At 71.4% G+C, this 98781-nt stretch carries 114 protein-coding genes, 1 tRNA gene and 6 pseudogenes (1 of these 121 cut by a window edge); 37 read left to right on the top strand and 84 right to left on the bottom strand.

Annotation, left to right across the window (positions count from 1 at the left end; all coding sequences use genetic code 11):
• Positions 1–101 precede the first annotated feature (101 nt).
• Positions 102–284: pseudogene (locus ABZV94_RS03050) on the bottom strand (hypothetical protein); the annotation flags it as partial.
• Positions 285–443: 159 nt separating this feature from the next.
• On the opposite strand from ABZV94_RS03050, the gene ABZV94_RS03045 reads away from it, so the two are divergent.
• Entirely contained in the window at positions 444–1454 is a 1011-nt protein-coding gene (locus tag ABZV94_RS03045; protein ID WP_356336539.1) for a permease, read from the top strand.
• Positions 1451–2155 carry a TIGR03943 family protein gene (locus tag ABZV94_RS03040; RefSeq protein ID WP_356336537.1) on the top strand — a complete coding sequence of 235 codons (705 nt, stop codon included), beginning with the start codon at positions 1451–1453 and terminating at the stop codon, positions 2153–2155. Before ABZV94_RS03045 ends, ABZV94_RS03040 begins: the two co-directional genes overlap by 4 nt.
• A gap of 10 nt (positions 2156–2165) precedes the next feature.
• Here ABZV94_RS03040 and ABZV94_RS03035 read toward each other — a convergent pair whose 3' ends face one another.
• A complete protein-coding gene (locus tag ABZV94_RS03035; RefSeq protein WP_356336535.1) occupies positions 2166–4232 on the bottom strand; it encodes an NAD(+) synthase in 2067 nt (688 codons plus the stop codon).
• Between the two features lie 296 nt (positions 4233–4528).
• Between ABZV94_RS03035 and kdpF the strand changes: the two genes are divergently transcribed.
• The 6 genes from kdpF (at position 4529) to ABZV94_RS03005 (ending at position 11118) form a co-directional block, all read left to right on the top strand.
• A complete protein-coding gene (kdpF, locus tag ABZV94_RS03030; protein ID WP_037629700.1) occupies positions 4529–4618 on the top strand; it encodes a K(+)-transporting ATPase subunit F in 90 nt (29 codons plus the stop codon).
• Positions 4619–4625: 7 nt separating this feature from the next.
• Positions 4626–6287 carry a potassium-transporting ATPase subunit KdpA gene (gene kdpA / locus ABZV94_RS03025; RefSeq protein ID WP_356336532.1) on the top strand — a complete coding sequence of 554 codons (1662 nt, stop codon included), beginning with the start codon at positions 4626–4628 and terminating at the stop codon, positions 6285–6287.
• A 32-nt stretch (positions 6288–6319) separates the two neighbouring features.
• Positions 6320–8419 (top strand): potassium-transporting ATPase subunit KdpB, encoded by a 2100-nt coding sequence (gene kdpB / locus ABZV94_RS03020; RefSeq protein ID WP_356336530.1) that lies wholly within the window; start codon positions 6320–6322, stop codon positions 8417–8419.
• A 5-nt stretch (positions 8420–8424) separates the two neighbouring features.
• Complete coding sequence (locus ABZV94_RS03015) at positions 8425–9057, top strand: potassium-transporting ATPase subunit C (RefSeq protein WP_356336528.1); 633 nt, start codon at positions 8425–8427, stop codon at positions 9055–9057.
• A gap of 295 nt (positions 9058–9352) precedes the next feature.
• A complete protein-coding gene (locus ABZV94_RS03010) occupies positions 9353–10327 on the top strand; it encodes an ATP-binding cassette domain-containing protein (RefSeq protein WP_356336526.1) in 975 nt (324 codons plus the stop codon).
• Complete coding sequence (locus ABZV94_RS03005) at positions 10324–11118, top strand: ABC transporter permease (protein ID WP_356336524.1); 795 nt, start codon at positions 10324–10326, stop codon at positions 11116–11118. Before ABZV94_RS03010 ends, ABZV94_RS03005 begins: the two co-directional genes overlap by 4 nt.
• Positions 11119–11167: 49 nt before the next feature.
• On the opposite strand, the gene ABZV94_RS03000 is transcribed toward ABZV94_RS03005, so the two are convergent.
• On the bottom strand, positions 11168–14353 hold the full coding sequence (locus tag ABZV94_RS03000; RefSeq protein WP_356336521.1) for a BTAD domain-containing putative transcriptional regulator: 3186 nt from the start codon (positions 14351–14353) through the stop codon (positions 11168–11170).
• Between the two features lie 64 nt (positions 14354–14417).
• On the opposite strand from ABZV94_RS03000, the gene ABZV94_RS02995 reads away from it, so the two are divergent.
• On the top strand, positions 14418–14651 hold the full coding sequence (locus tag ABZV94_RS02995) for a hypothetical protein (protein WP_356336519.1): 234 nt from the start codon (positions 14418–14420) through the stop codon (positions 14649–14651).
• A 746-nt stretch (positions 14652–15397) separates the two neighbouring features.
• Here ABZV94_RS02995 and ABZV94_RS02990 read toward each other — a convergent pair.
• The gene (locus tag ABZV94_RS02990; protein ID WP_356336517.1) at positions 15398–15754 is read right to left on the bottom strand and encodes a MerR family transcriptional regulator; all 357 of its coding nucleotides are present in this window, start codon (positions 15752–15754) and stop codon (positions 15398–15400) included.
• Positions 15755–16259: 505 nt separating this feature from the next.
• Here ABZV94_RS02990 and ABZV94_RS02985 point away from each other — a divergent pair.
• Entirely contained in the window at positions 16260–16631 is a 372-nt protein-coding gene (locus ABZV94_RS02985; RefSeq protein WP_356336515.1) for a hypothetical protein, read from the top strand.
• A 151-nt stretch (positions 16632–16782) separates the two neighbouring features.
• Here the strand turns inward: ABZV94_RS02985 and ABZV94_RS02980 are convergent.
• From ABZV94_RS02980 to ABZV94_RS02965, 4 genes and pseudogenes are all read right to left on the bottom strand, one after another.
• Positions 16783–17079 (bottom strand): annotated as a pseudogene (locus ABZV94_RS02980) (SCO5918 family protein); the annotation flags it as partial.
• Between the two features lie 61 nt (positions 17080–17140).
• Entirely contained in the window at positions 17141–17446 is a 306-nt protein-coding gene (locus ABZV94_RS02975) for a CBS domain-containing protein (protein ID WP_356336555.1), read from the bottom strand.
• A 129-nt stretch (positions 17447–17575) separates the two neighbouring features.
• Positions 17576–19063 carry a DEAD/DEAH box helicase gene (locus ABZV94_RS02970; RefSeq protein ID WP_356336513.1) on the bottom strand — a complete coding sequence of 496 codons (1488 nt, stop codon included), beginning with the start codon at positions 19061–19063 and terminating at the stop codon, positions 17576–17578.
• 179 nt (positions 19064–19242) lie between these two features.
• A complete protein-coding gene (locus tag ABZV94_RS02965; RefSeq protein WP_030648194.1) occupies positions 19243–19446 on the bottom strand; it encodes a cold-shock protein in 204 nt (67 codons plus the stop codon).
• A 319-nt stretch (positions 19447–19765) separates the two neighbouring features.
• Between ABZV94_RS02965 and ABZV94_RS02960 the strand changes: the two are divergent.
• The 5 genes and pseudogenes from ABZV94_RS02960 to ABZV94_RS02940 form a co-directional block, all read left to right on the top strand.
• Positions 19766–20071 (top strand): annotated as a pseudogene (locus ABZV94_RS02960) (hypothetical protein); the annotation flags it as partial.
• Between the two features lie 22 nt (positions 20072–20093).
• Positions 20094–20372, top strand: coding sequence for a hypothetical protein (locus ABZV94_RS02955; RefSeq protein ID WP_356336559.1), 279 nt, complete (start codon positions 20094–20096; stop codon positions 20370–20372).
• A gap of 29 nt (positions 20373–20401) precedes the next feature.
• Positions 20402–20860 carry a hypothetical protein gene (locus ABZV94_RS02950; protein WP_356336511.1) on the top strand — a complete coding sequence of 153 codons (459 nt, stop codon included), beginning with the start codon at positions 20402–20404 and terminating at the stop codon, positions 20858–20860.
• Positions 20861–20986: 126 nt separating this feature from the next.
• Positions 20987–21427 (top strand): hypothetical protein, encoded by a 441-nt coding sequence (locus ABZV94_RS02945; protein WP_356336509.1) that lies wholly within the window; start codon positions 20987–20989, stop codon positions 21425–21427.
• A 146-nt stretch (positions 21428–21573) separates the two neighbouring features.
• Positions 21574–21774, top strand: a pseudogene (locus tag ABZV94_RS02940) (site-specific integrase); the annotation flags it as partial.
• 95 nt (positions 21775–21869) lie between these two features.
• On the opposite strand, the gene ABZV94_RS02935 reads toward ABZV94_RS02940, so the two are convergent.
• The 3 genes from ABZV94_RS02935 to ABZV94_RS02925 all read right to left on the bottom strand — a co-directional run bounded on the left by ABZV94_RS02935 (position 21870) and on the right by ABZV94_RS02925 (position 23934).
• Positions 21870–21943, bottom strand: a tRNA-Pro gene (locus ABZV94_RS02935).
• 66 nt (positions 21944–22009) lie between these two features.
• Positions 22010–22768 (bottom strand): Pr6Pr family membrane protein, encoded by a 759-nt coding sequence (locus ABZV94_RS02930; RefSeq protein WP_356336507.1) that lies wholly within the window; start codon positions 22766–22768, stop codon positions 22010–22012.
• A gap of 239 nt (positions 22769–23007) precedes the next feature.
• Complete coding sequence (locus tag ABZV94_RS02925) at positions 23008–23934, bottom strand: metallophosphoesterase (RefSeq protein WP_356336505.1); 927 nt, start codon at positions 23932–23934, stop codon at positions 23008–23010.
• Positions 23935–24028: 94 nt separating this feature from the next.
• Between ABZV94_RS02925 and ABZV94_RS02920 the strand changes: the two genes are divergently transcribed.
• Complete coding sequence (locus ABZV94_RS02920) at positions 24029–24496, top strand: GatB/YqeY domain-containing protein (protein ID WP_356336503.1); 468 nt, start codon at positions 24029–24031, stop codon at positions 24494–24496.
• Positions 24497–24583: 87 nt separating this feature from the next.
• Here ABZV94_RS02920 and ABZV94_RS02915 read toward each other — a convergent pair whose 3' ends face one another.
• Entirely contained in the window at positions 24584–26917 is a 2334-nt protein-coding gene (locus ABZV94_RS02915) for a transglycosylase domain-containing protein (RefSeq protein ID WP_356336501.1), read from the bottom strand.
• A 504-nt stretch (positions 26918–27421) separates the two neighbouring features.
• Between ABZV94_RS02915 and wblA the strand changes: the two genes are divergently transcribed.
• A complete protein-coding gene (gene wblA, locus ABZV94_RS02910) occupies positions 27422–27760 on the top strand; it encodes a transcriptional regulator WblA (RefSeq protein WP_018547931.1) in 339 nt (112 codons plus the stop codon).
• 415 nt (positions 27761–28175) lie between these two features.
• Here the strand turns inward: wblA and ABZV94_RS02905 are convergent, their stop codons facing one another.
• Together ABZV94_RS02905 and ABZV94_RS02900 are read right to left on the bottom strand one after the other, a co-directional pair.
• Positions 28176–29537 carry an ArsA family ATPase gene (locus tag ABZV94_RS02905; RefSeq protein ID WP_356336499.1) on the bottom strand — a complete coding sequence of 454 codons (1362 nt, stop codon included), beginning with the start codon at positions 29535–29537 and terminating at the stop codon, positions 28176–28178.
• A complete protein-coding gene (locus tag ABZV94_RS02900; protein WP_356336497.1) occupies positions 29534–30511 on the bottom strand; it encodes an ArsA-related P-loop ATPase in 978 nt (325 codons plus the stop codon). The genes ABZV94_RS02905 and ABZV94_RS02900 overlap by 4 nt, the downstream gene beginning before the upstream one ends.
• Before the next feature lie 107 nt (positions 30512–30618).
• On the opposite strand from ABZV94_RS02900, the gene ABZV94_RS02895 reads away from it, so the two are divergent.
• The 4 genes from ABZV94_RS02895 (at position 30619) to ABZV94_RS02880 (ending at position 33089) form a co-directional block, all read left to right on the top strand.
• Positions 30619–30789 carry a hypothetical protein gene (locus ABZV94_RS02895; protein WP_356336495.1) on the top strand — a complete coding sequence of 57 codons (171 nt, stop codon included), beginning with the start codon at positions 30619–30621 and terminating at the stop codon, positions 30787–30789.
• The gene (locus ABZV94_RS02890; RefSeq protein ID WP_356336493.1) at positions 30786–31250 is read left to right on the top strand and encodes a RidA family protein; all 465 of its coding nucleotides are present in this window, start codon (positions 30786–30788) and stop codon (positions 31248–31250) included. The genes ABZV94_RS02895 and ABZV94_RS02890 overlap by 4 nt, the downstream gene beginning before the upstream one ends.
• Before the next feature lie 70 nt (positions 31251–31320).
• Positions 31321–32262, top strand: coding sequence for an NUDIX hydrolase (locus ABZV94_RS02885; protein WP_356336490.1), 942 nt, complete (start codon positions 31321–31323; stop codon positions 32260–32262).
• The gene (locus ABZV94_RS02880; RefSeq protein WP_356336488.1) at positions 32259–33089 is read left to right on the top strand and encodes an MBL fold metallo-hydrolase; all 831 of its coding nucleotides are present in this window, start codon (positions 32259–32261) and stop codon (positions 33087–33089) included. Before ABZV94_RS02885 ends, ABZV94_RS02880 begins: the two co-directional genes overlap by 4 nt.
• On the opposite strand, the gene ABZV94_RS02875 is transcribed toward ABZV94_RS02880, so the two are convergent.
• Together ABZV94_RS02875 and ABZV94_RS02870 are read right to left on the bottom strand one after the other, a co-directional pair.
• Positions 33086–33907, bottom strand: a complete 822-nt coding sequence (locus ABZV94_RS02875; RefSeq protein ID WP_356336486.1) for a nucleotidyltransferase domain-containing protein — start codon at positions 33905–33907, stop codon at positions 33086–33088. The genes ABZV94_RS02880 and ABZV94_RS02875 overlap by 4 nt on opposite strands.
• A 60-nt stretch (positions 33908–33967) precedes the next feature.
• Positions 33968–34642: a Crp/Fnr family transcriptional regulator gene (locus ABZV94_RS02870; RefSeq protein WP_014674022.1), complete on the bottom strand. Its 675-nt coding sequence runs from the start codon at positions 34640–34642 to the stop codon at positions 33968–33970.
• A gap of 486 nt (positions 34643–35128) precedes the next feature.
• Between ABZV94_RS02870 and nth the strand changes: the two genes are divergently transcribed.
• The 3 genes from nth to ABZV94_RS02855 are packed head-to-tail and all read left to right on the top strand — an operon-like array spanning position 35129 to position 38177.
• A complete protein-coding gene (gene nth, locus ABZV94_RS02865) occupies positions 35129–36214 on the top strand; it encodes an endonuclease III (RefSeq protein WP_356336552.1) in 1086 nt (361 codons plus the stop codon).
• A 55-nt stretch (positions 36215–36269) separates the two neighbouring features.
• Entirely contained in the window at positions 36270–36965 is a 696-nt protein-coding gene (locus ABZV94_RS02860; protein WP_356336484.1) for a CoA pyrophosphatase, read from the top strand.
• Between the two features lie 12 nt (positions 36966–36977).
• Positions 36978–38177 carry a MarP family serine protease gene (locus tag ABZV94_RS02855; RefSeq protein WP_356336482.1) on the top strand — a complete coding sequence of 400 codons (1200 nt, stop codon included), beginning with the start codon at positions 36978–36980 and terminating at the stop codon, positions 38175–38177.
• A 13-nt stretch (positions 38178–38190) separates the two neighbouring features.
• On the opposite strand, the gene ABZV94_RS02850 is transcribed toward ABZV94_RS02855, so the two are convergent.
• The 6 genes from ABZV94_RS02850 to ABZV94_RS02825 all read right to left on the bottom strand — a co-directional run bounded on the left by ABZV94_RS02850 (position 38191) and on the right by ABZV94_RS02825 (position 46046).
• Positions 38191–38370 carry a hypothetical protein gene (locus ABZV94_RS02850; protein WP_078629584.1) on the bottom strand — a complete coding sequence of 60 codons (180 nt, stop codon included), beginning with the start codon at positions 38368–38370 and terminating at the stop codon, positions 38191–38193.
• Positions 38371–38532: 162 nt separating this feature from the next.
• A complete protein-coding gene (locus ABZV94_RS02845) occupies positions 38533–39456 on the bottom strand; it encodes an alpha/beta hydrolase (protein ID WP_356336479.1) in 924 nt (307 codons plus the stop codon).
• The gene (locus ABZV94_RS02840) at positions 39453–39941 is read right to left on the bottom strand and encodes a phage holin family protein (RefSeq protein WP_356336477.1); all 489 of its coding nucleotides are present in this window, start codon (positions 39939–39941) and stop codon (positions 39453–39455) included. Before ABZV94_RS02840 ends, ABZV94_RS02845 begins: the two co-directional genes overlap by 4 nt.
• 78 nt (positions 39942–40019) lie before the next feature.
• On the bottom strand, positions 40020–41444 hold the full coding sequence (gene nhaA, locus ABZV94_RS02835) for a Na+/H+ antiporter NhaA (protein WP_356336475.1): 1425 nt from the start codon (positions 41442–41444) through the stop codon (positions 40020–40022).
• Between the two features lie 205 nt (positions 41445–41649).
• Entirely contained in the window at positions 41650–43605 is a 1956-nt protein-coding gene (acs, locus tag ABZV94_RS02830; protein WP_356336473.1) for an acetate--CoA ligase, read from the bottom strand.
• A gap of 92 nt (positions 43606–43697) precedes the next feature.
• A complete protein-coding gene (locus ABZV94_RS02825; protein ID WP_356336471.1) occupies positions 43698–46046 on the bottom strand; it encodes a SulP family inorganic anion transporter in 2349 nt (782 codons plus the stop codon).
• 338 nt (positions 46047–46384) lie between these two features.
• On the opposite strand from ABZV94_RS02825, the gene ABZV94_RS02820 reads away from it, so the two are divergent.
• Positions 46385–47650 (top strand): hypothetical protein, encoded by a 1266-nt coding sequence (locus tag ABZV94_RS02820; RefSeq protein ID WP_356336468.1) that lies wholly within the window; start codon positions 46385–46387, stop codon positions 47648–47650.
• Between the two features lie 63 nt (positions 47651–47713).
• On the opposite strand, the gene ABZV94_RS02815 is transcribed toward ABZV94_RS02820, so the two are convergent.
• Positions 47714–48694, bottom strand: a complete 981-nt coding sequence (locus tag ABZV94_RS02815; RefSeq protein WP_356336466.1) for an ATP-binding protein — start codon at positions 48692–48694, stop codon at positions 47714–47716.
• Positions 48695–48795: 101 nt separating this feature from the next.
• Here ABZV94_RS02815 and ABZV94_RS02810 point away from each other — a divergent pair, with 101 nt between their 5' ends.
• Positions 48796–49620 carry an oxidoreductase gene (locus ABZV94_RS02810; RefSeq protein ID WP_356336464.1) on the top strand — a complete coding sequence of 275 codons (825 nt, stop codon included), beginning with the start codon at positions 48796–48798 and terminating at the stop codon, positions 49618–49620.
• A 535-nt stretch (positions 49621–50155) separates the two neighbouring features.
• Here the strand turns inward: ABZV94_RS02810 and ABZV94_RS02805 are convergent.
• Complete coding sequence (locus tag ABZV94_RS02805) at positions 50156–50986, bottom strand: HAD-IB family hydrolase (RefSeq protein ID WP_356336462.1); 831 nt, start codon at positions 50984–50986, stop codon at positions 50156–50158.
• 592 nt (positions 50987–51578) lie between these two features.
• On the opposite strand from ABZV94_RS02805, the gene ssd reads away from it, so the two are divergent.
• Together ssd and ABZV94_RS02795 are read left to right on the top strand one after the other, a co-directional pair.
• Positions 51579–52685, top strand: a complete 1107-nt coding sequence (ssd, locus tag ABZV94_RS02800; RefSeq protein ID WP_356336460.1) for a septum site-determining protein Ssd — start codon at positions 51579–51581, stop codon at positions 52683–52685.
• A pseudogene (locus ABZV94_RS02795) lies at positions 52682–53281 on the top strand (ATPase, T2SS/T4P/T4SS family); the annotation flags it as partial. The gene ssd and the pseudogene ABZV94_RS02795, both read left to right, overlap by 4 nt.
• A 203-nt stretch (positions 53282–53484) precedes the next feature.
• On the opposite strand, the gene ABZV94_RS02790 reads toward ABZV94_RS02795, so the two are convergent.
• From ABZV94_RS02790 to ABZV94_RS02780, 3 genes are all read right to left on the bottom strand, one after another.
• Positions 53485–53649 carry a hypothetical protein gene (locus ABZV94_RS02790; protein WP_356336458.1) on the bottom strand — a complete coding sequence of 55 codons (165 nt, stop codon included), beginning with the start codon at positions 53647–53649 and terminating at the stop codon, positions 53485–53487.
• Positions 53650–53737: 88 nt separating this feature from the next.
• Complete coding sequence (locus ABZV94_RS02785) at positions 53738–54097, bottom strand: hypothetical protein (protein WP_356336455.1); 360 nt, start codon at positions 54095–54097, stop codon at positions 53738–53740.
• Positions 54098–54165: 68 nt separating this feature from the next.
• A complete protein-coding gene (locus tag ABZV94_RS02780; protein WP_356336453.1) occupies positions 54166–54579 on the bottom strand; it encodes a DUF6415 family natural product biosynthesis protein in 414 nt (137 codons plus the stop codon).
• 187 nt (positions 54580–54766) lie between these two features.
• Between ABZV94_RS02780 and ABZV94_RS02775 the strand changes: the two genes are divergently transcribed.
• Positions 54767–55516, top strand: a complete 750-nt coding sequence (locus tag ABZV94_RS02775; RefSeq protein ID WP_356336451.1) for a GntR family transcriptional regulator — start codon at positions 54767–54769, stop codon at positions 55514–55516.
• Positions 55517–55573: 57 nt separating this feature from the next.
• On the opposite strand, the gene ABZV94_RS02770 is transcribed toward ABZV94_RS02775, so the two are convergent.
• From ABZV94_RS02770 to ABZV94_RS02640, 27 genes are all read right to left on the bottom strand, one after another.
• On the bottom strand, positions 55574–55939 hold the full coding sequence (locus tag ABZV94_RS02770; RefSeq protein WP_356336449.1) for a hypothetical protein: 366 nt from the start codon (positions 55937–55939) through the stop codon (positions 55574–55576).
• Between the two features lies 1 nt (position 55940).
• On the bottom strand, positions 55941–56372 hold the full coding sequence (locus ABZV94_RS02765) for a hypothetical protein (protein WP_356336446.1): 432 nt from the start codon (positions 56370–56372) through the stop codon (positions 55941–55943).
• Entirely contained in the window at positions 56372–56638 is a 267-nt protein-coding gene (locus ABZV94_RS02760) for a hypothetical protein (protein WP_356336443.1), read from the bottom strand. The genes ABZV94_RS02765 and ABZV94_RS02760 overlap by 1 nt, the downstream gene beginning before the upstream one ends.
• Before the next feature lie 19 nt (positions 56639–56657).
• Positions 56658–57464 carry a peptidoglycan-binding protein gene (locus ABZV94_RS02755; protein WP_356336441.1) on the bottom strand — a complete coding sequence of 269 codons (807 nt, stop codon included), beginning with the start codon at positions 57462–57464 and terminating at the stop codon, positions 56658–56660.
• Positions 57461–57676 carry a hypothetical protein gene (locus tag ABZV94_RS02750; protein ID WP_356336439.1) on the bottom strand — a complete coding sequence of 72 codons (216 nt, stop codon included), beginning with the start codon at positions 57674–57676 and terminating at the stop codon, positions 57461–57463. The genes ABZV94_RS02755 and ABZV94_RS02750 overlap by 4 nt, the downstream gene beginning before the upstream one ends.
• A gap of 63 nt (positions 57677–57739) precedes the next feature.
• Complete coding sequence (locus tag ABZV94_RS02745; protein ID WP_356336437.1) at positions 57740–57955, bottom strand: hypothetical protein; 216 nt, start codon at positions 57953–57955, stop codon at positions 57740–57742.
• A complete protein-coding gene (locus tag ABZV94_RS02740; RefSeq protein ID WP_356336436.1) occupies positions 57952–58701 on the bottom strand; it encodes a hypothetical protein in 750 nt (249 codons plus the stop codon). Before ABZV94_RS02740 ends, ABZV94_RS02745 begins: the two co-directional genes overlap by 4 nt.
• Positions 58701–59783 carry a hypothetical protein gene (locus tag ABZV94_RS02735; RefSeq protein ID WP_356336434.1) on the bottom strand — a complete coding sequence of 361 codons (1083 nt, stop codon included), beginning with the start codon at positions 59781–59783 and terminating at the stop codon, positions 58701–58703. Before ABZV94_RS02735 ends, ABZV94_RS02740 begins: the two co-directional genes overlap by 1 nt.
• Complete coding sequence (locus tag ABZV94_RS02730; RefSeq protein WP_356336431.1) at positions 59780–60802, bottom strand: hypothetical protein; 1023 nt, start codon at positions 60800–60802, stop codon at positions 59780–59782. The genes ABZV94_RS02735 and ABZV94_RS02730 overlap by 4 nt, the downstream gene beginning before the upstream one ends.
• 10 nt (positions 60803–60812) lie before the next feature.
• Positions 60813–61682, bottom strand: a complete 870-nt coding sequence (locus tag ABZV94_RS02725) for a hypothetical protein (protein WP_356336429.1) — start codon at positions 61680–61682, stop codon at positions 60813–60815.
• 14 nt (positions 61683–61696) lie between these two features.
• The gene (locus ABZV94_RS02720) at positions 61697–65749 is read right to left on the bottom strand and encodes a phage tail tape measure protein (RefSeq protein ID WP_356336428.1); all 4053 of its coding nucleotides are present in this window, start codon (positions 65747–65749) and stop codon (positions 61697–61699) included.
• 36 nt (positions 65750–65785) lie between these two features.
• Positions 65786–65974, bottom strand: a complete 189-nt coding sequence (locus tag ABZV94_RS02715) for a hypothetical protein (RefSeq protein WP_356336426.1) — start codon at positions 65972–65974, stop codon at positions 65786–65788.
• A gap of 113 nt (positions 65975–66087) precedes the next feature.
• Positions 66088–66606, bottom strand: a complete 519-nt coding sequence (locus ABZV94_RS02710) for a hypothetical protein (RefSeq protein ID WP_356336424.1) — start codon at positions 66604–66606, stop codon at positions 66088–66090.
• On the bottom strand, positions 66606–67085 hold the full coding sequence (locus tag ABZV94_RS02705; RefSeq protein WP_356336422.1) for a hypothetical protein: 480 nt from the start codon (positions 67083–67085) through the stop codon (positions 66606–66608). The genes ABZV94_RS02710 and ABZV94_RS02705 overlap by 1 nt, the downstream gene beginning before the upstream one ends.
• A 63-nt stretch (positions 67086–67148) precedes the next feature.
• Positions 67149–67478: a hypothetical protein gene (locus ABZV94_RS02700; RefSeq protein WP_356336420.1), complete on the bottom strand. Its 330-nt coding sequence runs from the start codon at positions 67476–67478 to the stop codon at positions 67149–67151.
• 13 nt (positions 67479–67491) lie between these two features.
• Positions 67492–67914 carry a hypothetical protein gene (locus ABZV94_RS02695; protein WP_356336418.1) on the bottom strand — a complete coding sequence of 141 codons (423 nt, stop codon included), beginning with the start codon at positions 67912–67914 and terminating at the stop codon, positions 67492–67494.
• A gap of 4 nt (positions 67915–67918) precedes the next feature.
• Positions 67919–68320: a hypothetical protein gene (locus ABZV94_RS02690; RefSeq protein ID WP_356336417.1), complete on the bottom strand. Its 402-nt coding sequence runs from the start codon at positions 68318–68320 to the stop codon at positions 67919–67921.
• Positions 68317–68727: a DUF6093 family protein gene (locus tag ABZV94_RS02685; protein ID WP_356336415.1), complete on the bottom strand. Its 411-nt coding sequence runs from the start codon at positions 68725–68727 to the stop codon at positions 68317–68319. Before ABZV94_RS02685 ends, ABZV94_RS02690 begins: the two co-directional genes overlap by 4 nt.
• Positions 68724–69272 (bottom strand): hypothetical protein, encoded by a 549-nt coding sequence (locus tag ABZV94_RS02680; RefSeq protein ID WP_356336413.1) that lies wholly within the window; start codon positions 69270–69272, stop codon positions 68724–68726. Before ABZV94_RS02680 ends, ABZV94_RS02685 begins: the two co-directional genes overlap by 4 nt.
• A gap of 1 nt (position 69273) precedes the next feature.
• Complete coding sequence (locus ABZV94_RS02675; RefSeq protein ID WP_356336411.1) at positions 69274–69789, bottom strand: hypothetical protein; 516 nt, start codon at positions 69787–69789, stop codon at positions 69274–69276.
• 13 nt (positions 69790–69802) lie between these two features.
• Positions 69803–70786, bottom strand: coding sequence for a major capsid protein (locus ABZV94_RS02670; RefSeq protein ID WP_356336409.1), 984 nt, complete (start codon positions 70784–70786; stop codon positions 69803–69805).
• Between the two features lie 16 nt (positions 70787–70802).
• Entirely contained in the window at positions 70803–71537 is a 735-nt protein-coding gene (locus ABZV94_RS02665) for a hypothetical protein (protein ID WP_356336406.1), read from the bottom strand.
• Between the two features lie 44 nt (positions 71538–71581).
• The gene (locus ABZV94_RS02660; protein WP_356336405.1) at positions 71582–72586 is read right to left on the bottom strand and encodes a hypothetical protein; all 1005 of its coding nucleotides are present in this window, start codon (positions 72584–72586) and stop codon (positions 71582–71584) included.
• A 10-nt stretch (positions 72587–72596) separates the two neighbouring features.
• On the bottom strand, positions 72597–74057 hold the full coding sequence (locus tag ABZV94_RS02655) for a phage portal protein (RefSeq protein WP_356336403.1): 1461 nt from the start codon (positions 74055–74057) through the stop codon (positions 72597–72599).
• A 19-nt stretch (positions 74058–74076) separates the two neighbouring features.
• Positions 74077–75690, bottom strand: a complete 1614-nt coding sequence (locus ABZV94_RS02650) for a terminase TerL endonuclease subunit (RefSeq protein ID WP_356336401.1) — start codon at positions 75688–75690, stop codon at positions 74077–74079.
• A complete protein-coding gene (locus tag ABZV94_RS02645; RefSeq protein ID WP_356336399.1) occupies positions 75690–76136 on the bottom strand; it encodes a hypothetical protein in 447 nt (148 codons plus the stop codon). Before ABZV94_RS02645 ends, ABZV94_RS02650 begins: the two co-directional genes overlap by 1 nt.
• Positions 76137–76317: 181 nt before the next feature.
• Complete coding sequence (locus tag ABZV94_RS02640; protein WP_356336396.1) at positions 76318–76620, bottom strand: hypothetical protein; 303 nt, start codon at positions 76618–76620, stop codon at positions 76318–76320.
• 425 nt (positions 76621–77045) lie between these two features.
• Here ABZV94_RS02640 and ABZV94_RS02635 point away from each other — a divergent pair, with 425 nt between their 5' ends.
• Entirely contained in the window at positions 77046–77270 is a 225-nt protein-coding gene (locus ABZV94_RS02635; protein ID WP_356336394.1) for a hypothetical protein, read from the top strand.
• On the opposite strand, the gene ABZV94_RS02630 is transcribed toward ABZV94_RS02635, so the two are convergent.
• The 28 genes from ABZV94_RS02630 to ABZV94_RS02495 all read right to left on the bottom strand — a co-directional run bounded on the left by ABZV94_RS02630 (position 77271) and on the right by ABZV94_RS02495 (position 91826).
• Positions 77271–77429, bottom strand: coding sequence for a hypothetical protein (locus ABZV94_RS02630; protein ID WP_356336392.1), 159 nt, complete (start codon positions 77427–77429; stop codon positions 77271–77273).
• A 113-nt stretch (positions 77430–77542) separates the two neighbouring features.
• Entirely contained in the window at positions 77543–77743 is a 201-nt protein-coding gene (locus tag ABZV94_RS02625; protein ID WP_356336390.1) for a hypothetical protein, read from the bottom strand.
• A gap of 25 nt (positions 77744–77768) precedes the next feature.
• Positions 77769–78140, bottom strand: a complete 372-nt coding sequence (locus ABZV94_RS02620) for a hypothetical protein (RefSeq protein ID WP_356336388.1) — start codon at positions 78138–78140, stop codon at positions 77769–77771.
• A gap of 120 nt (positions 78141–78260) precedes the next feature.
• A complete protein-coding gene (locus tag ABZV94_RS02615) occupies positions 78261–78539 on the bottom strand; it encodes a hypothetical protein (RefSeq protein ID WP_356336386.1) in 279 nt (92 codons plus the stop codon).
• Positions 78540–78768: 229 nt separating this feature from the next.
• Positions 78769–80934, bottom strand: coding sequence for an FtsK/SpoIIIE domain-containing protein (locus ABZV94_RS02610; protein ID WP_356336384.1), 2166 nt, complete (start codon positions 80932–80934; stop codon positions 78769–78771).
• Between the two features lie 89 nt (positions 80935–81023).
• Positions 81024–81209 carry a hypothetical protein gene (locus ABZV94_RS02605; RefSeq protein WP_356336382.1) on the bottom strand — a complete coding sequence of 62 codons (186 nt, stop codon included), beginning with the start codon at positions 81207–81209 and terminating at the stop codon, positions 81024–81026.
• A 3-nt stretch (positions 81210–81212) separates the two neighbouring features.
• Positions 81213–81422, bottom strand: a complete 210-nt coding sequence (locus tag ABZV94_RS02600) for a hypothetical protein (RefSeq protein ID WP_356336380.1) — start codon at positions 81420–81422, stop codon at positions 81213–81215.
• A gap of 98 nt (positions 81423–81520) precedes the next feature.
• Complete coding sequence (locus ABZV94_RS02595; protein ID WP_356336379.1) at positions 81521–81829, bottom strand: hypothetical protein; 309 nt, start codon at positions 81827–81829, stop codon at positions 81521–81523.
• Complete coding sequence (locus ABZV94_RS02590; RefSeq protein ID WP_356336557.1) at positions 81826–82002, bottom strand: hypothetical protein; 177 nt, start codon at positions 82000–82002, stop codon at positions 81826–81828. The genes ABZV94_RS02595 and ABZV94_RS02590 overlap by 4 nt, the downstream gene beginning before the upstream one ends.
• Positions 81999–83108, bottom strand: coding sequence for a hypothetical protein (locus ABZV94_RS02585; RefSeq protein WP_356336377.1), 1110 nt, complete (start codon positions 83106–83108; stop codon positions 81999–82001). The genes ABZV94_RS02590 and ABZV94_RS02585 overlap by 4 nt, the downstream gene beginning before the upstream one ends.
• On the bottom strand, positions 83105–83470 hold the full coding sequence (locus ABZV94_RS02580) for a hypothetical protein (RefSeq protein WP_356336375.1): 366 nt from the start codon (positions 83468–83470) through the stop codon (positions 83105–83107). Before ABZV94_RS02580 ends, ABZV94_RS02585 begins: the two co-directional genes overlap by 4 nt.
• Complete coding sequence (locus ABZV94_RS02575; RefSeq protein ID WP_053211156.1) at positions 83467–83793, bottom strand: hypothetical protein; 327 nt, start codon at positions 83791–83793, stop codon at positions 83467–83469. The genes ABZV94_RS02580 and ABZV94_RS02575 overlap by 4 nt, the downstream gene beginning before the upstream one ends.
• Positions 83790–83951 (bottom strand): hypothetical protein, encoded by a 162-nt coding sequence (locus ABZV94_RS02570; protein WP_356336372.1) that lies wholly within the window; start codon positions 83949–83951, stop codon positions 83790–83792. Before ABZV94_RS02570 ends, ABZV94_RS02575 begins: the two co-directional genes overlap by 4 nt.
• Before the next feature lie 99 nt (positions 83952–84050).
• A complete protein-coding gene (locus tag ABZV94_RS02565) occupies positions 84051–84293 on the bottom strand; it encodes a hypothetical protein (RefSeq protein WP_356336370.1) in 243 nt (80 codons plus the stop codon).
• Positions 84294–84334: 41 nt separating this feature from the next.
• Complete coding sequence (locus tag ABZV94_RS02560) at positions 84335–84961, bottom strand: hypothetical protein (protein ID WP_356336367.1); 627 nt, start codon at positions 84959–84961, stop codon at positions 84335–84337.
• On the bottom strand, positions 84958–85314 hold the full coding sequence (locus tag ABZV94_RS02555; protein WP_356336365.1) for a hypothetical protein: 357 nt from the start codon (positions 85312–85314) through the stop codon (positions 84958–84960). Before ABZV94_RS02555 ends, ABZV94_RS02560 begins: the two co-directional genes overlap by 4 nt.
• Positions 85311–85517, bottom strand: a complete 207-nt coding sequence (locus ABZV94_RS02550) for a hypothetical protein (RefSeq protein WP_356336363.1) — start codon at positions 85515–85517, stop codon at positions 85311–85313. The genes ABZV94_RS02555 and ABZV94_RS02550 overlap by 4 nt, the downstream gene beginning before the upstream one ends.
• A gap of 10 nt (positions 85518–85527) precedes the next feature.
• Positions 85528–85974 (bottom strand): HNH endonuclease, encoded by a 447-nt coding sequence (locus tag ABZV94_RS02545; RefSeq protein WP_356336361.1) that lies wholly within the window; start codon positions 85972–85974, stop codon positions 85528–85530.
• A complete protein-coding gene (locus ABZV94_RS02540; RefSeq protein ID WP_356336359.1) occupies positions 85974–86498 on the bottom strand; it encodes a single-stranded DNA-binding protein in 525 nt (174 codons plus the stop codon). Before ABZV94_RS02540 ends, ABZV94_RS02545 begins: the two co-directional genes overlap by 1 nt.
• Positions 86498–86881 (bottom strand): hypothetical protein, encoded by a 384-nt coding sequence (locus tag ABZV94_RS02535; RefSeq protein WP_356336358.1) that lies wholly within the window; start codon positions 86879–86881, stop codon positions 86498–86500. Before ABZV94_RS02535 ends, ABZV94_RS02540 begins: the two co-directional genes overlap by 1 nt.
• On the bottom strand, positions 86878–87150 hold the full coding sequence (locus ABZV94_RS02530; protein WP_356336356.1) for a hypothetical protein: 273 nt from the start codon (positions 87148–87150) through the stop codon (positions 86878–86880). The genes ABZV94_RS02535 and ABZV94_RS02530 overlap by 4 nt, the downstream gene beginning before the upstream one ends.
• A gap of 247 nt (positions 87151–87397) precedes the next feature.
• Positions 87398–89260 (bottom strand): hypothetical protein, encoded by a 1863-nt coding sequence (locus ABZV94_RS02525; RefSeq protein WP_356336354.1) that lies wholly within the window; start codon positions 89258–89260, stop codon positions 87398–87400.
• Complete coding sequence (locus tag ABZV94_RS02520; RefSeq protein ID WP_356336353.1) at positions 89257–89865, bottom strand: bifunctional DNA primase/polymerase; 609 nt, start codon at positions 89863–89865, stop codon at positions 89257–89259. Before ABZV94_RS02520 ends, ABZV94_RS02525 begins: the two co-directional genes overlap by 4 nt.
• Before the next feature lie 84 nt (positions 89866–89949).
• Positions 89950–90201 (bottom strand): hypothetical protein, encoded by a 252-nt coding sequence (locus ABZV94_RS02515; protein WP_356336351.1) that lies wholly within the window; start codon positions 90199–90201, stop codon positions 89950–89952.
• A complete protein-coding gene (locus ABZV94_RS02510; RefSeq protein ID WP_356336349.1) occupies positions 90198–90521 on the bottom strand; it encodes a hypothetical protein in 324 nt (107 codons plus the stop codon). Before ABZV94_RS02510 ends, ABZV94_RS02515 begins: the two co-directional genes overlap by 4 nt.
• A complete protein-coding gene (locus tag ABZV94_RS02505; RefSeq protein WP_356336348.1) occupies positions 90518–90691 on the bottom strand; it encodes a hypothetical protein in 174 nt (57 codons plus the stop codon). The genes ABZV94_RS02510 and ABZV94_RS02505 overlap by 4 nt, the downstream gene beginning before the upstream one ends.
• Positions 90692–90780: 89 nt before the next feature.
• On the bottom strand, positions 90781–91467 hold the full coding sequence (locus ABZV94_RS02500) for a hypothetical protein (RefSeq protein ID WP_356336346.1): 687 nt from the start codon (positions 91465–91467) through the stop codon (positions 90781–90783).
• Between the two features lie 68 nt (positions 91468–91535).
• On the bottom strand, positions 91536–91826 hold the full coding sequence (locus ABZV94_RS02495; RefSeq protein WP_356336344.1) for a hypothetical protein: 291 nt from the start codon (positions 91824–91826) through the stop codon (positions 91536–91538).
• Positions 91827–92045: 219 nt separating this feature from the next.
• Between ABZV94_RS02495 and ABZV94_RS02490 the strand changes: the two genes are divergently transcribed.
• Positions 92046–92912: a helix-turn-helix transcriptional regulator gene (locus ABZV94_RS02490; protein ID WP_356336343.1), complete on the top strand. Its 867-nt coding sequence runs from the start codon at positions 92046–92048 to the stop codon at positions 92910–92912.
• 45 nt (positions 92913–92957) lie between these two features.
• Here ABZV94_RS02490 and ABZV94_RS02485 read toward each other — a convergent pair whose 3' ends face one another.
• Complete coding sequence (locus tag ABZV94_RS02485; protein WP_356336341.1) at positions 92958–94451, bottom strand: recombinase family protein; 1494 nt, start codon at positions 94449–94451, stop codon at positions 92958–92960.
• Positions 94452–94493: 42 nt separating this feature from the next.
• Between ABZV94_RS02485 and ABZV94_RS02480 the strand changes: the two are divergent.
• The 6 genes and pseudogenes from ABZV94_RS02480 to ABZV94_RS02455 form a co-directional block, all read left to right on the top strand.
• Positions 94494–95081 (top strand): annotated as a pseudogene (locus ABZV94_RS02480) (ATPase, T2SS/T4P/T4SS family); the annotation flags it as partial.
• A gap of 236 nt (positions 95082–95317) precedes the next feature.
• Positions 95318–96163: a type II secretion system F family protein gene (locus ABZV94_RS02475; protein ID WP_356336550.1), complete on the top strand. Its 846-nt coding sequence runs from the start codon at positions 95318–95320 to the stop codon at positions 96161–96163.
• A gap of 109 nt (positions 96164–96272) precedes the next feature.
• On the top strand, positions 96273–97061 hold the full coding sequence (locus tag ABZV94_RS02470; RefSeq protein ID WP_356336339.1) for a type II secretion system F family protein: 789 nt from the start codon (positions 96273–96275) through the stop codon (positions 97059–97061).
• 137 nt (positions 97062–97198) lie between these two features.
• Entirely contained in the window at positions 97199–97399 is a 201-nt protein-coding gene (locus ABZV94_RS02465; RefSeq protein ID WP_356336337.1) for a DUF4244 domain-containing protein, read from the top strand.
• Positions 97400–97421: 22 nt separating this feature from the next.
• A complete protein-coding gene (locus ABZV94_RS02460) occupies positions 97422–97760 on the top strand; it encodes a TadE family type IV pilus minor pilin (RefSeq protein ID WP_356336335.1) in 339 nt (112 codons plus the stop codon).
• A 77-nt stretch (positions 97761–97837) separates the two neighbouring features.
• Entirely contained in the window at positions 97838–98317 is a 480-nt protein-coding gene (locus ABZV94_RS02455) for an Rv3654c family TadE-like protein (RefSeq protein WP_356336333.1), read from the top strand.
• A 241-nt stretch (positions 98318–98558) separates the two neighbouring features.
• Here the strand turns inward: ABZV94_RS02455 and ABZV94_RS02450 are convergent, their stop codons facing one another.
• Positions 98559–98781: the end of a DEAD/DEAH box helicase gene (locus ABZV94_RS02450; protein ID WP_356336331.1), read on the bottom strand. It continues 2258 nt past the right edge of the window; only the last 223 of its 2481 coding nucleotides appear in the window; its start codon lies off the right edge, out of view — the gene reads right to left on this strand; its stop codon occupies positions 98559–98561.

The raw sequence follows: 98781 nt of genomic DNA, 5'->3' as shown, positions 1-98781 counted from the left end.
CGGGGACTGGGCGAGCACGGCCGACAGGAGCACCAGGGTCAGCGCCAGCGGGGAGCTGAGCCGCCGGCGGGCTGCCCGGCCGCGCCCGACCGGCCGACGGTGCCCACGGCGGCGCTGACCACGCGGTCGAACAGGGCGGCCGACGCGGACCGGGAACGGCCGACCACCGGGGGCCGCACGGTGCGCTCGCTCGGCGGCACGACGAGGGTGACCTGCTCGCCGTAGACCCCGCGCAGCTCGGCGGCCAGCCGGTGCGCGAGCCCGTCGTCACCGCACACCACCATGTGCGCCGGCGGGGACCCCGGCCCCCCTTGATACGGAACGCTCGCCACGAGGGAAAAGAGTGCCCCAAGGAGTCGAGTGGTTCCAGCAACGGTCTGAACGCCCGCGCCGGAACCCGCGTAGGGAAGGGGAGGGACAGCAGCAGCCGGAGGGAACCGCCCGTGGCCATCACCGAAGACGCCCCGCCGGGCACGGACACGGGCGGTGCCGAGCCCGCGGGCGGCCGGCGGCTCAGCTCCCCGCTGGCGCTGACCCTGGTGCTCCTGTCGGCCGTGCTCGCCCAGTCCCCGATCCGTGGCGCCCTCGGCACCCCGCTGATGCAGAGCTGGACGACGGTGTTCGTGGCGGTGACCGTCCAGGCGCTGCCCTTCCTGGTGCTCGGTGTGCTGCTGTCGGCGGCGATCGCGGTGTTCGTCCCGGCGTCCTTCTTCGCCCGCGCCCTGCCGCGCCGGCCCGCCCTGGCCGTCCCGGTGGCGGGGGTCGCGGGCGCGGTGCTGCCCGGCTGCGAGTGCGCGTCGGTGCCGGTGGCGGGCGCCCTGGTCCGCCGGGGCGTGACCCCGGCCGCCGCCCTGGCCTTCCTGCTCTCCGCGCCCGCGATCAACCCGGTGGTGCTGACCGCCACCGCCGTCGCCTTCCCCGGGCATCCGGAGATGGTCCTGGCCCGGTTCCTGGCGAGCCTGCTGGTGGCCTGCGTGATGGGCTGGCTGTGGCAGCGGCTGGGCCGGACCGGCTGGCTGCGCCCGCCGGCCCACGACGCGCACGAGGGCGCGACCAAGGGAGAGGCGTTCTGGGGGGCGGTCCGGCACGACGTCATGCACGCGGGCGGATTCCTGGTGCTCGGCGCGACGGCCGCGGCCACGCTGAAGGCGGCGGTCCCGGCGGACTGGCTGCGCACGGCCGCCGGCACCCCACTGGTCTCGGTGCTCGCCCTCGCCGTGCTCGCCGTCCTGCTGTCGATCTGCTCGGAGGCGGACGCGTTCGTCGCCGCCTCCCTCACCCAGTTCTCCCCGACGGCCAAGCTGGTGTTCCTCGTGGTGGGCCCGATGATCGACCTCAAGCTGTTCGCGATGCAGGCCGGCACCTTCGGCCGTGCCTTCGCGCTCCGGTTCGCGCCCGCCACCTTCGCGCTGGCCGTCGCGGGCGCCGTGGTGACCGGGGCGGTGCTGCTGTGAACCGCCAGGCCCAGGCGGCCGTCCTCTTCCTGCTCGGCGGCGCCCTGCTGCACGCGGGCGCCACCGACCTGTATCTGCGGTACGTCAAGGCGGGCCTGCGCCCGCTGCTGCTGGCCTCGGGCGCGGTGCTGATCGCGGCGGCCCTGGCGACGGCCTGGTACGAGCGCCGGCGCGCCCGGGAGCGGCACCCGCACCCCGAGCCGCGTGTCGCCTGGCTGCTCCTGCTGCCGCTGCTCGCCCTGATCCTGATCGCCCCGCCGGCCCTCGGCTCCTACAGCGCCCTGCGCTCCGGCACGGCCCTGCAGAAGCCGTACGCCTACGGCCCCTTGCCGGCCGGCGACCCGGTGCCGCTCTCCGTCGTCGACTACGCCTCCCGCGCGGCCTACGGCCACGGCCGCTCCCTGCACGGCCGTGCCGTCAAGGTCACCGGCTTCCTCGCCCTGGACCACGCGGGCCGGCCCTACCTGGTCCGCATGGCCCTCAACTGCTGTGCCGCGGACGCCCAGCCGGTGAAGATCGCGCTGACCGGCGCGCTGCCGCCGGTCCTGCGCCCGGACGCCTGGCTGGAGGTGACGGGCGCGTACACCCCCGGGCTCACCCGCGACCCGGTCAACGACGGCCCCATCCCCTACCTGAAGGTCACCTCCACCCGCCCGGTGCCGGCACCGCGCGACCCGTACGACGAGACCTGGAACACCTGACCGGCACCGGCTACCGGCCGGCCGCCGCGCTGTCGAAGTCGAAGCGGGCGAGGTCCCTGAGCCACACCTCCGCGTTGCCGTCGGACGGGGCGCGCCAGTCGCCGCGCGGGGAGAGGGAGCCGCCCGCCGACACCTTCGGCCCGTTCGGCATGGCCGAGCGCTTGAACTGCGAGAACGCGAAGAAGCGGCGGCAGAACACCTCCAGCCAGTGCCGGATCTGCGGCAGGTCGTACGCCACCCGCTTGGCCTCCGGGAAGTTCGGCGGCCAGGCGCCGGACTTCGGGTCGTGCCAGGCGTGCCAGGCCAGAAAGGCGATCTTCGAGGGGCGGAAGCCGTGGCGCAGCACCTGGAAGAGGGTGAAGTCGTGCAGCGCGTACGGGCCGATCTTCGACTCGGTGGACTGCATCTCCTCGCCCGGCACCAGCTCCGGACTGATCTCGGTGTCCAGGATCGCGGCCAGGATGTCGCCGGTCTCCTCGTCGAACTGGCCGCTGTTGATCACCCAGCGGATCAGGTGCTGGATGAAGGTCTTCGGCACCCCGGAGTTGACGTTGTAGTGGCTCATCTGGTCGCCGACGCCGTACGTGGACCAGCCGAGCGCCAGCTCGGACAGGTCGCCGGTGCCGAGGACGATGCCGCCGCGCTGGTTGGCGAGCCGGAACAGGTAGTCGGTGCGCAGGCCGGCCTGCACGTTCTCGAAGGTGACGTCGTACACCGGCTCCCCGGACGCGAAGGGGTGGCCGATCTCCTTCAGCATCAGCCGCGCGGTCGGCGTGATGTCCAGCTCGGCGGCGGTGACGCCGAGCGCCCGCATCAGCTTGTGGGCGTTGTCCTTGGTGTGGTCGCTGGTGGCGAAGCCGGGCAGGGTGAAGGCCAGGATGTCGCTGCGCGGGCGGTCCGCGCGGTCCATCGCCCGGGCGGCGACGATCAGCGCGTGCGTGGAGTCCAGACCGCCGGACACGCCGATGACGACCTTCGGTCCGCCGATCGCCGCGAGCCGCTGCTGGAGCCCGGCGACCTGGATGTTGTAGGCCTCGTAGCAGTCCAGGGCGAGCCGCTCGGGGTCGGCGGGCACGAACGGGAAACGCTCCACCCGCCGGCGCAGCCCGAGGTCGGTCAGCGGCGGGTGCAGCTCGAAGGAGACGGTCCGGAAGTCCCCGGTGCGGGCGGCGTGGGCCCGGCGGTTGTCGTCGAAGGTGCCCATCCGGTGCCGCTCCTGCCGCAGCAGGTCGAGGTCCACGTCGGCGACCGCGTACTGGTCGCCGAGCGGGAAGCGGTCGGTCTCGGCGAGCAGCACCCCGTTCTCGTAGATCATGGTCTGCCCGTCCCAGGACAGGTCGGTGGTCGACTCGCCCAGGCCGGCCGCCGCGTAGACGTACGCGGCGAGGCAGCGGGAGGACGCCGAGCGGCACAGCAGCTTGCGGTCCTCGGCCCGGCCGACCGTGATCGGGCTGCCCGAGAGGTTGACCAGCACCGTCGCCCCGGCGAGGGCGGCCTCCGCGCTCGGCGGAACCGGCACCCACATGTCCTCGCAGATCTCGGTGTGCAGCACCAGGCCCGGCACGTCCTCCGCGGCGAACAGCAGGTCCACCCCGAACGGCACCTCGGTGCCCGCGACCCGGATGGTCCCGCCCCGCTCGTCGTGCCCGTCGGCGATCTGCCGGCGCTCGTAGAACTCGCGGTAGGTCGGCGGGTACGACTTCGGCACGACACCGAGGATCCGGCCGCGGTGCACGGTCACCGCGCAGTTGTAGATCCGGTGGCGGTGGCGCAGCGGGGCGCCGACGACCAGCACCGGCAGCAGCTCCGCCGACCCGGCCACGATGGTCCGCAGCGCCGTGTCGACCTGGTCGAGCAGCGCGTCCTGGAGCAGCAGGTCCTCGATGGAGTAGCCGGTCAGGCCCAGCTCGGGGAAGACGGCGACGGCGACGCCCTCGTCCGCGCACCGGCGTGCCTGGCGCAGGACCGCTTCGGCGTTGGCCTGCGGGTCGGCGATGACGGTGTGGCCGGTGCACGCGGCGATGCGCGCGAAGCCGTGGCTGTAGAGCGACCAGAAGTTCAACGGGGCTTCCTTCATGTCTGGAAGCCTAGATCCCGGCCGCGCCGGGGTGTCCGGGCACACCGGCCGGCCCGGGGCGGCCCGGGTGCGGGGGGTGTGGGGCGGGGGCGTAAGAGCCGCGTCAAGGCCGTGCGGGCGGCCGTAAGAGGGCCGTCAACGGGTGGCCCGTTCCGGCCGGACCGGCGCTTTCCTCGAAGCGTCCGATTCCGCCGAACCCCCTTTCAGGAGTCCGCGATGGCCGATCCGGCCTTCGTCCTCACCGTGCTCGCGGCTTTCGCGCTCGTGGCCCTCGTCGCCAGGGGGGTGACGAAGCTGTGACCGCCGAGACCGTCGTCGGCCTGGTCGTGGCCGTCGCCCTGCTGGGCTATCTCGTCCTCGCCCTCGTCTTCCCGGAGAGGTTCTGAGCGCCCCATGGGTCCCGTACCGGCCGGCGTGCTCCAGCTGCTCGCCCTCATCGGCGCGCTCGCGCTCGCCTACGTCCCCCTCGGCACCTACATGGCCCGGGTCTACTCCTCGCCGCGGCACCTGCGCGTGGAGAAGTGGATCTACAAGGGCATCGGTGCCGATCCCGGCGCCGAGATGACCTGGCCCGCGTACCTGCGCGCGGTCCTCGCCTTCTCGGCCGCCGGCGTCCTCTTCCTCTACCTGCTCCAGCGGCTCCAGGGCGTGCTGCCCGGCTCGCTCGGCTTCTCCTCCGTCGGCCCGGCGCAGTCGTTCAACACGGCCGTGTCGTTCGTGACCAACACCAACTGGCAGTCGTACTACGGCGAGCAGACGATGGGGCACGTCGTGCAGACCGCCGGGCTGGCCGTGCAGAACTTCGTGTCGGCGGCCGTGGGCATGGCCGTCGCCGTGGCCCTGGTGCGCGGCTTCGCCCGCTCCCGCACCGGGGAGCTGGGCAACTTCTGGTCCGACCTGGTGCGCGGCACCCTGCGGATCCTGGTGCCGCTCGCGGCGGTCGCCGCCGTGGTGCTGGTCGCCTGCGGTGCCGTCCAGAACTTCTCCGGCATCCACGAGGTCGGCCAGTTCATGGGCGGCTCGCAGCAGTGGAACGGCGGCGCCGTCGCCTCGCAGGAGGCCATCAAGGAGCTGGGCACCAACGGCGGCGGCTACTTCAACGCCAACAGCGCCCACCCCTTCGAGAACCCCACCCCGTTCACCAACCTCTTCGAGATCTTCCTGATCCTCGTCATCCCGTTCTCCCTGACCCGCACCTTCGGCGTGCTGGTCGGCTCGGTGCGGCAGGGCTACGCGATCCTCGGCACGATGGCCGCCATCTGGCTCGGCTTCACCGCCCTGATGATGGGGACCGAGTTCGCCCACCACGGCCCGGCGCTCCAGGCCGCGGGCGGGGCGCTGGAGGGCAAGGAGGTCCGCTTCGGGGTCGGCGGCTCCTCGATCTTCGCGGTGGCCACGACCCTGACCTCGACCGGTGCCGTGGACTCCTTCCACTCCTCCTTCACCGGCCTCGGCGGCGGCATCACGATGCTGAGCATGATGCTGGGCGAGATCGCGCCCGGCGGCACCGGATCCGGCCTCTACGGCATCCTGATCATGGCGGTCATCGCGGTGTTCCTCGCCGGCCTGATGGTGGGCCGTACGCCCGAGTACCTGGGCAAGAAGATCGGCGCCCGGGAGATGAAGCTCGCCGCCTGCTACCTCCTCGTCACGCCGGCGCTGGTGCTCGTCCTCGCGGCGGCCTCCATGGCGCTGCCGACCCCGCCGCACTCGATGCTCAACCCGGGGGCGCACGGCTTCTCCGAGGTGCTGTACGCCTTCACCTCCGCCGCCAACAACAACGGCTCGGCCTTCGCCGGGCTGAACGCGAACACCGACTGGTTCAACACCACGACCGGCCTCGCCATGCTCTTCGGCCGCTTCCTGCCCATGGTCTTCGTCCTGGCGCTGGCCGGCTCGCTCGCCGGACAGCGGCCGGTGCCGGTCACCGCGGGCACCCTGCGCACCGAGAAACCGCTGTTCACCGGCCTGCTGGTGGGCGCGGTCCTGATCATCACCGGTCTCACGTACTTCCCGGCCCTGGCGCTGGGACCGCTCGCGGAAGGGCTCGCGTGATGACCACCCGCACAGAGAAGCCAGAGGACTCCATGTCCACAGCCACACCCACCAGGGCACCGCACCCCGACGCGCCCACCGCGCACAGGCCCGCGCAGGGCCGGGTCGGAGCGGGCCTGTTCACCCCCGATCAGCTGGTCAGGTCCCTGCCGGAGGCGTTCCGCAAGCTGGACCCGCGGGTGATGGTCAAGTCACCCGTGATGTTCGTGGTGTGGATCGGCTCGGTGCTGACCACCGCCTTCTCCTTCCAGGACCCGGGCGACTGGTTCGGCTGGACCATCAGCGCCTGGCTGTGGCTCACCGTGCTCTTCGCCAACCTGGCGGAGGCGGTCGCCGAGGGCCGGGGCAAGGCGCAGGCCGACACGCTGCGCAAGGCCAAGACCGGCACGGTGGCCAGGCGGCTGGTGGACGACCGTGAGGAGCGGGTGCCGGGCACCGCGCTGCGGATCGGCGACCTGGTGGTCTGCGAGGCCGGTGACGTGATCCCCGGTGACGGCGACGTCGTCGACGGTGTGGCGTCGGTGGACGAGTCGGCGATCACCGGCGAGTCCGCGCCGGTCATCCGCGAGTCCGGCGGCGACCGCAGCGCTGTCACGGGCGGTACGAAGGTGCTGTCCGACCGGATCGTCATCAGGATCACGACGAAGCCGGGGGAGACCTTCATCGACCGGATGATCAGCCTGGTGGAGGGCGCGGCCCGGCAGAAGACGCCGAACGAGATCGCGCTGAACATCCTGCTGGCCTCGCTGACGATCGTCTTCCTGCTGGCCTGCGCCACGCTGCCGCCGTTCGCCGTGTACGCGGGCACGCACCTCACCATGGTCGTGCTGGTCGCCCTGCTGGTCTGCCTGATCCCGACCACCATCGGCGCCCTGCTCTCCGCGATCGGCATCGCGGGCATGGACCGGCTCGTGCAGCGCAACGTGCTCGCCATGTCCGGCCGCGCGGTCGAGGCCGCCGGTGACGTCTCCACCCTCCTGCTGGACAAGACCGGCACCATCACCCTCGGCAACCGCCAGGCCGCCGCGTTCCTGCCGGTGCGCGGGACGACGGAGGCGGAGGTCGCGGACGCCGCGCAGCTGTCGTCGTTGGCCGACGAGACGCCCGAGGGCCGCTCGATCGTCGTCCTGGCGAAGGAGAGGTACGGACTGCGCGAACGCCACCAGGGCGAGCTGGCCGGCGCCGAGTGGATCGGGTTCACCGCCCAGACCCGCATGTCGGGCGTCGACGTGGCCGGCCGGAGGATCCGCAAGGGCGCCACCGCCGCCGTCATCGCCTGGGTCGAGGAGCACGGCGGCACGGTCGCCGAGGACGCCGAGGCGTCGGCCGGCCGGATCTCCGCGGCGGGCGGCACCCCGCTGCTGGTCGCCGTCCAGGACGGCGAGGGCGCCCGCGTGCTCGGCGTCGTCCACCTCAAGGACGTCGTCAAGCAGGGCATGCGGGAGCGGTTCGAGGAGCTGCGCCGCATGGGCATCAGAACGGTCATGATCACCGGGGACAACCCGCTGACCGCGAAGGCCATCGCCGGGGAGGCGGGCGTGGACGACTTCCTCGCCGAGGCCACCCCCGAGGACAAGATGGCCCTCATCAAGCGGGAGCAGGCCGGCGGCAAGCTGGTCGCGATGACCGGTGACGGCACCAACGACGCGCCGGCCCTCGCCCAGGCGGACGTGGGCGTGGCGATGAACACCGGTACGTCGGCCGCCAAGGAGGCCGGCAACATGGTCGACCTCGACTCCAACCCCACCAAGCTGATCGAGATCGTCGAGATCGGCAAGCAGTTGCTGATCACGCGGGGCGCGCTGACGACGTTCTCCATCGCCAACGACGTCGCGAAGTACTTCGCGATCATCCCGGCGCTGTTCGCGGCGGTCTACCCGGGCCTGGACAAGCTGAACATCATGCGGCTGTCGTCGCCGGACTCCGCGATCCTGTCGGCCGTCGTCTTCAACGCGCTGATCATCGTCGCCCTGGTGCCGCTGGCGCTGAGGGGCGTGCGGTACCGGCCGATGAGCGCGGACCGGATGCTCCGGCGCAACCTCGCCCTCTACGGCGTCGGCGGACTGGTCGCGCCCTTCGCCGGCATCAAGATCATCGACCTGATCGTCTCTCTGATACCCGGGATCCGGTGAAGGACATGAACCACTCCGTCGCGCGCACCGCGCGGCTGCTCGGCGCGGGACTGCGGGCCCTGCTGGTGCTGACCGTGCTCACCGGCGTCCTCTATCCGCTGGCGGTCACCGGCGTCGCCCAGGCGTTGTTCACGCACCAGGCGAACGGCTCGGAGACCAGAGCGGACGGCAGGGTCGTCGGCTCGTCCCTGATCGGCCAACAGGGCTACAGCCTCGACTACTTCCAGCCGCGCCCCGCCAACGGGCTCGGCCGGAACTCGGTCAACACGCAGTACCGGCTGATCCTCTCCGGCGCGACCAACCTCGCCGCGGACAACAAGGTGCTCCTCAGACAGGTCGAGGACGCCAAGGCCGCCGTGGTGCGGAACAACTCGGTCCCCGGCCACCCGGTCGAGCCGTCCCAGGTCCCCGCCGACGCCGTCACCTCCTCCGGCTCCGGCCTGGACCCGGACATCTCCCCGGCCTACGCCGAACTCCAGGTCCGCCGGGTCGCCGCCCGCAACCACCTGCCCGTGCCCCGGGTCGAACAACTGGTCAAGGCCCACACGACCGGCCGCACCCTCGGCTTCATCGGGGAACCACGGGTGAACGTCCTGGAGCTGAACATCGCACTGAAGGAGCTGGTGGCGAAGAGCTGACGGGGGCGGCGGCGCCGACGACCGTGGACGGCGCCGGCCGGGAGGGGTCGGCTGGGGCGGTCCAGCCGGGACGGTGAGTCGGGGCGGGTCTCCAGCCGGTCGAGCCGGGAGGGGTGTGCCGGGGCGGGTCCAGCCGCGACGGCTGAGCCGGGCCCGCCGGGACGGAAACCGCGGTGCGGGACCGGTGCCCCCCTACCCCGGACGACCTGCGGGTTTCACCGCCCCGGCCCCGCCCCGCGCCGGCTGAAACCGCGTTGAAGCCACGCTGAACCGCCCGGGCGGCACGCTCTGCGGCATGACGACAACGGACGCAGACGAACTCGCGATCGCGGCCACCGGGCTGCGCAAGTCCTACGGGGACAAGACCGTCCTCGACGGCATCGACATCCACGTGCCCGCCGGCACCGTCTTCTCCCTCCTCGGGCCGAACGGTGCCGGCAAGACCACGGCGGTCAGCATCCTGTCCACCCTCATCTCCGCCGACGGCGGACAGGCGCGGATCGCCGGGCACGACCTCACCGCCGAGGCGCAGGCGGTGCGGGCCGCCATCGGCGTCACCGGTCAGTTCTCCGCCGTGGACGGGCTGATCACCGGCGAGGAGAACATGCTCCTGATGGCGGACCTGCACCACCTCTCCAAGCGCGAGGGACGGCGCGTCACCGCCGAGCTGCTGGAACGGTTCGACCTCACCGAGGCCGCGAAGAAGCCCGCCTCCACCTACTCGGGCGGCATGAAGCGCCGCCTGGACATCGCCATGACCCTGGTCGGCAGCCCGCGGATCATCTTCCTGGACGAGCCGACCACCGGCCTCGACCCGCGCTCCCGCCACACCATGTGGCAGATCATCCGCGAGCTGGTCTCCGGCGGTACGACCGTCTTCCTCACCACCCAGTACCTGGAGGAGGCCGACCAGCTCGCCGACCGCATCGCGGTGCTCGACGGAGGCAGGATCGTCGCGGACGGCAGCGCCGAGCAGCTCAAGCGGCTCGTCCCCGGCGGGCACGTGCGGCTGCGCTTCTCCGACCCGGTGGCGTACGAGCGCGCGGCCACCGCGCTGCGCGAGGCCACCCGGAACGACGAGGCGCTCACCCTCCAGATCCCCAGTGACGGAAGCCAGCGCGAGCTGCGCGCCATCCTCGACTGGCTCGACGCCGCCGGCATCGAGGCCGACGAGCTGTCCGTCCACACCCCGGACCTGGACGACGTGTTCTTCGCCCTCACCGCGAGCCCCGTACCTTCCCAGTCCACCGACAAGGAGACCGCCCGATGAGCGCCGCCGGCCACCCCTTCCGCGACAACCTCACCATGCTGCGGCGCAACCTGCTGCACGCCCGCCGCTACCCCTCCCTCACCCTGAACCTCCTGCTCACCCCGGTCATCCTGCTGCTGCTCTTCGTCTACGTCTTCGGTGACGTGATGAGCGCCGGCATCAACGGCGGACACGCGGACCGCACCGACTACGTCGCCTATCTGGTCCCCGGCATCCTCCTGCTGACCGTGAGCATGACCTCGCTCGGCACCGCCGTGTCGGTGGCCACCGACATGACCGAGGGCATCATGGCCCGGTTCCGGACCATGGCGATCTCCCGGGCCTCCGTGCTCATCGGCCACGTGCTCGGCAGCGTGATCCAGACACTGATGGCGCTGGTGCTGCTGCTGGGCATCGGCCTGGCCATCGGTTTCCGGCCCGACGCGACGCCGCTGGAGTGGATCGCGGCGGCCGGGCTGATGGCGCTGGTCAGCCTGGCGCTGACCTGGCTCGCGGTCGGCATCGGCCTGGTCAGCCCCAACGCGGAGGGGGCCAGCAACACCGGCACGCCCCTGGTGATGCTGCCGTTCCTGTCCAGCGCGTTCGTGCCGGTGGACGCCATGCCGGGCTGGTTCCGCTGGTTCGCCGAGTACCAGCCCTTCTCGCCCGCCATCGAGACCCTGCGCGGGCTGCTGCTCGGCAGCGGGATCGGCACGAGGAACGCGGTGCTCGCCGTCGCCTGGTGCCTGGGGCTGACCGTGCTGGGCTACCTGTGGTCCAAGGCGCAGTTCAACCGGGAGCCGCGGCGTTGAACTCGGTGGTGGCCCACCCGGCGCTCGCCTTGCGTCCGCTTCCCGGAGTTCACCCGGCGCTCAGCTCCCGCAGCGCCGCCGCCCGCAGCTCCTCCCGCCCCAGGGCGGCGTGCCTCGACCTCGCGTCGTCGTACGCCGCCTTGTCGGCGTTCTCGGCCGCCTGCCGGGACCGGGCCGAGGACAGGGTCGGGAAGTCCCGCACCACCGGCATCCGTTCCGCCAGCGCCACCAGCCGTACGGCCGCCGTATCGCCCCTGGCCAGCCCGGCCAGGCCGAGCGCCAGCAACGCCGTGCCGTAGACCGGCAGTTCCACCGGGGACCCGGCGGCGGCCGACGGGCCGGGGGTGCCGGGGGTGCCGGCGGTGCCGGGGGTGCCGGCGGTGCCGGACACTCCGGACAGCATCACGAGAAGCCGCTCCCGCAGTTGCTCGGCCAGCCCTGCCACCGGCTCCAGCCGGCCGTGCCGCGCGTGCGCCGCCAGCGCCGCCGACTGGATCTGGAGCGACCACGGGTCCATGAACGGATCCCCGGCATACAGCAGGCTGTCCTCACGCATCCGCTCCACCGCCCGGCGCCACAGCCCGAGCCCGACCTCCGTCAGTCCCCGGGCCAGCGCGATCTCCGCGCGGGCCGGGAGATCCGGCGTGTAGAGCTGCGGCGACTCCGGCGGCTGCTCCAGGGCCGCGAGCCCCAGCCAGTACTCCGCCTCGTCGACCTCCCCGCGTTGCAGACAGGCCAGCACCAGCCCCCAGCGGACCCCGACCGAGTCCGACCAGTCGCCGAACCGGTCGAGCGCGCGGAGCGCGGCGCGCAGATGGCCGTACGCCTCCGCGCCCCGCTCGGACTGCAGACACAGCTCGCTGATCCGCCCGTGACACAGCAGCTGCATGGCGGGGTTGGCGAGCGGCTCCAGCGCGTCTAGCATCCGGCGGGCGTACTCCAGCGCGCGCTCCGTCTCGTGCGCCGCGTCCCACACGTAGCTGGCGAAGCACGACGCCACGCCCGCCAGCAGGGGTTCCTCCGCGTCGCACAGCTCCCGCAGCAGCGCATACTCCGGCGGCCGGATGTCCGGGACGGCGCACAGGACGACGGCCAGCGCCCGCAGCAGCGTGTCCGGGGGAGCGGGCGGCAGCCGGCGCAGTGTCACCAACTGCCGTACGGCGTGCGGGCCGTGGGCCATGAAGAGGCTGGCCGTGCACACGGCCGCCGCGGTGCGGGCCGGCTCGACGTCCTCCGGGCCGGGACGGAAGCGGGACAGCGGCCCGCCGGTGTCGGCGATGACGGCGGCGAGCCGGACGAAGTGAGAGTCGGTGGCCCACAGCGAGGCCAGTACGGCGGTGAGGGCGGCGGTGGTGGGCCCGTCGGACCGGGCCAGCGCGTACCGCAGCGCGAGGACGAGGTTGTCCTGCTCGGCCCGTATGCGGTTCCACGAGGACGCCGGGTCTCCGCTGAACAGCACGTCGTGGTGGGCGCGGCCGAAGTCCCGCGCCCAGCGCAGGAACCGCTCGGTCACCACCTCCTCCTCGCCCGCCTCGGCCCGCCGGGCCGCACTGAACTCCCGCAGGGTCTCCAGCATGTGGAAGCGCGTCCCGGACGGGCTGTCGTCCACCTTGATCAGGGACTGCCCGGCCAGCTGCTCCAGCAGGTACAGCGCGTCCCCCGTCCCACCGAGCAGGTACTCCGCCGCGTCCTCGGCGAAGCCGCCCGGGAACACCGACAGCGCGCGCAGCGCCGCCCGGCCGTCGGGTTCCAGAAGGTTCCAGCTCCACTCCACCACCGCGTGAAGCGTGCGGTGCCGCTCGGGCGCGTCACGGGCGCCGCCGCGCAGCAGCGCGAACCGGTCCCGCAGGCGGCGCGCGATGTCGGCGACGGACAGCACCCGCACCCGGGCCGCGGCCAGTTCCACGGCGAGCGGCAGCCCGTCCAGGTGGCGGCATATCTCGGCGATCCGGTCGGCGGGCAGGTCCACACCGGGCCGGGCCGCCCGCGCCCGCTGCTCGAACAGCTCGACCGAGGTGGCGAGGGACAGCTCCGGCAGGGCGTACACGGACTCCGAGGTCAGCCCCAGCGGGGCCCGGCTGGTGGCCAGGACCCGCAGCTCCTTCGACCGCGACACCAGCGTCTGGACGAGGCCGGCCGCACCGGCGATCACCTGCTCGCAGTTGTCCAGGACCAGCAGCGTGGGTCCCGTGCCCAGCGCGCCGACGATGCCGCTCACCGCGTCACCGCCCCCGGCGAACTGCCGGCCCTCGCCCGCGCCGACGGCCGAGGCGACCTCGGCGGCCACGTCGTCGTCGGCGGTGACACCGGCCAGAGGCACGAAGTGCACCACGGGCTGCTCCGCGGCCCGGCTCACCGCGTGGGCCAGCCGGGTCTTGCCCAGCCCGCCGGGCCCCACGACGGTGACCACCCGGGCGGCGCGCAGCAGCTCCGCCACGGCGGCGATGTCGGCGTCCCGCCCCAGCAGCGGATTGGGCTCGTGCGGCACTCCCTGCCGGACCCGGGGCGCGTCCGCGTTCAACAACTCCTGGTACAGGGACCGGAGGCCGGGTCCCGGATCGGCGCCCAGCTCGTCCCGCAGCCCGCGCCGGTAGGCGTCGTACCGGGTGAGAGCCGCGGCCCGGCCGACGACGTCCGCCTCACAGCGCAGCAGCTCCCCCAGCACCTCCTCGTCCCGCGGCAGCTCCCGGACCAGCTCGGCCAACGACACCGCGGCCTCCTCCCGCCGCCCCAGCCGGGCGAGCGCGAGGGCACGGGAACGGACGAGCGAGCGGTGCGCCCGCAGCCGGTCGGTGCGGAGCGCCACCACCGGGTCGTGCAGGTCCTCTCCGGCTCCGGCGCCCACGCTCCCGTCCCACAGGGCCAAGCCCGCCTCGGCCCGCGCCAGGGCACCCGCGTGGTCCCCCGCCCGCGCCCGCTCGGCGCTCGCCGCCTCGTGCAGCAGCAGCGCGGAACTGTCGACCCGCGCCTCGTCCAGCGCCAGCCGGTACCCCGTCGGCGTACTGACGACCAGTTCGCCACCCACCTGCGCCCGGAGCCGCGACACCAGCACCTGCACGGCCTTCCCGGGCCGCTCCGGCAGCCCGTCCGGCCACAGCCCCTCCACCAGCCGCCCCGTGCTGCACCCGGCCCGCAGATCCCCGGCGAGCAACGCCACCAGCCCGCGCAGCCGGGGCGCGGTGATCTCCCGCCCACGAAAGGCGACTTCGGACAGCAGGGTCAACTCGGTCGTCACGCGTGCAGACTAGCCAGCCGGCACCCTTCCGGGGATCCGGGCACTGTTCGAGGCCACCGCCGCGGTGCCGGGCGAGACCGTCACGTTCACCGAAGTGCTCAAACGCTCCAAGCCGGATGAGCAGCGGCAGCGCAACGAGCACGCACGCTTGAGCCGCATCGCCGCCGGCCTGTTCGGCGCCAAGCGCCGGCCCATCGAGAACTGGCAGGGCGGCTACGACGCGAACCTGGGCAAGGCCGAGATGCTCTACCGAATGGATCCGCAAGTCGCCGAGTGGTGGAGTGCCTTGCCCCGCTGATCGTGCGCACGGCGCCGGGATGGCAGACCCGGCCGACCGACCGGCGCGCGCGTATGCCCCGCCGAATCCGCCACAATGTCGGTCGACTGCACCGTGCGAGGGGGAGGCTGTGGGCACCTACCGGCAGACCGTCGTGGACCTGGACGCCTCGGCGGAGGAGGCGGTCGCGTGGGGCGAGCGCGGCAGGAACTGGCTGGAAGCGGAAGGCTTCATCCGTCCGGTGCCGTGGCAGGACGCCGTCGACCTGGCTCCCTGGGACCGGCGGTCCCGGATCAAGGAGCTGGAGGCGGAGCCCGTCGACGAGCTGCAGGTCGTCACGGGTCGTACGGTCTTCTTCGCCGGCCGGGGCGATTCCCCTTCCGCGATCTGCCCCCGGTGCCGAAGCACCACCTCCGACTCCGACTGGTCCGGCGCGGCCACCGACACCTGGTACGCCACGGGCGCCGCTTGCCGACTGGGAATGCACCAGCGATTACTTCGCCTTCGCCCACCTGGGCTTCCAGTTCGTCGACCGGCCGCCCCTCCACCCGCGCTTCACAGCAGCCTTCGGACGGGTGCTCGGCCACCGGACCCGACTGGTCGCGGGGAAGATCTGAGAACCGCATCCAGGGCGCACGAGCCTTCGCTGCCGCGCGCTGCGGCCCGTCTGTCACTGTCGGCTCGCCGTTGGTGGCCTAGGGTGCCCCGCACGCCAGTCACGCAGGCGGGCCGAGTCGGCGTTCCGGATACGGCACGCGCCCGCGTGTTCAGGCGGAGCCGGAGCCGGAGCCGGAACCGCCCGCCGATTGGCCGGCCGCGCGACGGTACTCGGCGTTGATGCGCTGCGCTTCCTCAAGCTGGTCCTCGAGGATGACGATGCGGCACGCGGCCTCGATCGGGGTCCCCTTGTCGACGAGCTCGCGGGCGCGTGCGGCGATCCGCAGTTGGTAGCGGGAGTACCGGCGATGTCCTCCCTCCGAGCGGAGCGGAGTGATCAGACGAGCCTCACCGATGGCTCGGAGGAAGGCCGGGGTGGTGCCGAGCATCTCGGCTGCCCGGCCCATCGTGTACGCGGGGTAGTCGTCGTCGTCCAGTCGATCATTCAGAGGGTTGTCCGATGTCATGTCACCTCGCTGTGGAACGCGTCGAGGGGCCCTGGTGCCGTACGGCACCAGGGCCCCGAAGGAATTGAACACCATCTGTCGGCCCTACTGCTGTGCCGACCTTCTGTGTCCGCTACCGGCCCGGCAGGGCGGAGCGGGGGATCGCAGCTGCGTGACCGAGGACCACCATCCAATCCGGGGCCTTGCGGTACCCGGCCCAGGGCTTCTCGGGCCGGGCGATCCTGATGGCGCTTGCTCCTTCCAGCCGGACTGATCTGCGTACTTCGTACTCAGGCACCCGCCAGTTTGTGTCTGGCGGGTCTCGTTCGACCGTGTCTACGAGCAGAAGCGTACCCATGTCGGCGACGAAAATCTACTCCGACAAGAGCAGATTTCACTCTTCTGGAGGAGCAGAAACCATGCCGCGATCGGTCCTCACCGGTGGGTGAGCCCGCCCCTGCCGGGCGCAACCTCCTCAGCCCCGCGGGCGGTTCGGGCACGGGCGGACCGCATAAGCTCTGCTGTCATGTCGAACCCTGATGAGCTGCTCGTCGCCATCTCCGCCGCGGTGGAGTCCGAGCGGAGCAATCAGATGTCGCTGACCGTGATCGTCGGTGGTGCCGTCATCACCGGCCGGCTGGCTCCCGAGGCCGTGTGGAGGGAGCGGGTGGCGGAGGTCCTGAAGGACTCGGACCATCTCGGCCCGTTCTCGGACGTCTTCGCCCGCGTTCCGCGAGACCGGCCCGGTCACGGCGAGCCGCCCACGCATCTGCACTTTCATCTCGCCCGGATTGTGCAGGGCAGCCTCGGGATCCCGGAGACGGGCGGTATGTACCGAGTCGCGATCAAGGACGTCAGCGCATGGACCGTAGGTGATCTCATCCACTTCGACGGGTGAGACGCTGTCTCCGCCCCGTCGCCCGGCCGTGGTTTCCGCGCGGGCGGCCACACAACGGCAGGGGCCCGGCCGACGCGCGTCGGCCGGGCCCCCACCGGGATCCTGAGGGCGGTCCTACGCCCGTTCTCACACGGCCAGGGGGCCGGTGCCCGCCGGGCAGTGCGGACGCGGTTCGGAGGACAGTGGGTCCACCCACGGCCACGGGTGTGCCCTGGAGGCGGTCGTGGCAGGTGAAGCCGAGACGCGTCATGGCCCGCACGACTTCACCGGCGGTGAAGTCACGGCGGTCCTGCCGTGTGATGACCTGGCCCACCTGCTTGACCGGGTAGCGGCGGCGGCCGATGGTCACGGACGCACCCGTGACGAGCTCGGGCCTGACGCCGTTCATGGAGGCCAGCACCCCGGCCCTGGTCAGGTCGAACGGGTACCGGGCGATGACACAGCGCATGATGCCTCACAGGTGAGAAGTCGCGGGGAGAAGGAGAACGGGCCGCCCGGGGCGCGACGGATCAGCGCGAGAGGGCGAGTACGCCCAGGACCCGGCCACACTCGCCGACGCCGGACGAGGGCAGTGGTCCGTCGAGAACGTCCCGCAGACGGATCCGGTCCGTGTAAGCGGAACTGTTTCGGACAACGGCGAGCCGGCCGCGGGTGACCAGGCCCGTGCTCTCGTCGTCCCCGTCGCACACGGTCAGGTACTCGACCCGGGCGCCCGCCATGACGGCCAGAGCCACCTCGACGGTCATGTCGTCACATACCCGAGGGCCGTGCCCTTCGGCGTCCTGGACCGCGGTCACGGGAGCGGGGTCCGGCATACGGTGCTGCGTCCGCGCTGGCGTCACGGGTATCTCCTTCGGTGGGGGATGGTCGGCTTGGCGGCCCGCGCGGCCCCGGGAGACCACGCAGGCTTTCGGGAGGCCGGGGGCGCCGGGGACTGCGCCGGCCTAAGCGGCCGAGTCTTTCCCGGGCAGCCGCTGTGTCCGTCGGCGCGCCCCCTCGCCGACGGGCCGGCCCTGCCCGGTGCGGCCCTGCCCGGTGCGACCCCGGCGGCTGCGGGACGGCGAAGACCCGCGGCGGGGGCGTTCCGCGACGGGCACGCTGATGACCACCGGCACACCGGAGGGCGCCTGGGCGCCCGTGATGCGGCTCAGCTCCGCCTCGCCGGAGCGGACGGAGGTGACGTGCGGGGTGATGCCGGCCGAAGCCATCAGCCGGGTCACGCCGCGGCGCTGTCCGGGCGTCACGAGCGTGACGACGCTGCCGGACTCCCCGGCGCGGGCCGTGCGTCCGCCACGGTGCAGATAGTCCTTGTGGTCGGTGGGCGGATCCACGTTGACGACCAGGTCGAGGCTGTCGACGTGGATGCCGCGGGCCGCGACGTTGGTGGCCACAAGGACGGTGACGTGACCGTCCTTGAACTGCGCCAGGGTCCGGGTGCGCTGCGGCTGGGACCGGCCACCGTGCAGGGCCGCGGCGCGCACACCGCTGTTCAGCAGGTGCTCGGTCAGCCGGTCCACGGCGTGCTTGGTGTCCAGGAACATGATGACCCGGCCGTCCCGGGCCGCGATCTCGGTGGTCGTGCGGTGCTTGTCCGCGTCGTGCACGTGGAGGACGTGGTGCTCCATCGTGCTGACGGCACCGGCCGACGGGTCGACGGAGTGCACCACCGGGTCGGCCAGGTAGCGGCGGACCAGCAGGTCGACGTTGCGGTCCAGGGTGGCCGAGAACAGCAGCCGCTGGCCCTGGGGACGCACCTGGTCGAGCAAGGCGGTGACCTGGGGCATGAAGCCCATGTCGGTCATCTGGTCGGCCTCGTCGAGGACGGTGGTGCCGACGTCGTCGAGCCGGCAGTCGCCCCGGTCGATGAGGTCCTTGAGCCGACCGGGCGTCGCTACGACCACCTCCGCGCCGGCGCGCAGCGCCTGGGCCTGCCTGCCGAGGGACAGTCCGCCGACGACGGTGGCGAGCCGCAGGCTCACGGAGCGGGCGTAGGGAGCGAGCGCGTCGGTGACCTGCTGGGCCAGCTCACGGGTGGGGACGAGGATCAGGGCCAGGGGCCGGCGCGGCTCGGCGCGCCGGCCCGCCGTACGGGCGAGGACCGCGAGGCCGAAGGCGAGGGTCTTGCCCGACCCGGTGCGGCCGCGACCGAGTACGTCACGGCCGGCCAGGGCGTTCGGCAGGGTCGCCGCCTGGATGGGGAACGGCTCGGTCACGCCTTCGTGGCCGAGCGTGGCCAGCAACGGCGCCGGCATGCCCAGATCGGCGAACGACTCGACAGCGGGCAACGCGGGCGTGACCGTCTTCGGCAGAGCGAACTCGCCCCGCACCCGCTGTCGGTTTCCGTAGCCGCCGGAGCGGCCCGCGGCGGAGTTTCCTCCGAAGCGGTCGTATGCGCGATCGGTGCGTGCGCGAGTGGTACGTGTTCGGTTCATGCGGAACCTTCCTCGATGCGGCACGACCAAGGAATTTCCGCAGCAGAATGAGCGGCGCAGAGAATCGCGAGAACGGGCCGAAAAATGACAGGGTGAAAACACCCTGAGAATGACGCGAGCCGGGGCCCGCACCCCAAGGTGCGGGCCCCAGCTGCGAAGTATGCGTCCGTGCCGGTGCGTCAGGCGGGAACGATGTTCTCGGCCGTCGGGCCCTTCTGGCCCTGCGCGATGTCGAACGACACCTTCTGGCCTTCCAGCAGCTCGCGGAAGCCCTGGGTGGCGATGTTCGAGTAGTGGGCGAAGACGTCGGGGCCGCCGCCGTCCTGCTCGATGAAGCCGAAGCCCTTTTCCGCGTTGAACCACTTCACAGTGCCAGTAGCCATGTTGTTTCTCCTTCGGAGGCGGTGGCAGAAACACGCCCTGTGCGCGTTCCGTGTCGCCGATGATCAGCCGTCGGAAAAACCTTCTGGCAACCACACCTGCAACTGACAACGACAGTAGCACGGTGCGATCGGCCTTGCACGGTCGATAATTCCGATCCGCCGGTCGATCGAGGAATACTCGCCGTCCCCTGCACCAATTTCTCATTTCACGGGCACAGATATTGCTCTCCTCGGGCGCGGCCTTCCTGCCGTGCACTTCCGTCCACAGCCCTGTGACCTCGCTCGACGGCATACGTCCCGCTGCCACCGTCGTCAGCGGATGGCACAACGGCGAACGCGCCCGGGACGCCCATGCGGCGACAAAGGTCACATGCCCCTTGAGCATCGTGGGAGGGGGAGACGAGTCGCGTATGCGCACGACTCCCGAAGGCACCGCACGGTTCTCCGCCGCTCGGGCAGCACGACGTACGACCACGACAGCCAGGGCCGGCTCGTCGCCAAGACCCGAAGGCTCCTGAACGGGAAGCGAGGGACCTGGACGTACGCATGGAACGCCGAGGACCGCCTGACGGAGGTCGCCACGCCGGACGGCTGCCGCTGGCGCTACTCCTGCGCTCCCCAGGACCGGCGCATCACCAGGTACCGGGTTGCGCAGGACGGCTCCCGGTCGAGCGCACCGAAACGCGCAGGAGCTGAGGAACCAGCTGGCGCAGACCCGTGTCACCCGTCCCTGGGGGAGCGAGTCCCCGAGCGCCGATCTGGAGAACGGCATCATCCCGGCCACCGGTACCGTCACAGACGACTCCGGCGGACTGTTCGGCGAACTGCTGGTCTGGGTGAGCGACGGCAGACTCTCGGCTCTAGAGTTCTCGTGGTACGGGGACACCGCCCCGACGGAACTCCCGGATCCGGCCGCGTCACCGTGACGGTGCCGTGAGGCGGAGAGGACCGCGGCTTGAAATTCGTCGAGACCCACTGGGACGGCTCGGGATTCTTCCTGGACCCGTCCGCCTACGTGGCCGAGCTTCCTCGCCTGCGAGGCCTACTCCCGCCGGGCGCCTGGGCCTTCGCCTCCGACCCGGGGCACTACGACATTCCCCGCGCCGACCGGTGCGTCAAGGACCTCGAACTGGCCGCTATCCGTCCGGCGACCGACAAGAGCGGACGGCTGGACCTGGACTTCGCGCCCAACGCGTTCAAGCACGACTGCGGCCTGCGCATCAGCTACTCGGGCGTGACGCACTTCTCCATTGACTATGCGCATGCCATCGACTGGATGCTGGTCGACACCGTGCTCCTCGACGAGATCCTCCCCGACGAGGACGGCGGCTGCGTGCACGAGATCGCGCTCACGGACGCGTCGATCACCGTGCGCTGCGAGGACCTGCACGCCGTGTGGGGGGACGCGAGCTGAGGGGGTGACCGGGATCGCCGCCCGCTAAAAGGCCCATGGCCGGCCGGGTCGAGAAGCGGCACCGGGGCTCACGCCCCAGGCCTGCTCGCCCTGACGAGCTCCCTCGGTGAGTGCGAAGGACGGATGATGGACCCCCTGAGAGTCAGGGATGTGCGGGAGTGGACGCAGGCAGCCGGCAACGACGCCGATTACCTCGACTACCTGTCGCAGCAGGCAGGACTGGGTGAGTGGGCTGCATTCTCCCGCGCCTTCATGCCCCGCTTCGTGGAAGTGGAGGGATGCGTCCTGTGGGACCGCGTCTACGAGCCTGGCAACTTCCGCACCTGGCACGAGCGGCTGCAGGGGGACACCACCTCGATCGAGAGCACGCTGAACCGGTTCCGCCTGGCGCTCTACATCGACATCCCGGAGGATCCCGACTCCGAGGCCGCGGCCCATGCCCTGGCCGAGGAGATCGCCCGCTCCTGGCGCAGGTGCCTGCACGACGCCTTCCCGGACCGCTCATTCCAGGTCGTCGCGAGCGAGACGAAGGACGGCCCGGTCGTGAGCTTCACGACGGCCCGCTGACGCAGCGGGAGCACCGCCGCATAGAACTGTGAATGAAGTACGTCGCGGCCGTCTGGGACGACGGGGGTGCGCCGTGGAACCTGGACTTCCATGCGGTGTGGGAGCACACAAGCTGAGAGTTCAGCTTGGTGAACTGTTCTCCCGCGCAGGGCGGGGACGCCAAGACCCGGAAGTCCCGGCGCACCCTCGCGGTCCGCCGTGCCTTCCGCCGGGCGCTCAAGAGCATCGACGGGATCAACCCGGACGAGTGGACGCCGAGGGAGCTGCGGAAGCAGATCCGGCCTGTGATCCAGACCGGCGCCGTGGCCATGGACGGCATCTTCGGCATGCAGGAGCGGCGGTCGTAGGCACGCGGGAAGCGTTAGTCACGCAGATGGACACGCAAAACAGGTCAGGCTCACCTAGGAACGTTCCTAGGTGAGCCTGACCTGGTACTACGGCGTCGGGGTGGCGGGATTTGAACCCACGACCTCTTCGTCCCGAACGAAGCGCGCTGCCAAGCTGCGCTACACCCCGGTGTCGCTGCTTGTCGCGGCGACGACGTTTACTTTAGCCCACCGGTGGCTGTAGACGAAATCCGGTTTAGGCGGGGTGGCGGACCGGGGTCGGGCGGGCGTGGTCGAGGGCCACCAGGAGGACGGCCAGGGCGTAGATGGCGAGGCCGATGAGGAGGGCGTTGGCCAGGGTGCTGCGGTAGCCGTGGGTCGCCACGTCCAGGAAGGGATAGAGGTAGCGGGACGGGCCGGCCGGTGGCAGGAAGGCGGGTCTGGTGAGGGAGAAGACCAGGTAGGCCAGGGGGTAGAGGAGCCAGGTCGCGGTCTGGCGGAGGTGCAGGCGGGCCGCGGGGGTCAGGAGGAGCCAGTCCAGCAGGGCCGCCACCGGGACCAGGAGGTGGAGGACCTGGAGGGCTGCCCACTGGGCGTGCCAGCGCTCCGGTGGGGCCGTCGCTCCCGTCATGGAGAACGGGGGCGTCGTGTGGGCCAGGAGCAGGTGGTAGACCAGCGCCGAGGTCAGGACGTAGAGAAGTGTGGCCCCTGTCACGGCCGACGGCAGCGGGCGACGGGCCCGCCAGGCCCTCGACGCGGACAGGAGCATGACCACGGTCAGCAGGATGCCGGCCTGGACGCTGAAGTAGCTCAGGATGTCGGCCGGGGTGCCCAGCAGGAGTTCCAGCGCGACACCGCCGGCCGCCGCCACGGCGGTCGCCAGGCGGAACATCGCGGCCCGGGGGCGGCGGACGGGGGCCACCACCGCCGTGGCCGGGACCGGAGCGGGCAGCAGCAGGGGCGGGGCCGGGACCGCGGGCAGGTCCGGGATCTCCCTGGGTATCGGGGCGGTCATGCCCTCACGCTAGGAGCGGGGGAGGGGGGCGGCCATGTGGACTCGTCCGTATGGGGGACGGTCCGGATGGGGACGGCCCGGGTGGGGGAGAGTCCGCGCGGGGGGACGATCCGGTGGGGGACAGTCCGCGTGGGGGACAGTCCGCGTAGGGGACGGGTTCCTGTGACGGAAGCCCAGGCCCGGGTGGGGATGGGGCACCTCCTGCCGTTCCGTGCCCCCGCCCCGGGTCCTTGCTCCCCCTACTCCCTCCCCACCAACGTCAGCAGCGTCGCCTCCGGTGGGCAGGCGAAGCGGACCGGGGTGTAGCGGCTGGTGCCGCAGCCCGCGGAGACGTGGAGGTAGGAGGTGTGGCCCTCCGCCGTGTGCGTGGAGAGGCCCTTCACGCGGTCCGTGTCGAGGTCGCAGTTGGTGACCAGGGCGCCGTAGAAGGGGATGCACAGCTGGCCGCCGTGGGTGTGGCCGGCCAGGATCATGGGGTAGCCGTCCGCCGTGAACGCGTCCAGGACCCGCAGGTACGGCGCGTGGACCACGCCGAGCGAGAAGTCGTACGACCCGGAGGGGCCGCCGGCCACCTGGGCGTAGCGGTCCCGTTTGATGTGGGGGTCGTCCAGGCCCGTCAGCTCGATCGAGACGCCCTCGACCTTCAGGACGCCCCGCGTGTTCGTCAGGTTCAGCCAGCCCGCCTCGTCGAAGCCGTCCCGCAGGTCCTGCCACGGGTTGTGGATCGCGCCGACCACCGGGGGGTTGCCGTTCAGGCCGTGCCGGCCGCTCGTCTTCTCCAGCAGGTAGCGGGCGGGGTTGCGGAGCCGGGGGCCGTAGTAGTCGTTGGAGCCGAAGACGTAGGCGCCCGGGAACTCCATCAGCGGGCCCAGGGCGTCCAGGACCTCGGGGACGCCCTCGGGGTCCGACAGGTTGTCGCCCGTGTTGATCACGAAGTCGGGGCGCAGCCCGGCCAGCGACTGGAGCCAGCGCTGCTTCTTGCGCTGCCCGCTGACCATGTGGATGTCGGAGACCTGGAGCACGCGCAGCGGGCGCATGCCCGGGGGCAGGACAGGGACGGTGACCCGTCGGAGGCGGAAGGAACGGGCCTCGAAGCCCGCCGCATAGACCAGGCCGGCGGCGCCGGCCGCCACGATTCCCAGGGGGATTCCGTATCGCGCGCGCATGTGCCCATCGTGTCAGACGCGTTGGCCTGGGAGAGACCGGCCGCCGGGTAAATCGACGGGCATACCGGGCGGTACACCTGCGACAATCGTGGGCATGACCACCACGCTCAAGTCGAAGCTGCACGACGACCTCAACGCCGCGATCAAGGAGCGTGACGAGCTCCGTTCCTCGACCCTCCGGCTGACCCTCGCCGCGATCACCAAGGAGGAGGTCGCGGGGAAGGAGAAGCGTGAGCTCTCCGACGACGAGGTGCTGAAGGTGATCACCCGTGAGGCCAAGAAGCGCCGTGAGGCCGCCGAGGCCTTCGCGCAGGGCGGCCGTGCCGAGCAGGCCGAGCGGGAGAAGGCGGAGGGCGAGGTGCTCGCCGGGTACCTGCCCAAGCAGCTGTCCGACGAGGAGCTGAACGCGATCGTCGCCCAGGCCGTGGAGGAGGCGAAGGCGGCCGGTGCCGAGGGGCCGCGGGCCATGGGCGCCGTGATGAAGATCGTGAACCCGAAGGTGGCCGGCCAGGCCGAGGGCGGCCGGGTCGCCGCCGCGGTGAAGAAGCTGCTCCAGGGCTGAGGAACCGGGGCCACGACAGCGGGGCCGCACCCGTGCGACGGGTGCGGCCCCGCTGTCGTACCTCGTACGGCAGAGCGGCGACGGCGGCTACCTTCGCCCGCCCCCGTTGCCGTTGTGCCCGCCGTTCACCTGGCCCTGGATGAAGTTCCCGGGGAGGGAGATCGTCGGCGTCGGGAACGTGCCGCCGAGGGTGCCGCCGGTCGCGTCACCCGTGGTGCCGTCGGTCGTTCCCCCGTCCGTCGGTCCGCCGATCAGTCCCCCGATCAGCCGTCCCGTCGTGTCCCCGTTGTTGCCGTCCTCCGTCCCCCCGTCGCCTTTTCCCTGATCATCACCCTCGTGGTTGTCGTCGGGGATGTCGATCAGATGGAAGTCCTCCACCGGCTTGTCCTCCAGCGCGCCGCTCATCATGTCGCGCCAGATCGGGCCCGGGACCTCACCGCCGTAGACCTTGTCGTGCGGGACGCCGCCGATGGTGATGTTGGTCATCTTCCGCTTGTGCTGCGGGTCGCCGACCCAGACCGCGCCCGCCATGTTCGGGGTGTAGCCGACGAACCAGGCCGCGAAGCGCTCGTCCGTCGTACCCGTCTTGCCCGCGCTCGGCCGGCTGCCGAGACCGGCCTCCTGACCGGTGCCGTCCTCGACCACGCCCTTGAGGAGGGTGCTGACCGTGTCGGCGGTCTTCTCCGACATCGCCCGCGAGCACGTCGACTTCGGCACCGGCAGGGACTTCTGCTCGCTGCCGACCTTCTTGGTGACCGACTCGATGGCGATCGGGGTGCAGTACATCCCGCGCGACGCGAAGGTGGCGTACGCGTTCGCCATGGTCAGCGGGGTCATCTCCTGGGTGCCGAGGGCGATGGAGGGGGCCTGCTGGATCTTGCGGCCGTCCGCGCGCTGCACGCCCATCTTCTTGGCCATGTCGATGACCGGGCAGATGCCGATGTCGCTGATCAGCTGCACGTAGTAGGTGTTGACCGACTTGGCCGTCGCCTCCTTCATGGCGTACGGGCCGTGCTCGGACTCGTTCTCGTTGGTCAGCTTGGTGGGCTTGTTCGGATCGTCGTGCCAGGTCTTGCCGTCGCACGCGGCGACCGGGCTCGGATACGTCATCTCGTACGGCGACGAGTACTCCTGCGTCGGGGGCTTGCCCCCCTCGATGGCCGCCGCGGCGACGATCGGCTTGAACGTGGAACCGGGCTGGTAGCCGGCGCCGCCGCCCATGTCCCCGTTGACGGACAGGTTGATCGTCGTCTCGTCGTCCTTGATGTTGACGCCGTACGGGCGGGACTGGCCCATGGCGAGGATCTTGCCGGTGCCGGGCTCGACGATGGTCGCGGCGGTCGCCACGGGGTCGCTCTTGTAGACGTGGTCCTTGATGGACGCCTGCGCGGACCGCTGGGCCTGCGGGTCGAGCGTCGTACGGATGGTCAGGCCGCCGCGGTTCCAGAGCCTGGCCCGGTCCTCCTTGGTCTTGCCGAAGACCGGGTCGGTGAGGACGACCTGGCGGACGTAGTCGCAGAAGAAGCCGGCGCCCTTCGCCGCGGTGATGCAGCCGTTCTTGGGGCGGCTGGTGTGCAGGCCGAGCGGCTTCTCCTTGGCCTGGTCGGCCTCCTTCTGGGAGATGTCGCCGAGCTCCGCCATGCGCTGCAGGACGGTGTTGCGCCGCTTGGTGGCCTCCGCCTCGTCGTTCACCGGGTCGTAGCGGCTCGGGGACTGCACGATGCCGGCCAGCAGGGCCGACTCCTGGAGGTTCAGGTCCTTGGCGTGCTTGGAGAAGTAGCGCTGGGAGGCGGCCTCGACGCCGTAGGCCTGCTCGCCGAAGAAGGTGATGTTGAGGTAGTTCTCCAGGATCTTCTTCTTGCCGAGCTTGTCCTCGATCTGGATGGCGTACTTCAGCTCGCGGATCTTGCGGCCCAGAGTCTGCTGGGTGGCCTCGGCGACCTTCGTCGGGTCGTCGCCGGCCTCCTCGATGAAGTAGTTCTTCACCAGTTGCTGGGTGAGCGTGGAGGCGCCCTGGGCGACCCCGCCCTCCTGCGCGTTCTTGTTCAGGGCGCGCAGCACGCCCTTGAGGTCGACGGCGCCGTGCTTGTAGAAGCGCGAGTCCTCGATCGCGACGATCGCCTTCTGCATGTACGGCGAGATGTCCTTGAGGTCGACCACCGTGCGGTCGCGGGAGTAGACGGTCGCGATCTGCTTGCCCTGGGCGTCCAGGATCGTGGTGCGCTGGCTCAGCTGGGGGCTCTTCAGATTGGCCGGAATCTCGTCGAATCCCTTGACCGAGCCCTTGGCCGCGAGGCCCAGCGCGCCGGCAGCGGGCAGTGCGATGCCCGCCATCACGGCTCCGGCGAGCACACTGACACCGAGGAACTTGGCGGCCTGCTGCATGGGCGACAGACCGCCGCCCGGGCGCTTCTTTGGCATGGGGGCAGCCTAATCCGTACTGATGAGCGTTCCTAAGGAGCGACCGCGGCACGGCACGGCAAAGCGGGGGGTCTGCGTTCCCATTCGCCGGACACGCGCACAGGCCTTGGCCTAAGCTGCTCTCAACTGTCACAGCTGAGCGGTCAGGTAGCCAGCCGTCAGGTGGCTATACGTCCGGCGAACCCGAATCGTTCCGGACGTAGCCCGGAATGCCCAGGGGCGAGCCCGTTCCCTGGGGCTGCGAGCCCGATTCCGCCTCCTGTGTCATCCGGCGCCCGATGTGACGTAGCACGACTGCCCCGGTTTGCCGGGGATGTCACGCATGTCGCCAGGTCACTCCCGCGGGTGATCTGCCGCTTACCCATAGTCCGTTCGGGCCATTCAAGATTGGGCCCGCAGGGGGTGTTGCGCTGTCCCCACCTTCCGTAACGTCCTCAACTGGCGGCGGTGAATATGCCGCTGCCGCCGTGGGGGAGCCTCGATTCGGGAGAGGACGGCGCCGGTATGGGCTGGGTAACCGACTGGAGTGCGCAGGCTGCCTGCCGCACTACCGATCCGGATGAACTGTTCGTTCAGGGAGCAGCGCAGAACAGGGCCAAGGCGGTGTGCACCGGATGCCCGGTACGCACGGAGTGCCTGGCGGACGCGCTGGACAACCGCGTCGAGTTCGGCGTGTGGGGAGGCATGACGGAGCGTGAGCGCCGCGCGCTGCTGCGCCGGCGGCCCACCGTGACCTCCTGGCGGAGACTGCTGGAAACCGCCCGCTCGGAGTACGAGCGGGGCGCGGGCATCGTGCCTCTCGACAACGACGAGGTGTACGAGAACTACGCGGCGGTGAGCTGAGGGCATCCCCCTCGGGCACACTCCTGGGGCACATCCCTGGGGCATGGTCCGGCAAGGGGTGCATGACCGGCGGGCACATGAGCCGCGGAACACATGAGCCGCGGAACACATGAGCCGCGGAACACATGACCCACGGGCCCCTGGTCCACGGGCTCCTGGTCCACCGGGCGCATGGTCCGGCGAGGCCGCTTCGGCAGCCGCCCGCCTGCACCTTCCGTGCGTGTGTGCGGAGCCCGGCGCGTGTGACGGCGCGCGAACGCCGTTGCCGTGGCCAGCCGCGCCCTGCGGCCCGCCGCGCGCCTGTGGTCCACCGGGCACCTGCGGCTTGCCGCGCGCCTGTGATTCACAGGGCACCTGTGGCCCGTCGCGCGCCTGTGGTCCGGCCCACCTGTCCTCAGGGCCGCGCGGTCTCGGCCTATGTGTGTTCCGGCCGCCCGGCCGCGAGACGGTCACCGATGTCGCGCAGGCCCGTGAGGTCGTGGACGTCGCCGGGCAGCGCGGGTACCTCGACCACCGCCACCTCGGGGTGACGGGCGGTGAAACGGTCACGCGTGCGCTGCTCGCGCGAGAGCAGCTGCATGCGGTCGGCGTGCAGCCTCAGCAGTCCCGCGGTGAGCCGGTCGACGGAGCGCTCCGTGTCGGCGGGGGAGCCTTCCTCGGAAGCGGTGGCTGCGGTCTCGGCCGCGGGCTGTGCCGCCGCCTCGGCCGCGGGAGTTCGTGAACTGCCGTATGTGTCGGGAGAGTTACGAAGTCCAGCTTTCCCGTCCCCCTGATCGACAATGCGGGGGTCCTCAAGATTTTCCGCGGCGGCGAGCGCCCGCTCGGCCGACAGCCGGCCGGCGCCGCTGCCATGGACCCGGTTGAGCACCAGGCCCATCAGCGGCATGTCCTCCGCGGCCAGCCGCTCCACGAAGTACGCCGCCTCGCGCAGGGCGTCCCGCTCCGGTGCCGCCACCACCAGGAACGCCGTGCCGGGCGCCTGGAGCAGCTTGTAGGTGGCGTCCGCGCGCGTACGGAAGCCTCCGAAGGTGGTGTCCATCGCGGCCACGAACGTCTGTACGTCCTTCAGCAGCTGACCGCCGAGCAGCTTGCCCAGCGTGCCGGTCATCATCGACATGCCGACGTTGAGGAAGGCCATGCCCGCGCGGCCGCCCAGCTTGGCGGGGGCGGTCAGCAGCCGGATGAGCCGGCCGTCCAGGAAGGAGCCGAGCCGCTTGGGGGCGTCCAGGAAGTCCAGCGCCGAGCGGGAGGGCGGGGTGTCGACCACGATCAGGTCCCACTCGTCCCTCGCCCGCAGCTGGCCCAGCTTCTCCATCGCCATGTACTCCTGCGTGCCCGCGAAGCCCGCCGAGAGCGACTGGTAGAAGGGGTTCGCCAGGATCGCGGCGGCCCGCTCCCGATCCGCGTGCGCCTCCACGACCTCGTCGAAGGTGCGCTTCATGTCGAGCATCATGGCGTGCAGCTCGCCGTCGCCCTCCGTGCCCTTCACCCTGCGCGGCACGTTGTCGAGGGAGTCGATGCCCATCGACTGGGCCAGCCGCTTGGCCGGGTCGATGGTCAGGACGACCACCTTGCGGCCCCGCTCGGCCGCCCGGAGCCCGAGGGCCGCCGCGGTCGTCGTCTTGCCGACCCCGCCGGCGCCGCAGCACACCACGATCCGGGTCTTCGGGTCGTCCAGCAGCGGATCGATGTCCAGCACGCGGGCGGGGGAGAGCCGCGAGCGTGCCGCGTCCTGGTGGGGGGCGGCGTCCTGCGCCTCGGCCGGGTCCGGACTCATGACAACCCCTGCTTCCGCAGCTCGGTGGCGAGTTCGTACAGGCCCGCGAGGTCCATGCCCTCGGCGAGCAGCGGCAGTTCGTGCAGCGGCAGGCCCAGCTCGCCGAGGACCGCGCGCTGCTCCTGCTCCAGCGCGTACCGCTCGGCGTACTCCGCGGCCTGCTCCAGCAGCGGGTCCACCAGCTTCTCGGCGTTCCCGCCGCGCCGGGCCCCGCCCAGACCGGCCGCCGAGAGCGCCTGTGCGACCGATGAACGCTCCACCGTCCGTGCGAGTTCCAGGTCGGCCGCGTCCAACACCTCCGGGCGGACCATGTTCACGATGACCCGGCCCACCGGCAGCCGTGCCGCGCGGAGTTCCGCGATGCCGTCGGCGGTCTCCTGGACCGGCATCTCCTCCAGCAGCGTCACCAGGTGCACCGCCGTCTCCGGCGACTTCAGCACCCGCATGACGGCCTGCGCCTGATTGTGTATCGGGCCGATCTTCGCGAGGCCCGCCACCTCGTCGTTGACGTTCAGGAAGCGGGTGATGCGGCCGGTCGGCGGGGCGTCCATGACGACGTAGTCGTACGCGAACCTCCCCGACCTGTCCTTGCGGCGCACCGCCTCGCACGCCTTGCCGGTCAGCAGGACGTCCCTGAGGCCGGGCGCGATCGTGGTGGCGAAGTCGATCGCGCCGAGCTTCTTCAGCGCCCGGCCCGCGCCGCCGAGCTTGTAGAACATCTGGAGATAGTCCAGAAGGGCCAGTTCCGGATCGATGGCGAGGGCATACACCTCGCCGCCGCCCGGAGCGACCGCGATCTTCCGCTCCTCGTACGGAAGTGCCTCCGTCTCGAAGAGCTGCGCGATGCCCTGCCGGCCCTCGACCTCCACGAGAAGCGTCCGCTTCCCCTCGGTCGCGAGGGCCAGCGCGAGTGCGGCGGCGACCGTCGTCTTTCCGGTCCCGCCCTTGCCGCTGACGACCTGGAGCCTGCTCACATCTTCGAGACTAACCAGTCCGGGCGACACTCACGCGGGAGGCTGTGGACAACGGGGGCCGTGGTGGGCCGCCGGACCCTCCGGTCGCAGCGGCTACAGTCGCCCTCATGACCAAGAAGTGGGAATACCAGACCGTGCCGCTGCTGATCCACGCCACCAAGCAGATCCTGGACAGCTGGGGCGACCAGGGCTACGAACTCGTCCAGGTCGTGCCCGGCCCGAACCCGGAGTCGCTCGTGGCCTACCTGAAGCGGGAGAAGCCGGAGACGGAGGCGTGAGCGCGGTCGAGGCCAAGCTGGCCGAACTGGGGCTGACCCTGCCGGAGGTCGTACCGCCGCTGGCCGCCTACCAGCCGGCCGTGCAGTCGGGGGTGTACGTCTACACCGCCGGCCAGCTGCCGATGGTGGAGGGCAAGCTGCCGGTCACCGGCAAGGTGGGCGCCGAGGTCACGGCGGAGGAGGCCAAGGAGCTGGCCCGCACCTGCGCGCTGAACGCGCTCGCCGCCGTGAAGTCCGTCACCGGCGACCTGGACCGCATCGCGCGCGTGGTGAAGGTCGTCGGCTTCGTCGCCTCGGCGGCCGACTTCACCGGGCAGCCCGGTGTCGTCAACGGCGCCAGCGAACTGCTCGGCGAGGTGCTCGGCGACAAGGGCGTGCACGCCCGCAGCGCGGTCGGCGTCGCGGTGCTGCCGCTGGACGCGCCGGTCGAGGTGGAGATCCAGGTCGAGCTGGACCGGTAGCCCGCCCCGGCAGGCCCGCTGACCTCGGGTCCCTCTCGAACATTCGCCCTACACGGGATAGCCTCCGGCCATGGCGAACGGTCAGTGGTACCCCCCGGAGTGGCCCGACCGCATCCGCGCGCTCGCGGACGGCAGGCTCACCCCGGTGACCCCGAGGCGCGCGGCCACGGTGCTGCTCCTGAAGGACACCCCGGACGGGCCGGTCGTCCACATGCTGCGCAGACGCGCCTCCATGGCCTTCGCCGGAGGCGCGTACGCCTATCCCGGGGGCGGTGTCGACCCACGGGACGACGACCGCCAGATCCGCTGGGCGGGCCCCACGCGCGCGTGGTGGGCCGAACGGCTCGGCGTCGACGCGGCGGGCGCCCAGGCGATCGTCTGCGCGGCCGTGCGGGAGACGTACGAGGAGGCCGGCGTGCTGCTGGCCGGGCCCGACCCGGACTCGGTCGTCGGCGACACCACCGGCGACGACTGGGAGGCCGACCGGGCCGCCCTGGTCGCGCGCGAGCTGTCCTTCGCCGAGTTCCTCGACCGGCGCGGCCTGGTGCTGCGCTCGGACCTGCTGGGCGCCTGGACCCGGTGGATCACCCCCGAGTTCGAGGCCCGCCGCTACGACACCTGGTTCTTCGTGGCCGCCCTCCCCGAAGGGCAGCGCACCCGCAACGCCTCCACGGAGGCCGACCGCACGGTGTGGATCCGCCCCGAGGAGGCCGCCGCCGGCTACGACAAGGGCGAGCTGCTGATGATGCCGCCCACCGTCGCCACCCTCCGCCAGCTGCTCCCGTACCGCACCGCCGCCGAGGCACTGGCCGCCGCCCCCGCGCGCGACATGACCCCGGTGCTCGCCAGGGCCCGCCTCCAGGACGGAGAGATCGTCCTCTCCTGGCCCGGGCACGACGAGTTCACCAAGCACGTCCCGACCGCCGCGACGCCCCCTGAGACGACCGCTGAGCCGACCGCACCGGCGTCGGCTGAGACGACCGCTGACACGACCGGTGGAGGCCCCGCATGACCGACGCAGCAGCCCTGCCGGGCCAGCCCCGGGGCCAAGTGGTCTCGGGCCCGGCCACCGAACGGGCCGTCAACGTGCTGGCCCCGAACGCCTCCGTGATGACCCTGGACGGCACCAACACCTGGATCGTCGCCGAACCCGACTCCGACCTGGCCGTGGTGATCGACCCCGGGCCGCTGGACGACGGTCATCTGCGCAACGTCGTGGACACGGCCGAGAAGGCCGGCAAGCGCATAGCCCTGACCCTGCTCACCCACGGCCATCCCGACCACGCCGAGGGCGCAGCCCGCTTCGCCGAACTGACCGCCACGCGCGTGCGTGCCCTCGATCCGGCCCTGCGGCTCGGCGACGAGGGCCTGGCCGCCGGAGACGTCGTCACCGTCGGAGGCCTGGAGCTGAGGGTCGTACCGACCCCCGGGCACACCGCGGACTCGCTGTCCTTCCATCTCCCGGCCGACCGGGCGGTGCTCACCGGCGACACCGTCCTCGGGCGCGGTACGACGGTCGTGGCGCACCCCGACGGCCGGCTCGGTGACTACCTGGACTCCCTGCGGCGGCTGAGGTCCCTGACGGTGGACGACGGCGTGCACACCGTCCTGCCGGGTCACGGGCCGGTCCTCGACGACGCCCAGGGCGCCGTCGAGTTCTACCTCGCCCACCGCGCCCACCGGCTGGCCCAGGTGGAGACCGCGGTGGAGAACGGCTACCGGACCCCGGCCCAGGTCGTCGCCCACGTGTACGCCGACGTCGACCGCTCGCTGTGGCCGGCGGCGGAACTGTCGGTCCGGGCCCAGCTGGACTACCTCAGCGAGCACGGGCTGATCTAGTCCGGCCGCGGGGCCTTCACGCCGTGCACGCGCGCGTACTCCGCCGCGAGCCAGGGGCCCAGGTCGTCGACGTACGAGCGCAGGACGTCCGGGTCGCCGACCGGCTCGTAGCCGTACTCGGCCGCCGCGCGCAGCTGTGCGGCCCGCTGCGGGTAGTACGCGCCGAACACCTCGGCCATCTCGCGCAGATCGCTGGTCCAGCCCTGCCAGCGGGGCATGACGAGCGTGAAGCCGGTGCGGACGAGGTGCCGGGACATGAAGCGGACGAGCGGCCGGCGGGCCTCCTCGGTGTCCTCCGCCCCCGCGATCCGCTCCCGCCAGCGCGGCAGCCACCGGGCGAGGTCGCCGTTGGTCTCGCGGGCCAGCAGGGAACCGGGGCGGTAGCGGGGCAGGTGCGCGGCGAGGTCGTCGCCCAGCAGCGGGGTGCACAGGCAGGCGACGAACCAGCCCATGTCGTACCGCTCCAGGTCGCTCAGCAGCCGCTCGCGGCCGTAGAGCAGCGTGCCGACGCCGTCGATCTGCGGGAACTCCCGGTCGACCGCCTCCCCGAGGGCGCGTACGGCGTCCCGGTCGGCGTCGGTCGGCTCCTCGCGCAGGGCGAGCAGGAGGTCCAGGTCGCTGCGCCCCACGCGCGCGGTGCCGCGCGGGATCGACCCGTAGAGGTAGGCGCTGTGCAGGCGGGCGCCGAAGACGGCCGGCAGCCGGTCGCGGACGGCGGCCACGACCGGGCGGAAGGCGGGCCCCACGCGCGCGAGGGAGCCCTCGCGGACGAAGTGGCCCCGGGCGTCGACGCCCCTGGGGGTGGGAAGGACGGTCACGGACCCACTGTGCCGTCCGCTCACGCCCTGGTCAGCCGAGTTTCACTGCCGGGACCCGCGTCAGCGCGACCGCTTCGCCAGCCTCTCGACGTCCAGCAGGATCACGGCCCGCGCCTCCAGGCGGAGCCAGCCGCGCTGGGCGAAGTCCGCCAGCGCCTTGTTCACGGTCTCGCGGGAGGCGCCGACCAGCTGGGCCAGCTCCTCCTGGGTGAGGTCGTGGACGACGTGGATGCCCTCCTCGGACTGCACGCCGAAGCGGCGGGAGAGGTCCAGCAGGGCGCGCGCCACGCGGCCGGGAACGTCGGAGAAGACCAGGTCGGACATGGCGTCGTTGGTCTTGCGCAGACGGCGGGCGACGGCGCGCAGCAGGGCGCCGGCGACCTCGGGCCGGGCGTTCAGCCAGGGCTGGAGGTCGCCGTGGCCGAGACCGAGCAGCTTGACCTCGGTCAGCGCGGTCGCGGTGGCCGTACGGGGGCCCGGGTCGAACAGCGACAGCTCGCCGATCAGCTCGCCGGGGCCGACGACGGCGAGCATGTTCTCGCGGCCGTCGGGGGAGGTCCGGTGCAGCTTGACCTTGCCCTCGGTGACGACGTACAGCCGGTCCCCGGGGTCACCCTCGTGGAACAGGGAGTCGCCGCGTGCGAGGGTCACCTCACTCATGGAGGCGCGAAGCTCCGCGGCCTGCTCGTCGTCGAGAGCCGCGAAGAGCGGGTTGCGCCGCAGAACGTCGTCCACTGAGTTCTCTCCTTGTCGACCTGCTCAGAGGATCTTGCTCCCCCGAGTGCCAGGGGACCGTGTTCCCCATTTTGCCGGACGGTCCAAACAGTGTGATCTGTCACAAGGATGCCGCACAGGTGTCCCGGGGTAAGCGCCAGGGGTCCGATCGGGGGCCGCTCAGCGGGCTCCGGGGCGGATGTCCGTGCCGGGCTTTAGGCTGGCCGGGTGTCCAAATCGCCGGTGAGAGCACAGGGCAAGGGGGCTGGGCGGGTGGTTGCACGGCATGATTCCGCTGTGGGCGAACAGGATCCCGGTGGAAGTAATAAAACAGGCAAATCGGCTAAAAAGGCTGCCGCCTCCGTGAAGCGCACCTCCGGCGCGGGGAAGGCGCCGGCCGCCACCGAGGCGACGGACGCGGAGAGGGTGCCGGACGCGAACGAGACGCCTTCGGGAGAGACGGCGCCGACCGCGCAGAAGACGCCCGCCGCGAAGAAGGCGCCTGCCGTGAAGAGGACGCCCGCCGCGAAGAAGGCAACCGCGGTCGAGAAGACGCCCGCCGCGAAGAAGACCCCCGCCGCGAAGAAGACCCCCGCAGCCAAGAAGACACCCGTCGCGAAGAAGACCGCGGCCGTCGAGAAGGCCCCCGCGGCCAAGAAGGCCCCCGCGGCCAAGAAGGCCCCCGCGGCCAAGAAGGCCCCCGCGGCCAAGAAGACCCCGGCCATGAAGAAGGCCGCCGTCGTGAAGAGGGCCGTGTCCGTCGAGAAGCCCGCCAAGAAGGCCGCCCCCGTCAAGAAGATCGCCGTCGCGTCCCCGTCCGGCGAGTCCCCCACCGCCCTGGTCCGCCGCGCCCGCCGGATCAACCGCGAGCTGGCCGAGGTGTACCCGTACGCCCACCCGGAGCTGGATTTCGAGAACCCCTTCCAGATGCTCGTCGCCACCGTGCTGTCGGCCCAGACCACCGATCTGCGCGTCAACCAGACCACCCCCGGGCTCTTCGCCAAGTACCCGACCCCCGAGGACCTCGCCGCCGCCAACCCGGAGGAGGTCGAGGAGATCCTGCGCCCCTGCGGCTTCTTCCGGGCCAAGACCAAGTCGGTCATAGGGCTCTCCAAGGCGCTCGTCGAGAACTTCGGCGGCGAGGTGCCCGGCACGCTGGAGGAACTGGTCACGCTGCCCGGCGTGGGCCGCAAGACCGCGTTCGTCGTCCTCGGCAACGCCTTCGGCCGGCCGGGGATCACCGTGGACACCCACTTCCAGCGGCTGGTCCGGCGCTGGCGGTGGACCGACGAGACCGACCCCGACAAGATCGAGGCCGCCGTCGGCGCGCTCTTCCCGAAGAGCGACTGGACCGACCTGTCCCACCACGTGATCTGGCACGGCCGCCGTATCTGCCACGCCCGCAAGCCCGCCTGCGGCGCCTGCCCGATCGCCCCGCTCTGCCCGGCCTACGGCGAGGGCGAGACCGACCCGGAGAAGGCGAAGAAGCTGCTGAAGTACGAGAAGGGCGGCTTCCCCGGGCAGCGGCTGAAGCCCCCGCAGGCCTACCTCGACGCGGGCGGCACCCCGGCGCCGCCGCTGGGGGCCGCGTGACGGAACGATCTCGGGGCCTCGGGTCGTTGGAGAGGGCAGAGCGACGGGGGTGGCGATGACGAGGGCAAGCGACACAGAGGGCGGTCCGGTGGCGCTCAGCAGGGAAGGGCTTCCGGACTGGCTGGAGCCCGTCGTGCGCGCAGCCGAGACGATCCAGCCGCTCCAGCTGAGCCGCTTCCTGCCGCCGGAGAACGGCTCGGGGCGGCAGTCGGCCGTGCTGATCCTGTTCGGCGAGGGGGAGCGCGGCCCGGAGCTGCTGCTCATGGAGCGCGCGGGCTCGCTGCGCTCCCACGCCGGGCAGCCGTCGTTCCCGGGCGGCGCGCTGGATCCGGAGGACGGCGATCCGCAGGGCGAGGGCCCCCTGCGGGCCGCGCTGCGCGAGGCCGAGGAGGAGACCGGGCTCGACCCCTCCGGCGTGCAGCTCTTCGGCGTGCTGCCGAGGCTGTACATCCCGGTCAGCGGCTTCGTCGTCACGCCCGTGCTGGGCTGGTGGCGCAAGCCCAGCCCGGTCGGTGTCGTCGACCCGAACGAGACCGCGCGGGTCTTCACCGTCCCCGTGGCCGATCTCACGGACCCCGCTCACCGCGCCACCGCCGTCCACCCCCGTGGCCACAGCGGCCCGGCATTCCTGGTCGAATCGGCCCTGGTGTGGGGGTTCACCGCCGGAGTGATCGACCGCCTGCTCCACTTCGCGGGCTGGGAGCGCCCCTGGGACCGCAGCAAGCAGGTCCCGCTCGACTGGCACGCATGACAGGGTGATCCCGTGAACGTGCTGGACATCCTGCTGCTGGTCGCGGCCGTGTGGTTCGCGGTGGTGGGCTACCGCCAGGGCTTCGTCGTCGGCATCCTGTCGGTGATCGGATTCCTGGGCGGCGGCCTGGTCGCCGTGTACGCGCTGCCCGTCATCTGGGACGCCGTGACCGGCAAGGCGGAGGTCAGCACCACCGCCGCCGTCGTGGCCGTGGTCGTCGTGATCGTCTGTGCCTCCGTGGGCCAGGCCCTGACCACCCATCTCGGCAACAAGCTGCGCCGGCACATCACCTGGTCCCCGGCGCGCGCCCTGGACGCCACCGGCGGCGCCCTGGTCAACGTCGTCGCGATGCTCCTGGTCGCCTGGCTGATCGGCTCCGCCCTGGCCGGTACGACGCTGCCGACGCTCGGCAGGGAGGTCCGCGGCTCCAAGGTGCTCCTCGGGGTCTCCCGGGCGCTGCCCGCGCAGGCCGACACCTGGTTCGCGGACTTCTCCTCCGTGCTCGCGCAGAACGGCTTCCCGCAGGTCTTCAGCCCCTTCTCCAACGAGCCGATCAAGGACGTGCAGCCGCCCGACCCGGCCCTGGAGAGCAGCCCGGTCGCCTTCCGCGCCCAGCGCTCCATCGTCAAGGTCACCGGGACCGCCCAGAGCTGCGGCAAGGTCCTGGAGGGCAGCGGGTTCGTCTTCGCCGACCGCCGGGTGATGACCAACGCGCACGTCGTCGGCGGGGTCGACGCGCCGCGCGTGCAGATAGGCGGAGAGGGCCGCAGGTACGACGCGAGGGTCGTGCTGTACGACTGGAAGCGCGACATCGCCGTACTCGACGTACCCGACCTCAAGGCGACCGCCCTGCGGTTCACCTCGCAGGACGCGACCGGGGGTGACGGCGCGATCGTCGCGGGCTTCCCCGAGAACGGGTCGTACGACGTGCGTGCCGCGCGGGTGCGCGGGCGCATCACCGCGAACGGCCCCGACATCTACCACCGCGGCACGGTCCGCCGCGACGTCTACTCCCTGTACGCCACCGTCCGCCAGGGCAACTCCGGCGGCCCGCTGCTCACTCCGGACGGCAAGGTGTACGGCGTGGTGTTCGCCAAGTCCCTCGACGACGCGGACACCGGCTACGCCCTGACGGCGGACGAGATCCAGGCCGACATCCAGCGGGGGCGTACGGCGAACGAGCAGGTGGGTACGGACAGCTGCGCCCTGTAGGGCCGCGGCGCGTTCAGCCCCGCGGGTGACGCAGGCGCACCGAGACCCAGCGGGCCCGGCGGCGCAGGATGCGTGGGATCCCCACCCGCAGGTCCGCTTCCGCGAGTTGCGGGGTGCCTCGCTGAGGCGTGCTCAGGCCCGTGGCCGAGCGGCGGTTGCGGGGTGCGTCACTGTAGTCGTGCGTCCAGCCCATACCCCGACGTGTGCCCCCGCCCCAAGGTCGATAACCGCCTGCGCGCCCCCCAATTGGCCTATGCGGCAGGCATGTGGCCGTTCGGGGGACAACTGTTCAGGAAATCGGATACTCCACGCATCGGACCTTCACCCCACGGTCACCGAACGGGCGCCCGACACCTCACCGGTCGGGTTCGGGGTCCTTGAGCCAGTTGATCAGTTCGGTGGAGAACGCCGCCGGGTCCTCCTCGTGCGGGAAGTGGCCGAGCCCGTCGAACAGCCGCCAGCGGTACGGCGCTTCGACGTACTCGCCCGAACCGGCCGCGCTGCGCGTCCGGGTGACCGGGTCCAGCGAGCCGTGCAGATGCAGCGTCGGCACCCGCACCGGCCGCTTCATCCGGCGGTAGAACTGCACACCGTCCGGCCGGGCCAGCGAACGCACCAGCCAGCGGTACGGCTCGATCGCGCAGTGCGCGGTGGACGGGATGCACATGGCCCGCTGGTACGTCTCCACGGCCGCGTCCTCCGGCGGCCGCGGCCCGGACCAGTCGCGGATCAGCCGGCCCGTCAGCGCGCCCTCGTCCGCGGTGAGTTGGCGCTCGGGGATCCAGGGCCGCTGGAACCCCCAGATGTAGGAGTTGGCGGCCGTCTGCCGGGCGTCCCGCAGCATCGCCGCGCGCCAGCGCCGCGGATGCGGCATGGACGCCACGGCCAGGCGCCGCACGAGTTTGGGCCGCATGGCCGCCGCCGTCCACGCCAGATAGCCGCCGAGGTCGTGGCCGACCAGCGCGGCGTCCGGCTCACCCAGCGAGCGGATCACCCCGGTGACGTCCAGCGCGAGGTTGGCCGGGTCGTACCCGCGGGGCGTGCGGTCGCTGCCGCCGACGCCCCGCAGATCCATCGCCACCGCCCGGTAGCCCGCGTCGGCGAGCGCGGTCAGCTGGTGCCGCCACGTCCACCAGAACTGCGGGAAGCCGTGCAGGAGCAGGACCAGCGGGCCGTCACCGAGTTCGGCGATGTGGAAGCGCGCGCCGTTCGCGGCGACGTCCCTGTGGCTCCAGGGACCTTCGATCCGTACGGCCGAGGGAGCGGCGGGGTCCGTCATGACGACGAGCGTGCCACAGCCTCGATCGCCGCGGGAGCGCGGTCCTCGGGCAGCTCCGGACGCGGGTGCGGCTTGGCGTTCTGCAGGACGCCCGCCGACTGCTTCATCGAGGCCGCCACCTTCTGCGGGCCCTGGCCCTTCTTGGCCTTCTTCGCGAACACCGTGCCGATGAGGGCGAGGAGGCCGGCGACCAGCACGTTGGCCGCGAAGGACAGCACGAAGCAGATCGCCAGGTTCCAGTGGCTCCAGGTGCGGATGCCGTAGGCCAGGGCGAAGTTGAGCATCGGCAGGGAGAACACCAGTACCGCGCCCGCCAAGGAGAAGGCGCCGCCGCTCACCGCGCCGCGCTTCACGTCCTGTTTGAGCTGGGCCTTGGCCAGCGCGATCTCGTCGTGCACCAGCGCCGACAATTCGGTCGTCGCCGAGGCGAACAGCTGGCCGATGCTGCGTTCGGCGCCGACCGGGCTGCCGTCGGGTGCGCTCATCGCGTTCTCCCTCAGAGGTCTCTCGTGGGTCTTACGTACCGTCTTGCGTACCGTCTTGATTTGTACCGTCTCGTCAGATCATGCCGGACGGCCGTCCTCCTCGCCTGCCCCGCCCGGTACTTCCCGAAGCCCGTGGCGCGCTTCGGCGGCGAGCCGGCGGTGTTCGGCGGCCTTGCGCTCGTGGATCTCGGCCATCCGGAGGTGGTACGCCGGGTCGTCCTGCTCGTAGACGTCCGGGACGCCGTCGCGGTCCTCGTCGCGCTCCTCCTCCTCGCACAGCCTGCGGTACCTGGCGTTGCGCAGCTTCAGCAGCACCGTGGCGCACGCCGCGGCGATCAGCGACCCGGTGAGGACGGCCGCCTTCACCTCGTCGGTCAGGACGGTGTCGCCCTCGAAGGCCAGCTCGCCGATGAGCAGCGAGACCGTGAAGCCGATCCCGGCGAGCGACGCCACCGCGAAGACGTCGGCCCACGCCAGTTCCTCGCTGAGCCGTGCGCGGGTGAAGCGGACGGTCAGCCAGGTGCCGCCGAAGATGCCGGCCGTCTTGCCCACGACCAGACCGAGCACCACACCGAGCGTCTCGGGCCTTGTGAACACGTCCCCGAGCGCCCCGCCGGATATCGGCACACCGGCGCTGAACAGCGCGAACAGCGGTACGGCGAGCCCTGCGGACAGGGGCCGCACCAGATGCTCGACACGCTCGGCCGGCGAGCGCTCCTCACCCTCCCGGGTGGTGCAGCGCAGCATCAGGCCCATCGCCACGCCGGCGATGGTGGCGTGCACGCCGCTGTTGTACATCAGCGCCCAGACGACGACGCCGAGCGGCACGTACACGTACCAGCCGCGTACGCCCTTGCGCAGCAGCAGCCAGAAGAGCGCGAGGCCGACGGCGGCCCCGCCGAGGGCGGCGAAGTTCAGCCGGCCGGTGAAGAAGACCGCGATGATCAGGATGGCGAAGAGGTCGTCGACGACCGCGAGGGTGAGCAGGAAGGCGCGCAGGGCGCTGGGCAGCGAGGTGCCGATGACCGCGAGGACGGCGAGCGCGAAGGCGATGTCGGTGGCGGTGGGCACCGCCCAGCCCTGCGGGGAGCCGTGCCCGGCGACGGCGGTGAGGGTGTAGACGAGTGCCGGTACGGCCATCCCGCACAGCGCCGCCGCCACGGGCAGCACGGCCGCCCTGGGGTCGCGCAGATCGCCGGCGACCAGCTCGCGCTTGAGCTCGATGCCGGCGACGAAGAAGAACACGGCGAGCAGGCCGTCGGCGGCCCAGTGGGCGACGGAGAGGTTCAGGCCGAGGGCTTCGGGGCCGGCGTGGAAGTGGCTGACGGTCTCGTAGCTGTGGTGGATGCCCGGCACGTTCGCCCAGATGAGCGCGGCCACGGCGGCGAGGAGCAGCAGGACACCGCCGACGGTCTCGGTGCGCAGCGCGTCCGCGACGAAGGACCGCTCGGGCAGCGACAGGCGGCCGAGGGCCTTGCGGGGGCGGGTGCGGGGCGCGGTCACGGGAGACCTCCGGGGCAGGCGGGACTCACATGCCGACCAGACTTCCCGGCGCATCTGGCGTGCCGCTTCCCACGGCACTTTGTTTAGTTTATCTAAGGTGCCGCGCGTCCGGGTCCTGTGATCCTCACCGTAGCCACCCGGGGGGCACCCGGCACGTTCGCCGGCCGGGTGCCCCCCGGGGTGCCGCTCACTCCTCCCGGTCCGCTCAGTCCTCGCTGGGCGCCGCGGGCAGCTTTGCCTGGATGAGGTCCATGACGGTGGAGTCCGTCAGCGTGGTCACGTCACCGAGCTGGCGGTTCTCGGCGACGTCCCGCAGCAGGCGGCGCATGATCTTGCCGGAGCGGGTCTTCGGCAGCTCCGCCACCGGCAGGATCCGCTTGGGCTTGGCGATCGGGCCGAGCGTGGCGCCGACGTGGTCGCGCAGCTCGCCGATGAGCGTCTCGTTCTCCGAGGCCGTGCCGCGCAGGATGACGAACGCGACGATGGCCTGGCCGGTGGTCTCGTCGGCGGCACCGACGACGGCGGCCTCGGCGACCGACGGGTGCGAGACGAGCGCCGACTCCACCTCGGTGGTGGAGATGTTGTGCCCGGAGACGAGCATCACGTCGTCCACCCGGCCCAGCAGCCAGATGTCCCCGTCGTCGTCCTTCTTCGCGCCGTCACCGGCGAAGTACTTGCCCTCGAAGCGGGACCAGTAGGTGTCGAGGAACCGCTGGTCGTCGCCCCAGATGGTGCGCAGCATCGACGGCCACGGCTCGGTCAGCACCAGGTAGCCACCGCCGCCGTCGGGCACCTCGTTCGCCTCGTCGTCGACGACGGTCGCGCTGATGCCGGGCAGCGGGCGCTGCGCCGAACCGGGCTTGGCCTCGGTGACGCCGGGCAGCGGCGAGATCATCATGGCGCCGGTCTCGGTCTGCCACCAGGTGTCCACGACCGGTGTCCGGTCGGCGCCGATGTGCTTGCGGTACCAGATCCACGCCTCGGGGTTGATGGGCTCGCCCACCGAGCCGAGGACGCGCAGGGAGGACAGGTCGAACTTGGCGGGGATGTCGTCGCCCCACTTCATGAACGTCCGGATCGCGGTCGGCGCCGTGTAGAGGATCGTGACCTTGTACTTCTGCACGATCTCCCAGAACCGGCCCTGGTGCGGGGTGTCCGGCGTGCCCTCGTACATCACCTGCGTCGCGCCGTTGGCCAGCGGGCCGTACACGATGTACGAATGCCCGGTCACCCAGCCGACGTCGGCCGTGCACCAGTACACGTCCGTCTCCGGCTTCAGGTCGAAGACCGCCCAGTGGGTGTAGGCCGTCTGGGTGAGGTAGCCGCCGGAGGTGTGCAGGATGCCCTTCGGCTTCCCGGTCGTGCCGGAGGTGTAGAGGATGAACAGCGGGTGCTCGGCCTCGAACGCCTCCGGGGTGTGCTCGGCCGACTGGCGCCCGACGAGGTCGTCCCACCACACGTCCCGGCCCTCGGTCCAGGCCACCTCCTGGCCGGTGCGGCGGACCACGAGCACGTGCTCGACGTTGTCCACCTTGCCGATCGCCTCGTCCACCGCCGGCTTGAGCGCGGACGGCTTGCCGCGCCGGTAGCCGCCGTCGGCCGTGATGATCACCTTGGCGTCCGCGTCCTTGATCCGGGTCGCGAGCGCGTCCGCCGAGAAGCCGCCGAAGACGACCGAGTGCGCGGCGCCGATCCGGGCCGAGGCCAGCATCGCGATCGCGGTCTCCGGGATCATCGGCATGTAGATGGCGACGCGGTCGCCCTTGCGCACGCCCAGCTCGAGCAGGGCGTTGGCGGCCTTGGAGACCTCGTCCTTCAGCTCCGCGTAGGTGATCGCGCGGCTGTCGCCGGGCTCCCCCTCGAAGTGGATGGCGACGCGGTCCCCGTGCCCGGCCTCCACATGCCGGTCCACACAGTTGTAGGCGACGTTCAGCTCGCCGTCCTTGAACCACTTCGCGAACGGAGGGTTCGACCAGTCCAGCGTCTCGGTCGGTTCCTTGGCCCAGGTCAGCCGGCGGGCCTGCTCGGCCCAGAAGCCGAGCCTGTCAGCCTTGGCCTGTTCATACGCCTCCGCGGTGACGTTGGCGTGCGCGGCCAGGTCGGCGGGGGGCGCGAACCTGCGTTCTTCCTTGAGCAGGTTGGCCAGGCTCTCGTTGCTCACGACATCTCCCTTTCGAAGGGTGTCCGTTGTGTCCCAGGCCACAGCTCATCAGACGCGGGGGTCCGATGACAAGGGTCGACGGAAAAATTGGTTTAGACCTGTCCGTGGCTCGTGACCGGCACCGCTTCCTCAGCCTCCTCACCTCCGCCGATGCCTCCCGCGACGTCCTCGAACACCGTTCCCTCATCCGTCCCCGCGAGCAGATAGGCCTGGGCCTCGCCCACGTGGAAATACATGCCGTGCAGTTCCAGTGCCCCCTCGGCCAGCGCCCGGGCCACCGAGGCGTGCTCCCTCAGATGAGCCAGCTGCTGGACGACGTTCGCCAGGCACAGCAACTCCACCGTGTCCGCGGGCTCCCGGCCGGCCAGCCGGGGCCGCTCGGGGTGATCGCCGGCCGTCCGCGCCAGGCTCGGCAGCCCGTGCCGCAGCCACCGCTGGAGCGGGGTGCTGTCCCCCTGGCCGGCCCCCGTGGTCAGCAGCGCCTGCATCGCCCCGCACCCGGAGTGCCCGCACACGGTGATGGAACGCACCCCGAGCACGTCCACCGCGTACTCGATGGCCGCGGCCACCGAGTCGTCGCCGTGCTCCTCGCCCGGCGGCGGCACCAGGTTGCCGACGTTGCGGACGACGAACAGGTCACCGGGACCGCTTGCGGTGATCATCGATGTGACGAGCCGGGAGTCGGCGCAGGTCAGGAAGAGCTGGGAGGGCCGCTGGCCCTCCCGGGCGAGCCGCGCCAGCTCCTCCCGCACCAGCGGCGCGGTGTTCCGCTGGAACGAGCTGATGCCACGGGCCAGCTCCCGGCCGGCCCCCGGCCCTTCCGGAACGGCCGGGGCCGCGGCGAAGCAGGCCTGGTGGTTGCGCCAGGGGGTCCAGGGGCCGCACCGGCACTCGGTGGCCGGGGTCTGCTCGGCGGTCCGGATCCCGTCGCGCCGGCCCGCGAGCTCGGCCGTGCCTCCCCGTGCGATGTGGGAGCTGCGCCAGTCCTGCAGCGACTCGTACGCCGCGTGGTCCATGAACGAACCGTCCAACTCCACGACGGCGTGGGCGCCTTGGGGTACGAGATGCAGGGTTCGGCTGAGCCGGGGCACCGCGAGGAACGTCAGCTGGCCTCGGACGCGTACGTGATGGACTCCTTCCTTCTCGTGGTGGGTGATGCGGGTGCGGGCGAGGCGGTGCAGGGCGACGGCGACCGCCACGGCGACCCCGAGGAACACGCCTTGCAGGACGCCGAGGAACACCACGCCGAGTGTGGTCGCGGCGTAGACCGGCACTTCGCGGTGGCGCGTCACCGTGCGGATGTGGTGCAGGGACACCATCTGGATGCCGACGGCCATCACCAGGGCGGCGAGGGAGGCGAGCGGGATCTCCTCCAGGACGGGGACCATCAGCAGCGCGGCGACTACTACGAGAACGCCGTGCACCATCGTGGAGTTCCGGCTGACGGCACCTGAATTCACGTTCGCGGTACTGCGCACCGCCACCCCCGCGATCGGCAGCCCGCCGAGGGCTCCGGAGACGATATTGGCGGCGCCCTGGCCGAGCAGCTCCCGGTCCAGGTCGGAGCGGCCGACGCGGGACTGCGGGCCGGTGCGGGCGGCGACCAGCTTGTCCACGGCCACCGCGCCGAGCAGCGACTGCACGCTGCACACCAGGGTGGTGGTGAGCACCGCGGCCACCAGGCCGAGCGCCGGGCCCTCGGGCAGTCCGGCCAGGGCGTGGCTGTGCCAGGACGGCAGCTCGACCCGGGGGAGGCTCAGGCCCGTGAGGGCGGCGGTGGCGGCGGCTCCGGTGACGGCGACGAGGGCGGCCGGCACCTTGCGCAGCAGCCGGCCGGCACGGCCGGGCAGGCGGGGCCAGGCCAGCAGCAGGGCCAGGGTGAGCACGCTCATCGACACGGCGGCCGGATCGAGGCCGGCCAACTGGGCGGGCAGCGCTCGCAGATTGGCGAGGACGGAGCTGTCCGGGCTGCCGCCGAGGACGATGTGCAGCTGGGCCACGGCGATGGTGATGCCGATGCCGGCCAGCATGCCGTGCACCACGGCCGGACTGACCGCGAGCGCGCCGCGCGCCACCCGCAGGCAGCCGAGCCCGAGTTGGGCGAGGCCGGCCAGGACGGTGATGCCGCAGGTGACCCGCCAGCCGTAACGGTGGATCAGGTCGGCGGTGACCACCGTCAGTCCGGCGGCGGGTCCGCTGACCTGGAGGGGGCAGCCGCCCAGCCGTCCGACGACGATTCCGCCGACCGCGGCGGCGACGAGGCCGGCCTGGAGCGGGGCGCCGGTGGCCAGGGCGATACCGAGGGAGAGCGGCAGGGCGATCAGGAAGACCGCGACGGCCGCGGACAGGTCGGCGCCCGCGACGGGGAAGCGGCGGCGGGTCGGTACGGGGTTGTGCGGCGGTTGGGGGTGCGGGGTGTGAGGGGGTGCGCAGGCGGACATGTTCCCGTCTCCTCCGGGGCGGCGCGGTCGCGGACTGGGTGGGGCCCGCGGCGATGGGCGGGCTCGGTCGCGGCCGTGGGTCACGGCGTACAGCGGCGGGATGGATCAATGATCGGTAAAAGAACCGTAATCCCAAGTAAAGCCAAAGCATAGCTTTATGGGGCAAATGGGGTGGAAGATCGCCCGCTGGAGTGAAGTGAGCATTTGATCGGCTTGTCGTACTAATTCCTTCTCGCTCTCGTGCGACCTTGACGGCGCTGCCGGTACGAGCCCGGCACATCACCAGAAAAAGGCCCTCGCCAGCGTGTGCCTGAGAGAAGGAAGAAGGTGGGCGGAACATGGCCGCCACCCAGAGGATCGCCGTCGGCGCCATGGTCGCCGCGGCCTGTGCGGCGTCGTTCGCCGGTTGTGCGACCGACTCCAGCGGCACGAAGGAAGGGGCGCCCGGCCCGGGGCAGGGGGCGCCGGCGCCGGGCAGCGTGCTCCGGCTGATCGGCGACGGTTCCACCGCCTACACGGGGTCCCAGCCGCATCTGCCCCGGCCCGAGCGGATGAGCCCGGGTCAGAAGCCCCCGCAGTTCGTCGTGTTCTCCTGGGACGGCGCGGGCGAGGACAGCCAGAAGCTGTTCTCGCACTTCCGCGAGGTCGCCAAGGAGAACAACGCGACCATGACGTACTTCCTCAGCGGCGTGTACCTCCTGCCGGAGGAGAAGCGCGACCTGTACAAACCCCCGCAGCACGCCCCGGGCCGCTCCGACATCGGCTTCAACGACGAGCAGGGCATCACCGACACCCTCGAACAGGTGCGGCTGGCCTGGCTGGAGGGCAACGAGATCGGCACCCACTTCAACGGCCACTTCTGCGGGCCCGACGGCGGGGTCGGCACCTGGTCGGTGGAGGAGTGGAAGAGCGAGATCGCCCAGGCGAAGAAGTTCGTGAAGTCCTGGCGGACCAACACCGGCATGAAACGGGCGGCTCCGCTGCCCTTCGACTACGACAAGGAGCTGATCGGCGCCCGCACCCCCTGCCTGGAAGGCCGGAAGAACTTCGTCAAGGCCGCCCGCCAGCTGGGCTTCCGCTACGACTCCAGCGGGGTCGACAACCAGGTCTGGCCCAAGAAGAAGGACGGCCTGTGGGACCTGTCGATGCAGCTGGTGCCCTTCCCCGGCCACACCTATGAACAGCTGACCATGGACTACAACTTCATGGTCAACCAGTCCGGCACCAAGACCCAGGGCGACCCCGACAAGTTCGACTACTGGGGCGGCCAGATGCGCGACGGACTCATCAAGGGCTTCTACCGCGCCTACGACGGCAACCGCGCGCCCCTCATCATCGGCAACCACTTCGAGTCCTGGAACGGCGGCACCTACATGCGCGCCGTGGAGGACGTGGTCAAGGAGGTGTGCACCAAGCCCGAGGTGCGCTGTGTCTCCTTCCGTCAGCTGGCCGACTGGCTCGATGCCCAGGACCCGGGGGCCCTGGCGAAGCTGCGCACCCTGAAGGTGGGCGAGGCCCCCCGCCAGGGCTGGGAGTCCTTCCTGTCCGGCCGCCCGGCCCCGGCGCCCAAGGGCGTGCCCGGGGCGCCGGCGGACGAGCCGTAGAGGTCGGGCGGACGCCGCCGCGCCCCGGCCACGTCAGGCCGGTGGCGCCGCGCTCCGGCCGGGTCAGGCCGGCGTCGCCACGCTCTCGCCGAGCACGAAGTGGGGGTCGACCTGCGCCGCCAGGTCGGCCCCGGTGCGCTCGTTGCCCCAGGACTCGGCGTTCTTCAGGTGGAAGTGCACCATCTGGCGGGTGTAGCGCTCCCAGTCGCGCTGCTCGTAGGTGGCGTCGACGGTGGCCTTGAGCAGGTCCAGAGCGCGGGCGTTGGCTTCCTCCAGGAGCGCGAACCGGGGTGGGCGGCCCTTCTCCATGGCGCGCACCCAGTCCGAGCGCCCGACCGTCACGAGCAGGTCGTCCCCGACCTCGTCGCGCAGGAAGTCGAGGTCGTCGGGGTCCTGGATCTTGTTGCCGACGACCTTGAGGGCGACGCCGAAGTCGCGGGCGTACTCCTTGTACTGGCGGTAGACGGAGACCCCCTTCCGGGTCGGTTCGGCGACGAGGAACGTCATGTCGAAGCGGGTGAACAGGCCGGAGGCGAAGGAGTCGGAACCGGCCGTCATGTCGACCACGACGTACTCGCCGGGGCCGTCGACGAGGTGGTTCAGGAACAGCTCCACCGCTCCCGTCTTGGAGTGGTAGCAGGCGACCCCCAGGTCGGCGTCCGTGAAGGGGCCCGTGACCATCAAACGGGCGGCGCCGCCGTCGAGTTCCACCGGGCGCGCGCAGGCGTCGTACACCGGGTTGGGCTCGCGCACCCCGACCAGCCGCGAACCCTCGCCGGGCGGGGTCGTCTTGATCATCGTCGCGGCCGAGGCGATGCGCGGGTTGGTGCCGCGCAGGTAGTCCTTGATCAGCGTCAGCTGTTCGCCCATGGCGGGCAGCGCCGCCGTCTCCTCCTCGCCGAGGCCGAGTGCGGGGCCGAGGTGCTGGTTGATGTCCGCGTCGATGGCGACCACCGGGGCGCCGGAGGCGACGAGATGGCGGATGAAGAGGGAGGAGAGCGTGGTCTTGCCGCTGCCGCCCTTTCCGACGAAAGCAATTTTCATGTTCACCAAGGGTAGTCGCGTGGTAGCTGTACGTGCCATGAGGCAGTGAAGAAGACCACTCCTTCGTGGGGTGAGTCGCCGGGGTGCGTAGTGTCGTACTCATGAGTACGACAGGCGCGACCGCCGATCCGCTCGCGGCCCTGGGCACGCTGCCCGGCGTGGCCGAGTCCGTTGAGTCCGTGCGCAAGGCCGTGGACCGGGTCTACGGGCACCGGGTCATGCGACGTCGCAGCAACGAGATCACCTCCGAGGCGGCCCTGCGCGGCGCCCGTGGCTCGGCGGCGCTGTCCGGCGCGGACTGGGCCCTGGAGGAGGTGCGCCGCCGCACCGACTTCGGCGTCGACGCCGAGGCCCGCGTGATGGGCGCGGCCCTGAGGCTCACCGCGGAGGCGGGACAGCTGCTCTCCATCTGGCGCCAGTCACCCCTGCGGGTGCTGGCCCGGCTGCACCTGGTGGCCGCGGCGAGCGGTGAGGACCAGGTCGGCAGGCCGCGCCTGGCGGGCGAGCCGGTCGACGAGCCGCTGGTCGAGCTGCCACTGCCGGACGCCGGGGAGGTATCGGGCCGGCTGGAGGGGCTGGCGGACCTGATCATCGCCGGCACCTCCGCGCCCGCGCTGGTCACGGCCGCCGTGGTGCACGGCGAACTGCTCGCGCTGCGCCCCTTCACGTCCCACAACGGGCTGGTCGCGCGTACGGCCGAGCGGATCGTGCTGATCGGCAGCGGACTGGACCCGAAGGCGATCTGCCCGGCCGAGGTCGGCCACGCCGAACTGGGCCGCGCCTCCTACCTGGCCGCTCTGGACGGGTACGTCTCCGGCACCCCCGAGGGCATGGCGGCCTGGATCGCCCACTGCGGCCGGGCGGTCGAACTGGGCGTACGCGAGTCGACGGCGGTCTGCGAGGCGCTGCAGCGCGGCGCGGCCTGAGAAGGCCGAAGGCCCCGGGCGGCGGAAGGGCCAGGCGGTCCGGTCGATGGGAGGTCCGGGCGGTGGGAGGTCCTGGCGGTGGAAGGGCTGGGCGGTCCGGGTGATGGGAGGTCCAGGCCGAGGAAGGTCCGGACGCCGAAGGTCTGGACACGGACGTCCCTGACGACGGGGAAGCGCGGTGGCCGGCTGGGAGCCTCGGGCGGCGGGAGTCCGGACAAGGGTTGCGGCGGTACGAGTGCTCGTACCGCCGCTGGCATGATCACCGGGTTACCAAGCGTCCTCGATGTTCGCCCATCAGGTCGGGGTGCTTTGCCCGTCACCTGGTGCGGCTGGCCCGTAATCGACGGGTCGACGTCGCGTGGGTGCCCGGTGTTCATGCTGGGTCCGTGGGGCCAATGCGTAGTGGTAGGGGATCCTCTCGGATGTCCTTTGGTCTCGCGGGCCTAGGTTCTTTGTACCGCGAGCCGGGAGGAAGCGGAACCCCTGCCTGCACTTCTTTACTTTCGGGTTCAAACAGGGTGAAACGGGCGCCTGTTCAGGCGGTGCCACGGCGTCGGCTCGTGTACCAGACGAGGCCGGCGGTCGCCGCCGCCGCTCCTATGGCCGCCGCGGCGACCAGCGCCGGGCGGGCCGGGACGGAGAACGCGGGCAGCCGCTTCTTGAGGCGCACCGGGTGGCGGAACTCCAGGATCGGCCACCCGCGGGCGGACGCCTCCCGGCGCAGCGCGCGGTCCGGGTTCACGGCGTGCGGGTGCCCGACGGCCTGGAGCATCGGCAGATCGGTCGCCGAGTCGCTGTAGGCGTAGCAGCGGTCGAGGTCGTAGCCCTCCGACGCGGCCAGCTCCCTGATGGCCTCGGCCTTCGTCGGGCCGTAGGCGTAGTACTCCACCTCCCCGGTGAAGCAGCCGTCCGCACCGACGACCATGCGGGTGGCGACCACTCGGTCCGCGCCCAGCAGTTCCCCGATCGGCTCCACCACCTCGGCTCCCGAGGTGGACACGATCACCACGTCCCGGCCGGCCGCGTGGTGCTCCTCGATGAGGGAGGCGGCCTCGTCGTAGATGATCGGGTCGATCAGCTCGTGCAGGGTCTCGGCGACGATCTCCCGTACCTGCTGGACGTTCCAGCCGCGGCACAGCGCGGACAGATACTCGCGCATGCGCTCCATCTGGTCGTGGTCCAGACCGCCGGCCAGGAAGACGAACTGGGCATATGCGGTTCGCAGCGCGGCCCTGCGGTTGATCAGCCCGCCTTGGTAGAAGGACTTGCTGAAGGTGAGGGTGCTGGACTTCGCAATGACCGTCTTGTCCAGGTCAAAGAAGGCCGCTGCGCGGGGCAAGGAGTGGTTTTCCACGCCCTTGAGCATAGGCGCCCACCATTCGGCGTAAGGTGGGGCGCGTGGGTTTGCCTGAGAGGGCTCTCGGGTACACCATGGAAGTCACGGATCGTTCGCGACCGTGCTAACCCGGTCCGACTCCTCCCCCCCCGAGTCGGCCGTGGGGACGACCCCCGCTCTCCCCCCCGGCGGGGGTCGTCGCATGTCCGGACGGGTTTTCACCCTCCTCCCCTTTCTCTCCACGGCCTCACGGCCCGCCTCGTGCCGTCGTGACCGCGCCGTCGCCGTGCCCATGATCCGTCACTGCGGGTAATCGGCAGGCTGCGCTGTGGATATCGCACAGGGATCAGCACGGGGGTCACCGGTATGGGTGACGGAGATATTCACAGGCTCCGGGTTGTCCACAGTTATCGACCAAGATCCACATCATTTCGCGGATCGCTGCACCGTGATTCCAGCGCACTCCGGCCGAGGCGAGTTCACGGCCGGGTCCGATAGCCGGAGCGCGTATGGCCGGTTCCTATCGGCCGTTCATATGGAGGCCGCTCGCCGGTTCTTCACATCTTTGGGAATCGCGTGGCCGCAGGGGCTGCGCGGCCCACGCAGCGAAGGGGGAACACCCGTGACCGGAATCGTCACCCACGACCCGCCGACCAGCCCCGCGGACCGGCCCGGACAGCCGCTCATCATCACGGAGGACGGCGTTCTCCTGGACGATCTGCTGCGGCTGTGCGCGGCGGCGGGCGCCACGCCCGAGGTCCATCACGGCGTACCGGAATCCGGCGACGGCTGGGCCGCCGCCCCGCTCGTGCTCGTCGGCGACGACGCCGCCCACCGGATGCGCGGGGCGGCACGCCGGCCGGGGGTGGTGCTGGTGGGCCGCGACCAGGACGACCCGGGGGTGTGGAAACGAGCCGTGCAGATCGGCGCCGACCACGTCCTGATGCTCCCCGACGGCGAACCGTGGCTGGTCGACCGCATCGCCGATGTCGCCGAGGGCATCGGCCGCCCGGCCCTCACCGTCGGCGTGATCGGCGGCCGGGGCGGGGCCGGCGCGTCCACGCTCGCCTGCGCGCTCGCCGTCACCTCCGCGCGCGAGGGACTGCGCACCCTCCTGGTGGACGCGGATCCGCTGGGCGGCGGACTCGACGTACTCCTCGGCGGCGAGAGCGCCGAAGGGCTGCGCTGGCCCGCCTTCGCCGCCTCCCGGGGCCGGGTCGGCGGCGGAGCCCTGGAGGAGTCACTGCCCGAGCTGCACTCCCTGCGCGTGCTCAGCTGGGACCGCGGCGACTGTGTCGCCGTTCCGCCTCCCGCGGTCCGGGCGGTGCTGGCAGCCGCCCGGCGGCGCGGCGGCACGGTCGTCGTCGACCTGCCCCGACGCCTCGACGACGGGGTCGCCGAGGCCCTCGCCCAGCTCGACATGGCCCTGCTCGTCGTCCCGGCCGAACTGCGGGCCGTCGCGGCCGCCGGCCGCGTCGCCTCCGCCGTCGGCATGGTCGTACGGGACCTGCGGGTGGCGGTCCGCGGGCCGTACGCACCCGGCCTTGACGACCACGAGGTGGCCCGGCTGCTCGGCCTGCCGCTGGCCGGCGAGGTGCCCGCCGAACCGGCACTGCTGCGCCCGCGCGGTGGTGCGAAACCGCCGGGCGCGACCGGGCGCGGACCGCTCGCCCGCTTCTGCGCGCACTTCTGGGAACGCGCGCTGGTCGAATCGGGAGGCCTCCGATGACCCTGCCCGGACTCGACCGGGCCGACGGCGCGGCCCTGCTCGACGGCGTCCGCCGCCGGCTCGCCGAGAGCGGCGCCGAACCCACCCCCGCCCGCGTGGCCCAGGCCCTGCGCGAACAGGGCCGGGTGCTCGGCGACGCCGAAGTCCTCGGCGCGGCCGCGCACCTGCGGTCCGAACTCGTCGGCACCGGCCCGCTGGAACCGCTGCTCGCCGACCCGGACGTCACCGACGTCCTGGTCTCCGCCCCGGACCGGGTCTGGGTGGACCGCGGCGGGGGCCTGGAGCTGACCCCGGTGACCTTTCCCGACGCGGCGGCCGTACGACGACTCGCGCAGCGGCTGGCCGCCGTGGCCGGACGCCGGCTGGACGACGCCCGGCCCTGGGCGGACGCCCGGCTGCCCGACGGCACCCGGCTGCACGCGGTGCTGCCCCCGGTCGCCGTCGGCTGCACCTGCCTCGCCCTGCGGGTGGTACGGCCCCGGGCCTTCACCCTGGAGGAACTCGTGGCGGCCGGCACGGTGCCGCCCGGCGGCGACCGGATCCTGAGGGCGCTGCTCGACGCCCGGCTGTCCTTCCTCGTCAGCGGCGGTACCGGATGCGGCAACCCCAAACTGTGTCTGCAACGCCACTAAATGGATCACGCCCGAAAGGGGGAACGAGCGACGGTGAGCACCCCTCTGACCTGCGGCTTTGCGCGGCGGTCCGGCGCGGTTCTCTCCCGCCTTGGAATCGAAGGTGAGCGCGAAAAACCCCGGTCGGCGGGGTGCCGACCGGGGTCGAAGCGCTGTACGTGCGGGGGCTACTGGGCGGGCTGGCCGCTACCGGGGCAGGTCTCCCGGGAGCCGGGAGCCTGGTGCCACGCGGCCGGCTGACCGGACTCGGCGCCGACCCAGGCCCCACACACGGAGCAGGCGGCGGAGCACTGGCCGGGGTCGAAGCGGTGGTTGTGCTGGTGGTCACGCATGAGCAGTTCTCCCTTGGTTGTCGGGATGGTGCTGATGTGTGGTGCGACTCCCCAGCGCTCCCGGCTTGGGCCGGGTTGAGGGGAGGTCTCAGATGCGGCGCACGAACGCGCGGGCGCCGTTGTGGAAGAACACCGTCACCCCGGACTGGTTGGTGCCCTGACCGGCTGACCACTGCTGGATGCGGGCGATCTTCGAGGACTCGGCCCGGCCGATGACGGCGGCCAGCCACTCTTCACCGCCGTCCTGTGCGGTGCTGTCCGTCCACGGGGCAGGGTCTCCGTCGACCTCTGCGGTCGGGGTGTCGTGCTTCTCACCGTCGGCGAGCTGGCCGGTGACCTGCCAGCGGATCTCGCTGGATCCGATGGTCACGGCGAAGCCGAACGGGTACTTGCTGTCACCGGCTTCCGCGAGCGTCTGCACCCGGGCCACACCCGGCGTGTTCTTCACGCAATCGATGACAAAGGGAACGAAACTCTCGGGGCGCATCGTGGTCCTCTCCGTGCGAAGCGGCCAGTCTAGGCACTCGCGTCGCGGGCGTCGGTGCTCTTGCCGAGCGTCTCGTAGTGGTCACACAGGGCGTTGAGTACGCGGGCCAGGCGGCGGGCGTAGGAGACCCTGCTGGCGTGGTCCGGCTTGGGCTGGATGGTGAGCTTGCCGCGGGCCTCGCCGATGCAGGCGCGGGCGCAGTACCGGGGGATATCGTCCTTCGGGAGCTTCGCAGAGACGGCTTCGACCTCCGGGATCAGGAGCTCCAGGTGGCCGCGTAGCGTGCTGGTGAGGGTGAGCAGCTCGTCGGCGGCCGGCGGGAAGGCGTCGGGCGCGTCGTCCGGGCCGAGCAGGCGGGCGGTTGTGGCGCGCATTCCCTCGATGTCGGGTGGCCACCGGCTCAGGTCTGCCTCGGAGGCGGGGGGAGCGATACGGTGCGACATGTCGACTCCTTGCAGTCGGCCATGCCCCGGGGCCGTGGACGCGGTCGCCGGGGTCACTCGTCGTGTCCTAGGTCAGAACGTAGCGTGTCCTAGGACATGTGACCAGACGTCAGACGTCCCTGCATCCTTACGAGTTACCCGTGTCCTAGTACAGTCGGCCATGCCCTAGGACGCCGGAGGAGACGACATGCCCGATCCCGAGCACCCCTACATGAAGGTCGCCGAGCGTATCCGCCGGCGCATCCTCGACGGAGCCCTGCCGGAGGGCGTGAAGCTGCCGGCTCAGCGCGAACTCGCCAAAGCCGAGGGTGTCTCCGTCGCCACACTCGGGCGGGCCCTGGACCAGTTGCAGGTCGAGGGCTACATCACCACCTCACGGCGCGGCACGTTCGTCGCCAACGCCCCGGAGGTGGCGCCCTCCAGCTACGACCGCATCACCCGCGTCCTGCGCACCGGCTCCGTCCTGGCCGAGGGCGAAACGGTCATCGTCACAGTCGCCGAGCTGATCCGGCCACCGCAGTACGTGGCCGAACTCTTCGACCTCGACGACGGCGACCAGGTGGTGCGGCGGCAGTGGCACACCGGCAAGGGCCAGCAGCGCACTGGGCTGTACGTCACCTGGTACCCGGCCCACTTCGCGGCGTCTGTGCCCGAGCTGCTGTCCACCAACAACCGATCCGCGCCCGGACTGCTGCTGAAGATCCAGCAGGCGACCGGCCGCACCATCAAGGGCGGCCGCGACGACATCCACGGTCGCGACGCCGACGCCCGGGAGGCGAACTTCCTGGGTGTGCGGATCGGCTCACCGATCCTCGCGGGCGCGCACCGCCTGTGGGACGAAGACGGCGTCATCGAATACGGCGAATGGTGTCTCCCGTACCGGCTGACGGTCGGCTACGAGTACACCTTCGAGGCGCCTGCTGGAGAAGCGAAGTAGCCCGCTCCCGGACGCACGAAAGCGGCCCCGCCCTCCCGAAGGAGAGCGGGGCCGCTGTCACGTCCCGATGTCGTGGAGGTACGGGCGCACCTCGTCAGGGATGGGCTGCGAAGGCGGAGGCGGTTCCAGGCGCTGCTGCCGCATGTACGTAACCAGGGAGCGGGCCCACGCGGCGATGTAGCGCAAGGCCGATTCCTGCTCGGCGATCCGCTGCCGGTCCTGCTCGGCCTGCTGCCGGTCCTGCTCGGCCTCCCGCTCCAGGCGCTCGATGTGTTGGCTCAACCGGTCGGTGACCGCGGTGAAGTCATCGCGCCGCTCGGCGCCGTGCGGCCGGCGGGGCTGCCGACGGCCGATCACCGCGGTGAGCACCCCGCCGGCCGCCGTGACAAGAGCAACGGCCAAGGCGCTCAGCGCGGTCAGCATCTCAGGTCTCACGCGGTGGCTCCGATCGTGCGCGGGGCGCTTCCTGCCAGCCGATCGCCACCAGGCACACGGCCCCGAACGCGCCGAAGATCAGGGCTGGCACCCAGCCCCGCGGGTACTCGCCGAGCGGCCACCAGGCCACCAGGTAGGACATCGACCAGGGCGCGGTGATGCCCCAGACGGCCAGGAATCCGGGCCAGTCCATGCGGGGTGGCAGCCAGGCGCAGACCAGGGCGATAACCCCCGCCGCCACCCACGCCCCTCCCCACGCCTCCAGGGGTGCGGCCTTGAGCAGCAGGCTCAGGCCGGCTCGGTTCGCGGGCGGCTGGCCGATCTGGGCATAGCCGTAGAGGGTGGCGATGGTGCCCTTCATGGTGAGGAGTGCTCCGCGGCGGCCCAGCTGCTGCCGGAGCCGCCGGGCCGCCGCGCGCATCAGACGCCCGGTGCGGTGCTGGCGCTGTTCTTCGGGCCGACGAACCGAGCCGCGAGACCCTTGACCAGGGTCACGACGGCGGCCAGTCCGGCCGTGCCGGCGCCCTGCCAGAAGCTGACGGACAGCATGTCGGCCGGACCGCCCGCGAGCGCAACCGCGGCGGCGGCACCGAGGAACGTCCAGATGACGCGCTCGATCAGGTCTCTGGCGTAGGTGCCGGCCGTCTTCACCACGGTGTCGGCGCCGGGCAGGTGGAGCTGGGACATGGCGGATCGTTCCTCTCGGTCAGACGTTGGGGACGTGGAGCTTGGACCAGGACGTGGGGCCGGGCGGCCACTTCGCGTCCGCGCCGGTGTAGCCGAGGGATCGCTGGTACGCCTCGTAGGCCTTGACGTCGGCCTCGCCGAGCTTGGGCCCGGCACCGACCCGGTAGTAGCGGCCGAAGCCCTTGGCGATGAGCCGCTTGCCCATCGCGGTGAACACCTTGCTGGAGCGGCCGATGGCGGGCTTGCTGCCCGCCATGAACAGCTGCGCGCCAGGGAACGGCTCGTACTTCGGCCCACTCGGGGCGGGGCCGCTGCCGGTCCCGGCCGGACGCGGGGCGCCCTTCTTCACCCACGCGTACAGCGGGCCGCCCGGGCACTCGGTGGCGTACCCGTCCCGGTGCCCCAGGATCTCGTCCTCGGCGCCGTGCGCGCGCAGCAGCTCGATGCCGTCGCGGATCGCGCCCAGCATCTCGTCGGTCGGCTCGGTCAGGCCCTCGTCGCCGACCAGGCCGACAATCGCGTAGTGCGCGCGGTTCAGCGGCTGGTTGCCGTTGGCGCCCGTCCGCCGGCCGATGCCTCGGCCCTCGAGGAGGTAGCCGTGCGGGCAGGCACCGTAGTTGTACGCGATGTCGGAGTAGTTCTCCTTGGTGTTCGCCAGGTGAGACCGGCGGATCGCCTTCCACTCGGCGATACACGCCGCGTGGTCGGTGAGCAGCTTGGTGCTCACGAACGTGCCCTCGTAGTGGACCTTGGTCCCCTCGGTGGTGGCCTGGAGTGGGGCGGCCGATGCCGGCCAGCCCAACGCCGCCCGGGTGACGAGCTTCATCGTGCGCTCTCCTGCTCTCCCCCGGCCGGGGTCTGGTCGGCGGTGGCGTGCTCGGCGACGGCCACGGCGGCGGCGATCCAGGCGCCCTGGACGGTGTCGCCGAGGTCGTCCCAGGCGGGCATCGGCCGGCCGTCGTGGGTGGCGCCGCTGGTGGGCTCGCTGTAGGCGAGGTAGGCGGTGAGCCCGAGTTCGCTCGGGGAGGGCTGTGGCATGTGCTGCTCCAGACATGACGAACGCCCCGGCCGGGCGGCTCGGGGCGGGCGGGGAAAGTGGGGTCAGGAGAACTCGGGTTGGGGGTCGAGCAGCGTGGCGGAGACGATCGTCATCAGCTGCTTGCACAGGCCGCACTCGACGGTGATGGTGCCGCCGTTGCTGTAGCAGGGGTTGATGTCGAAGGTCCGCCCGTAGTTCTGCTCGCAGGCCTCGTTGTCGTCGCGGGCGGTCACGTCGTACCACTTCGCGGGTTCGAGGGTCACAGAAGTAGCGCTCATGGGGTGCCGATCACCAGCCAGTTCACGACGGTCGGGGTCACGTTGGTCCGCGTCACCCACACGGTCAGCCCGGTGGACGTGACGCTGGAGGTGGCGACGCCTGTGACCTGCGATCCGGGGACGATCGAGGACGCGGAGGCGTAGCCGAGGAAGTTGTTGCCGCGGACGATGAGCCCGGAGACGACAGCCGAGGTCGGGGTGTTCGCGGCGCTCGGGGTGATGGTGACGGTTCCCCAGGCCATGGAGCGGGGCATCAGGATGCCGCCGATGTCCACCTGCATGTCGACGCTGCCGGAGCCGTCCCACTCCAGGCTGATCATCGGGGAGCCGTCGCCGGGTGCCAGGGGGCTGTCTCCGCTGGCCAGGATGATGTGGGCCTGGGAGCCGCCGGAGATCAGCCCGGACATGATGTCGAGGGTGCCGCCGTCCGGCGTCGCGGTGATGCCGGTGGGCAGGACCTGCGGCACGCCGCTGCCGAACGTCAACTCGCCGGACTCCAGGCGGGCGTAGGTGTTGCCGTCGGCGGAGTTGGTCTGGAAGCCCGCGGCGCCGTCGCCGAGGTCGGCGGCCATGACCGCTGCTGGGACGTCGCTTCCGGGACGGAAGACCTTCAGGGCTCCCTCGGACATGCCTGTGTGCGGGGCGCGGCGGGAGGCGCGCAGCTCCCGCATCTCCCTCTCCAGGGCCTGCACCCGGCGGGCGAGGCTGGTGGCGTCGGGCGGCAGCTGGTCCAGTTGGCGGGGCATCAGGTCTCCTCCACGATGATCGGGCGGACGCGGTCCGCGGCGACGTCCAGCTCCCACGACCAGCAGCGGGCCACGACGTCCGCGCCGTTCGGGTGCCGGGGTGAGGTCTCGACGGCGAGGTGGACGCTGTCGCCCAGTCCCCAGTCGGTGCCCACCCGAGGGGCGCGGGAGGCGACGGCTTCCATCGTCCAGACCTGGGCGCCCTGGGCCATCAGACCGACGCTCTTGCCGGCGTGCGCGTCCAGCTGGCGGGGGTCGGTGATCCCGCTGGACGGGGTGTACCGGTACTCCCAGACGGGCCAGCCGCCAGCGATCAGCGCAGTGGCTTCCTGCGGCGCTGACGTCAGTCGGGACTCGCCCTCGCCCTCGCCGCGGGCCAGGACGCGGGTCGCGCCCTTGCCCTGCTCGTAGGACTCGGACAGGTTGTAGCTGGAGACGCAGCCCGGGAAGTCGAAGACCGCCTCCGGGCTGGTCGACTGGGTACCGATCTGCCGACGGACCCTGAGCGGAAACTGAAAGCCGGAGTGCGCCGCGTTCCAGACCACGTCGATGGTCCACTCGGGGCCGCCGTCCAGGCCCATGATCTCGTTGAGGCAGGACAGGATCGTTTTGTCGTCGCCGTCGCTGCTGAGGTAGTCCATCGTCGTGCCGGTGGCCACGGCGTCGATGACGATGGGCGGCCCGCTGGTGAGCGCCGGCGCGGCGAGCGCGGCGATGACGTTGGCCTGGTCGGCGCCGATGAGGGTCTGGGTGCCTGGGTAGCGGGCGTCCAGGTAGGCCTCCAGGGTGGCCGCGCCGAGCTGCACCGTGTTGCCGGTGCCGCCGTCGCGGGGCAGCACCGCACCGGCCCACAGCGGGGTGTCGGTGGCCGTGTCGACGGCGACCAGCAGAGACCGGCCCGGCGCGGTCGCCGCCTCCCATTCGCGGGGTGCGCCGGCCAGCCCCAGCTCAAACTGAAGCGTGGTCGACGCGCCCAACCGTCGGGACAGGGCGCCGGACGGCTTGAGCGAGGGCAGGTCCTCCACGATGCCGCCGGTGCGCATGTCGACGCCGTACCAGGCCAGCGTGATCGGATTGCTCATGAGACGGCGTACCGCAGGCCGTTCAGGGACACCCACGGCGGCCGGATGACCGGGTTGGCGTAGCTGTCGCTGGTGGACGTCGTCGTGCCGACGATCTGGGTAGTGCCGTCCGCCTTGAAGTCCAACTTCAGGCTCAGGCTGGAGCTGGACGACGCGGAGCAGGGACCGGTCAGCGACCGGAGCGACGGAGGCCGGAACGATGCCGCGAGCGGGGTCTGCAAGAAGTTGCCGCTGTTCTGGATGGCGTTGGACGCGTAGGTGATGCCGAGGCCGCCGCGCCACTCCATGTACTGGGTTCCCTCGATGGTCACCTTGCGGTACTGCACGGTGCCGTTGCCGTTGCCGTCGTGGCTGAAGCCAGTGGCGAGGGCCGGGGTGTTCCAGGCGGTGGTGACGACCTTCTGGTACGTGTCCCAGCCGCTGCCGTTCCAGCGCAGCAGATCGCTGCCGTTGTCGTAGAACTGCCCGACGTAGGGCGTGGCCGGAGCGCTCGCCGACGGCAGGATGCCGCCCGGAGCGACCGTGTACGGCAGGACCGAGGTGGACACCGAAGCCGAGCCACCACCGGACGGCGGCACGGTGATCGTGGCCAGCGGGATGTAGATCTGGGTTCCGGCCGGAACCGGTGCGACCGGCGAGGACGCGGCGGTCCCCGGAAGGTAGACGACGTCGGCCAGCTTCTGCCCGGACGCGTCCACCAGGGTGTCCCACACCCGCAGGTAGACCAGGTCGATCCGGGACAGGGTGGCGTGCGCGGCGGACAGCGTCAGGTTCGTAGACGACGCCAGGCACGCCCGGTAGACGCCCTGCCCTGACTGGTACTGGACGAGTGCGACACCGGCCGCCACGGTGATCGTGGTCCCGGCGAGCGTGACGTTCAGGCCGCTGCCGCCCGGGCGGACACCGGCCCGCACGCCCAGCGCGCTGCCGTCGTGCATGCCCGCGAGGATGTCGCCGCGGCGCATGCTGAGCCCGTCGTAGCTGAGGCCGTCGATCCATTTCGGCAGAGCATCCGGCACGCCGGCCTCCTTACTGCCAGGCTGACCGCCAGCTGGCGGTCAGCGTCGCGGTCGAGTTGTAGGCGGTGGAGCGGAAAAGGAAGCTGGTCACCGACCGGGCCGGGATGACGGGCCACCCCGACGGCACGGTCAGGAAGCGGCGGCGGGAGACGCTGCCGTTGAGGGTGACCGAGTGGGCGTCGGTGTCGATGACCAGGACATCGCCGGACGCGAGGTCCTGCGAGTAGCTCATGATGCGCACGCTGCCGTCGGGCATCTGCGCCTGGACCAGCGGCGCGACGACCGGACCGGCGATGGTGATGACCGGCCTCGTCTCGAAGTCGCCGGCGTTGACGGCGTCGACCTGCCCGGCGACCGTGACCGCCGACAGCAGCCAGGGCGGCGCCGCGGGCAGGGTCAGACCGCCGGTCACCGACGGCAGGCCGGTGCTCGACGTCTGCAACGCAGTCCCGTACCGGCGCGGATCGGCGGCCGTCACCAGCACCGAGTACGTCGCCTTGGTGTCGGTGATGTACTGCATCAGAGGCTTGCCGCTACGCCGGACCAGCGCCTGCTTCGGCGTCGACTCCTGCACGACCAGCAGCGTGTCCGTGAGGCCGGCCGCCGCCCGCAGCTGGTCCATGGCCTGCTCCAGCAGAGCCCGGGAGGGCGCCACGATGGTCCCTCCCAGGGTGATCGGGCGGGAGCCGAGATACACCGGAGAAGCCCACGCCCCGTGATCGCCCTCACGCTCGCTGAACTCGGCGCGGACGTCGGGTGAGTCCCAGCCTTCGAGGGTCTGGAGGTACCAGGCGACGCCGGCGGAGTCGACGGCCCCCAGGGTCACGCTGCCCAGGCTCGCCTGGAGCCCGTCCAGCGTGGCCCCCGGTGTGTACGGCATCCCTGCCCCCCCTCTCAGCCCACGAACGACATGTAGCGGGCCAGGTCAGCGGCCTGCTCGGCGTTGGTCTGCTTGGCGCCGTACAGGTTGATGGTGATCTGCTTGGTGACCTCCTGGGCGAGCGCGGCCATCGAGGCCGGGCTGCCGTACCGACGGGCGGACACCAGCCGGTAGCCCATCGCCGCGGCAGACTGTGCCAGCAGCGCCCGGGAGCGGGCGGAGCTGTTCAACGGGATCCACGACTCCGGGACCCCAGCCTCTCCGCCAAGGACCATGGCCGGGCGGGTGAGGATGCCGCCGAGCGCCATTGCCGTCCCGCCCTGCTGCGTCCACTGCCGGATGAACTCGTCCTTGTTCGCCGGCGGCAGGGCCTTGATCTGGGCGGCCATCTTCGGGACCAGGGCGCGGATGGTGGCCACGTCCAGGCCGGCGGAGATGAGGTCGGCGAAACCGCGGCCCGGGCCGCCGCGCAGCGTGGAGAGCAGGACCAGGCTGTTGGCGAGGTCCTCGCCCGTGAGCGTCTTCTCGGCGTTCTTCACGCTGTCGTTCGCGGTCTTGGCGGCCTTGCTGTCCCCGGCAGCCTGGTGGGCCAGCTCCATCGCACTGGCGTCACCCTGAGCGGCGAGCGCCTGGGCGAGGTCGCCGAACCCTGCTGCCGCCAGTTTCTGAAGGTCGGCAGCGAACTGCTGGGACTCCTTGGTGCTGGAGTTGAGCTGCTTGGAGAAGTCCCCGAGCGTGGCCTTGGCGAGGTCACCGGTCTTCTTCAGCTTCTCGGTGATCCGCTTGAACTCTTTGTCGCTGGCGCCGGCGAGGGCGTTGACGAGGTCGTACCCGGCCTCGCCCATGCCCTCCAGCATGCGCTGGAGTTCGGTGCCGCCGCGCGCACCGACCTTGTTGAGGTTCTTCCGCCACTTCTCGGTCGCGGCGAGCGACTCGGTCAGCTGGGTCTCGTAGGCCTTGAGGTTGAAGCGCGTCGGCGCCTTCTGGCCGTGCTTCAGCCCCAGCTCCTCGTCGGCCTGATCGACCTTCCGACGTCGGGACCTCACGGTGTCGTCAGCCGACCGCTTGGCCTTCGCCGCCGTCTTGACCCGGTCCTCCGCGTCCTCCAGCTGCTTCTTCGTGTGCTTGCCCTTGCGGACCTTGTTGAGGTTCGCCTCGGCCGCCTTGAGGTTGTCGGCGGCCTTCTTCTGGTCCTTCAGCGCCTTGGTCAGGTCTTCCCAGGCCCGCTTGAGGTCCTCGATCTCCTGGTCATAGCGCTGCTTGGCATCGGTTGGGCCACCGAGGACCGGGGCGGTCGACGGGGTGTAGGTGAAGCCAGCCAGACCGCCCGTCGCGTAGCGGCCGGCGTTGAGCCGGTCGAACATCGCCACGCCGTACTTCCTGACGGACGCGGCCTTGATGACGTACTCGCCGTTGGAGATCAGCGCGGGGATGCTGTCCGATGTGCCCGTGCCCGGGCCGAAGACGGGGCCGCCGGTCGGGATGATCTGCACCGGCATGCCGCCGTCGGCGAACCGCTGCACCAGGCCGCCGCGGGCCCGCATGGTCTCCACCGCGTTCTTCGCCGCCTGGCTGGAGCCGCCCGACTTCACGACGGATTCCCAGATGGTTCGCCGTGTGACGGTCGTGGTGACGCTCTTGTCGTGCAGCTGAGCGATCAGCCCGACCAGGGCCCGGACGTCGCCCTGTGCGGTGCCGGTCGGGGCGGTGATGCTGAGCTTCTTGCCCTTGGTGTTCTTGACCTTGTAACCGAGCTCCTCAAGGGCCTTACGGGCGTCGCCGGTCAGGGCGTCCACCGTGATGCTCTTGCCCTTGGTGGTGCGGAGCTTGTCCCGCACCTTCTCCAGATCGCGCAGGGCGTCCCCGGTGACGGCCTCCACCTTGGTCGGCACCTTCGCGGGCAGTTTCGCGTAGGCAGACGTCAGCCGGTCGATGGCCTCCTCAGAGAAGCCGGCCGCCTTCATCTGTGCGCGGAGCAGGCCGATGTCCTTCTCCAGGACCGCCTGCCCGGCCTGCTGGCTGTGCTTCTGCTCTGCCACCGCCTCGGCGTGGTCCATGGCCGCCTTGGCAGCGTCCAGGAACGCGCTCTTCACCTTGCGGCCCTTCTCGCTGGTGACATCCAGCGAGTGGCCGTTCTCCTTCACGACTTCCGTGAGGTCGGCAAGGCTCTGCCGGAAGGAGATCTCCCTTTCGGCCGTGCTGATGGCCGTGCCGTTCAGGTTGTTCAAGGCGTCCGACAGCTTCTCGGCCTCGGTCCGCTGGTCCTGCACGGCGTCCGCCGTCAGGCCCATCTCGGTGGCCAACTGCTTCTGGGAGTCGGCGGACATCTTGGCCTGGGTGTCCGTGGACGTTAGGGCGTCGGCGTACTGCGGCAGCAGGGTCCTGAGCTTCTCGGTGCTGGTGCCCTGTTCCTCCGCGGACTTGGCCAGCTTGTCGAACGCTGCTGCGGCGACGTCGCTGGCTCCGCCCTCCACCAGCGATTTCAGGGCCTCGTCCACGGCCTTGATGTCGTTGCGGGCCTCTTCGAGGTCGCCGGCGTCGCTGCCCAGGTGGGTGATGTTGTAGAGCGAGTCCCCGACCCGGTCTAGGACGCCGGGGTGGGCGATGCGCGCCACGGAGTCGCCGAAGCCGTCCAGGTCCTTGCCGAACGCCTTCGTCAGCTCTCCTGCGGCCTTGCCGTTCTTGCCCAGCTCGTACAGGGAGGCGCCCAGCCGGGTCACGTTCGGCGGGGCGTCCATGAACGCCTTCTTCAGCTGGTCGGCGCCCATGGAGAGGGCTTCCAGGGCGGCGATGACGACGCCGAGGCGGCCGAGGCCGCCCATCAGGACGCGCGTCCGGGCAGCCGTGAGGCCCATCTGCTGGAGCGCCACGCGGGTGGCCTGGATCCGCGGCAGCAGCAGCAGGATTCCGGCGACCGCGAGGCTCGCGGCGCCGCCGATGCCGCTGATCAGGGTGATGGCGTGCTGCGCGCCGGCCGGGAGGTTGTTGTAGGCGTTGACCAGCCTGGTCACCCACTGGACCATGTCGCGGAGCGCGCCGTTGGCGGAGGAGCCGCCCTCGATGAGCGCGACCTCCAGGGCGCCACGCAGCCGCTCCAGGTCGCCGACCAGGTTGTCGGTCTGCACGGCGGCCATGCGCCCGGCCGCACCCTGGTCATCGACAGCCTTGACGTACTTCTGGATGCCGCTGGCGCCCAGCTCGTACAGGATCGTCGCCGAGCGCACGGCGTCCGACCCGAAAATGGTGGCAAACGCAGCGTTCCTCGCCTCGGGGGTGAGGTTGCCGAAGCTCTTCTGGAGGTTGCCGGCCATCTTCGCCAGGCCCACGAAACGGCCCTGGCTGTCGTAGGCCGTGAAGCCGAGCCGGTCCATCATCTGCCGGGCCTCGTCCGACTGCGGGGTGAGCCGCTGCAACATCACCTTCAGCGAGGTACCGGCGTCGGAGCCGGTCAAGGCGTGGTCGGCGAAAGCCGCCAGCGTGCCGACCGTGTCCTCCAAGCTGAGCCCGGTCTGGTTGGCGAGCAGACCGCCCTGCCGCAGGGACATGCCGAGGCCGTGCATGTCGGCGGCGCTCTTGTTCGCGGCGGCCGAGAGGACGTCGGCGATGTGCGTGACGTCCTTGCCCTTCAGCCCGAAGGTGTTCATGGTCTGCGCGGCGATGACGGCGCTGTCGGCCAGGTCCATCTGCCCGGACGCGGCCAGCGCCAGCGAGCCCTTCAGGGCGCCGCCGGTGATGTCCGCGACCGACACGCCGGCGCGGGCCAGCTCGGCCTCCGCGTCCGCGGCCTGGGTGGCCGTGAACGACGTCGTCTTGCCCGCCTCCAGCGCGGCGGCGCGGAGTTGCTGCATCTGCTTGGACGACGCGCCGGTGACCGCACGGACGTTGGACAGGGCCTTGTCGAACTTCGCTGCGCTGGCCGCCGCCACGGCGAAACCGCTGAGCATGGCCGCACCAACGACGGCGCCCGCACCGGCCAGCTTCGAGGTGGTGTCGGATGCCTGGCGCAGGCTCCGGGTGTACTGGCTGACGTCCGCGCGGAGCCGGACGGTGACGGTACGGGTGGCCATCGCTACCTCCGCCAGTGGTCGGGCCGCGGGCGGCCGTTACGGTCGGGTGATGTGGACGTGCAGCCCCGCGCCGTCGCCGCCCTTGTCCTGGTAGGCCTTCACGGCCTTTGCGCTGGTGGTGCAGGCGTGGCAGCGCACCAGTTCCGCGCGGTAGGCGAACTCCGCTTCTGGGTCGGTGGCTTCGCTCCAGGGCTGCCCGCACTCCGGGCAGGAGTCGGCCTCCACCTGGGCCAGAGCCAGCGCCCAGGCCCGGTCTTCTTCCAGCCACAGCGGCTCGCCGTCGGCGACGACCCGGCCGAGGAAGACGCTGCGAGGGACTCCCCAGGCCCGGGCGGTCTCTAGCTCTCGCCGCCAAGGCCCGCCAGGAGTGCGGAGGCGGCGAGCGAGAAAGGGACGACGTCAGCGGAGTGGTGCACGTCCCATGCGGCGTCGAACAGCTTCTTGATCTCGCCCTCGTTGATGACCTCGAACAGCTCGGCGACCTGCTCTTCGGTCATGACCGGGTCCACGGACGAGGCGGCGATCAGCGCGCGGGGGAACGTGTCGCTGTTGAACAGCTCCTCGTCCTTCTCCGACGGATGCTTGGCCAGCAGGTCGCTGTACGCCCGATCACCGATGTAGCGCAGCAGGAACGGCACCTCGGCTGCCTTGACCTGCTCTCGCACTGCCTTCAGCCGTGCGGCCAGCTCCCGGCCTGGGTGCACCTCGGTGAGGTCGGCCGGCTCCCAGTCGTCGGACGTGCGGGCCAGCTCGGCGGCCAGCCGTTCGGCCTCACCCGCCAGGTCGCCCCGGATGCACACCATGACCGTGCGCTCCCGGGGCGTGGCACGCTTCAGGATGTCGGTGATGTCGGCCATCAGGCCACCAGGGCGTCGGTCGCGGCGGCGTCGGTCACCTTCATCGGCGAGGTGAACTTCGCGACCTCGTTCGCAGCGGGGGCGACGTTCATACGCTCGCCGCAGGTAATCGGGTACACCTCGACCTGCTGGCCGGTCGCCCACGCGGTCTCGTAGTCGATGCCGCGGCGCACCACGAGGTACCCGCTGACGCCGTACTTGAGCGTGTTGTAGGGGGCGTCCTCCTGCACGGTAGTACCGCGCTTGAAGGTCACCTCCACCTCGTAGCCGACGCGGCCGACGGTCTTGGTGTCGACCTTGGACGCCAGCGAGCCGGTGTCGACGTCGGCCGTGCTGGGGTCGGTCTTCAAGCCGTCCGGGGTGATGCGCCGGGTGTAGTCGGCGGCAGCCGTCAGCTCGGCGACGGTCGGCGCCTGGATGTTGGCGATGGACGTTGCCCAGGCCACCCGGGTCTTGCCATCGGCGATCAGGTCAGACATGAGCCCTCCAGGGCATGAGGAAGGCCCTGGCCGTCAGGCTCAGGGCCGGGGGTGGGTGGCGGGTCAGATCCGCAGGGCGGCAACCGTCACGGACGCGCTGGCGCTGTAACCGATGGCGCACAGGCCGTCCGTCTGGTTCTGCAACAGGTCCGCGGGCAGAGGGCCGATCATCCGCTCGCCGGAGGCCGGGACGCTGACCGTCAGGTTCGATACGGCCTGCCCGCGCACGGACGCGGTCGCCGTGAGCGTCACCGTGACGCTGGACGCCGAACCGTTTTTGACGTGCAGGAAGTTGCGGTCACCGACGGCAACCTTGTCGCCGCCGGCGGATGCGGCCGTGTAGGTGGGGTTCAGCCCGGTCAGGGCGATGACCTGGGTGTTCAGTGTTGCCATGGGGTGCCCTCCATCAGGCAGGTGTGGAGCAAATCCGGTACTGGACAGGGACGTAGTACAGGGGCGGGCTCACGTCGTCGTCCCGCTGGACCGGCGGGCCGCCGAGGTCCTCAGGCGGCCAGCACTGGCGGCCCTGCACGGTGAGCGGGCCCGCGAGCGCGCGGCGGACGCGCCCGGCCACCCACAGGGCCCGCTCGACGTCGGCCCCGACGCACGTGACCTGCATGGTGGTGTCGAAGTCGCTGCGGTCGTCGGCGAGGGACTCGCGGACCGCGGTCCCCGGGTCGGGGTACAGGACGGCGAACTTGTCCGGCGGCCTCCAACCGGTCTCGGTCGGCGCGCCGCCGAGGTAGACGGTGAGTCCGGCGGCCGTGAGGGCCGCCTGGACAGCGTCGACGTGGGGCAGGACGTCCGGAGCGGCCTCGGGGGTTGGCACTCGGTCACGCTCCCCAGGCCAGGCCGCGCTCGGCGAGCAGCTCCATCTGGGCTTCGAACCGCGGCAGTTCGGCGGCCAATGCTCGACCGCCGTCGTTGTGCGGCGGGTTGTGCACCGAGCCGTACTCCAGCAGGTTGCCCAGCGCGCCCTGAGCAGCGCCCTTGTCGGGGCCGATGATGGCCATCCACATGTCCGGGCCGTAGGCGGCGAAGTCGAAACCCACCGCGTTCGGGTACGCCGGCGCGTGACGGCCGGCCGTCGACCGGGCGTTGGACCGCCAGTCGTTCTTGATGTTCACGGCGCCCCGCATGGTGACCTGCCGGGCTTCCCGGCGGAGCCGGGGGACGGCGCGGGCCAGGTGCTGCTCCAGGCGCCGGACGTCGCTCATGTCGAAGCGGGCGTTCATGACCGGTCCTCCGTACTGATCCGCCAGGCCGTGGCCTGGTCGCCGTACTGGGCGCCCGTCACCCACAGGATCAGGCCCACCATGCGGGCGTCCCGTGAGCCGGTGACCTCGATGCGCATCCCGGGCAGCACCCGGGTTCCGGCCGGAAGCGGGGTGTCCCAGGGCAGGGATACCTCGTACTCCAGCAGGCGCACCTCGCGCTCCCCGGCCTGGGTGTCCTCGCCGGACGCCTGAGCGACGGGCTTCACGCGGGCGACGCCCTCGTACAGCGTCGTCTGCGGGCCCGGGACCGTCGTGCCCGAGGTGCGGTCGAAGACGTCCGGCGCCTGCTCGTACAGGCGGACGGTGTCCCGCATCCGGGCCCGGGCGGCGGCCCGGCCGGCGGCGAGGGTGGCATCGAGGTTCACGACACCCCCCAGCTGGCCACTCCGAACGCCTGCCGGATGGTGTCCTGCTCGCCCTGGAGGAGCGAGGCGCGGGCGTCGGCGAGGGTCTCGGAGTAGTCATCGATGGACCGCTGCTTGGTCATCTCGGGGTTGAGCAACGTCCGCTTGACCGCGTCGCAGGCGACGGACACGGCGACCTGGTAGGGCACGTCGTCCGGGTCGTAGCCGTGGCTGTAGGTGACGGTGACCGGCCCGTCCCACACTCCGCCGTCCAGACGGATCAGGTACTCGCCGCCGTCCCACTTCCAGGCGGTGGCGGCGAGGCCGGCGACGGCGGTGACGTCGCGGACGGGCCGCTGCGGCAGCTTCAGCACGTGCCTGTAAGAGCCGCGCAGGGTGACGGTGTCGTTGTCCACGCGGCTGATCTGCTGGTAGTCGGCCGTCATGCGGATGAGGTTGGAGGCGTCGGCCAGCAGCCGGTCCGCCTGGGACTGCTCGACGGTGTCCAGGTCGCGGCCCATGCGGGCGGCGAGGTCGGAGGATGTGGCGAACGGTCCCAGCGGCACGTCAGCCTCCGTACTTCTTGATCAGCTCCGCCTTGGTCATCTTGTCGACCTCGGCGCGCTCCTCGTCGCTGGTGGCCACGCTGGCGGCGTACTCCCGCCACACGGCCACCGGCTCGGACTGGGGCGGGCGGCCCAGGCTGCTCTGGCCGTCCGCCTGCTCCTCGGCCGGCGCGGCGGGGGCGGTGGGCTGGAGGCCGCCACCGGGCAGGCCCGGCGCGTACACCTCGGGCCCGTGCGGGTTGGCCTCCCCGGCGTTCACCGGCGGCCGGAAGTCCCCCGGCTTCGGGTCGACCGCCGCGTCCCGGACCGGGGCGCCGACCACCGTGGTGGTCACCTCCCGCGGGTCGGGGATCTGCGGCTTCTCCGGCTCGGGCGGGTCCGCGTCGATGCCGTACCCGGCGCCGCGGCAGTACGCGATGATCGCCTCGTCGTCGGTCTCGGCGACCCCGTTGTTGAAGTGCAGGTTCCCGGGCCCCTGGCCGCTGTAGCCGGGGACCGGTGTGGTGATGCGTGCCATCGTGTGCCTCCGATCAGCGGACGAGGATGTTGCGGAAGACGGCCGCGCTCTTGGTGGCCTTCAGAACGACGGCGGCCGGGCCGAGCTCGACCTCGCCGGTCTTGACGGCGCCGGCGGTGGTGAAGTCCGGCAGCCACGTCTGCACGAGCGGGGCCCCGGCCATGGACACGGCGTGGAAGCCGTCCAGGCCGAACCGGACGGCGTAGATGTCGGTGTAGTTGCCCGCGACGGTCGCCACCGTCTTGTTGGTGGTGGGGATGACCGGGTTGTTGCTGCCGGCCTTCGCGCCGAGGTCGACCAGGGCGATGCCCCGGTAGGTCTCCACCTGGGAGCCGAAGTCGGCGCTGGTGGCCCGGTCGTAGTAGCCGGCGCGGCGGGCCAGGGACCGGATGCGGGCGATGGAGTCGATGTTGCCGAGGATGGCGTCCGGGTTGCCGTCCAGCAGGGCGAGCCAGGCGTCGAGCGCGTCCAGAGCGTCGTTCGCCTTGCCGAGGTCGGCGCCGATGGTGGCGCCGCGCCAGTCGGTGGAGATGCCGGCGCCGTACTCGGTGCTCGAGGCGGTCAGGCTCTTGGACAGGCCGTCGAAGCCGTTGGCGTCCACGGCGGTGTCGCCGTTGATCACGGCGTCGTTGAACTTGGCGTTCGTCGCCTTGATCTTCTGCTGCATCTGGAGTGTGGTCTCGGCCGCGGCGGCGACGCGGTTGAGGACGCGGTCGATCTGGAAGCTGCCGCCCAGCGGCTTCAGGTCGACGGTGTACCGGGCCTTGGTGACCTCAGCGGGCGTGTACTCGCTGTTGATCGCCCGGAAGCTGGCGTCGGCCTGGGTGATGAGTCGGGTGTAGCCGTATGTCAAGGTGGCCCCGGCACCGGCCTGGTTGACGACGTCCTCGAACGTCAGGTTCTGGAGCAGGAAGTTGTTCTTGGCGAACTCGTCGATGACCTGCGTGTCGATGTCGTCGGTCGCGTTGAGCTTCGCCTGGGCGAGCGTGACGGGCATGGTGGGCTCCTAGGGATCAGCCGGTCTTTCCGGCGAGGCGCGCGGCGACGGCCTCACCGAGGCTGGCCGCGGACTTCTTCGTCTTCTTGCGGGCGCCGCTGTCGGCGTCGCCCTGGAACCGCCGGCCGGTGCCGCCCGTCGCGGGCGCGGCCAGGTAGGGGTCCGTCTCCAGCAGGTCATCGATCAACTCGCTGATCGCGTCCTTGTCGGGACGTCCCTTGTCGTCCTTGGGGATGTCGGCGAGGTCATCGCCGAGCAGCTGCGCGACCCGGGCCGGGTTGGCCAGGCGCCCGGCGGCGGCTGCGACGGCCGCGGCCTCCACCCGCTCCGCCCACACCTCGGCGCGGGCTTCCGCGCGGGCCTGCTCGCGGATCGACTCGGCGTCGTCGTCGCCCTGGTCGCCGTCCTTCGCGGACGACTTGCGGCCGTCCCCGTCCCCCCGTTCACGGAGTTGGGCCTTCAGGCGACGGTTCTCGCGGCGCAGCTCGCGCAGAGCCTTCTTCCCCTTGTCGCCGAGCGCGTCCTCGTCGGCACCGTCGCGGTCGGCGTCTGCGTCCCCGTCGGCGTCGTCGCCCTCGTCGCCGTCCTGGTCGTCGGCGTCGTCTCCCCCGTCGTCGCCGCTGTCGCCATCGCCGCCGTCCGCGTCGCCGCCGTCGGCGTACAGCACGGGCGAGAACGGGCTCACCTCGTAGGGGTGCGCCCAGCCCGCGCGGTGACGGCGGGCGTGACGGGGCAGGGTGGACAGGTCCATGAGGTCTCCCATCGCGGAAGGTGGGCCCGGGCGTCGCGCCCGGGTCAGGTCAGGTAGCCGAAGCGGCGCAGGAGGCTGATCGCTTCGTCGCGGCTCTCGGCGAGCCGGTAGATCTCCTCGGGCATCAGCCGAGGCGTGCGCAGCTGGAAGCCGCGGCCGTCGCCCGGGACCAGGCCCCGGTCGATCGCGCGGCGCCGCTCCAGCCGGTAGAAGGCGCCGCGGCGGGTCGCGCCCTCCGTCGTCGCCTGCACCTGGCGGCCGTAGGCGGTCATCGTCGTCATCCCGCGGCGGGCGTTGACGACCTGCGCCATGTCGGCACCCTCGCGAATCGCGCGAGCGCCGGCCTCGCCGAACACCCTGTCCTGCTCGGCCCGGGACAGGCCCCGGAAGTAGTCGTCCGGGTCGATGAAGCCGCGCCGGTGCTGGTTGCGGGCGACCAGCGTCGTCGGCAGGTGGATGCAGTCGCACCGCGGGTGCCGCTGAAAACCGCGGTTCCAGCCGTACTCCTTGCCCGCCAGGATGATGCAGCGCGCGCACGCCGGCGGCTGGACCACCCGCACATAGCCCTGAATCGTCCGGCGCCCGGCCATCGCCGCCCCCGTGGCGCCACGGCCCGCGTCGGCGACCTGAGTGGCCGTGATCCGCAGCGCACTCGCCAGCGAGCCGCGGAACGCCTCATCCACGCTCTGCCCGGCCAGCATCCGAACCTTCCAGTCGATGACCGGCTGGTACAGCAGGGACAGCAGCGGGCGCCCGTCGGACGCGATCCCGGCGAACGCACCCGGCCTCACACGGCCCGCCGACGTCGGGTCGGCGTCCTCGGCCTCCACGACAGCAGCCACGTAGGGGTCGGCCAGGGCGGCGGCCTGTCGCTGCGCGTCGGTCACGGCCGCCACGAGCAGCGGCGCCAGCTGCTGCCACGAGCCGGTGATCCTGCGGTGGTCGATGCGCTGCCACAGCTCCCGGACGCGGGCCACGGCGTGCACGGCGGCGGCCTGCTGCCGGGCGTAGTGGGCGAGCGCCAGCGCCCGCACCTCGCCGGTCACCACCGCGCACCCCTCACGCTCCCGCCCCTGTCGGCTCCAGGGCCGGGTCTGCGCCGTCCAGAGCCCCGTCCTCTTCCGGCACCTTGAAGGCGAGCGCGCGGGCGGCCCGGTCGGCGTCCTGCTCCAGCATCCGCTCCATGCGGTCGATCTGGGTGGGCGTATAGCCGGCGTCCTCCATCAGCTGCCGCCACGGCACGCCGAGCGCCTTCTTCTTGAGCACGGCGTCGATGTGCTGGGCTTCGGTCCTGTACTCGACGTCCCGCCAGATCGTTTCGGCGAGTGGGTTGTTGCCGCGCTTCTCGTCGCCCTTGACCAGGAAGGCGAGGCGCATGACCTCTTCCCAGTCCTCGCCGTAGAACGTCGTCTTGTCCCGGCACTTGGAGGCCAGGCCGGCCTCTGCGGCGGTCAGTGCGTCCGCGCTGACGTTCTGCACCTTGCCCATGAAGTACGTGGGCGGGGTGCGACTGAGGGCCGAGATGTGCTCGGTCAGCAGCGTGATCCCGGCGACGAAGTTGCTCAAGTCGGCGGCCTCGAAGTTCCCGAACTTCGCGTTCGGGTTGCTCGCCCTGAGCATCTTGTTTACCGCGAGCCGCCACAGCTCCGGGTCATCGATCTCCTGGCCCGTGAGCGGGTCCTTCGGCAGGTCGATGCCGGTCCCCCAGCGGGCCGGGAACGCTCCGGCCTCGCTCGCGGTGAGCATGTCGGCGATCAGCTTGTTCAACGCGCCCTGGATCGGGATGACCTGCTGGTGTTCCGGCGACGGCTCGTCGGTCAGCCGGGGCCTGTTGCGCAGTTCCACCATCGGCACCCGCTTGAGCGGGTTGTCGATGCGCTGCTGCTCGGGGGCGTCACCGCGCGGCAGCCAGCGGGACAGGGCCAGCGAGGACGGCAGGATGAGACCCGAGCGGGACAGCGGGCGCCGCCACTTCCACAGTTCGTCCGGCAGGTACAGCGTGGCGTACTCGAAGCCGTCCTCACCGTCGAACCGCTTGAGCGCCGCCTTCCGTCGGCGTCGGCTACCGGGCTCGTAGGCCACGATGCACTGTGTCGCGTCCTCTACCGTGATCTCCGGCTCGACCTCGTCGGCGTCCGGGTCCGCTGCCCACACCAGTACGAACGCGCGCGCCTTCACCGAAGCCTCGGTGTGCGCCACCCGCGACCAGGCGTCCATGTTCGAGGCCTGCCAGATTTTCTGGGCGGGCCTGTCGGCGCCTGGTGGGTTCTTCTCCTCACCGGTGCCGAAGCGGAAGCCGATCGGGATGAGGCGCTCGGCCGGCGCGTCACACACGACCTCGGACCAGTTGTCCGTGAAGTCCTCGAAGAGGCCGCCGAACGCCTGCCGGAACCGATCCGAGGCGAATCCCAGGTTCTGTTTGCCCTTGTAGATGTCGTTCCACAGGGTGATGAACTTCTGCCGGCGGTCCAGCTCCTGCTCCAGCACGGTCGTGATCCGGAGGGCTTCCTGCGCGGACACGGGCATGGGGCACCTCCGATCAGTAGGCGGAGAACGAGTTCGATACCGCGGTGGCGGCCAGCTTCAGCACGTCCGCGCGGGCTTCGAGGGCCAGCGCTGCGGTTACCGCCGTGTCGATCTTTCGATCCTGTGACGGCTTGGTGATGGCGATCCCGGAGGGCCGCCGTTCCGGCTTGGCGTTGCCGACGTGCTCGGCCATCGTCGGGTTGCCGTCGTGGGTCAGCTCACCGGCCAGCGTGGCTGTCTTCAGCCGGTCCAGGGCCGGGCACATGCGGGTGGCGATCCGGGTCTCGAAGATGAGGAAGGTCTCCTCGCCGAACTCGGCCGCCCAGTCGTCGCACTCGTCACGCCAGTCTGGTGGGTCGCCGTAGGCGCGCTCGACCTTGTAGGTGGCGAACACGTGCGACATCCCGGCCCGGACCTCGGCGCGCGGCACGCGCCAGTTGTCCGGGTCGCCCTGGTCCCATTTCGTCCAGATCATCGGCCGGCCGTCCGGGAACGTCGGTGTGAACACGTAGCCGTCCGACAGGCGGCAGCAGGTGATGGCCGTGCAGTCGTCGTGGTCGGAGCCGTCGAACCCGACCGTGATCCGCTCCCCGGGTGCGACCTCTTGCGGCAGCGCGCACCGCTCCCACAGATGCCGGGCCAGCCACGTCTCCGACAGCGACACCGGCAGGTTCAGGAAGTACCGCCGGAACTTCGCCCGGTCCTGGGTCGGCTTGTGCGCGAGCGTCACCATCCGGTCCAGGTCCATCCAGCCGGCGGCCGGACCGTAGGCCTGCACCAGGCCGCGTTTCAGCTCCGCCGGGTCCTCGTAGGCCGCGTCCTCCAGCAGCCGCTCCGGGGCCTGGACGTGGTCGAAGTACAGCCGCGGCGCCTTCTTCGCCTTGAAGTTGCGGTGAGTGCGCTCGGCGATGGAGTCCTCGCCGATGGCGTACATGGTGGACGTCTGGAGGAACCAGGGCTCGGCGGCCTTCCGCTTCATCGTGTTCCGCTCGACGGTCTCGTACATGTCCCGCAGCTCGGGCAGCACGTACAGGTGCGTCTCATCCGCGACCGAGAACGACTCCTTGCCGCCGTCCTTCGCCGCACTCGACGCAGTTGAGGGCCGGATCTCCCCGCCGTCCGGCAGGAACACGCGGGTGCTGGACTGCCAGTCGTTGCCGATGTCCACGCCCGGGAAGTCCTCGGCCAGGCGCTCGGAGTGGGACAGCATGTAGGTGACGTTGGCGTAGGTGTTGCCCGCCTGCGTCTCCTCGGTCGCCAGGCATCGGATGAACGGGTACGTGACCGGCCGGCCGACGGGCTCGCCTGGCTCGTACTCGTATCCCCAGTCCGAGACCTCGCCCGGCTCCGCCCAGTGGTCGAACCGCACCGGCGCGAGGGCCTCGGCGACTACCAGGCATCCAGCGATCTCCGACTTGGCCCGGCCCTTCGCCCGCGACAGCAGCACCTCATCGAAGCGACGCCGGCCCTGACCGTCGATCGCGTAGCAGCAGACGATGAACCGGAGGATTTCCTCGTCCAGCTCGATCGGCTCGCCCTGGACGTCACCGGGCCCGTGCGGCAAGTAGTACTCGATCCAGTCCGCCAGGGCGTACCCGAGCGACCGGCGGACGCCCGGGGTACGCACTACTCGTCACCGACCGCCCGAAGGCGACGCCGGGGGTCGTCACCGCGGCGTGCTGCCGCCCGCTCCGCGGCCCGGGCCGCGCCCTTGCCGACCTCGGGCTGGCCGAGGGACCAGCGCAGCCGCATGCGGTCGGCCGCCGTGCCGCCGATGGCAGCCTCGTTCAGCCGGATCTCGCTCAGCAGCTCCTTCTTCGGCTCCTGCCAGTACTGCTCGACCAGCTGCGCGAGCATGTGCAGCCGCTGCCAGTCCGTGGCCAGGAACGTCGCAGCCTGCGGGCTGCGGCGCCACGTCTCGTACCAGGACAGCGTCCGGGTGTCGTAGTCGTGACCGCCCGGGAGATCCGGGGACGGACCGGTGAAGCCGTCCGCCGGCAGCACCGTTCCGGGCACCTGGTCCGCGTTGCGGCGCCGACGTTCGCCGTTCGGCACCGGACCCACACCAGCCATGGGGTTACCTCCCGTTCGCGCCGTCGCGGCGCATCAGGCCCGGCCGTCGCGGCATCGGGCACGGTTACACACGGTGGTCGCCGAAGGGGCGGCGGGGACTCCCAGACCCGTACACACAGCGAGCCACCTCCCCGGCGGTCCCCGCGTTGATCATGATCGGGGGCCTCCCCCGGGGGTCCGATCACTCAGAGTCACCAGAGGTGGAGCGGTCGAGCTCGGGCAGTGACACCCGGAGGGCAGCCGCTCGCTTGATCGTCCAGACCTGCGGGGGGTCGGCGGGGTCGACCATGGGGCGGTCCTGGTCGTCGCGCTGGATCTCCTCGTAGCAGATCACCGTGCGGTGGCCGGCGCGCTCGATGGTGAGCCCGGGTGTCTGGGCGACGTTGCGGGGGTCCAGTCCGTTGGCCTGTGCCCACGCGATGAGCGCCTCGCGGTGCCGCTCCATGTCCTGTGCGTTGATCGTCTTCAGTACTCGGCTGCTCACCTGTTCCACCCTCCTGGCTGGTGCTTGGCCGTCTCGCTGGAGTGGCAGGGGCCGCACAGTCCGCGTCCGTGGTCTGGGTCGTTCGGGTCGAGGCCGGCGGCGACCAGCTCACGTCTACTCATTGGCCAGTGGTCGGCGTGGACGGTGGGCTGGCCGCATGGTCCGACGTGGCCATGGCCGTATGCCGTGCAGACACAGCGGAGGTCACGTTGGAGGACGGGCTGTCGGAAGCGTCGCTCGTGCTCGCTGTCGTAGCCGCGCTGTCGTGCGCTGCCACGCTGCTGCTCGGCCTGGGCGCGGCAGGCCTGGCACCGGCCGGTGGGGGTGAGGTGGGGGCAGCCTGGGGTGGAGCAGACGGTCAGGGCTCTTCGTCTGGCCATCGTGCCTCCACTACCGTGTCGGGCCTACGACTTGAGGGGGTCGCTGTGACTGGTGAGGGACGCTCGGACTGGGCGCTCGGGGTGTTCGCGGCCGGGCTGGTGCTGGTGTTCGTGGCCGTGATCAAGGGCTGGTGGGTGCTGCTGGTCCCGGCGGCCTGCTTGATCGTGGGCGCTGTGGCGGGGACGACGCGGGCTCGACGGTCTGGGCAGGCACCGGAGATGACGGTGCGCCCGGGCGGGGATGAGCGGCCGTGGCGGCGCCGGCGGTAGCTACTTGGCCAGGGCCGGGTGCAGTACGGGCAGCAGGTCGCAAGCGCCCATGAGGCAGACGCCCTGTCCTTCGCTGACGATGTGGACGTGGTGGCCCTGCATGGCGAGTTGATGGGCGGCCTCGGCGGCGCTCCGGGGCGCCTCGTTCGTGGCGGGCATGACGCCTCCGGGTACGACAAAGGCCCCGCTGGTGGGCGGGGCCTCGGGTGTCTGTGGTGCCGTCTGCGGGCACAGTTGTACACCGGGATCGTCACACAGCGTCTGACCTGCGGTCAAGCGGAAGCGCGATCACGGCGCTTGAGGACGAGGGCGGTGACGTCGGGGACGGCGAAGTACGGGTACCGGTCGGTGCCGCCGGAGCGGGTGAGCTGGCCGCGGTAGACGAGGTTGCGGAGGGCGCCGGCGCTGATGCCGAGGACCTGGCGGGTCTGTTCGGCGGTGAGGTGGCCGGGGCGGATGTTCTGCGGCTCCATGCCCCCATGATGCGCTGGATGCGCTTCAGCAGTCGCTCCACGAGTACTCGTCGGTGGCGTCCGCGAGACACTCCTTGAGGTCATTGAGTGCGTCTTCCTGTACGCCCTGGTCGATCGTGTCGAGGATGGTCTGGGCGGAAGCCCGGTCGGCCGTGCTGAAGCAAGCTGGGTTCTGCAGGATCGTGTTGGCGACCATGCGGCCGTTGGTCCGCTGCTGAGCTGGCTCTTGGTCGGGGGTAACCGCGTCGATGTACTCCCGGTAGAGCTTGCGGGCCTCTGTGCAGTCCGAGGCAGTTGAAGCGTGCTCCGATGCTGTTAGCCGTCCGGCCGCAAAACCGCCACCGGCGAGGACTACAGCGGCGGCGATCAGGCCGAGAGTGCGAGCTGCTGAGGGCATAACTCATCTTGTACGGCGGACGGGCTCGGTGTCTGCGGTTCTTGTCCGCGAGTAAGGGCCGCACAGGACTCTACGGAGGCCGCGCACCGGGGCGGCCTCACTTGATCGCCGCGCTAATGCTCATGCATCGGTCCAGTGTGTGGCGGTGCCGGGCAGGTTGTAGGACCTGCGGTGCGCTTCGATCTCGTCCTGGATGCCGTCGAGGACGTCACGGCATGACTGCTCGAACGAACGACTGATCTCGTCGGCTTGGTCTTCGCTGTATCTGCCGCTGTTGAGGTCCTCTTCGAGCAGCTCGCGGGCGCGGTCGTTGGCGATGTTCTGCCTGCGGTACTTGTCCTGCAAGCGCCGGAGCTCCGCCATGCCAGCGCGTTCGTTCAGGTCTTCGACCTCAGCCATGCTGGACACCCTCCCCTGTGTGGTCGTACCGATAGTGACGCACCACGACGTCTCGCTGAACGGGTTCGGCTGTAAACGATGTCGACAGCCGGGGTTTGGCGCCGTGCGGCGCCTCAACGCAAGCAGCCCGAAACCCGAAACATGGCAGGTCAGTCCCGATATCGGGGGCGAAACCAGTTTCGGATCTAGGTGAAACCATGGCCTTGATCCGAAACCAGCTCGCGGGGGTCTACTCGCCGTCCTCGGGCGCCGGGATGTCGGCCCAGCGGAGGCCCTTGGCGCCGCCGCAGCAGTCCCGGATGGTGAGCTGCCGGGTGGAGACCTTGAACGGCTTCAGCGCCACGCTGAGGGCCGTGGACGACCCGGCAGCGTCCATCTCGGTCCACGGCCGGTACAGGTCGGGCCGGTAAGCGGCGAGCGCCTCCACCAGGCGGTGGGAGTGGACGGACTCCACGCCGTCGGGCCAGATGGCCCGCAGGTGGTCTACGACGGTCTCGACGTCGAGCTCCTCGACCTGGGCGCCGACGGACTGTCCGGAGAGGGTGCCGGCGGCCGTGCGGAGCGCGAGGGCGCGGGCGGCGATGTCCTCGGCCTCGGTCTGCTTGATGAACGCGGCCCGCACGGTGATGCCCTCGCGGCCGCGGGCGAGGATGCCGGTGCCCTGCTCGTCCACGCTGATGTCGGTGGCGCGCATCCCGCGGTCGTAGGCGCCGGTGCCGAGGACGTTGTTGTTGGCCCGCCAGTCCATGACGGCCAGGCACAGGCGGGTGCCGACGCTGCTGGAGACGGACGTGGGCAGGGACGGGGCGTCGGGGTTCTGGGTGAGCAGGATCAGGATGATGCCGTAGGCGCGGGCCTTCTTGATCAGGCGGGTGGCCAGGGCTGCGGCCTCGTCCTTGTAGTCGGGGTGGGTGAACAGCTCCTGGACCTCGTCGATGACGATGACGCGGGGGCCGAGGTTCTGCTCGGGGTACTTCTCGGCGAGCGCGCGGGTGACCTTGCGGCCCTCGGGGACCTCGGAGGCGGGTAGGGAGCGGACGAACGCGGCGCGGCGCTGGTACTCGGCGATGCCGGAGCGCATGCCGGCCAGGGCGGCCTCCAGGTCCTCGTCTTCGTCGCCGGAGACGTACCGGTGGCAGATGGGCTTGACCGCGTCGAGGTCGCCGGAGCCCTTGAGCTCGTAGATCCACAGTTCGGCGGTGGGGTCGAGGGCGACGCCGAGGACGATCGCCAGGGCGCAGGACGTCTTGCCCGATCCGGGGATGCCTCCGACCAGCAGGTTGGAGTACATGAGGGTGATCTCTACGAGGTTGCCGCGCGGGTCGAAGCCGAAGGGGAGCGGCTGGTAGACGTCGGCTTGGCCCTCCTTCATGAGCGGCCACAGCTTCCGGCCGGCCTTGGCCGGGTCGCGCTGGGCGACCCACAGCACCAGGCGGCCGGGGTGCGCGGTGCGGTCGGCCTCCGGCCACACGGTGGAGATGGGGCGGCGCATGGCGGCGGCGAGCGCGGCCCGCTTCTCCAGAACGGCCGTGGCCTCGACGCCCGGGGGCAGGTCGACCTCGGCGCGCCAGCCGGGGCCGTCGCGCATGACCTCGGAGGCGAACTCGACGCCTCGGCGGCCCTTCTTGCCCTCGATGCCGATGGCGGCGAGGGCCTCGAAGACCTCGGTGGAGTCGAGGCGGCGCATTACGTTGGTGGCGACGTAGCGGGTGATGAGCGGCTTGCTGTCGCGCTTCTCACCGTTCAGGCCGGCCAGCGCTGCGGCGGCGACGGCTGCGGCGAGGGTCCAGCCGGGCACGAGGAAGGCGCTCACCAGGGTGGTGATGCCGGTGGCGGTGGCCACGGCGATGGAGGCGATGCGGCGGGGCCGGACGCGCCGGGAGTGCTCGCGGGACAGTGCCAGCCACGCCTCGATGTCCGCGGAGGCGGCGGCCTTGGCCTCGACCGGGCGGGCCTCGGTGTCGGCGACCCACTTGCCCCAGCGGACGATGAGGCGGCCGGCGCCGCGCGGGGCGCGCAGCAGCAGGCGGGCGAGGTAGACGGGCGCGCGCAGGGCGTGGAAGGCGGTGACGTGCGCGTAGTACGACGCGGTCCAACGGGCGGCGTCCACGAACTCGGCGGCGTTGCGCAGGAAGGTGGGGACGACGGGCGGGGCCTCGGCGAGGTAGGCCTGCTTCTCGGCGAGCCAGCTGCCGGGCTCGGCGCCCGCGTTGGGCGGGTCGACGGGGCGGGGCTCGGTGGTCTCGACGACGTCGATGATGGTCTCGGTTAGCGTGTCGCGGGCGTCGTCGGCGAACGAGGCCGCGGTGTCGGTGCCGGGCTCGGTGGCGAGTTTGAGCAGGGCGACCTTCGGGTCGCTGTGCCCGTTGACCCGCTCGGGTGCGGTCTCCGTCATGCTGGTCTCTCCGGTCGTTCTTGTTGGGCGGTCTGGGACACGGGGCGGCCGGCTGTCCTTGGTCGGGTGACGGCCGCCCCGTGGCGTGGCTACTGCTTGCGGCCCTTGCCGCGCTGGTCCTCGCGCTTCTGCGCCTGCTCGCGGATGCGGTCGACGCGCTGCTCCAGGGCCTTGGTGGACTTGCCGAGGGCTCGGCGGCGCTCGATGCGGACGCCGAGGGCGATCACGCTGGCCAGCTCGCGCAGGTTGTGTGGGTCGTGCGGGGTGGCGGCCATCGGTTACGCCTCCGTCTCGTCGTCGGCGGGCAGCTGGGCGGCGAGGGCGGTCCACGTCTGGGAGCTCTCCGCCCAGGCCGTGCTGGCGTGGGCGTAGATCGGGGCGCGGTCGCGGTAGTCGGGGTGGTTGGTCAGGCGGTGGGCCTCGGCGGCGAGCTGCTCGGCCTTGTGGGCGGCTTCGGTGGCCCGGGTCAGGGCTTCGGTGCGGTTCACGGTTCCTCCTTGATGGGCCGGGCTGTCCGGTCCCACCGCACCCCCGGGATCACTTTGCGGGTGTCCGCAAGGTGATCACCGGAGGACGGAAGGGCAGGTCAGCGGCCCTTGTGGAAGTCGCGCCACAGGCCGCGCAGGACCAGGGCGAGGATGGCAACGGAGACGGCGCCGATGGCGACGGCGACCGCGAACAGGGAGGCGACCAAGCCGCCGGCGATGCCGAGACCGCCGATGGTCACCCACTTCTTTGCGTCGAACTCCGGCCGGGCCGGCGCCGCGGGGGCGGCCGTCTGCTGCTGGGTGGCCTGCTGGGTGGCGAGGACAGCGGCGACGATCTGGGCGACGTCGACCGTGTTCGCCGCGGCCTCCCGGGCGGCGGCCTCGGCCTTCTCCAGGGCGTCGCTCATCGCGCCCACCTCCGCATCCGGGGCAGGTACGGGCGGGCAACGGCCCCGAGGGCGAACGCGACGAACACCGGCTTGCCGAGCAGCCATGCGATGACGGCGCCGACGAAGGCGAAGACGGACGGGATCAGGAGCAGCGCCCCGAGCAGGGCACCGAACAGGAGCCAGCGCATCACGCGTATCCGCCTTCCATCGGCTTGGCCGGGGCCTGCTGCCCGGTCTTCTTCGCGGCCCGGGAGAGGGCTGTGCGGACGTAGGGCTCGGTGACCACCAGGCGCCGTGTCCGGGCGACGTGCTCAGCGATCTCGCGGGCCGACGCGTCCGGCCCGAGGGCGGATGCGGCCTCCACGATCGCGCCCTCGGCGGTGACCGGCTCCAGCGCGTTGACCTGCGGCGCATCAGCCGCATCCGGTCGATGCACCTCATACTCCGGCGGACGGGTGCCTAGGACGAGGGCGACCTGTACGGCGGCCACCGGAACCCCGTGCAGGGTCAGTAGCTCGGCCAGCTCGGCGGGCGGCATATCCGGGTGCGCATCACGTGCGATCCGGATCGCATCCACCGGGTCCATCTCGGTGAGCTCCCGCCGCACCGCGTCCTGCAGCGACCGCGGCCGGGCCGGACTGACCGACGGCTTGTCGGCCTGTCCGCCGTACATGGATGCGAGGGCCGCATCGGCTCCGTCCCGGACGCGGACGCGCTGGACGTCGACCAGGCCGGCGCCGAGCTCGGTGTCCCCTACGCCGACGTACCGGGCGAGCCGCCAGTAGCGGCGGACAGCACGCTTGCGCTTGCCCTTGTCGGGGTGGCCGTCGGCGACGGCGCGGTGGTAGGCGAGCTGCCGGGCGGCGTCGGCGTTGCGGCGCATCACCTCGGCATCCAGGCCGGTGCGGTAGACGACGACGCTACGAGCGATCAACCCGAGGCCCTCGGCGGCGCCGGACATGGCGAGCGGGGTGACGGCGTACACCGCTGCCTCGCGCGGGCTGTTGGCGATCGCTACGCCGATGCAGCTGGCGGAGACGGGCGCGAGCCACATCCCGCCCCGCACGACGGCGGGCGAGGCCATGCCGAGCATGGTCCGCCCGAGCATGATCAGGGCGAGGATCAAGGTGAGGCCCTCACCGGCGGCGACCACGCCGGCCGCGGTCGCCTGCCGGTGGAACTCGGAGACGGCGTTGCTGTAGGTGCCCCAGGCGCCGAAGCCTCCGACGACGACCATGGCCACGGCGGCCACGCCGAGGACGCTGGCCTGCCCACGGGAGAGGTCACGGGTGCTCACTGGCCACCTCCGTCGAGGATCTCGGCGAGGTCGCGGCCGAGGGTGCGGAGCCGGTCGGCGGCCGCAGTGAGGGCGTCAGCCAGCTGCTCGACCCCGTCCGGGGTGTACGAGCCGGTGAAGTCGCCTTCCTCGACGTACAGCACGGGGTCCGGGCTGGAGTGCTCGGCGTAAGGCGACTGGGAGAGGACCGCCTGGAGGACACGGAAGCCGTTGACCTCGACGGTGTGCTCCGGCCCGTAGTGGGTGACGTCCGGCTTGAACTGCGCTTCGTCCGTGCGGTGGCCGATGCACCAGTCGGGCTCGTCGATCTCCAGCGTCTTGGTGACGAGCAGGTTCACGGTGGCGGTGCGGGGCTCGATCACCGGTCCTCCTCGGCGGGGAGGGTGACGGCCTCGGACCAGGTGGCGCCGGCGTCGAGCGCGGCCTGCGCCTGGTTGACGGTGACGTACCCGGCGATGGGGTGCTTGGCGAGGCGCTCGCGCAGATAGCTGGCCGTCCACTCGACGGTCGCGGGGTCGCCGTCGAGGACGCTGCGCAGGGCGATCCTTGCGTGCACGACGCGGTCGCTGAGCAGGCGGTTGTGTGCCTCGCTGCCGCCGAAAGTGGCGGGGTGCGGGAGGTCGATGGCTTCGAGTACGGCCGCGAGGAGTACGCGGACGGGCTCGGGGATCTGTGCGGTGATCACCGGGCCACCGCCTTGCGGATGGTGCCGGTGACGCCGGCCTCGGTGGCGCGCACGGTCAGCGTGTGGCCCGGGGTGCGGCGGATGAGGCCCGCGGCGATGAGACGCCGGGGGCGCGGGGAACTTGCGGCCCTCTCGGGGCGCGCGAAATGATCGGCCATGCCGACTCCTGGTTGCGTCAGGATGTTCGGTCGGGGGTCGGACGGTGCGATCGCCCCGGGTGCTGCAACGCCTGGGAGCTGCTGTCCGGCCCTCGCTGTCTATTCGGTTGTGGTGGCGTCCTCGGCGGACGCACGGCGGCGCTCGTCTCGCTTGAGCGCCTGGTCGATGGCCTGCCAGGTACGCCCGAGGGTGCGGGCAACCGCGGCGACGGTGCCCAGCTCCGCTACGCCTTCGCGCAGGGCCTGGGCTCGTCGGGCGGCGGCCTCGGAGGCGAGTCGGTTGAGCCGCTGCAACAGCTCTTCCTCTTCGCGGACCCGGTCGCGCCAGGGCTTGGGTTCCATCACGCCGACTGTATCCAACACCGGTGTTGGGTACAAGGTGGTCACGCCGACTCCTGCGGCTGAAAGAACTCCAGCCGCATCCAGTCGGCTGCCGTGGCGTACACGTAGCGGCACCACCGGCACTCGATGCGGGTCTGTCCGGGCAGCCGGGAGATCACCGCGCCACACACCACGCCCTCGGCCGTGATCGCGACGCACGTGCCGAGCCGCTGCGGGCGGGGCGCCGGGTCGCCGACGATCGACCGTGCCGCCGCTTCCAACGTCCACGTCTCGCGGCACAGGTCCCCGGTCCCCGGGTAGTGGTCGACGACCCAGTCGAGCTCCATCGCCAGCCATCGGCAGTCCGCGGCCAGGTCCGCCGGCGGAGGCGGCGGCGCATGGCGCGGCCAGCGTTCGCGCTGCACGTCCACCCGCCACAGCCGCATCACCTCGGCCGCGCGGCCCCAGTTCACGTTGTCGAGGACGTCCTCGTTGAGCGGGGACCGTGGGCCGGCCGCGCCCCGGGTGGTGACGATCTCGCCCCACCCGTGTCCGCGGGGCACCAGGCACTGGCCGACCTCGTCGTACAGCTTGGGCAGCTCGTCCAAGCGCTTGGCGAGCTGGACGGTGTGCCGCTCACACAAGTACCGGCCCGCGGTCTCCTCGCCGCACAGCTCGCACGCGCTCATCTCGGCTCCGTGTGGTCGTACTCGGACTCGCCGCACGCCGTGCCGTACCCCTTGGCCGTGCACGGGTGCAGCGAGCCCTCGCCCTGGTATGGGTGGCTGCTGATCGGAAACTTCTGCTGGCCGGGCACGGCCGCCTTGTCCGTGGCGCGGCCAAGGTCGCCCATGGCCTGGAGGTACATGCGAGCCAGCGGGGCGACGACTTCCATCAAGCCGGCCAGAACCGACTCGGTCGGCACCCACGTGAATCCGCCATCGGCCCTGTTGGGCGCGGGCATGGTGTCGTCGTCCGGGTCGATGAAGCGGTGGAGCCGCGCGCGCAGGGCCGCGCGCAGCTCCTCGTCGACCGCGGTCACCGGGTGACCTTGCGCTCGGCCTGCAGCTGGTACAGGCGGAGGCTGGCCAGGTAGTGGTCACCGGCCGCGCGCCGCCGAGCAGTTGTGGCGGCGGCACGGCTGCGGCGGGCGTCCTTATGGGCCCAGTAGGCGTGCAGCGATTCCATGGCCTGGGCGCCGATCGCGATGCCGTAGATGAGGAACAGGATCTCGTTCACAGTCATGGTCGTCTCCTTACGCGGCAGCTGCCGCAGCCTCGACTGCTGCTGAGGCCAGCTCGGGGGTGTCGAAAGTGCCGAGGTACATGCGGACTCGGTTCCGTTTAAGCGCTGCCTGGTACCGGCCGGACCGCACTCGGTAGACGCCCGGGGGGATTTCACGGCGGGGAAGCGCGCGGTTGAGGTTCGACTGCGACGGGGTGACCAGGCGCAGGTTGCTACGTCGGCAGTCCAGCCGATCGCGGTTGATGTGGTCGACGATGAGGCGGTAGCCAGTGCCGTCGGGTACGTCCATGAGCCAGCGGTGCAGCAGGACGACGGTGGCCCCCGTCCACAGCTGTGCGTAACCGTGGCTGCCGATGCTGAGCCGGCGCCGCCCGAGCCGCTCGAAGTCTTCCGGGTCGAGCAGCACGGTCTGCGGTCCGTCCGGGTGTGAGGCCAGTACCTCGATGTAGGCGCGCATCAAAACGGGGGCTCCTCCGAGTAGCCGGCGCCCTGCGCGGCGGGCTGCTGCTGCGGGGGCTGGTTGCCCCAGCCGCCGGCCTGCTGCTGGCCGTTTGCCGGACGGGCGCCCGCCCAGGAGTCGGGACTGGTTCCGCCCGCCTGCCGCTGTCCGCTGTCCGCCGGGTTCTTCTCGACCTTGGCGGTGGCGCGGGCGAGGGACGGGCCGACCTCGTCGACGTCCAGCTCGTACACGGTGCGCTTCACCTGCTCGCGGTCCTCGTAGCTGCGCTGCTTGAGGCGGCCCTGGACGATGACCCGGGTACCGCGGGTGAGGGACTCGGCGACGTTCTCGGCGGCTTGCCGCCACACCGAGCAGGTGAGGAACAGGGTCTCGCCGTCCTTCCACTCGTTGGTCTGGCGGTCGAAGACGCGCGGGGTGGAGGCGATGCGGAACTTGGCGACGGCTGCGCCGGCCGGGGTGAAGCGGAGTTCGGGGTCGTCGACCAGGTTGCCGACGACGGTGATCACGGTCTCTCCAGCCATCAGCTGGTCTCCTTCTGGTTGTTGGTGGGCGCGCAGTTGGCGTGGACGTAGGCCGGGTCACCGGCCCTGATGCCGCAGGCGCAGCACTGGAGGAAGTCGCCGCTCTCACCGGTGCTGGGGTCGGCCCAGCTGCCGAAGTGCAGGCCCTCGGTGGTGCCGCAGTCCTGGCAGGCGATGGGGTCGGTGTGACCGTGGCGGCGGGCGATGTCCGTCGTGGTGGACATGGGGGTCTCCTTCTCGGCCAGGCGGGCGAGCTTCTGTGCGTGGCGGGCGGCGAGCCCTCGCTGCCGGGCGGCAGCGAGGGCTGCGCGCCGGCGCTTGGCCGCTTCGGCGTGGGCCCGGGCTGCGGCGATCTTCTCGGCGACGACGTCGTCGACGTTCACGGCTGCTCGCCCGGCGCCAGGATCCGGCCGTCTGCGCGGATGATCTGGTCGAGGTCGCCGAGCGTCCAGGTGCGGCCATCCAGGACGAACACGGGGTGTACGCCGTGCTGGGGCGTGCCATCGGCGTCGGCCAGGCACTGGGCGGCCCAGGCGACGATCGGGCAGACCTTGCGGTCTCCGGAGCTGGGCGAGGTGACGACGATCTGCCAGCCAGCTTCGGCAGGGATGAGTGCGGTGATCTCGTTGCCGTCGTATCGGGTGCTGCTCACTGCGATCTCCTTTGTGGATGCCCCAGAGGGGGGACGGGGGGGACAGGGGGGACGCTGTTTGTCCCCCCCTCCCTCGCGCGGTACGCGAGTCGAGTAGTTATTGATCTTGATCTTCTATTTAGGCTGGTCACAGACTTGCTTGCGTCTGCAATAGTTCGGAGGCGGAACTAATTCGGGGTGTCCCCCCGGGAGAGAGGGGGGGACAATCGCTGTCCCCCCGTCCCCCCTGTCCCCCCGGTGTCCCCCCTCACGAAGGGGGGACGGGGCCGGGGACGAAACGTCCGTCCGTCTCCAGGACCCACTCCCGGAGCGCGGCGTAGGCGAACGCGTCGGCGAGGTACTTCTTGTCCCGGCCGGCGGTCCTGGCCCGCACCGTCTTGCGGGTCTGCGGCCCGCTGTCCCGGACCAGCACGGCCAGGCGAAGCGCCAGCCGTTCGACGGCCCGCTCGGTCCGGGCGTCCTCGGCCAGCTGCTTCGCGTGGTCGACGCGCACCTCTTCCTCGATGCGGGCCTTGGTGCGCTTCTCCTGCTCGCTCCTGCGCTGCGCCTCGCAGTAGGCCAGCACCGCGTCCCTCGTGGCGCACGACGACTCCCACAGGATCAGGGCCAGCCGCCAGTCCTCCGTCGTCACGTGCCGACGGCCGCCGAGGATGGCCAGCAGCGACGCGAGCTTCACGCGCATCACCGGGGCCTGCGAGTCGAACGGGCTCAGCTCCGACGGAGCGACCTGCCCGCGGACCTTGGCCAGGTCGGCGGCCCGCAGCTTCGCCTTGATCGCTTCGTCGAAGGAGACCAGGACGAAGCGGCTCGCCATGTCACTCGGCGGCGCGGTGGCCGCCTCCCGCCACGCGGTCAACTCGCCGGGCCACTCCGGCGGGACGTCCGGGATGGCCGGGTCGATGACCTGTACCCACACGAACCGTTGCGGCGTGCCCTCGGCGACTTCCTCGAACAGCGGGGCCACAGTCTCCGGCTGGAAGCCGACCAGCAGGCCCAGGCTGTACGAGCCGCTGGGGATGTACCGGCTGGTGTCCTTGCTGGCGTTGGTCTGCCCCAGCGTCTGGCCCACGGCCGCACTGCGCAGCGTCTCGCCGAGCGTCGACCCGGACCGCTCCTTCATCAGCCGGGTGATGGTGGCGCCCTCGTCGACGTAGAAGAAGGCGTTGTGCCGCACCTGCCGGCGGACGCTCACGGTGACGGGCGTCTCGGTCCCGCCCCGCTTGCGGACCTCGCCCGTCTCCTCCTCGACGATGCCCATGAACACCTCGGCCAGGCCCTCGCCGGAGCCGAGGGGCAGCCCGTCGCGGAAGTCCAGCTCTGGTGGGGCGGGCATGAGCCGGTCGGCCACCTCGACGCCGGTGGACTTGCCGATGCCGGACGGGCCGATGATCCCGCCGAACAGGTTCAGCGAGGCGTACCCGGCGATGCCGGTGTCGGCGCGGATGCGGTGCGACACCAGCGAGGACAGCCGGGTGAGGACCGACAGCAGGGCGACGTCACCGGACCGGGTGCGGGAGTGGCCGGCCTGCCGGATGTGCTGCAGCTCGGGGCGCGCGTTCCAGAACTCCTCGGGGATCAGCCCGGGCACGGGGGCCGGGCTGGTGTCGTCGACCGCCCCGAGGTCGGGCTCGTCGACAGGACCCTCGTAGGTCTCGGCGTAGCCGTGCTCGATGTCGCTCCAGTCGATTCCGTCGCCGCCGAGCAGGTCCCGGAGGTCGGAAGTTGCGGCGGTGTGGGAGACCGGCGGCCACGGCGTCCGGGGGTGCTGCATGCCGGAGCGCAGCCCCGACTCGATACTCGGCCGCGCGCGGCCCTCGGGGTGGTTGCCCGCGATGGCCGCCGACAGCAGTGCCTCGCGGGCCTCGGTCTCGGTGACCGCGCCGGCGGCGACGAGCGTGCCGACGTTGAACGCGGCCCGGTTGATCGTGTTGTTCTGGTCGCCGTGCGGTGCGCTGACGATCAGGTCGCACTCGTCTTGCAGGGCCTTGCGGGTGTAGGCGTCCAGCCGGTCGGACTTGACGGTGAAGGCGCCGGCGGCGCGCGGCTGGCCGCCGCGGAGCTTGGCCAGTGCCGCGTCCACGCCCTGCTGGATCGCCTCGGACGTCGTCACGCTGCCCTCCGAGCCTGCGGGGTGAGCGCCGCAGGCCAGGCGACGGCTGGCTGGAGGAAGCGGCCGTGTCCGGACCATTGGTACCGGCCGCCGCTGCCATGCAGGGACGGGGCGAGCAGGATGTAGCCGTTGTGCTTGACGTCCAGGCCGGGCCCGAGTGTGCCGGGCAGGCTGATGCCGGGGGTGCGGTACACGATGTGGAGGCCGCCGCCCCCGGTGAGCTGCATGACGGTGCCGGGCAGCACGCCGACGCGCTGCTCCAGGACCGCGAGGGACTTGTCGCCGCCGTGGCGGGGGTCGATGTCCAGGACGGCCCATCCGTTCAGGGCGCAAGGGGCGCCGATGTTGGCATCGGGTTCCTCGCGCCACCAGCGGCGGACCAGGTCGACGTCGGTGGTGGCGGCCCAGAAGCCGTGGCAGGTGGGGACGCCGCACCGGCATTCCTCGGGGCGGTGCGGGATGTACTGGCTGTTCTTCTGGTCGCAGCGCACGCAGTTGGCGTATGGGGTCTTGTTCCGGCGGACGCGGAAGACCTTGATGCCCGCCGCTGCGTAGGCCTCGGCTGCGGCCGGGAGTTCGGCGGGGATGCGGAGGTCGACGGTCACGAACTGCTCTCTTCTTCGAGCTGGATCGGTGGTTCGTGGGTGCGGGCGGGCGCCGCGGGGGGAGTGACGGCGCCCGCCCGCGGCTCAGGCGGTACTGCGCTTGGCCTTGGCGATCTCCTCGGCGGCCGCGGTGATGCGGTTGCACCAGGCGCGGGCCGCGTTGAGAACGGTGAACGGGCTGGGCTGCTGCTCCAGGTCGTGCCGGATGGAGTCCATGACGATCTCGTGGAGAGCCCGCTCGGCGGCGCGCTGCACGTACCGCTCCTCGTCGCTCGACTGCGGGCCGAGGTCGGCCGGGTTGTCGACGGGCCACTGGCCCGGGCGCCGCTCAGTCATTCCGCACCGTCCACATAGGTTGCGATCCAGTCGGCGAGCTCCTGGAACGTCTCGGCGCGCCGCCCTGTGGCGAGTGCGTAGAGAGCACGCATGCTCAGCTCGAACTCAACCGCGTTGGCGGTCGCTGCTTTCGGCGTGGCGCCCCGTGCGGCGAGGTATCGCTCCGCCGCGAAGGGGTCCGACTGGGCCCACGGGGCAGAGATCTCAGCCTCGGCTTCACAGACGAGGTCGAGCGCTGCCTGCGGGATCTCGTCGCCCTGGCCCAGCTCGTGTACGGCGGCGAGGAACTTGGCACGTTCGATGCGCTCGGAACTGCTCACGCCGCCTCCTTGGCTGCGGGCTGGTGGAAGGCCGCGCGGATCCGCGCGCGCTGCTCGGGGTTGAGCTCGGGCGCGGAGTCGACGACGCGATCGATGCGCGCCCAGTACGTGGCGTTGCGGGCGTCGTCGGCGAAGCGGACAGGACGGGCCGGAGGGCGCCGTGAGGCCATGTAGTCCTCCTCGGACTGCTCAGGCCCCGCGCCCAGGGACAAGGGCACCACAGAATCGGCGGAGTGTTCCCCCCGCCCCCGATTGCCGGTCACGCCTGGGTCTCCGGGCGCTGCATGTACTCGGCGCGGATCCGGATCAGCTCGGCGTGCGCCTGCCGCATGGCGGCCAGCTGGCTGGACACGGTACGGATGACGGCGGCGAGGCCGTCGGGGTCGAGGCCGCTGATGTAGTGCTCGTCGATGAACTCGACGATCGCGAACGGCAGCCGCCGGGAGTGGTCCGTGGCGAACGGGTCGACCTCGATGCGGGTGGACAAGACCGTGTAGTCCTCGGGCGTGCCGGTGGTGTCGAGCGGCAGGGTGGCCGTGGCGACCGGGTCGGTCCAGCAGAAGACGTCGACCGGGTGAGAGGGCGTCTCGGAGTCGTGCCGGTGGTTGATCGTGCAGCCCTGCATGCAGGTGACGGGGACGGTCTCGCCGGTCTGGGAGTGGGTGAACGCCCAGGTGCGGGGCTCGGCGGGCAGCGGGCTGGTGGCGCCTCCGTACTCGATGGCCAGGCGCTCGATGGCGTCGAGGCGGGCGCGCTGTACAGCGACCTTGGCGAGCACCTGCGCGGGGGTGGCCTCGGCTATGTCGCCGAGGTTGCCGCCGCTGTGGGCGACGAGGGTGGGCTGCCCGTTGTCGAGGTCGTGCATGATCTCGGCGGTCAGGCTGGCGGTGATGGCCTGCTCGGGCAGGGTTGGCGACGCCGTTGTCGCCGTGGCAATCTCGTGCATGGAGACGTCTCTTTCCGGCGGCGGCGCTGATGGGGTGGGCTAGACCCCGGGCGTCGCCGTCTTGCTGGTTAGCGCTGGTGGTGAGAGCTGTTCTCTGCAGGCGGCGTCGGGTGGCTAGACCCGGCGCCGTCGCTGTTGCCAGGGGTGATGGCGAGGACGCGGAGTATGTCCTCGGTGGCCACCCGGACGGTGCGGCCGGCGCGGATGACCTTGCAGGGGAACTGGTCGGCTCGGACCAGGGCGTAAGCCGTGGTGCGCCCGATGCCGAAGGCCCGGCCTGCGGTCTCCACGTCGACAGCGGCCGGAAGTGCGAGCAGCTCGTCTCGGGTGAGCGGGCCGCGCGCCGTTGCCGTTGTCATGATTCGTGGCACTCCTTGCGGAAGTTGCTTCCTGAGGAAGTGACTTGAGTCTGCGCTCCCGTTTCAGGCCATGTCAAGCGGTGCTGTCTTGTGCGAGCACAAGTCTCGTGGGAGTGTTGCTGAATCCTGACAACGCGTGCCGGGTTGTCCGTCAGCGTCCGCGCTGGCCGTCTCGGTACGGTTGGAAAACAGCACAGCCGCCGTGGGAGTCTCGCCGCCATGACACAGCCGCAACCCGATTGGTCCGTTCGTCTAGCGCTGTCAGTTGCCCGGGAGGTCCGGCGTCACAGGCAGGCGCAAGGGCTCAGTGCGCAGCAGCTGTCGGATCGGTGTTCCGAACTCGGGATGCCTATCCAAAGGTCGGTTCTGGCCAACCTTGAGAGTGGGCGCCGGACTACGGTGACGATCGCCGAGGTGCTTGTACTTGCCGCCGCGCTAAACGTCCCCCCGGCCCTACTCGTGTTTCCTGTCGGGCGGGCTGAGGAAGTAGAGATGCTCCCTGGTTTCCAGGCGGAGACATTGGAGGCGGTGGACTGGTTCGCCGGGATTAAACCACGGGATGCACGCACGCCGTTTTCACACAATGCGCTGTTCTTGTACCGGCGTCATCGCGTGCTGACCAGAGAACTACGTCGTCAGCTACAGCAGCGGGAGGATGATCGGGCCGAGTACCTGGCGTCCGACCGAGAGGGATTGTCCGAACGGCTGGAGAGAGCGCGGGAGCGTGCCGCAGTCGCCCGCGACCTCGCCATTGATGCCCGTGAGCGGTTCAAGCGCGCCAGCCCGGAGGAGCAAGAGGCGGCCCAAGCCCGCATGGCGAGGGCCGCGCAGGCCGCAGACGTTGCTCTGCGCGACATGCAAGAACTGGAGATTCGGCATATGAACGTCCGGTATTTGGAGCAAAACCTAGCGAGCCTGGATGACCTAATTCACAAGCGTGCAATCGAGGTAGAGAAGATCCGCCTTGAAATGAAAAACAAGGGCTTGGTCTTGCCTCGCTTGCGCGATGATCTGTACGGAATCATCCGTGAAATCCCTGACGATCTGAGTTTGTCCGATGATGATCTGTACCCGGACGATGAGTAACGGTCGTCGTTCCTTACCCTGCAGGCGCCTTGCTGTCTGGGCTAACTAGCCGCGATTTCCTCGCTTCCACTTGAGTACGACGGCGTCGTAGTCGAAGTAGCCGCCGTCGGGCATTCGCCCGGGTCGCGGCGTCTTGAGGGTCACCTCGACCAGGGTCCGCAGCACGTTCCGCTGCTGCTCCAGCTCCAGCGCCTTCCAGGCCTTTCGCACGTCCGGCGCGCCGACCAGGCCGACGAGCGGGTCCCGCATCGCCGCCTTCGCCAGCTGCCTGGTCACGCCCTCCAGTTGCGCCCGCGCGGTGTCGGTGCCCTCGGTGAACTGCACCATGTCGATCTGCCCCGCGCCGAACAGGCTGGCCAGGTCCGTCATGCGCCGGCGGATCTGTTCGCTCTCCGCCTGGAGCGCGGCGACGTCCACCTGGTCGTTGCTCGGCGCGAGCAGGTCGTGAGCGTCCGGCCGTGACAGCCGCTCGACAATGACGTCCTCGACGTACTGGTCCACCACCTCGGCGCGCCGGCCGCCGCCGTGCCCGGTCTGGCACCGGTAGCTCGGGAACCGGCGGCCGCCGGACTGGGTGACGTACACGGACTGGTCGCAGTCGCCGCGGCCGCACCGGTACAGCAGTGAGCCGAGCCACTTCGGCTGGGCTCCCGGGGTCGTGCGCCGGGAGGGATCCTTCAGGATCGCAACGACAGCCCTGAACTTCGTCTCCTCGACGATCGGCTCCCACTGCCCGCGCCCGACCTCCTCGCCCTTGTAGACGGCGATCCCGGCGTTCCTGGGGCGCATCAGCATGTCCCGCATGTCGGTATGCGTGATCGCGTTACCGCGGGTGCTGGTGATGCCCTTGTCGGCGCACCACTTCACCAGACCCCGGATCGTCCCGCCAGACAGGATCGTGTCCGTCCAGTACCGCAGGGCCTCGGCCTCCTCGGGCACCACCTTGTTCATGTCGAGGACGGGCTCCTCGGTCTCCTCGCCGGTCTTCCGATCGACGCGCGTGCGGGTCTGCCCGGTGGGCACGCCCCAGCCGAACGGACGGATCCCGCCGGCCCACTCTCCGGACATCGCCTTCTGACGGCGGGCGCGGGCAACACGGTCGCCCTTGTGCTCGGATTCCTGACGGGCGACAGCGCCGTGGATGCGTGCCGTCATCCGCCCCGATGGGGTGGCGAGATCCAACTCGCCGGCCTGCACGGTCTGGGTGGTGACGCCGCGGCGCTCGCACAGGTTGATGTACTCCTCCAGTTCAAGGGGGGAGCGGTGCAGTCGGTCGGTGTGCCAGGCGATGACGATGGTGGCCGCACCCTGGTCGAGGTCGGCGAGCATGCGCTGGTAGTCCGGCCGCTTCTTCCCGCTGTACGCGGAGATGTCGTTGTCGACGTACACCTCGATGACGTCCCAGCCGTTTCGCTTGGCGAGGGCCTCGCAGTCCTCGCGCTGGCGGTCGACGCCGAGGCCGGCGCCGGTGCGGTCCTGGCTGATGCGGCAGTAGATGACGGCGCGCGTCCGGGTGTCCCCCGTTGGAGTGCTCTGCATGACCTGAGTGTGCACCAGTAGGGGTGTCATTGTCCGGAGTTCGGGAAGACGACGCTGCTCAGCGCCCTGCTCGGGCTCGTCGGAGCGGGCGAGCGGATCGTGCTCGCCGAGGACTCGGCCGAGCTGAGGCCGGACCATCCTCACGTCGTCCGGCTGGAGACCCGGCCCGCCAACCAGGAGGGAGCCGGCCTGGTCACCCTGGAGGACCTGGTGCGGCAGGCACTGCGGATGCGGCCGGACCGGCTGGTCGTCGGCGAGGTGCGCGGCCCCGAGGTGGTGCATCTGCTCGCGGCGCTCAACACCGGGCACGAAGGGGGTTGTTGCACGGTCCACGCCAACGCGGCGGCGGATGTACCGGCCCGGCTGGAGGCGTTGGCCACGGCCGCCGGGCTGGACCGGGCCGCGCTGCACAGCCAGTTGGCGGCGGCTCTCTCCGTGGTCGTGCACCTCGTACGGGACCGGTCCGGGCGGCGCCGGATCGCCGAGGTGCACGTGCTGGAACGGGACACCACCGGGCTGGTGCGGACGGTACCGGCCCTGCGCTGGGGCGAGCGGGCGTTCGTGCGGGAGCGGGGGTGGGAGCGGTTGCGGCAACTCCTGAGAGCCGGCGATGAGTTCGGAGGTCAGTGAGGGGCTGAGTGGCGGATCGGTGGCGTGAGAGGGACGGGTTCGGGCCGGCGAGGGGGAGCGGTGGGTGAGGGCGGTTGGGCGGCACTGTGCGGTTGGGCGGGGACTGTGCGGTTCGGCGGTCAATGCGGTCGGCGGGGCCGTGTGTTCGGTGGTCGGTGGTGGGTCGGTGAGCCTCGGCGGGTCAGTCGGGGCCGGCGATGAGGAGAGGAGTGACGGAAGTGATCGGTGAGACGTCCATGGGGGCCGCGCTGGTCTGCCTCGGTGCGTTCGTGTGGCTGCTCGGCGGGCGGCACCACGGGATGCGGCGGGCACGGCTGCTGCTGGCCGGCGGCGGGGTGGTGGCGACCGGGCCACCAGCCTGGGAGCGGGTCGTCGCGGAACTGCGGCGGCAGCACGGCCGGTGGGGAGCCGAGTGGTGGGCGCTCGCCGCCGGAGTGGGGATCGCGCTGCTGGGTTCCTCGGTGATTCCGGTGGTCGCGGGGGCCGCCGGGGTGCCCGTGCTGCGCCGGATGCGGCTGGCCCGGCAGGCACGGCGCACCCGGGAGCGACGGGCCGACGCGGTGATCGCCCTGTGCGGTGGGCTCGCCGGGGAGGTGCGGGCGGGACGGCAGCCGGGGGAGGCGCTGTTGCGGGCCGCACGGGACTCCGGCGGCCTCGGCGACGCACACGCCGCCGTGGTGGCCGCCGCGCGGTTCGGCGGAGACGTGCCCGGCGCGCTCGCAGTGGCGGCTCGGCAGCCGGGGGCGGAGGGTCTGCTCGGGCTCGCCGCGTGCTGGCGGGTGGCCGTGGATCAGGGCGCCGGACTCGCCACCGGCCTGGACCGGCTGGACGGGGCCCTGCGCGCCGAGCGGGACCAACGGTGCGACGTGAGCGCTCAGTTGTCCGGTGCCCGGGCCACCGCGGTGCTGCTCGCCGCGCTGCCCGCCCTCGGGCTGCTCCTCGGTACGGCCATGGGCGGTGACCCGTTGCGGGTGCTGCTGCACAGCGGCGCAGGCCTCGGTTGCCTGACGGCCGGCGCGGTGTTCGAGACGGCCGGGATGTGGTGGTCGATGCGGATCGTGCGTGGGGCGGAGGCCGCGTGAGGGTGCAGGCCGCAGTGAGGGGTGGAGGCCACGTGAGAAGAGCCGTGGGCGACGGGGCGAGTCGCCCGAACGACCGAATGACCGAATGGTGGGGGAAAGGGTGAGCGGCATGGGCGGGGACGTCATCCACAGGCTGGGGACGGCGGTGGTCGTGGTGCTGGTCCTCGGCTGGGGTGTCCGGAGGCTGGAAGTGGCGCGGCGGCGGCGTCGGGCACGGCACCGGGTGGCCGAGCTGCTGGGCCTGGACGTGCCCGAGCGCACAGTCCGGTTGGCGATTCCGGACGTCGTGCGGCGGCGATGGGTGCCGGCGGCGGGTGCGGCGTGCGGTGTGTGGGTGCTGGTCGGCGGGATCGTCGGTGCCGTGCTGGGGCTGGGTATGGGCGCGGCCCTGTGGCGGGGGCGGGGGCGGGGGCGTCAGACGGCAGCCGGGCGGCAGGAGGCGGTCGATACGGCCGGGGCCGCGCGCCAGCTTCCGCTCGCCGCCGATCTGCTGGCCGCCTGCATCGCGGCCGGCGCCGGGCCCGTGGCCGCCGCCCAGGCGGTGGGGGAGGCCCTTGGCGGGCCCGTCGGGCAGGCGCTGGCGCGGGGCGCGGCGGAGGTCCGGCTCGGTGGTGAACCGGCGGAGGCCTGGCGGAGCTTGGCGGAGCTGCCGGGTGCCGGTGCGCTGGCGCGGCTGCTGGAGCGGGCCGACGAGTCCGGGTTGCCCGCGGCCGGTCCGGTCGCCCGGCTCGCGTCGGACGCGCGGGCGGACTGGGCCCGTACGGCGACGGTTCGGGCACGCCGGGCCGGCGTGCTGATCTCGGCGCCGGTGGGGCTGTGCTTCCTGCCCGCGTTCATCGCGGTCGGCGTGCTGCCGGTCGTGATCGGACTGGCGGGCGGAGTGATGGGAGGGAGGTGAGGGCGATGAGAGCGGATCGGCCGGCAGACGTCAGGGACGTCAGGTAAGCGCGGATCGGCAGCGGACGACAACGAACGACAACGAACGACTACGAGTGACAACGAGCGACAACAGGCAAGAGTCTGACGGGGGTTGACATGTTCGAGAAGATCAGGAAAGCGGTGGTCCGGGTGTGCGCGGCCTGCCGAAAGGACGGCGGAATGGTGACGTCCGAGTACGCCATGGGCATCATCGCGGCCGTCGGGTTCGCGTTGCTGCTCTACAAGGTCGTCACCAGCGGCCAGGTCCAGGCGGAGCTCCAGGCCATCGTGAAGAAGGCCCTCAGTGCGCGGATGTGAGCGAGGCGGGGACCGCGGGTTCGTGACCGCGGAGGCGGCCGTGGTGCTGTCCGTGCTGGTGGCGTTCACGATGGCGCTGGTCTGGGGGCTGCTCGTGGTGGCGGCGCAGATCGAGTGCGTGGACGCGGCCCGTGCGGGCGCCCGGGCCGCCGCCCGGCAGGACCCGGCCGAGGCGGTGGTGACGGTGACCCGGGAAGCGGCGCCCAGGGGCGCGCGGGTGACCGTCGCGCGCGAGGGCGACCGGGTCCGGGTGACGGTGGTGGCCAAGCCGCCGGTGCTGAGCGGTTTGCCGTTCGAGGTCCGGGAGGAGGCCGTGGCCCTCGCCGAGGACACGGTGGGACCGAGGGGGACGGGGTCATGAAGCGCCGGGGCGGGCCGGGCGAAAGGCGGGTGCGTGCGGGCGGTCGAGGGGGGACCGGGCGGCAGGAGTGTGAGGAGGTGCGGCCCGGCGGGCAGGCCCAGCCGGACCGGCCGTCCGGCTCCGACCGGGGATCCGCCACCGTCTGGAGCCTGGGGGCGATCGCCGTGCTCTGCGTGGTGTTCGGCGCAGTGCTCGCTCTCGGGCAGGCCGTCGTCGTACGGCACCGGGCGGCCGGGGGCGCCGACCTGGCCGCGCTCGCGGCGGCGGACCACTGGACCGAGGGCGGCACGGCGGCCTGCGCCCGGGCAGGGCGACTGGCGGCGGCCCAGGGCGTACGGCTGGTGCGGTGCGCGATCGTGGGCGACACCTCCGAGGTGACGGCGGCCGCGGGAAGGGGGCCGTTCACGGCGGAGGTCAGGGCGAGAGCGGGACCGGCAGGCCCGGTGCCGCCCGGTGGGGCGGATGACTCCGCGGCGGGGTCATCAGGCTCCCTGGTGGGGCCGTCGGGCTCCCTGGTGGGTCAACAGGCTCCCTGGGGGGATCGTCTGGCTCCCTGAGGGGATCGTCTGGCTCCCCGGCGGAGTCGTCCGGCTCCCCGGGCGGGCGGCTAGGCATCCCCGAGGGACCCCAGGCTGTGCCGCCCGGCATCTCCGACGGCTCCCACGCAACGCCGCCAGGTGACCGGGGGCGAGTAACCCCGGCTCCGATGCCTGGCGCCTGGCGCCTGGCAGCTCCTGGCCGACCGCCACCCCGCGTCGGGCGAGACCCTGGCGTCGCCCCCGCCTCGCCGACCTCCACCTACCCCTCGCCAGATCCCTCCGTGCCCGCCCCCTCCGGGGCCTCCCGCAGCAGTTCCGTGAGCAGTCGTACCGCGCCCCTCTTGTGCAGGGGATCGTTGCCGTTGCCGCACTTGGGGGACTGGATGCAGGACGGGCAGCCGGCCTCGCACTCGCAGGAGGCGATGGCCTCGCGGGTGGCGGTGAGCCAGGCGCGGGCGGTGTGGAAGGCGCGCTCGGCGAAC

Origin of the sequence: Streptomyces sp. NPDC004658, assembly GCF_040609555.1 — a bacterium.
Classification (GTDB): Bacteria; Actinomycetota; Actinomycetes; order Streptomycetales; family Streptomycetaceae; genus Streptomyces.
This window is presented reverse-complemented; position numbering and strand designations above follow the sequence as displayed.

What these genes read in the sequence shown, in the direction of transcription:
- ABZV94_RS03035 (WP_356336535.1), bottom strand. Translation starts at nt 4,232, where the DNA reads ATGAAGGAAGCCCCGTTGAACTTCTGGTCGCTCTACAGCCACGGCTTC.
- kdpA (WP_356336532.1), top strand. Translation starts at nt 4,626, where the DNA reads ATGGGTCCCGTACCGGCCGGCGTGCTCCAGCTGCTCGCCCTCATCGGC.
- kdpB (WP_356336530.1), top strand. Translation starts at nt 6,320, where the DNA reads ATGTCCACAGCCACACCCACCAGGGCACCGCACCCCGACGCGCCCACC.
- ABZV94_RS03015 (WP_356336528.1), top strand. Translation starts at nt 8,425, where the DNA reads ATGAACCACTCCGTCGCGCGCACCGCGCGGCTGCTCGGCGCGGGACTG.
- ABZV94_RS03010 (WP_356336526.1), top strand. Translation starts at nt 9,353, where the DNA reads ATGACGACAACGGACGCAGACGAACTCGCGATCGCGGCCACCGGGCTG.
- ABZV94_RS03005 (WP_356336524.1), top strand. Translation starts at nt 10,324, where the DNA reads ATGAGCGCCGCCGGCCACCCCTTCCGCGACAACCTCACCATGCTGCGG.
- ABZV94_RS02990 (WP_356336517.1), bottom strand. Translation starts at nt 15,754, where the DNA reads ATGACATCGGACAACCCTCTGAATGATCGACTGGACGACGACGACTAC.
- ABZV94_RS02985 (WP_356336515.1), top strand. Translation starts at nt 16,260, where the DNA reads ATGTCGAACCCTGATGAGCTGCTCGTCGCCATCTCCGCCGCGGTGGAG.
- ABZV94_RS02975 (WP_356336555.1), bottom strand. Translation starts at nt 17,446, where the DNA reads ATGCCGGACCCCGCTCCCGTGACCGCGGTCCAGGACGCCGAAGGGCAC.
- ABZV94_RS02970 (WP_356336513.1), bottom strand. Translation starts at nt 19,063, where the DNA reads ATGAACCGAACACGTACCACTCGCGCACGCACCGATCGCGCATACGAC.
- ABZV94_RS02965 (WP_030648194.1), bottom strand. Translation starts at nt 19,446, where the DNA reads ATGGCTACTGGCACTGTGAAGTGGTTCAACGCGGAAAAGGGCTTCGGC.
- ABZV94_RS02945 (WP_356336509.1), top strand. Translation starts at nt 20,987, where the DNA reads ATGGACCCCCTGAGAGTCAGGGATGTGCGGGAGTGGACGCAGGCAGCC.
- ABZV94_RS02930 (WP_356336507.1), bottom strand. Translation starts at nt 22,768, where the DNA reads ATGACCGCCCCGATACCCAGGGAGATCCCGGACCTGCCCGCGGTCCCG.
- ABZV94_RS02925 (WP_356336505.1), bottom strand. Translation starts at nt 23,934, where the DNA reads ATGCGCGCGCGATACGGAATCCCCCTGGGAATCGTGGCGGCCGGCGCC.
- ABZV94_RS02920 (WP_356336503.1), top strand. Translation starts at nt 24,029, where the DNA reads ATGACCACCACGCTCAAGTCGAAGCTGCACGACGACCTCAACGCCGCG.
- ABZV94_RS02915 (WP_356336501.1), bottom strand. Translation starts at nt 26,917, where the DNA reads ATGCCAAAGAAGCGCCCGGGCGGCGGTCTGTCGCCCATGCAGCAGGCC.
- wblA (WP_018547931.1), top strand. Translation starts at nt 27,422, where the DNA reads ATGGGCTGGGTAACCGACTGGAGTGCGCAGGCTGCCTGCCGCACTACC.
- ABZV94_RS02905 (WP_356336499.1), bottom strand. Translation starts at nt 29,537, where the DNA reads ATGAGTCCGGACCCGGCCGAGGCGCAGGACGCCGCCCCCCACCAGGAC.
- ABZV94_RS02895 (WP_356336495.1), top strand. Translation starts at nt 30,619, where the DNA reads ATGACCAAGAAGTGGGAATACCAGACCGTGCCGCTGCTGATCCACGCC.
- ABZV94_RS02885 (WP_356336490.1), top strand. Translation starts at nt 31,321, where the DNA reads ATGGCGAACGGTCAGTGGTACCCCCCGGAGTGGCCCGACCGCATCCGC.
- ABZV94_RS02880 (WP_356336488.1), top strand. Translation starts at nt 32,259, where the DNA reads ATGACCGACGCAGCAGCCCTGCCGGGCCAGCCCCGGGGCCAAGTGGTC.
- ABZV94_RS02860 (WP_356336484.1), top strand. Translation starts at nt 36,270, where the DNA reads ATGACGAGGGCAAGCGACACAGAGGGCGGTCCGGTGGCGCTCAGCAGG.
- ABZV94_RS02850 (WP_078629584.1), bottom strand. Translation starts at nt 38,370, where the DNA reads ATGGGCTGGACGCACGACTACAGTGACGCACCCCGCAACCGCCGCTCG.
- ABZV94_RS02845 (WP_356336479.1), bottom strand. Translation starts at nt 39,456, where the DNA reads ATGACGGACCCCGCCGCTCCCTCGGCCGTACGGATCGAAGGTCCCTGG.
- ABZV94_RS02840 (WP_356336477.1), bottom strand. Translation starts at nt 39,941, where the DNA reads ATGAGCGCACCCGACGGCAGCCCGGTCGGCGCCGAACGCAGCATCGGC.
- ABZV94_RS02825 (WP_356336471.1), bottom strand. Translation starts at nt 46,046, where the DNA reads ATGTCCGCCTGCGCACCCCCTCACACCCCGCACCCCCAACCGCCGCAC.
- ABZV94_RS02820 (WP_356336468.1), top strand. Translation starts at nt 46,385, where the DNA reads ATGGCCGCCACCCAGAGGATCGCCGTCGGCGCCATGGTCGCCGCGGCC.
- ABZV94_RS02815 (WP_356336466.1), bottom strand. Translation starts at nt 48,694, where the DNA reads ATGAAAATTGCTTTCGTCGGAAAGGGCGGCAGCGGCAAGACCACGCTC.
- ABZV94_RS02810 (WP_356336464.1), top strand. Translation starts at nt 48,796, where the DNA reads ATGAGTACGACAGGCGCGACCGCCGATCCGCTCGCGGCCCTGGGCACG.
- ABZV94_RS02805 (WP_356336462.1), bottom strand. Translation starts at nt 50,986, where the DNA reads ATGCTCAAGGGCGTGGAAAACCACTCCTTGCCCCGCGCAGCGGCCTTC.
- ABZV94_RS02790 (WP_356336458.1), bottom strand. Translation starts at nt 53,649, where the DNA reads ATGCGTGACCACCAGCACAACCACCGCTTCGACCCCGGCCAGTGCTCC.
- ABZV94_RS02780 (WP_356336453.1), bottom strand. Translation starts at nt 54,579, where the DNA reads ATGTCGCACCGTATCGCTCCCCCCGCCTCCGAGGCAGACCTGAGCCGG.
- ABZV94_RS02775 (WP_356336451.1), top strand. Translation starts at nt 54,767, where the DNA reads ATGCCCGATCCCGAGCACCCCTACATGAAGGTCGCCGAGCGTATCCGC.
- ABZV94_RS02770 (WP_356336449.1), bottom strand. Translation starts at nt 55,939, where the DNA reads ATGCTGACCGCGCTGAGCGCCTTGGCCGTTGCTCTTGTCACGGCGGCC.
- ABZV94_RS02765 (WP_356336446.1), bottom strand. Translation starts at nt 56,372, where the DNA reads ATGCGCGCGGCGGCCCGGCGGCTCCGGCAGCAGCTGGGCCGCCGCGGA.
- ABZV94_RS02760 (WP_356336443.1), bottom strand. Translation starts at nt 56,638, where the DNA reads ATGTCCCAGCTCCACCTGCCCGGCGCCGACACCGTGGTGAAGACGGCC.
- ABZV94_RS02755 (WP_356336441.1), bottom strand. Translation starts at nt 57,464, where the DNA reads ATGAAGCTCGTCACCCGGGCGGCGTTGGGCTGGCCGGCATCGGCCGCC.
- ABZV94_RS02750 (WP_356336439.1), bottom strand. Translation starts at nt 57,676, where the DNA reads ATGCCACAGCCCTCCCCGAGCGAACTCGGGCTCACCGCCTACCTCGCC.
- ABZV94_RS02745 (WP_356336437.1), bottom strand. Translation starts at nt 57,955, where the DNA reads ATGAGCGCTACTTCTGTGACCCTCGAACCCGCGAAGTGGTACGACGTG.
- ABZV94_RS02740 (WP_356336436.1), bottom strand. Translation starts at nt 58,701, where the DNA reads ATGCCCCGCCAACTGGACCAGCTGCCGCCCGACGCCACCAGCCTCGCC.
- ABZV94_RS02735 (WP_356336434.1), bottom strand. Translation starts at nt 59,783, where the DNA reads ATGAGCAATCCGATCACGCTGGCCTGGTACGGCGTCGACATGCGCACC.
- ABZV94_RS02725 (WP_356336429.1), bottom strand. Translation starts at nt 61,682, where the DNA reads ATGCCGTACACACCGGGGGCCACGCTGGACGGGCTCCAGGCGAGCCTG.
- ABZV94_RS02720 (WP_356336428.1), bottom strand. Translation starts at nt 65,749, where the DNA reads ATGGCCACCCGTACCGTCACCGTCCGGCTCCGCGCGGACGTCAGCCAG.
- ABZV94_RS02710 (WP_356336424.1), bottom strand. Translation starts at nt 66,606, where the DNA reads ATGGCCGACATCACCGACATCCTGAAGCGTGCCACGCCCCGGGAGCGC.
- ABZV94_RS02705 (WP_356336422.1), bottom strand. Translation starts at nt 67,085, where the DNA reads ATGTCTGACCTGATCGCCGATGGCAAGACCCGGGTGGCCTGGGCAACG.
- ABZV94_RS02700 (WP_356336420.1), bottom strand. Translation starts at nt 67,478, where the DNA reads ATGGCAACACTGAACACCCAGGTCATCGCCCTGACCGGGCTGAACCCC.
- ABZV94_RS02690 (WP_356336417.1), bottom strand. Translation starts at nt 68,320, where the DNA reads ATGAACGCCCGCTTCGACATGAGCGACGTCCGGCGCCTGGAGCAGCAC.
- ABZV94_RS02675 (WP_356336411.1), bottom strand. Translation starts at nt 69,789, where the DNA reads ATGGCACGCATCACCACACCGGTCCCCGGCTACAGCGGCCAGGGGCCC.
- ABZV94_RS02670 (WP_356336409.1), bottom strand. Translation starts at nt 70,786, where the DNA reads ATGCCCGTCACGCTCGCCCAGGCGAAGCTCAACGCGACCGACGACATC.
- ABZV94_RS02665 (WP_356336406.1), bottom strand. Translation starts at nt 71,537, where the DNA reads ATGGACCTGTCCACCCTGCCCCGTCACGCCCGCCGTCACCGCGCGGGC.
- ABZV94_RS02645 (WP_356336399.1), bottom strand. Translation starts at nt 76,136, where the DNA reads ATGGCTGGTGTGGGTCCGGTGCCGAACGGCGAACGTCGGCGCCGCAAC.
- ABZV94_RS02630 (WP_356336392.1), bottom strand. Translation starts at nt 77,429, where the DNA reads ATGCCCGCCACGAACGAGGCGCCCCGGAGCGCCGCCGAGGCCGCCCAT.
- ABZV94_RS02625 (WP_356336390.1), bottom strand. Translation starts at nt 77,743, where the DNA reads ATGGAGCCGCAGAACATCCGCCCCGGCCACCTCACCGCCGAACAGACC.
- ABZV94_RS02620 (WP_356336388.1), bottom strand. Translation starts at nt 78,140, where the DNA reads ATGCCCTCAGCAGCTCGCACTCTCGGCCTGATCGCCGCCGCTGTAGTC.
- ABZV94_RS02615 (WP_356336386.1), bottom strand. Translation starts at nt 78,539, where the DNA reads ATGGCTGAGGTCGAAGACCTGAACGAACGCGCTGGCATGGCGGAGCTC.
- ABZV94_RS02610 (WP_356336384.1), bottom strand. Translation starts at nt 80,934, where the DNA reads ATGACGGAGACCGCACCCGAGCGGGTCAACGGGCACAGCGACCCGAAG.
- ABZV94_RS02605 (WP_356336382.1), bottom strand. Translation starts at nt 81,209, where the DNA reads ATGGCCGCCACCCCGCACGACCCACACAACCTGCGCGAGCTGGCCAGC.
- ABZV94_RS02595 (WP_356336379.1), bottom strand. Translation starts at nt 81,829, where the DNA reads ATGAGCGACGCCCTGGAGAAGGCCGAGGCCGCCGCCCGGGAGGCCGCG.
- ABZV94_RS02570 (WP_356336372.1), bottom strand. Translation starts at nt 83,951, where the DNA reads ATGGCCGATCATTTCGCGCGCCCCGAGAGGGCCGCAAGTTCCCCGCGC.
- ABZV94_RS02565 (WP_356336370.1), bottom strand. Translation starts at nt 84,293, where the DNA reads ATGGAACCCAAGCCCTGGCGCGACCGGGTCCGCGAAGAGGAAGAGCTG.
- ABZV94_RS02560 (WP_356336367.1), bottom strand. Translation starts at nt 84,961, where the DNA reads ATGAGCGCGTGCGAGCTGTGCGGCGAGGAGACCGCGGGCCGGTACTTG.
- ABZV94_RS02550 (WP_356336363.1), bottom strand. Translation starts at nt 85,517, where the DNA reads ATGACTGTGAACGAGATCCTGTTCCTCATCTACGGCATCGCGATCGGC.
- ABZV94_RS02545 (WP_356336361.1), bottom strand. Translation starts at nt 85,974, where the DNA reads ATGCGCGCCTACATCGAGGTACTGGCCTCACACCCGGACGGACCGCAG.
- ABZV94_RS02540 (WP_356336359.1), bottom strand. Translation starts at nt 86,498, where the DNA reads ATGGCTGGAGAGACCGTGATCACCGTCGTCGGCAACCTGGTCGACGAC.
- ABZV94_RS02515 (WP_356336351.1), bottom strand. Translation starts at nt 90,201, where the DNA reads ATGACTGAGCGGCGCCCGGGCCAGTGGCCCGTCGACAACCCGGCCGAC.
- ABZV94_RS02505 (WP_356336348.1), bottom strand. Translation starts at nt 90,691, where the DNA reads ATGGCCTCACGGCGCCCTCCGGCCCGTCCTGTCCGCTTCGCCGACGAC.
- ABZV94_RS02500 (WP_356336346.1), bottom strand. Translation starts at nt 91,467, where the DNA reads ATGCACGAGATTGCCACGGCGACAACGGCGTCGCCAACCCTGCCCGAG.
- ABZV94_RS02495 (WP_356336344.1), bottom strand. Translation starts at nt 91,826, where the DNA reads ATGACAACGGCAACGGCGCGCGGCCCGCTCACCCGAGACGAGCTGCTC.
- ABZV94_RS02490 (WP_356336343.1), top strand. Translation starts at nt 92,046, where the DNA reads ATGACACAGCCGCAACCCGATTGGTCCGTTCGTCTAGCGCTGTCAGTT.
- ABZV94_RS02485 (WP_356336341.1), bottom strand. Translation starts at nt 94,451, where the DNA reads ATGCAGAGCACTCCAACGGGGGACACCCGGACGCGCGCCGTCATCTAC.
- ABZV94_RS02475 (WP_356336550.1), top strand. Translation starts at nt 95,318, where the DNA reads ATGGGGGCCGCGCTGGTCTGCCTCGGTGCGTTCGTGTGGCTGCTCGGC.
- ABZV94_RS02470 (WP_356336339.1), top strand. Translation starts at nt 96,273, where the DNA reads ATGGGCGGGGACGTCATCCACAGGCTGGGGACGGCGGTGGTCGTGGTG.
- ABZV94_RS02465 (WP_356336337.1), top strand. Translation starts at nt 97,199, where the DNA reads ATGTTCGAGAAGATCAGGAAAGCGGTGGTCCGGGTGTGCGCGGCCTGC.